Genomic DNA, 115,343 nt, shown 5'->3' with positions numbered 1-115,343 from the left:
GGAAGAGCGAAAGAGAGAGGGATACTTCATAAGAGTATCCCTTTTTTTTATACCCGCAATATATCTCTATGCCCATGATCCATTTGTTGACTACTATCAGTCTAAAAAGTAAAAAGAATTGTATTACCTTTGCATTATGGGAAAGAATAAATTAGCAAAGTTTGACGACATGGCGGGTTATCCCCATGTGTTCCAATATCCGTTTGCGGCCCTTCAAGAGAAAGGATTCGAGCTGAAGGGACACTGGCACGAACGGTTCTTTAAGAATGACAATCCGATCGTACTTGAACTGGGTTGCGGAAAAGGAGAATATACGGTAGGTTTGGGAAAGCTGTTTCCCGACAAGAATTTTATAGGAGTCGATATCAAGGGAGCCCGCATGTGGACTGGAGCGAAAGAATCGTTTGAGGCAGGCATGACGAATGTTGCCTTCCTCCGGACCAGTATCGAACTGATCGCCCATTTCTTCGCAGCCGGAGAGGTAGCCGAAATCTGGCTCACCTTCCCCGATCCGCAGATGAAGAAGGTGAACAAACGCCTCACCTCCACCCGCTTCATGAAAATGTATCGCGAGATACTGGCAGGAGACGGCATCGTACATCTGAAAACAGACAGCAACTTCATGTACACCTACACCTGCGAGATGGTAAAAGCGAACCATTATCCCGTACTGTTCAGCAACGACGACCTGTATCATTCGGGGTTGACGGACGAGATTCTGTCCATCAAAACCTATTATGAACAGCAATGGCTGGATCGTGGGTTGAACATCAAATACATCAAATTTGTTTGTGAAGAACGGGAGGAGCTGGTCGAACCGGACGTAGAAATCGAATACGACCCGTATCGCAGTTTCAACCGCAGCAAACGAAGCGCGTTGGCTTCAGGGAAATAAATTATCAATGGGCAATTGACAATTTCAGAGATACGAATAAGCTATAAATAAATAATAATCATCATAAAAAAGATTATGACACTCTATCCAAAACTAATCATGGACGCGCTGGCCAAGGTGCGTTACCCGGGAACAGGGAAAGACCTTGTGACGATGGGCATGGTTGAAGATAACATTCGGATCGAAGGTAACAAGGTGAGCTTCTCGCTCCTTTTCGAAAAGCCGAACGACCCGTTTATCAAGTCGGTGGTGAAAGCTGCCGAGACGGCCATCCTGACTTATGTAGGCGAGGATGTGGAAATCAAAGGCAACATTACGGTAGATGCCAAACAGGCGGCTCGTCCCGAACCGGACAAACTGCTGCCGGAAGTAAAAAATATCATTGCCGTATCTTCCGGTAAGGGAGGTGTGGGCAAAAGCACGGTAGCCGCCAACCTGGCGGTAGCTTTGGCCCTGCAAGGTTACAAGGTCGGTCTGCTGGACGCCGATATCTTCGGGCCTTCGCAGCCGAAGATGTTCAATGTGGAAGAGGCCCGTCCCTACATGGTAGAAGTGGGAGGTCGTGAACTGATCGAACCGGCAGCCAACTACGGCGTGAAACTGCTCTCCATCGGCTTCTTTGTCAACAAGGAAGATGCCGTCCTCTGGCGCGGCGCTATGGCAAGCAACGCCCTGAAACAGTTGATCGGTGACGCAAACTGGGGAGACCTAGACTATTTCCTGATCGACTTGCCACCGGGAACAAGCGATATCCACCTGACCATGGTGCAGACATTGGCCATCACCGGTGCCATCGTCGTCAGCACACCGCAGGAAGTGGCACTGGCGGATGCCCGCAAAGGAATCAGCATGTTTATGGGCGAAAAGATCAATGTGCCGGTATTGGGACTGGTCGAGAACATGTCCTGGTTCACACCTGCCGAGTTGCCGGAAAACAAATACTACCTGTTCGGCAAAGAAGGAGGCAAACGTCTGGCAGAAGAACTGGACATCCCGCTGCTGGGACAAATTCCCATCGTACAAAGCATCTGCGAAGGTGGAGACAACGGGAAGCCGGTCGCCCTCAATCCGGACAGCATCACCGGTCAAGCTTTCCAGAAGCTGGCCGAAAACGTCGTGAAACAGATCGATTACCGTAACGAGCATTTGGATCCGACAAAGCGGGTGGTTGTTACCAAGAAATAAGGATATTTATGAATTATGAATTATGATTGACGCATAATTCATAATTCATTTTAATTGTCAATTGCTCTCTCTCCCAATCCAACAACTTCTTCTCTATCCGGATAGCTTCCGATTCGAGAAAATCGGCTTTGTTCGACATCCGCCGGACAAACGTTTCATCCTTTATGGATGTCAGATTGATACGGACATTCAGCAAAGCCCCCAACACACAAGTACGAGCCGCCATCATAGCCACACAAGCACCGGTCACGGCATTCCGAACACTTTGTCTTTATTCTGTCAAACGATATAAAGCACGCCATCTTTGATAACCGTGTCCACGATATTCATTCCTACATGGTAAGGGAGGAACTTATAGGAAGGGAACTTCAACAGGATCAAGTCCGCTTTCTTTCCGACATCGATGCTGCCGACCTTCTTCTCCCGCCCCAAGGCTGCCGCTCCATTGATCGTAAGGGCTGTCAAAGCCTCTTCGGGAGTCAACTTCATTTGGATGCAGGCGAGGGCAAACAATAGCGGGATCGAGCAGGAGAAACAACTTTCGGGATTCAAGCCGGAAGCCAACGCCACAGCACAACCGGCGTCTATCATACGCCGCCCCGGAGCATACGGTTTGCCCAGCGAGAAAGTGGTAAGCGGCAATAATGTCGCGATCGTCCCGGAACGAGCCAACCGCTTGATACCGTAATTGGACACGTGCGACAGATGATCGGCACTCACGGCTTTCAGGCGGGCAGCCAACTCAGCACCTCCAAAAGGCCCGATCCCATCGGCATGGAGTTTCAGTTTAAAACGCTGGCTGCGGGCTGCTTTCAGCAGACGCTCGCTTTGTTCGATCGAGAAAACGCCTTGTTCGCAAAAAACATCGCAGAAAGTCACGGAACGTTCTGCACGGACATGCGGTAGCATCTCATCTATTATATAGTCGACATACGCATCCGTACGCCCGGTAAATTCCGGAGGAACGACATGAGCCCCCAGGAAGGTAGACACCACATCCAGCGGATGGTCGTCATTAAGCTCTTTCATTACACGAAGCTGGATCAGTTCTGTAGCAAGATCGAGACCGTAGCCGCTCTTTCCCTCGACAGTTGTCACTCCCATGTCCATCATAGTGTCGAGACGATCATATGCATCTTCGAACAGATCATCATAGCTGGTGCTCCGTGTCGCATTCATCGTATTGACGATACCGCCTCCCCGCTCCATGATCGACATATAGCTGTCTCCCCGCATCCGCCAGGAGAACTCCTCTTCCCGGCAACCGCCGAAAACCAAATGCGTATGACTATCCACAAACCCCGGCAGAAGCGCACGCCCGTAAGCATCTATTTCCAGATAATCATCGACATCCACTTGCCGGAGCACCACTTCAGTCGGCCCCACATGCGTAATAATACCGTTCGAAACGGCAACCGCCCCATCCTCGATCACACCGACGTCAGACATGGCCTTCCCCCTCTTCGCTTCAAAGCCGGAACAGGTCACCACCTGCGATGCGTTCCGTATCAATATCTTTTCGTCTTCCATATTCTATTCCTTCATTTTGGCTTCCAACATTGGTTACTCAGACGTACCTTCCATAACATGACTTTTTAAAGTATTCGCTTACAATCTGTAAGTAAATAGCAGGAGTAAGAGGCCTACAAGATAAGCATTCTCTTTCATCTTGCCAACCGGCATAGTATGTTTAGAAGCACAAAAAGGGCCATTCCCCAACAGGAACAGCCCTTTTTTATCTAATTAAAACGTATTCTTATTTACCTGCTTCGGCAGCCGCTTTCTTATTGATCTTTTTCTTCTGCAATTCGTAAGCGATAGGAGTTGCCACGAACAGAGTAGAATATGTACCGATAATGATACCTAACAAGATAGCGAACGTAAAGCTACGGATCGTTGCACCACCTAAGATGAAGATACACAACACAACAACCAATGTCGTTAATGATGTATTGAACGTACGGGACAGAGTCGAGTTCAAAGCATCGTTGATCACCTGATAACGGTCGCGCTTCGGATACAGGCCGATCGTTTCACGGATACGGTCGAATACGACCACGGTATCGTTGATGGAGTAACCGATGATGGTCAGGATAGCCGCGATGAAGGTCTGGTCGACTTCCATAGAGAACGGCAACACCTTCCAGAGCAACGTATAGAACGAAATGATACATAAAGTCGTCACGGCAACGGAAGCGAATGCACCGATAGAGAACGAGATGTCGCGGAAACGGAGCAAGATATAAGCCGCCATACAGATCATAGCGAATATAACGGCAAGGAATGCTGCGTTCTTGATATCGTCAGCCATACTCGGTCCTACTTTCTGCGAGCTCTGGACAAACTCTCCTGTAAACTGATCCAATGTCGTACCGGCCGGAAGCAATGATTTAACACCTTCGAAAATCTTACTTTCGATTTCCTGGTCGATAGCCGGATCGTTATTATCGATCTTATAGTTGGTAGACACGCGGACCTGGTCGGGAGTACCGATCTGGATAACGCTGACAGAACCTTCCAACTGTGTATCCAACAGATTGCGCACTTCGTCCGTCTTTACGTCCTGAGCGAAACGGATCACATAGTTACGTCCACCGGTGAAGTCGATACCGTTGTTCAGACCGATTGTAGACATGGAGATAGCACCTAAAACGATGATAGCCGCCGGAATCAGATAACCGACTTTGCGAGCTCCGAGGAAGTTGATCTTCGGATTCGTCAACAAATCTTTCGTGATAGAAGTCGTAAAGGTTACGTTCTTCAGTTTATCTTTAGCCAACAGCGCTTCGTAGACAATACGAGTCAGGAAGACAGCCGTCAGGAAGGATGCGAACAAACCGATAATCATCGTCGTGGCAAAACCACGGATAGGACCTGTTCCGAAATAGAACAATACGACACCGGTGATGATAGAAGTCAGGTTTGAGTCGAAGATGGCAGAAAACGCGTTGCTGTAACCATCGGCGATAGCCTTGCTCAATGATTTGCCGGCGCGAAGTTCTTCTTTCGTACGTTCGTAGATCAACACGTTGGCATCGACAGCCATACCCAATGTCAGCACCATACCGGCAATACCCGGCAATGTAAGGACTGCCTGGAAAGAGGCAAGGATACCCATTGTGAAGAAGATGTTCAACACCAGAGCGCCGTCGGCGATCAGACCTGGGATAACTCCGTAGAAGGCACACATGTAGATCATCAACAGGATCAAAGCCAACGCAAACGAGATGACACCCGAGTTAATAGCTTCCTGACCCAAAGACGGACCGACAACGTCTTCCTGCACGATATGTACGGAAGCAGCCATCTTACCGGATTTCAATACGTTTGCCAAGTCTTTCGCTTCTTCAGGAGTGAAATGGCCTGTGATCTGAGAACGTCCGCCCGTGATTTCCACCTGTACGTTCGGAGCAGAATAAACCATATCGTCGAGCACGATAGCAACCGCTTTACCGATATTTTCTTTTGTCAGACGAGCCCATGCTTTAGCACCTTCCGCGTTCATGGCCATGCTGACCTGCTGTTCTGAGCGGCCTGCCTGCTGAACGAAGTCTGCGTTAGCATCCGTTACGACGTCACCACCCAAAGCAGGCGTTCCGTCGCGGTTCGTCATCTTGATTGCATACAGATAGAAATATTGTTCTTTTTCATCGATGGCCTTTACGCCCCATTTCAAAGAAAGGTTACGCGGCAGGATATCTTTCACCTGCTTCATGTTCAGGTATTCGTTGATCTTGGCGATATCTTTCTTATCGGCAATACCGACAACCGGACCGGAAGCCAACTGTCCTCCATACTGGTTGATCTGCAGGATGGCGAACAACGGGTGTTGTTTTGCAAATTCATCCATGCTCTTGGCAGCCTGCGCTTCAGGTTGGTCTTCACCGAGTTTAGCCAACAAAGAATCTGCCTCGTTAGTTGCTTCGGCAGCAGCATTGTCGGTAACTGTTTCTTCTGCGACTTCGGTAACCGTTGTTTCCGAACCTTCGGCAGCAGTATCGTCCGATTTCAGGATTGTAGCCAGCATATTGTCGGCAGCGACCAACTGCTGGTAGATTTCCGGCAAGTTGTATGTTTCCCAGAATTCGAGGTTGGCACTCCCCTGTAACAATTTACGCACACGTTCCGGTTCTTTCACACCCGGAAGTTCGACCAGGATACGGCCGGCTGTTTCCAGACGCTGGATGTTCGGAGATACCACACCGAAACGGTCGATACGGGTACGCAATACGTTAAATGAATTATCGATAGCACTCTTCAGCTCATTCTTCAACACAGAAACGACCTGTGCATCCGTGCTCTGCGGAGTGATTTTGTCTTTCAATTCGAATGTACTGAAAATAGCGGATAAACGGGCGCCATTATCTAACTTCTTATACTCTTCTGCAAACAGATCAATAAAGTCCTTCTGGCTTGTAGCTTGGTGCGCATAGGCCAAATCCAATGCTTTGTTGAAGTTCTCATCCTGGTTGTTGTTTGAAAGCGAGCGAATTACATCAGCCACATTCAATTCCAGAACGACGTTCATACCGCCCTTCAAGTCAAGTCCTAAACTAATTTCCATTTCACGGCATTGCTTGAGCGTATAACCTAGCCATACCTTTTGAGTAGATAACGAGTCCAAATAAGAACTCTCTTTTACCGGATCTCCACCAGCATACTCAGCGGCTTTACTGTTGTAATGTCTTGTCACGAACGAGAATGACAGATAAAACATACAGACAAGCGTAAGTAACACGGCAAAGACCTTTACAAATCCTTTGTTTTGCATTTGAATCTTATGTTTATGTTATTATTCGTTTTTTCACAGGGTGCAAATATAGGCTTTTTTTCTTTGTCCAACAGTAATTAGATTAATTTATTTATCACACTCTTAGTTTATTTCAGCCACAAATATATATCTTTGCCCATATAAAAACATAAGTAAAGAATAACCATGAAGCAACTTTTATTATTAGCACTATTTATCCCGACCCTGCTTTGGGCTCAGGACGATTCCAAGTATTTAGCCGGAGCTGTTCCTCTCGAGAATGGTAAAGTAGTATTTGCAAAAGAGATAAATGCACCTTCTTTTTCGAAAGATGAAGTATATGACAGGATGTTGGACTGGGCGAACGGGTTCTTCAGCGAAGACAATAACCGCGTTGCCTATTCCGACAAAGCCCAAGGCGACATCGCCGCCATAGGACAAACCAACTTAGTGTTCCAAAGCACAGCCCTTTCTTTGGACCGTGCAGAAATGAACTACCGCGTCACAATGGAATGCGAAGACGGGAAGTGCATCATGAAAGTGGCAGGTATCCGCTACGAATATAATGTTTCTTACCAGCGCGAGCCGGAAAAATACACCGCCGAAGAGTGGATTACCGATAAATATTGTTTGAACAAAAACAAGACAAAACTGAACCGCGGCAACGGCAAGTTCCGCAAAAAAACAATCGATTTCATTGACGAAATGTTCGCCTCCGCCTCTGCCGCTTTAGGCGTACAGGCCGCAGCCAACGTCGCTCCGGCAGCATCGGTTGTACCGGCCCGGACTGTGACACCGGCGCCCCAGGTTCCGGCAAAAGAAGGGTATGTGGCTTTTGCCGCCGACAAGATTCCGTCTACCTTATTACAGATATTACCGGAAAGCGACATGCAGGTCGCATCTGCCGGCAAACCGGACACGAAAGAGACTTCTGCCGAATGGAAAGGCACGGGCAATATGTTCGGCAAATCGATCGCCTCGATCGTCATCAGCAAAGACAGTCCTGTCTATAAAGAAATCGGGGACAATGACACATACAGCTTGTCTTTCTTCAAGAAAGGCGAAAACGGAGATCCTTGGCTGGTCATCGACTGCCGCAAACAGGGCGAAACGGCAGAAGGGCAACAGATAACCGTTATCGGTGAAATAATAAATGTATGGATGAAATAATCGGGATAATGATGAAAAAGCTGTTTTTCCTTCTATTAATAATGTTCCCTGTGCTGGCAATGGCACAGGGACACAAAGGGGAAGTCGACGAATGCGCCCCGATGAGAAACGGGAAAGTATGTTATCGCGACACTGTCCATGTGAACGACATGAACCAGGATCAGATATTCGAAGTTATCAGCCGGTGGGCAAAGAAAAACTATGCGAAAGATGTATTCCTGTCGAATGCCAACTCCAAAAAGGCTCAAGGGACTATCAAAGTTTCTTCCAAAGTCGAGATGCTGTTGAATGACACAGATAAGACGATCATCAAATACAAAATGAAGATCAACTGCCATGACAACAGCTACTCGGCGGAAGTCAGCGACATCGTTTATCAATACGACCCTCAGAACAACAAGAAGTTCAAAACGTATCCGGCAGAAAGCGTAATTGCCAATAATGGCAAAAGCAACACGATCGCGTTGATCAAAGACCCGAAGCTGTTCTGCAATGCCACGTTTTTCTTCGTCGAGAACCTGTTTGCCGATATCCTGGACGCAGTGAACGACGCTACAATGTAGACGCTATAATGCAGGAGCCGGATCATCCTTGCCTTTCTCGTCCGGCTTGATAATATTCTTGACGGTTTCTCCGATCGGCAGCTTATCCAATACGCCGAGACTCGGGGCAACCGTCTTCACCAGTTGGTTCAGGAAGTTGCCGGTAGCGCCGTTTCCGCCATCGAATACGGTAATATTGCCGAGGTTGATATGCTCGAATGCCTTAACCTGTTCGCCTGCGATTTCTTTCCACTGGTCGACCATCTTGTACTGGATCGCAATCGCCGGATTCGACTCGGCCGCTTCGACCATCGCGCGGAAACCATCGGCTTCGGCCAGCAATGACTTCTTCTTACCGTCGGCTTCGGCTTCCAGCTTCATGCGGATGGCAGTAGCCTCGGCTTCGGCTTGCGCCAACAAAGCTTTTGCACGTGCTTCCGCCTCACGGATCGTCTTTTCGGCAACGGCATCGGCCTGCAGGATAGCTTCCTGTTTGGCTACTTCGGCCGGAACGATCTTTTGAGCTTTCAGCGCCGATTCGACCTTTTTCGCCTTTGCCTCTTCCACCTCCTTTTGGGCGATCTCACGGGCTGCCTGGACAGCGGCTTCCGAACGGGCGGCGGCTTCACCGGCCTTCTTATCGGCATCCGCCTGCGTCACGGCAAGTTCGGAATTAGAAAGCGCGATATCCTTCCCGGCTTCATTTCGCCCGATAGCCGCTTTCTTCTCTGCATCGGCTTTCTTGATTTCCATATCGGAGTTCAGTTCGGCAATGCGGCTTTCCTTTTCCGTATTGGCTTTCTCGACATTGATGTTCTTCTCGGCTTCCGCTTTTGCCACCTGCGATTCCTTTTCGGCATTGGCTATGGCGACCTGCGAGATACGATCCTTATCAGCATTGGCAACCGAAATTTCCTGCTGCTTCTTGGTTTCGGCAATAGCGATATCCTGGTCCTTGCGGGTTTCGGCGACCTTTGTCTCACGTTCCTTGATCTGGTTGGCTATTTTGATGGCGCCCAGTTTCTCCTGTTCTTCGATGTTGGCTTGCGCCTCGTTCAGGGCCTTACTTTCTGCTTCTTTACCGAGGTTGACGATGTAGTTGGCTGCGTCGCGAATATCACTGATATTGATATTCATCAGATAGAGACCGAATTTACGGAGTTCCGTATCGATATTGTCGCGCACCTTGGACAAGAATTTATCACGGTCGGAGTTCAGTTCCTCGATCGTCATATCGGCAATCACCAGACGCATCTGCCCGTAAACGACATCCGTAATCAGATTTTGCTTGTCTTCATACTGCAGTCCGAGCAGACGTTCGGCTGCATTCTGCATCACTTCGGGATCGGTGCTGATGGCAACCGTAATGGTCGTCGGCACATCCACACGGATATTCTGGGCCGACAAGGCTCCGGTCAGCTTACAATCGATCTGCAAAGGTTTCATGGAGAGAAATTCATATCCTTGAATGATCGGCCATACGAAAGCTGCGCCGCCATGATAAAGTTTGGCCGACTTCTCACCTGAAGTCTTGCCATAAACAACCAACACCTCATCACTCTTACATTTCCGGTAGCGCGAAAGGATGCCGATAAACGAAATGATGACCACCACAACCAGTATAGCGACCATGATTAACATTTCCTGTGTCATAATTTTAATAGATTTGTTATTATTGAATATACATAATTCCCGATTCAAACCTAACGATCACAGCCCTGTCGCCGGTCCGGTATTTCCGACCCTCAAGCGAACGGACATCCATCTCGCGCAAGGCTCCGTTGACAGCAATCTGCACGACATAGCGATCCCCGTTTTGCGTATAGATCGTGCACTCACGCCCCAACAATGCCTCCGGTTTCTCCGGCCTGTTCTCATTCTGCAATTGCCAGGCTTTCTTATACAAGAACCAAAGGACAAGCACGAAGACAAGTCCGACCAGAATGCCGACCACATAAGACGAGATATCCGTTCCCTGCGAGATATACATATACCACCCCATACCGATGCAAAAGTGTGTCAACCCCTTAAAAGAGATTACACTGCCGAGATCAGTATCCATATCGACATCCGTATCAATATCTCCAAAAAAGATGGAAACAATAAACTGAACCAGAAAAATCGCTGTGGCAACAATGGCCACTGTAAGGAAAATTGTGCTTGTCATGATCGCCCGAATTTAAATCAAATATACACTATTTTTTGTTCACATTGTAATTATTCTTCAAATTGTTATGAAAAAAGTTTTTTCACTTCATTTTTCCATTTCATTCTTGAAATCAACATAATTCTAAAAAAGTACTTCTCACTTAAACATACACAGGATATATCCCCCCTTATTGTAAAAATCAATGAAAAAGCGATTGGTTCAAATCGAAACTACTACCGCATCTAATTCGGTTTTATACCCCATATTATTCAAATTACACGCAAGGGTAATATTTTTTAAGAAACTTCATTTTTGATATATCACTAATAATCACACGTTTGCTCAATATCTCCATTTCGGGAGGGGATATTGTCAAACTGTAGTTTCGTACCCTTGCATCTGTTCCTCTTTTCAGGTTATAATAATCATGCAGGTTAAAGAAAGTCTGTGGCTATAATAACTTTATTAGTAATAACATTGTTAGTAATAATAATATTCCATATATGAAAAGAGCATTAGTCAAAAAGGGACTTATAGAGATCGAGAAACGACAAGTTGTCATTCCCGATCCGGTAATGGAAGTGTGGCTAAAAAAGGAATTAGGAATATAATAAATCAAATAATGGTTTGATGTAATAAATCTGAACAATAACCCCTGTTTCCTGCTTTTTCTCTTTCAATCAAAATATCAGAGTATTTTAGTTTGATATTTTGATACTGTTTTTTCTGTTTTGCTGATAAACGGATATATGAGACCGGCAGGAAATGAAAATATATTGTTTAGAGAGAGATAGAAAAGGGATAAACGCTTGCATTTTGGAAAAGCTTAACCTCCTGAGATTTGTCTGTAGTAAAAAAGATTGGTGGCGGCTTTGGATATTTGAAAAGGGATTCCGGCCTTTACGGCCATGAAGACGGTCGTCGTTGAGATGAAGACGGTCGTCGTTGCCGTGAGATGCCGAGATCATCATGTATGAAGACGGTCGTCAAGGCAATGAAGACCGTCTTCATGAAAAAAAACAGTGCACCTCACGGCAAGAAGGCCTTTTTTTAAGGAGAAAAGCCTGGATTTAATACAATTGACAAAAGATACGCTTCTTTGTTAAATAAACAATATTATACAATAAGTGATCTTTGGTAGTGTAATCAGAAAAGGGGGATACGAAACTACAGCCCCTTTGTTTACCAAGATAATTTTATAAACTTATTTTCCCACGGAGCGAAACTTAATGGATTTCCCGGAACCGGGTCTCCTACGACATCACAAACCGTAGTTTTTACAAAGTTGATTTTATCCGATTCTACAGAGAAAACAGCAGGTTTCCCGCCTATCTCGCGCAACTGAAGCATAACGGCATTCTCTCCTTCCACCGGCCGCATGTTTATCAATAACAGATTTTCCGGTACGATCTTGAAAATGGAAGCAGGTCGAAGAGGTTCCGTTTTTTTATCACCGCCAGGCAAAACACGAGTCAAAAACGGAATCCGGTTTTCCCAAGCAAACTTAGTTGCATACTCAATAGAGTTGTCTTTTGAAGAATTGATAAAGTAGCTCCATTGCATCTCTCCCATCTGGTCTGCATTAAAATTGGTTACCCAGTAGTTGTTCATCGGCCATGAATACATATTTGTAGACTGAGGAACAGCACCTGCCTTATAGCGTCCCGTATTGATTGCACCAAATTGCATTAATGGTATTTCTTGACTCCCCATCACGACTTGCGACTCTGCATTACGAGCTGTAACAAAATTCTGCACCGTGTACCAATCGTTAGAGGAACCCGGAATTTGGTCTACGCCCGCTTCAATCGACCCGCCGGGCACATCCAAATGTATTTTTCCATCTTCAATTTCGAACGGGAATGCGATATAGACCGCTTCCGGATCTGTCACCGCCTTTTTACGCAAGCGGTAAACCACTTCTATTTTTTTTGTCACGTTAAACACCCGGAATTCCACCATCAAATTATCCGGTTCACGTCCCGCTTCCGTTTCTCCCCGGAACCGATAGGTGTCCCAAATATCCCCTTTCTCATATTTTTCGAAACGCATCTTTCCCGGACGACGACGGAGAAATTGGGGAGCACGATATTGCTCCATCGGATGACGGCTATCGATAATCTCATAAATAAACTCTCCCATCTCCCATTCCGCATCCGGTGTAACCAATTGCTTGTTCAAATCCTTATCATACAATTTACGAATCGTACCTTTACGGGGATTGAAGTCGATGGCATACCAAGGATTCTCCACATGTGTATCCTTCAAATCCGCAGCCTCCTGCTTTTGCGGGCGTGGCATATCCTTTTTCTTTATATAATACTGCGCATATCCCAAAGCCGGGACATCCTTCACGTAGAAATACCAATAAGTCCCATCCGAACGGTTTTCGCCTGCTTGAGCGGGAATTACATTACCTGCCACATCCACAATCTCAAAAGCTCGATCATCGGGCAAAATCTGATGATCCACATAGGCTTTAGCTATACCACTATAGTTCCAGTTTAGCGTATTAAACACAGCAATAGACGGAATATGGCTTTTGGGTATGAACGATTGTAATATGCCCATAGCGACCTCTCCCAGCAAACCGGAATGGCGATAGGCCTCCCACGCATACGATTGTTTCAAGGAACGTTGTTCCCAAGTTTCCAGCCCATAAGCGTTACGCACGCTCTCACTATGCCCGAAAGTATGCTCATCATAGAATAAAAGTGCTTTGTTGATGTCATAAATACGATCATTGATGTCCGCCGGTAATTGGGCGCCTAAGATTTTAGCGAATGACAACCCGACCTGGTTCGCTATGACATCCGAATGAGTTATACGAGATATGGCGGCTTCACGAGCGCCAGAAGCGAAACCGTCTGTCCACCAATCCGGCCAAGCGCCACGAATCGTCTCGATCCGGTCCGCATATCGGTTCTCGACCGTTTTAAAGAATTCGCTGGCTACCGCTGTGCGCAATTTTGGCCATTCATATTTCTCATTCCATCTTTGCAACATCTCACAACTTTTCGTGGATGGAGGCGCATTATCCGTAAAATAGCCCGAATGTTGAGCTACCAATATATCATACGGATAGTTTTTTGCTTCCATTTGATCCAGATACGTTAATACTCGTTGTTCGAACCGTTCAAAATCATCCGTATGGATACCAAAGAAATTTCCTTGGTTATAATGTTCGGCGCGATAGGTCAGGACCTTCTTTCCTGAAGGAGATTCCCACCAGAATACGGTAGGTTTGTCAAAGCAGATCAAAGCCCGGTGGCCATGGGTCCCCATGTTCACATATTTCACGCCGGCATCCGCGAAATACTCACTGAAACACCAGCCGATACCATTCACGTCGTCTTGCATTGCGACCTCGGCACGCATCCCGTTTTCGCGGAATTGCCTGATCGGATAAAGAGAAGCGGCAAGCGTTTGTTCATCCGGCAATTCGTCAAAATTCAAATACATCGCAGCTAATTCGATACGACCTTCTTTTACTCGCTGTTTCAGGCGGGCGACCTGTTCCGCCGGACGGCATTTCAAATATTCGCTAACCGCCCAAGCGATTTCGCAAGTCCAACGGAATTTAGCGAAATCTGGATATTGATCCGTCGCGTCACAATAATCCAATGCATAATCGATATATCGCAAATGTTCTGCCAAGATTTCCATTTGTGAACGGGTATAACCGATATCGGTATGCGTGTGTTGTACCATATTCATCTGCCAATGGCGAACAGGTTTTACAATAACCGTAGTTTCCTCTTTCTCTTTTCCACAGACCAACGTCAATGGTAATTGGCCTGTAACGGAAACTTCCGGTATCTCCATCAAAAACACATTATCTCCCGACGCCAGTTTCTTCTATGGAACACATGCATTGCCAATTTCTATATGTGTGCCTGTAATTCGTTCTAATTCACGTTTGTATCTTGTAATCCGTTTTTCGAGTAATACTTTCTCGTCTATACCTACTCTTTCCGGATTATAAGTTGTTTGGTTTGCAACCATGGCAAAGAATATCTCGGCTACCTTGTGGGCAGTGGCAATGACTGCGGCTTTACCTCCGGCCCGTGAACGTATTCTGCGGTAGAAGTTCCCCAATTGGTTCTTCGCATTGGCGAGCGAAGAAGCGATACTTCTAAAAATCAACCCGACATTGTTCCGACGGTGTGGCACGTGGCTTGATATTCTTTTTCCTCCTGATATCTTGGTGTTCGGTGAGATGTTGCACCAACAGCAGAACTGTTTGGAAGACGGGAACTTCCGGGTAAAGTCGTGCCCCAGTTCACTCATCAGTTCAAGTGCGGTCAGGTGGCTTATGCCCGGTATCTCAAAAACGTTCACTCCCCACATTTCGTATGCTTTCCTTTCCACGTCGAAGCTCACGGTATGCCTGGTCTTTTTATAATCGCGGCGTTTTTTTGCCGGGCTATATGAAGTATCTTCCACTTTGGCAACCTCCGCACGGTAGTTTTCCATGAGTTTCTCCAGTTCTGCATCGCACTCGCCAAGTTGGGTACAATAATGTTTGAAAGTATCATAGTTTTGTCTGAGGACAAACATGAGGTCTTCTTCCCAGTTGCCCTCAAGTGCCTTGGCTATTTCCTCTTTCGGGGTTTTGCACTGGATGTCAGCCAATTCCGCAAGTTTCTTGGGGTCACGTTCACCTGCAAGAATGGCCTCGATGATACGTATGCCGGATTTTCCCGTGATGTCAGACAGGACAAGCGTAAGTTTTATATTCATCTGCTGCATGGCTTTCTGCATACGCAGGACCATGCTTGAGGCTTCACGGGAGAGGGTGTCACGATGACGGGTAAGTGTCCTCATCCGTTTGGCGTCGTTGTGCGGTTGGAAACTTGCCTTGAGCAACCCGTACTGGTGCAGCAACATCAGCCATTCGGCATCCGACTCGTCGGTTTTCCTCTCCGTTATGTTCTTCACATCCCTTGCGTTGGTCAATACGACATCCAGCCCGTCCTCCTGAAGACGACAGAACAGCGGTATCCAGTACACCCCGGTGGATTCCATTGCGACTGTCTTTATGCCACATTCCCTAAGCCATGCCGAGATGGCATGCAGGTCGGATGTATATGCTCCGAACGCACGGTTGTTGTCCTTGGAGCGGTCAGCAGGGATGCAGACCTGCATGATACCGTCCGCGATGTCTATCCCAGCCGCATCGGGATTGACTATCCGAAGTTCCGCACCTTTGGCGCTCTTGACTTTTTTTGCTTTCTTTGCCATGGTAATATCGTTACTCTTGTTGATGGATAAATGGCATAAGCCATGTCCTGTCGATGAGCATTCTTCTATACGGCCTCTGACGACCAATCTTCGATTCGCAGGACAAGGAGCCATACTCTTTTGTGGGATTGAAAACCCAAGAAAAAAACGGCTTGCTTCTTATGCCTACAGCAAAGGTAACTAAAAACGTTTCTGCCGCCATAGGCGGCGGAAACGTTCTGTGTTCCACTCTGATTTCAATCAAGACAAAGGCTTGGCTTTACTCTTTTCGGCTTTGCTCGCCTAAACGGATCGTCACCGTAGAAGGTTCCCCTTCATGTTTCACTGAGATCTCGACCTTTTGGGTCAGTCCGTTTTTCGATTTATAAACCGCCGGCAATACACGGCTTTTGATATCCGACAACCCCGAAGACGCATGGATCGGCAATACACCTATCAACAAAGCCAATCCGATCGACAAACAAGTTCTTTTTTTCATTTTATCGTATTTTTATTGATATAAGTCCTATGTATAACATACAGATTAACAACAACATCCACGAATCCCATCACGAAAAAGCCGAAAAGAATCGGGAATACAGCCGAATTCGTATTTTTAGTTTTCATATCGATCTTTGGGTTGGTTTCCCATTTCCAAGACTAAATGTCCACCCTTGACAATCTCCGAAAAAGGAAGGCGGGTCTCTGTCAAGTTTTTTCCATTTAGGTCTATCGATTGCACATAATCATTTTGCTTACTATTATTACGAGTCTCGATCACAAATTCCTTTCCCTCATAATAACAGCTATTTAGCTGAATCGTAATCTTATCGAACAAAGGACTACCCAAAGCAAAAGAAGGCGCTTGATCCGTCAAACCCTTCATATCAAATAATCCCAAGGAAGACATCACGTACCAAGCCCCAAGTTGACCTTGATCTTCATCCTGCCCGTAGCCATAACCATGTATACCGTCCGTACCATAGAACTCATTCAAGATCGCCCGCACCCACTTTTGCGTAAGGGAAGGACGACCTGCCTCGTTGAACATCCAAGAGATATGCAAGCAAGGTTGGTTCCCATGATTATACAAGGTCTGCAAACCGGCGAAAGCTCCAACTTCCGTGCCACCACTAAAAATCAACTTACGAGACACCGTAAAGATACTGTCCAACCGATGGTTAAATACGTTCGCACCGACTTTGGCAACCAATCCTTTCGCATCATGCGGCACATAAAAAGTATATTGCCAAGCATTACCTTCCTGAAACCCGCGCCATACCTGCATCGGGTTGAAATCTTCGATAAACGTGCCATTCTTCTTTTTAGGACGGACAAAATTACAGGATGGATCATAGATCCGTTCCCATCCTTTCGACAGATACATCAAACGATTGTAATCATCCATCTTGCCGAGTTGTTTCGCCCATTGGGCCACAGCCCATGCACTATAAGAATATTCCAATGTATGGGAAGCTGAGAACATAAAAGCCTCATCCGGCCCGTCTCCTTTATCCAAATGAGGCACATAACCATATTCCACGAAATAACGGGTGTCAACCTTTCCTGCACCTAACGGGCGGTTCTCTCCATCCAGCTCATTCTTCAAACAAGCCTCATAAGCCACATTCACATCAAAATCCCGGATGCCACACTGATAAGCGCCGGCAATAACCGTACTTAACAAATTCGTACCGACACCGGAGACGTAACGGCTATTGGCAATCCCATCCGCCAGCCAACCGGCATCTTTATACACCAACAAATGGCTACTTATATAATCCGAATAATACTCCGGATAAGCCAAAGCCCAAACCTGTGTCAGATTCCATTGCGCACCCCAGGCGGCATCGGTATTATACAAGTTATGTATCGGTTTCCCGTCTTTCAAAGGTATTTGGCCTACAGAACCATCATTTCTCGGATAAGAGCCATTTACATCGCTTGCCAACCCGCGGCCTAATAATGCGTGATACAAACCGGTATAGAATTTCACTTTATCCTCCCGTTCCGGAGTCTCTATCCGGATACGTCCCAAATAACTTTCCCATGTTTGACGGGAAATCTCCCTTGCCTCATCAAATGTAAGGGAAGCGGCCTCTGTTTCCCTATTCACCCGGGCATTCTCAACAGATGTATAGGAAAGGCCGACTTTTGCTGTAACCTGCTCTTGGTCTTGGGTATGAAATGTCAAATAAAGCCCGGCTCCCACCCCTGTCGCTTTCCGTCCATCCGGACGGATATCCTCTCCGTTGAAAGCGCCATATCCAACAGGCTCCTTATCCAACACGGCAGAGAAAAACAAAGGGACTGATGCTCCGGACTGGTATTTCCTTACATATTCAGGTTCGGTAATCACCCAACCTTCGATACGCCCGTCTTCCGTAAGGACTATTTCCGCATCTCGTACGGCTCCACTCTCTCCTTGACGATTTCCTATGTCAAACAAGATACGGCTATCCTCTCCCGCAGGAAACGTATAACGCTGAATAGCGACACGAGGAGTGGCTGTCAGTTCCGCACGAATCGAATGATCTTTTAAGAAAACGGAATAATAGCCGGCAGTAGCGACCTCATCCGCACGGTCAAAACGGGAACGATACCCTCTGCCTGTCGAGTCGTCTACCGCTCCGGGCACTGTTTTCAACAAACCTTTTGCAGGCATCAGTACAATTCCCCCGATCTGGAACTCATGCAAACAAGGAAAACCCTCGATGGATTGATCCCGATAATCATACCCCGTAGCCTCCCAACCGGATTTATTCCCGATATGCCCGTTGGTTGAAGGAGCCGGCTTGGCCATTCCGAAAGGCATCGCTCCCGGTGTAAAATGAAACCAACGGCAATGTGCCGTACCGATCCGAGGCTCCACATATTGGCAAAGCTCCTCTTGCCGAACCGTCTCGCCTTCTCTCACACAGGAGATGAAGAAAACACACGCAAACATCAGGAACCACATAGATTCTATAACATACTTTTGTCTCATATTCATTCTGATAGATGGTTTAACGCAAAAACATAAGCACCCATTGCAATCGAACGATTGGCTCCCTGCCTGCTGAGTATCACTCCGGTCCGTTTACAAGGATCATATCCAACCTTACGATTCGTCCCCGGGACAGAAACCTCTACTGCTTCTCCCCTGGCAAAAGCAAAGAAACTAATCTCATCATCCAAATCATATACTTTCTTTTGTAAACGCCCGAAACGAGTACCGTCCATCATTCCCGTCTGTGCATTCTCTAAACAATCCGCACAAGCCGGAAGGACTACCGGATCGACTATTTCCAGACCGCCTTGGATTGCAGAGAAAACAAAGTTGGTTCCTCCGGCATCCAGTGTCATTACGATTCGAGCATCATTTGTGTACATATCCTATTTCCTTATTGTCTAAATCTTACATATGCTTTTATCGTACCGCAATATTTGCCTACGGACACCCCATAAGGGCGGATTGTGTACTCACCGACACAAGCCGGAATGATGAAAGTCTCCGCATAATGAACCACAAATGGCTCAAACGCCGTTGTCGGGCTCTCCACGATCAATTCATCTCCTTTGATTACATTCAACACTTGCACCCCTCCATTCGTATTGTGAGACACAATATCCGTGAACCAATGACGGCGAGTTTCAATGAACTCATTCTCATGCAAGCCAGTCCGCTCCTCTCGCCATCCGTCTCCCTCAGCGATCGTCTCCACTTGGTTAATTAAATGATGGCGTACAAATTCTGTCTGCCGTTCCCATTGTATCGCTTTCGCGCCGTGGCCGATATTAATCGGTCGAGGCAACCCGTCCAATCCCAAGCGCCCCCAATCCCAAAGCTTAAACGTAAAGATACTTGGGGTAGCGCTAATTTCAAGTACCATCGCACCGGCACCCGAACAATGAATCGTTCCTGCTGGTATTAAATAATGATCATGCCGTTTAGCCGGCCATTTATTGACATATTTTTCCGTATCGAAAGTTTTTCCGGTCTGCTGGGACTCGTTTAAGGCTGCGATCATCTCGTCTGGATTCACCCCTGTTTTCAATCCCAGATAAACGGTTGCATTTTCCTCGGCATCCAACAGATAGTAGCTCTCATCCTGTGTATAATAAATCCCGAACGTATCCCGGATATATTGAGTGACCGGATGCACTTGCAAGCTCAAGTTTCCTCCTCCCATCGTATCCAAGAAATCGAAACGGATCGGGAAATCTTGTCCGAAACGAGCTTCGACCGGCCCTCCAAGCAATTCTCTTGTCTTATAGAATACCAAATCATTGGAAGGTATCTCAAACAACTCTTCGGCCACTTTCAAGTATAAACTGTTTTCTTCGGGCACGCAATCAAAACACCACCCGAAATTCTTTTGCTTTTTATCCAGATCACAGACCTCTTTCATCCATTGGCCCCCCCATGGAGCCGGATCAAAAAACGGTACGACCCGAAACGGTGCATGCGCCGTTTTCTCCAATCCCTCTTTCAGAGTCCCTCCTGATATCATCTTAGGTGTTCCGGCAATATGGGTGTCCAACCAATAATCGACCTTGGAGAGCAATTTCTTCTTCAAATTATCACAAACGATCCAATCGATAAAATACCCTCGCTTATAGTGGTACGACGGAGCTTCCTCACGGTTTTCCACACCTAAACCGTTCACCTCTTTTCTACGGGAACGCATCTGTATCTCCCAACGGGCCATATCCACATAGATCAGTTTATCCGGAGCGGGAACGAGCTCGCCGGCAGCGTGGCCATAAACGATTGTCCAGCCTTTTCCTTCACGCAAAGAATCCCGGCAAACATGCACCTTCTCCATATCCAAGAAATCCGTATAAGAAAAATGAGCCCGATAACCAAACAACCGATCATCCGTCAAATAAGGATCTGTCATCATTTCTATCTCTTCCACCGGTTTAAACAAATCTTGCGTATTAATGAAACGATCCGGTCGAAGCGCTTGCAACTCATGTATCAACTCCTCGTGATGGACACCTTGGTAACATTCCACCACCCAAACTTGTGGTCCATCCGTTTGCGCATGTACCTCCTTCAAGCGATCTCGTACCGCCTCCCAACCTTTCCACAATGTACCGTTTACAACGGTGGCCGGCTTTTTATCATAATTGCTTTTTCTCATCTCATGGTACTATATTATGATTTATATCGGCAAAATTATTTTAATAATCTGGATAAGAATAGTACATTTGTTCTGATTTACTTGTACAATTTTACGATTCATCCATCATGATTAAGATAAAAGAAGGATTTAAGGGAGAACGACTCGTTTCTTTACCCAAAGAGCTATTGGCCGGTTATCAAAAGGAACCGCTCATCTGCAATTTATATGTACGCAAGATAGGTTTCTTTCCCCGTGTTAAATATCATTTTCTTCAAAAAGAACAGGGTTGTGACTACGCCATGCTTATTTACTGTACAGAAGGGAAAGGATGGTATCGTATTCTTGGTAAACAATATACCGTAGAGAGACACCAATATATCATCATTCCTCCCGGTATCCCTTATTCATTCGGGGCAGACGAAACAGACCCATGGACTATTTACTGGCTACACTTTCAAGGCAAACTTCGCGATCAGTTCCTGCCGCCCCACCCGGTTCCGGTCACTATTTTACCGAACGAATATTCCCGCCTGCAAGATCGCTTACGCCTGTTTGAGGAAATCTATAGTAGTTTCTCCATGGGATATATAAAAGAATACATGATCTATTCCTCCATGTGCCTTTATGTGTTTCTGGCCTCTTTCATTTATCTAAAGCAATTCCGCCATATCATGATTCCTTCGCAAAAAGAATATCCGTTCACGGCACGGGTGATACATTATATGCGTGAAAATCTCCAACAGAATCTTACTTTAAAGGATTTAGCATCTTATTTCAAATATTCTTCTTCTCATTTCTCGGCTCTCTTCTTTAGTGAAACCGGGGTCTCACCCATGAATTACTTCATACGTCTGAAGATACAAAAGGCTTGTGAATATATAGAGCTGACAAACATGAAGTTGAACGAGATCGCCACACACCTGGGATTCGAGGATGCGGCTTATTTCTCTCGCACGTTTACAAAAGTAATGAGTTGCTCTCCTTCTGCCTATCGCAAAAAAGAAACAGAAAAATAGAATCTGTTTTTCCGAAGCAAAATGTCAACGATCCATTTTCAGTTGCAAGTAGCACCACAAGGGGTAATGATCGGAATAGCGGACCTTGTCGACCGTGCAGTTGATCGGTTTCATGTTGGCGGAATGCAGGATGTTGTCGATGCGGAACCAGAAGAAGTTTTCATTATAGGTGACCCCGACGCCACGGCCTGAAGCGGCATAAGCATCTTTCAGCGGTCCCTGGATCGTACGATGGGCGTAAGAAACAGGCGTATCGTTGAAATCGCCGCAGACCAGGATATAATCGGTATCGATCTTTTTTATTTCCTCGGCGACCGCCCTCGCTTGGCGGGCACGTATCCGGAAGGCGGGGCCCAACTTCTGTTCGATGGAACTTCTCAAACCGTCGAGCGTTTCGGAATTCAAATTCTTGATAAATGCGGAATAATGAGTCCGGTCCTCCATTGTCAGCTTGAAAGATTCCAGGTGGTTATTGATCAAAGTCAGTTTCTTTCCGTTTATATCCAGCTCATGGATGGACGAACCGTTAAAAGAGCTCTCGTATTTGATCTTGCGGGATTTGGAAATCGGATATTTGGAAAACACGGCGATATTGAATCTGAGCGTGCCTGAAGTGCCGACCGGGATAACCGAACGATACTTGTACATCTTCAAGGCATTGGCTATCTTCTGGTTCGTCAAAAAGTTCTTGGATGTTCCCACCGCATATTCCTGCAGGCACACGATGTCTGCTCCGGAATTCGCGATATACCGCAGGATCGGGTTCGGAGAATCTTCCGTATGGCCTTTATAGCCAAATCCCATAACGTTGTAGGTCAAGACTTTCAGCACATTCTCTTTCGGTATCTCGCTCACTCTGTTATGGAAAGGGAAATAGCGGGTCACAGGTCCCCGGCAGATCAGTAACGAACACAACCCGATCAAAACGAACCGCCATTCCCAAAGGAACAGCCAATAAAGGATAAAACAAAAGTTCAAAACGCAAAACACAGGGAATCCCAATCCAAGATAAGAGAAAAGCACACTCCTATCCGGAGAAATCCGGTCCGAGAAGGCGGATGCGACGAATAGCAGGATCACTATCACATTGGCAGCACCGACTACAGACTTGAACAGAATCCTAATCGCTTTAAACCGCTCGCTCATTTTTTGCTGGCATCAAATAGTTTTTTCTTTTCTTCCGCCGAAAGGCTTTCGTAGCCGGAACGTTTCAATTTGTCCAATATCGTATCCAGTTCGACCGTCTCCCGGTGTTTACGGGCGTTATATTCATAATCGCTCTCCGGACGTTTATAGGTCACACGCATCCTGGGTTTCGGTTTCACCAAATTCACCACCCGGTCGAGCAGGCGGTTCATCGGAGCCGTCAAATCTTTACCTTCCTTGATCCGGGCGGCAAACCAGATACCGAACAACGCGCCGCCGATATGGGCGATATGGCCGCCGGCATTCGTAGACGTAATGGCCAGCAAGTCGATCACAAATGTAAACAGTGCCAGATAAACCAGCTTGATCCTACCGATCAGGAACAGGCCGATTTCCAAATCTTTCCGGTAGAAAGAGACTGCAAACACAATCGCCATGACCGATGCTGACGCCCCCATCAAATAGCTATAGGCGGCAACCGTACGGAAATAAGGGAACACGTTGTAGGCCACCAGGAACAAGACCGCTCCCGCTATGCCTCCTAACAGATACAGGCCGCCCAATTGCCGCTCGCTAAAAAAAGTCAGGAACAGGCCGCCGAACCAGTACAGCCACAGCATATTAAACAGAATATGCAGGAAGTCGAAATGCGTGAACATATAAGTGAAAATCGTCCACGGCCGGTACAAAAGCAATTCGGGAGACGAAGGCATCTGCAGATACTGCAAAAACGGGAAGCCGCCCAGGTTGAACAGCATCAGGACCACACTCGTCAAGCGTATGACAACGAACAGCCCGACATTGATATAAATCAGTTTCGCCAGGATGTTGCCGGAATTGAAAGTCCGTCTGAGATTAGTAAAAATATCGTCCATTGCCTATATCTTTCTTTTTCCAATACCGTACAAGGAAAAACCCGAAAAGCATGCCGCCCAGATGCGCAAAATGCGCTACGGAATCACCTCCGTTATTGGCGACTCCCATGAACAATTCGGCCAATCCGTAAAAGATCACGAAATATTTGGCCTTGATAGGAATCGGGATGAACATCAGATACAGCGGAACATTCGGGAACAACATGGCAAACGCCAGCAAAATACCGAATACGGAACCGGAAGCACCGATCGTGATCAGGTAGTTCAACGAAGGATCGCCCGCAACCAACTGTGCCAGCGTCACCCCGTTCGCGCTGGCGAAGGAATGGACGGAATACAGCCAGACCAGCTCTTGCGCGATGCCAGCTCCGATCCCCGTCACCATATAAAAGATCAGGAAACGCTTCGGCCCCCAGACATTCTCCAGCACACGTCCAAACATATAGACACCGAACATATTGAAGAATACGTGTGCGAACGAGTGAGTATCATGCATGAACATGTAAGAAACAAACTGAAAAGGATAGAAATCCTTCACACCCGGAAAGTGCAGCCCAAGCAGCTGAACTAAATCAATCCCGACTTTAGGCAAAACAAGACTCGCCACCCAAAACAGCAGGTTGATTATGATAAGGTTTTTCGTAACCATCGGGATGCTGTTCAGAAATCCCGAACCATTTTGATTCATCATACTTATTTATCAATTTATGGACAAAGGTATATATATTTTGGTACTTTTCTGACAGGGCAGCACTAAAACATAGTAAATCAATAAAAAAAACTCTTTTTTTCTTTGCGATATCTTAAAATAGAATTACATTTGACACCGACTTTTTCAGGCTATCACAAAAATGTTTAATATATTAATTATCAAACCATCATGAACAAAACAGAATTTATCAATGCTGTAGCGGAAAAATCCGGTTTAAGCAAAGTTGATGCAAAGAAAGCAGTAGAGGCTTTTGTTGAAACAGTATCCAGCGAATTAAAAGAAGGTGGCAAAGTAGCTCTTTTAGGTTTTGGTTCTTTCTCTGTTGCTGAAAAAACCGCACGTAAGGGCGTTAACCCGAGAACGAAACAAGCAATTGAAATTCCGGCACGCAAATCGGTTAAATTCAAAGCCGGAGCCGAATTGACAGAAAATATCAAGTAATTCAACTTTACATCCTCATAGTAAAAAGGCATCCCGTCGCAGGGGTGCCTTTTTTATTTATGGTTTTTACAAAATAATCCTGTACCTTTGCAGGTAAAATAAATCCGAACATATACTAAACGAATATGGTTATCGAACAACAGATTACCGGTGCGATCATTGCCGGCATAAAAGAACTGTATGGAGCCGATGTGACGGCTAACCAGGTACAACTGCAAAAGACAAAAAAAGAGTTCAAAGGACATCTGACTCTGGTAGTTTTTCCCTTCCTCCGCATGTCGAAGAAATCACCGGAACAGACAGCCCAGGAAATTGGCGAATACCTGCTCCGGCATGAACCGGCTGTTGCCGAATTCAATGTAATCAAAGGATTCCTCAACCTGACCGTCGCCTGTGCCTGCTGGATCGATCTATTGAACGAAATCAACGGCCAGCCGTCATACGGGTTCATCCCCGTGACGGAACAGTCCCCTTTGGTCATGATCGAATATTCTTCTCCCAACACCAACAAACCGCTCCACCTCGGACACGTGCGCAACAACCTGCTGGGCTACAGCCTGTCCGAGATCATGAAAGCAAACGGCAACAAGGTGGTAAAGACAAACATCGTAAACGACCGCGGCATCCATATCTGCAAATCCATGCTCGCATGGCAGAAATGGGGCAACGGCGTGACTCCCGAATCGGCGGGCAAGAAAGGCGACCATCTGATCGGTGACTTCTATGTCCTTTTCAGCAACAAACTGAAAGAAGAGACCGCCGCCCTCGAAGCGAAAGGCATGACGAAAGAGGAAGCCGAAGCCGCTTCTCCCCTGATGGGCGAAGCACGCGAAATGCTCCGTAAATGGGAAGCCGGAGACAAGGAGGTACGCGCCCTTTGGGAAATGATGAACAACTGGGTGTATGCCGGATTCGACGAGACATACAAAATGATGGGGGTAAACTTCGACAAGATTTATTACGAATCACAAACTTATCTGGAAGGCAAGTCCAAAGTCCTGGAAGGACTCGACAAAGGCATTTTCTACCGCCGCGAAGACGGTTCCGTATGGGCTGACCTGACAAAAGACGGCCTGGACGAAAAGCTGTTGCTCCGTGCCGACGGGACTTCCGTCTACATGACACAGGACATCGGGACCGCCAAATTGCGTTTCGACGACTATCCTATCAACAAAATGATCTACGTGGTAGGAAACGAGCAGAACTATCATTTCCAGGTATTGTCCATCCTGTTGGATAAATTGGGCTTCGAGTTCGGCAAAGGCCTTGTCCATTTCTCTTACGGCATGGTCGAACTGCCGGAAGGAAAGATGAAGAGCCGCGAAGGAACGGTTGTCGATGCCGACGACCTGATGGAAGAGATGATCGGCACAGCCCGCGAGATCTCGCAGGAGTTGGGCAAGGTGGACGAAATGACCCCGGAAGAAGCCGAAGACATCGCCCGCATGGTCGGCCTCGGTTCCCTGAAATACTTCATCCTGAAAGTAGACCCGCGCAAGAACATGACTTTCAACCCGAAAGAATCGATCGACTTCAACGGTAACACAGGCCCGTTCATCCAGTATACATACGCCCGTATCCGTTCCGTCTTGCGTAAAGCGGCCGAGCAGGGCATCGTTTTACCGGAGCAACTGCCGACAACGACCACTATCTCCGAAAAGGAAGAAAACCTGATCCAGATGATAGCCGACTACGCTTCCGTCGTTCGCGAAGCAGGAAAGGAATACAGCCCCGCCCTCATCGCCAACTACACGTACGACCTGGTCAAGGAATACAACCAGTTCTATCATGATTTCTCCATCCTTCGCGAAGAAAACGAAGAAGTGAAGAAGTTCCGCCTTGTCCTCTCCGCCAACGTAGCCAAGATTGTCAAATCGGCCATGTCATTGTTGGGAATCGAGGTTCCGGAAAGAATGTAAGAAATAGTCATCCTCTACGGAGCAACTAATACGGAACATACCGGAAACTAATTCGAAAGTCACAGTAAACTAATTCAAGACATGTAGCATATTGCCGATATGTGGTACTACCTACCGTGAATACGTAGTACTACATATCGGCAATTAGTAGTACTACATATCGGCTGTTAGTAGTAACTACCAACAGATACTTTGCTATATGCTTCTACTTAGTTCTTCGGGTGTTCTGACTTAGTTTGTGGCATAAAACGGGTTAGTTTGCCGGTTGCTTGCAGACCGGTGCCAGAGAAGTGCCGGGTGTCCGGGAACTATCGGACCTGACACTTAACCGACACTGTTTAATAGACTATATATTAAAGAGATAACAATCAGAGGTGCCAGGTGTCGGTTCCTTTTGTATTTTTCTTACAAAATTCACTTCCTGCAAATAATGAACTTATCTTCTCAATAAAAAGAAAGCCTTTTATCAGGCTTTCTTTTTACGTGTTGTTTTCTTTGCTGCCGGTTTTTCACCTGCTTCAGCTATGATCTTTTTGCAATCTTCGAGTGTTAAGTTTGTCGGATCGGTTATCGTTTTCGGAATGCGATAGTTTGCTTTCTGATAAGAGATATAAGGGCCAAAGCGACCTTTGAGGATTTCCATCTCCGGGTCTTCGTCAAACTTCTTGATAAAACGCTGCTCGTCTTTCACTCTTTTCCCTTCGATCAAGGCGATTGCTTCCTCTGCCGTAATCGTCAGCGGATTCAAGTCTTTCGGAATGGAAACGAATTTACCGTCATGGCGGATAAACGGCCCGAAACGACCGACAGCTGCCACCATCACCTTGCCTTCATATTCTCCGACCGTACGAGGAAGGTCGAAGAGTTTCAAAGCCTCTTCCAAGGTGATCGTGTCGATGGACTGGCCTTTCATCAGAGAGGCGAACTGAGGTTTCGGCGCCTCCTTGTCATCGGCATGGGCAACCCCGATCTGAACGACAGGACCGTAACGGCCGATCTTGACAAACACCGGATTGCCACTCTTCGGATCGATACCGAGTTGGCGTTCCCCGACCTTATGTTCGGTCTTAACGGCTGCCGTAGCTTCCACGATCGGATGGAAAATCTTATAGAATTTATCGATAGCCTTCGTCCAGACCAACTCGCCTTCCGCAACCAAGTCGAATTCCTTTTCAACACTGGCCGTAAAGTTGTAATCCAACACATCCGGAAAATACTCCATCAGGAAGTCGTTTACCACCGTACCGATATCTGTCGGCATCAGTTTGTTGCGGTCAGCCCCGACGATCTCGGTCTTCTCCGCCTCCTTGATCTTTCCTTTGGACAGAGAAACAACCGTGTAAGTTCGTTCCGTACCCTCCTTGTCTCCTTTCACCACATACTCGCGGTTCTGGATCGTCTGGATAGTCGGTGCATAGGTAGACGGACGTCCGATCCCTAATTCCTCCAGACGGCGAACCAGGCTGGCTTCCGTATAGCGTGGCGGACGCTGCGTGAAACGTTCCGTCGCTACGATATCTTTCAACGACAATGCCTCATGCAACTTCACCGGAGGAAGCAGGCCGTTTTCCTGTTCTTTCTCCACATCGTCGTCGTTGCTTTCCATGTAGACCTGAAGGAAACCTTCGAAGCTGATCACTTCGCCGACAGCGACAAAACGTTCCGTCTGTCCGCTGATGCCGACCGAAATAGTCGTTCGTTCCAGTTCGGCATCCGCCATCTGGCAAGCGATCGTGCGTTTGCGGATCAGTTCATACAGTCTCTTCTCCTGCGGAGTGCTTCCCGCCTCCACATTGCTGATATAAGTCGGGCGAATTGCTTCGTGAGCTTCCTGCGCCCCCTTGCTCTTGGTATGATATTGGCGGAACTTATAATATTTTTCTCCGTATGTCTCGAAAATAGCTTCTTTTGCCGTGCCTAACGCCAGGTCGCTCAAGTTCACGGAGTCGGTACGCATATAGGTGATCAACCCGGATTCATACAAACGCTGTGCGATCATCATCGTCTGCGACACGGAGTAGCCCAACTTACGGGCCGCTTCCTGCTGCAAAGTGGAAGTCGTAAAGGGGGGAGCCGGCGATTTCTTTACCGGTTTCGTCGTGATGTCGTCTATCGTGAAAGATGCATTCTTACAGGATTCCAGAAAAGCTTCCACCTCTTTCTTGTCCTTCAAACGGCGGTTCAGCTCGGCTTTCAGCACCGTCGTGCCATCGGGCAGGATGAAATTGGCGATCACACGGAAAGCTGCCTCGCTCACGAATTCATTGATCTCGCGTTCCCGTTCCACGATCAGACGTACAGCTACCGACTGCACACGTCCGGCAGATAAAGCCGGTTTGACCTTGCGCCACAAAATCGGCGAAAGCTCGAACCCCACGATCCGGTCCAGCACGCGGCGTGCCTGCTGGGCGTTCACTAAGTTGATATTGATATCGCGCGGTGTTTCAATGGCATGCAGAATGGCATTCTTGGTAATTTCATGAAAGACGATACGTTTGGTATTTTCGGGTTTCAGGCCCAGCACTTCATACAGGTGCCAGGATATGGCTTCTCCTTCGCGGTCCTCATCGGAAGCGAGCCATACCTGTTCGGCCGACTTGGCTTCGGATTTCAGTTCGCTGACCAGTTTCTTCTTGTCGGCCGGAATCACGTACTGCGGAGCATAGTCGTGTTCGATGTCAATACTAAACTCTTTCGTCTTCAGATCGCGGATGTGACCATAGCTCGACATAACCTTATAATCTTTTCCGAGGAACTTTTCAATGGTTTTTGCCTTAGCGGGTGACTCTACTATTACCAGATTTTTTTGCATAATAACGTCTTCTCTATTTGAAATCGGGTGCAAACTTACACAAAATCTATGATTTATGATTTATCATTTATGATTTATGATTTAAATTTGCATTTTATCTGCCAAAATCGGCATCTATAATTCATAAATTACAAATCATAAATCTCGAAATGGAAACGATTAAACGACTCATCACTGACGGTAAAACAGACGAAGCCATCCGTTTGTTGGACGAATACATAGAAAAAAATGCCTCTTCCGACGAAGCGTACTACTTACGTGGCAATGCTTACCGCAAAAAAGGTGATATCCGCCAGGCCCTGAACAACTACCTTACGGCAATGGACCTGAACCCCGACAGCCCTGCACTAATCGCCCACAATCAACTTATTTCAATCATGAACTTCTACAACAAAGACATGTTCAACCAATAAAAAAGGCCGTATCTATCACAGACACGGCCTTTCATCTTTTAAATCAAAACTATTATGAATAAAAAATTACTTCAATAAAGAACAAGGGCAAAGATTGTCTTTCTCTATATCTTTAAAATAGTTGTATGTCCCGACCTTCAGTTCTGCGCAGGCAGCTTCGTCGGCAACAATAATGCCTTTCGGGTGCATCTGCAAAGCCGTGATGGTCCACATCTGGTTTACCGCACCTTCAACAGCCTGCTGCAAAGCGCGGGCTTTGTTGTGGCCGTTCACCATGATCAGCACCTCTTTTGCATCCAGTACCGTAGCAACGCCGACCGTAACGGATGTCTTCGGAACTTTGTTGACATCGTTGTCGAAGAAACGGGAATTGGCGATGATCGTATCGGTCGTCAAAGATTTGACACGGGTACGGGAAGACAAAGAAGAACCCGGTTCGTTGAAAGCGATATGCCCGTCAGGACCGATACCGCCCAGGAACAGGTCCACGCCTCCGGCAGCTTTCATCTTTGCTTCGTAAGCGGCACATTCGGCTTCCAGATCTTCTGCGTTTCCATTCAGGATGTTCACATTCTCCGGCTTGATGTCGATATGGCTAAAAAAGTTGTTCCACATGAAAGAATGATAGCTTTCAGGATGGTCTTTCGGCAAGCCTACATATTCGTCCATGTTGAAAGTTATGATATTCTGGAAAGAGATCACTCCCTGTTTGTTCAGTTCGATCAGGTTCTTGTACATGCCCAGAGGCGAAGAGCCGGTAGGCAAGCCCAAAACAAAGGGTTTCTCGGCTGTCGGATTTGCTTTTTTAATCTTGGCAGCAACATAATTGGCAGCCCATTTTGAGAGTTGCTCGTAATCAGGTTCAATAATTAGTCTCATACGCTTTTTTTATTTAGTTCTTTCGTTCCTAAAAGTAATACCTTTATTCTTTCTGACCAAGAATTTTCCATTCTCAATCTTCTGTTTTCAATTTCTTGGCCATTTCTTCTCCCAAAGCCCAGCATTCTTCATACTTATCTGCCTTCAGAGCCTGTTTCTGCTCGACCGGAGCGCCTACGGTTTCCCATTTCATCTTCTCGCCGAATGCCGCCAAGTTTTTCACCGCAGCTCCCGCCCAAGTGAAAGAACCGAAATAGCCGTAGAGACGATGTTTCACCTCACGCGTTTCTATCTTATCCAGAATCGACTCGATCTCAGGGAACAGACGGTTGCTGTAAGTCGGGCTACCGATAATCAGGCCCTTATACTTGAATATGTCTTTCAAGACATAAGATGCAGGGCTCTTGCTGACATTGTGCATGACGATATTCTTCACTCCGTTTGCGGCCAAAGATGCTGCGATCGCTTCTGCCATCTGCTCGGTATTGCCATACATGCTGCCGTACACGATCGTCACGCCTTCTTCACCTTCATAGCGGCTCATACGGTCATAGAGGTCGATCGCCTTCGCCGCATATTCACGCCAAACAGGTCCGTGGGTCGAACAGATCGTCCGGATATCCAGAGCCGACAGTTTCTGCAGGGCACGCTGCACAGGATTTCCATATTTGCCGACGATATTGGAGTAGTAACGGAGCATCTCTTCCCAATAATGTTCCACATTCATTTCTGAGTCGATCACGCCGCCATCCAGCGTTCCGTATGTCCCGAACGCATCGGCAGAGAACAGTATCTTATCAGTCGAATCGTAAGTGACCATCACTTCCGGCCAGTGCACCATCGGAGCCATATAGAAAGACAATTGGTGGCGGCCCACGCTCAGGGTGTCTCCTTCTTTCACTTCATACAACCCGGTCGAAATGCCATGATAGCCTTCCAACATGCCGAAAGTCTGCTTGTTCCCGACGATCCGGACATCCGGATACTGCTGGCGCAACAAACGGATGCTGCCCGCATGGTCCGGTTCCATATGGTTTACAATCAGAAAATCCAATGGACGCCCATCGAGAGCATCTGCTATTTTTTTCAGGAAAACATCGGAATAACACACATCCACCGTATCGACCAGGACCGTTTTCTCATCCACGATCAGATAGGAATTATAGGATACGCCGTAAGGCAAAGGCCACATATTCTCAAAAAGAGCTTTTTGACGGTCGTTTACACCTACATAGTAAACTTTATCTGCTATTTCTTTTAACTTATACACTTTGAAAATTAAAAATTAAAAGTTGGACATTAAATAATCAATTCTTCTTCATCGCTTTTCCAAGCCGCATGGCACGCCATACGAAGTAGATGCCGGCCAGAATGAACGGAATGCTGAGCCATTGTCCCATATTCAGTATCATATCGGCTTCGAACTCTTCCTGGTTGTTTTTCAGGAATTCAATGAAGAAACGCGAACCGAATACGCAAATCATGAACACACCGAAGATAAGCCCCTCCTTTTTCCAGGCATCTTTTTTGAAGTAGAGCCACATGCAGATCGCAAAAGTCACCAAATAGCAGGCGGCTTCATAGAGCTGTGTCGGATGGCTGGGGACGGTAAAGACGGGGGCAGCCCCTCTTTTCCAGGCATGCAGGTTTTCTATAAAACGAAATCCCCACGGCAGATCCGTCTGATGCCCGTATATTTCATGGTTCATCAGGTTTCCCAAGCGGATCATGGCAGCCACAAGGCCGGTCGGAACCACCAGCTTGTCGAATGTCCAGAGCATGCTCCGGTGGCTGACCCGTTTAGAATAGAAATAGATGGCAATGATTATACCCAACGTTCCCCCATGGCTGGCCAACCCGCCTTCCCAGACTTTCAGTATCTCGACCGGGTGGGCCAGGTAATAGTCCGGCGCATAGAACAGGCAATGCCCCAAACGGGCACCGATCACAGTTCCCAACATCGTATAAATCAGCAGGGAATCGATCCATGCAGGATTGAGTTTTTCTCTTTTCCACATCTTCTCTACGATCTTGTAGCCGATCAGGAAACCGATGGCAAACGCCAGTCCGTACCAGCGTATCTCACGCGAACCGATGGAAAAGATGGCGGGATCAGCCGTCCAGGTAATAAAATCAAGCATAATTATATCAATTGATAATTGACAGTGGACAATTGAAATTATCCACTGTCAATTCATTTAAACCAATTTTCTTATTAAGTCTTCTCTTTCGCCGTAAAGCATATCGATCACCGGCAACTCGATCATCGTGTAGGCGCCGGGCTGCTGTTTGAAGCTTGCGCGGGCGACACAAACCAGAATCTGCGCCGTAAGAGCCGGGTTGTTGATCTTCATGTCGAATTCGATCAACTGGTTCTGCGTCTTACCGGAAACACCTTTACGAACAAGGTTCACGCCGTGTCCCATATCCTTCAGGTCGTCCACGCTGTCAACCCGGATCACATGCGTCTCGTCGTGAGCAAAATAGTCGTCCGCCTTGATGGCTGCTGCCACTTTATCGAAATCATATCCATCTTTCACTTCGATATAGACCATGCGGCGATGGACGCCTGTCCCCATCGGGATTGTCATGGACAGAGCCGCCTTCACACCTTCGATGGCTTTGACGGCAACAGTATGCCCCATGCTCATGCCCGGCCCGAAGTTCGTATATGTAATTCCTTTCGGAACGATCGCCTGCAACAAAGCACGAACGATAGAGTCGCTTCCCGGATCCCATCCGGCAGAAATGACTGCTACGGTGTTATGAGCTTTCGCTACGGCATTGAGCGAACGGCGCAAATCGACAATATTTCCGTGGATATCGAAACTATCCACCGTATTGATACCTAAAGAAAGTATTTCTTTGGCATAAGTCTCTACGCTACGGGTCGGAGTCGCCAGAATAGCCACATCGACTTTGTCCAACTTCGTGATGCTATCAGTGACGGTATATCTTTTCAATTCATCCGGAACATCATTCGGATTTCGACGCACAACACCTGCAACCTCAAAATCTGGAGCCACTTCCAATGCCTCCAACACGTACTTTCCAATATTGCCATATCCAACAATGGCTGCTCTAATCTTTTTCATACTTTAGTTTTTACTTTTTCTTCAGCCACAAAAGTAGTTATAATTAAGGGATTGACAAAAGAGGGGGACGTTGTTTTTGCTTAAAATGAAAAGCAGCCCTCAATCCAAGGTTATATACCCTGATTTTAAGGAATCTGCCCGTGCAAGCCTTGGGCGACTATGGGGTTGAAGTCGATTTCAGGACAACGTTAAAACGGGGTTCAAGAAAGTCCGGCTTCCATGCCGCCTGATTACATCAAAAGTCAATTGATGCCCATACATGCCTAATTGAAAAGGAACGACTTCATTCGACATTTCATCTTCATACAAATGTTCTCTTTAACCCCTTCTACGCTTCCCTTCATCAATGTCAAAAGATAAATATTCCTCATCAACAAGATTTACCGATTGATATACGAACTTTTTCCCCATTAAAAAATAAAAACCTGTACAACAGCTAAACGTATTTGAATCTTTCTTTTTCAAGATGATCTGTAACCCTGACACAACATCATTTAAATACACGATATCACCTTCCTTTCTAACATTACCATAGGAAATAGGCAAATCGACTGGCGCGTTAAGTTCAGGTAGATGTATACTTAAACAGTACTGTCCCCTTTGTTCCATCATTAAAAGGACAATCTCTATTCTAAACTTTTTTTCAATCTTTCTATCATATTCAGTTATCAGATTTGACAAATCAGACAATTGATATTCTTTATATTGAACACTCTCCATAATTGTACATATTTAATCATCCACCAAACACCATCCGGGACATAGGCTCAACAAGCTGATACATATAAATCCAATAAAACAGCAGTACTCCTAAAAAGAAAATTGCAAGTGCACCTCCCAAAGAGATTGAATACAAAAAGAAAAAAAGCAAAAATAAATCAATAGCACAAAATACCCAATAAGAGAAGAAAATACCTAAGAACCAAATCGTGCTCCAATGAGGATCTGCTTCTTTCAGTTTCTTTGAATAGAACAGGTAGTACATATAATATAATACATCAATCATGGCCGATAGTTTTTAGAGAAATCCATACATATTAAAATTTAATTTTATAATCTTCCATAATTACATCAATAAAAATTATTTCTGTTTTCACAAAAGCCGCAGCATATCCAATCTTCCTATATTATTTTCTACAATATATCCATTTTCAAATATATTATCAAATCCTTTATTTTCCTGTAATAACAAATCGCTGTTTCCAGTAAAAATATTATTTCTAATAACAATTTCTTTCTCAAAACAACAATCAAAAAAAGAGAAGAAACCCTTGAAGATGTTTTGTTCTATAATAATCTCTTTCTTATTATGTCCTCCCATTTCATAGTCAATATCAGACAATACTAAATTTTCAACAAATATCAATCCTTTACTAAACCAAGATGAGTATATATCCATATTGGTTATAATACATCTTCGTATTATAACTTCTTTCTCAAACTCTATACCCACAAAATCTAATGTATCAATAATACAATTAGATAAATAAATAGGGCAAGATACATCTATTGACCCAGAATCTATTTTTTGAATAATTTGATTTTCAAATTTCATCAATCTTCTATTTTATGCAACAACAATCGGTATTCAAGTATCGAAAATTTCAATATCATTTTCTGCTATTATCTTAATAACACCCGCATTTGTATAAATAGAATAACATTTCAATTTACATAATATTTCCTCCGAAAGATATTTTTTCATTTTTTCTTTATATTCCAATAAAATCGGATCTATATCATTTACTTCTGAATATGATATATAATAATCTCCCACTATATTATGACATAAATCCACGTAAGAATAATATAAGTTTCTAAAAGCACATTTCACTTTTTTCCCAGATCCTGTATACTATCCTCCTCTACATTTGCATTTCCAATATTTAATACAAACTGAATATAATAACAATTTTCAATATCATCAAAATCATATGATAAACTTCTAATTACCACATCATGATAAAAATAATCATAAAAGATACATTTCATACTCTGTACTATCTAAATATTTTAAAACTTAATTTTCATTCCAAATCCAGGATCTGTTTTCCCGACAAAACTAATATTACATCCGTACCATTATTAGAATAGACATACACTAATTTTCCCGTAGCTACCAAAGAAAAATTGCAAAAAAACAAAAGAGCCAATATAAATAGATTCATACGAATATATTTTAGATAAAAAGAAATTGGTAATTTATTAATGACATTGTCCACCTTTTGAAATTTCTTATTTAAATTGTACTGAAATCCTATTCGATCGAATGATTCCATCATATAAAGAATAACACTCTATTCGTTTGGGCAATTTTTTCTTTTCACGCTCAAACTTAGATGTATTACTATTCCAAAAAGGTTTTATCTCTACATATCCCTGCATTCGATCCAGCGACAACAAAAAAGTATAATTCCCCTTCAACTTCAAAAAACCGATTAAAGAATAATATTCAGAATAAGTTTCTTCCGATTTCAAAAAGACCATATCATCTCTCCTCATACAATTCAATATATCTTCATCTTGCAATTTATCAAATCTATTTATATTATCAACTTCTGATAGGGTTAAAGGATCTGATAAAGGAGAATAAATCTCATATAACACATCGTTTATGAGATCTGCTTCATGTTCACTACTGAAATTCAAACTATCCGGCAAAACATACCAATGAAGATTATCCGGAACAATTCCTCCGACAAAAACATTCCAATTACACACAAAAGGGTTATAATGGATGAGCTTATCTTCAATATTAATAGTTTGAACCGATGACAAAAAGTTAGGTAAATGATTCGAATTTCTATAAATTTTCATGCAATACAAATTTTCATCTGACAAATTCACATATTCAATTTTCAAAAATGGAATACTATCAAACTTCATTCCTTGCATAGAAAACTCTTTCTTTTCCCATTCAATGGACAAGTCTATTGATATTTTCTGAGCATAAGCGCCACAACTAATCAACAAAAACAATATTAATTTTTTAATCATATCAATACTTCGGCAAACTTTTATGGAGAGATCACCTCATAACACAAAGAAACTCTATTTATTCCTGAATTCAAATGTTCTGAGGGTTTTATTTCCGAATATCTGCAAGTTATACCAATATACCAAGTTTTTAGTATCTTGCCCTCTGAAACAAAAAGGGAAAAAATGACAAGAGACAAAATCATATACATCGAAGACGATCGGATTTTAGGGAATCTGATCGTGCAAGCCTTGGGCGACTATGGATTTGAAGTCGATTTCAGGACAACGTTAAACGGAGTTCAAGAAAGTCTGGCTTCCATTCCGCCTGATTTGCTGATATTGGATATTGAAGTAAACAATCAAAACAGCCTCGACTTTCTTCCGGCGTTCCGCTCACAATACCCGCAACTACCGGTCATCATAGCTTCCTCACATACGAACGGAACCGAGATCATCCGTAGCTACGACACAGGAGCCAATCACTACATCAAAAAACCGTATGACATTACGGAATTGGTTTTTCAGATTAGAAGACTATTGCAACAACCTCCCAAGCAGACGCCTGCGATATGGGCAATCAGTACTTATCAAGTAGACACTGACAAACATCTTCTGATCTATCCGGATAAAAAGATTGAGAAACTACTTCCGAAAGAATTTCAGGTTTTGCGAATGCTATACTCCAATAAAGGACAGGTCGCCACACGCAAACAACTACTTGAAGAAATATGGGGTAAAAATTTGAGTGAAGAAAGCCTGAACAATATCATCTCGCAACTCCGCAAGAAATTTCGGCTGGACGAACGCATTCATATCAGTACACACCCCTGTATCGGATATCAACTGGATTTCTGACGGACAATCCAACCGGGAGAAGCCGAACCCGATTCAGCCTCTCCCGGTTGTCAAATCCGCCGATCAGAAATGAAACCGCACTCCGGCGTCAAAGTGCAAACGAAAGATTCCGGAATGTTCCTCGTCTCCATAATCCACAGCGTCCTGCTTCGGCAAAGAACCGCCGATGTATCCAAGGTTCGCTCCGATCCCGACATGGTCAGACAGGTAATATTCCGCTCCAAACAGGAAATCATACCCCACACCCGAAAGAGAAGCACTCGTGCCTTTCGCCGACTCCCGATACTTGAAATAGCCGATACCGAATTTTTCCTCAATCCCCCAACGGCCTACTTTTTGTTTCATCACAAACTGAGGCGCCACGTATGCAAGCCCCACTTTCACATCCACATTCGAATAGGCATAAGACGACTTATAGCCCGAATACATCAACCCGGCTCCAAAGCCGCTCCTTGACACCCAGTCATAGCCTAATTGCCAGTCCATACCGTTCTTGGGATTGCCCGATGCTCCCGACGGTAAATAATACTTACTGGTTATAAAAGCATAACCGACATTAGCATAGAACGTGCTGTGCCGGAAAGCACTTTTAACCACACCGGTGGTATTTTTATCACCTACCGGAACAGACAAATCGGCAACCGTCTCCGTTTCCCAATTTGCCGTGTCGCCGATCCAAAGCATATCGCCGGCAATCTGATGGCAACTGCTACCCAGTAGCGACGGCTTCCGGTGATCCGTTAACGCCAAAGCATTTCCGCCACTCTTCGCCGTCTCCTGTTTGGCCAATGCCACAACCAGCTCGTAGTTGCACTTGGTGGATGGTGGGGCATCCACCACTCTTACACTTCCGATCCGCTCTGCTGTTTCCGGCACGGTTTGCCCGACTCCATACAAATGGACTTCATCCGCAGCAATACGGGAAGGATACTTCTTTTCTATGTGCGTCAACACTTTGGGGGCGCAACTGCATAAAAAAAGAGGCAGAAGCAAAGAAAAAACCAACTTTTTCATTCTTGATTATATTTTTTAATTAATCAAAATTGCAACATATATTTTTCAACAAAACTCAAAGCCCATACCGTTTTCCCATGTGGTTGTGTATCTTTCTGCTTCTTTAAATAGAACAGATAGTACATATCAATTAATATAATACATCAATCATGGCCGATAGTTTTTATAAAATTCATCATTTGCCAAACAGCACTCGGTACATCGGTTCGACATATTCTTTCATATCTTTTGTCACTTCAATCATTATAATAGGTATTACAAAACTCATGATAAAGAGAAGTATTGCAAAGATGGCTGAAAGACGAAAGCTTCCACGAATAAGGGGCTTTTTCTTTTTAACGACATATTTCCCTCTTTTTTTTATACCATAAATCCAAATTATCAACACATTGCCTAACAATAATATCATATTATGAATCCCAACAGGTACATGATATAAAAAGAAAAAGGTAGAGACAAACTCCACAATGCTTACCTCCCAAAACATGAATATATAACATAAAGTTCCAAGTGTATTTAAATGTGGAAAATTAACTGTTATTTTTTTTGAGTAGAACAAATAATACATATAATATAACACATCAATCATGGCCGATAGTTTTTATAAAATTCATCCCAATATATTTTATTTGTTGATACCATGCCTGGTACGTTGTTTGTCTTCCCATTTCCCAACCAATAGATTTTTCTAATCATTTCAAAACAGCTTCTTACTTCATCTGAAAATAAATGGCAACATTTTACTTTTGACCTTTTTAAAACGACAGTCTGAACCCAATTCATTAGGAAAATCAACAACTTTTATATCACACGAATCTATCAATGCCGTAAAACAATGATCTGCAAATTGATCATACAACTCCAATTTATTTCCTTTTTTACACCAAGAACCTTCCGAAATAGTCTGCTCAAAATCATAAACACTAAATTTTATACTATATTGAAAATCATATTCCAAATACAGTGAAATATAATTATTTTCATACACACCAAGTTCCAACGGTGTACATTGATAAAAATCATTATCTAACTTACAAAAATCATTACTTTTCTTACTTTTAATATAAGGGCGAACAAATGAATTTAACATATCCTCATAATCCTTATTATCTCCACTATAAACAAACTCATGCCCTTGCATAATGGAGAATCCTTTTTGTATTTTAAATACAGATTTATCTTTGTTGCTTTCCAACACAATATCCATATCGGATTGCATATCCATTAGATAGTATTTATTTCCACAAATACTGACTCGACCATAAGAAAATACAAAACTGGTACCACCTTCCGAGTAGATATCAGAATATTCAATACAATAGATATCATCCATCAAATTCAATTCAAACAGCACTTCTTGACCAGTCAAAATATCAACAACCTGTATTTTATTAAGCTCATAATACTGAGCTGACACCCTACCCGAACAAACAAGTAGAATTAGAAATAACACAAATTTCATTACCATAAGGCCTTCAATATTTTAGGTATTACACATTTTTCAGAATAAGTATTCCAACAATTAAGTTTAGAAGCCGTCATATACATAGACAATGCAGATTCCTGTTTTGCCCATTTACCTAAAGACAAAAAAATCTTAGTTTTACCAACCAAATAATAAATCCGATAAGAAAAAGCTATATCCAAATCAATATGAACACATCCATTCTTATAATCTCCCAACTGCAATGGTATTTGATCTAAATTCAGAGCATTCAAATAAGAATTATTTCCCCTTATTTTTCTCTGACATTCTTTTTTCATATCCAACATTGAATGATTTTCAGAATAGTTAGACTTTCCCCGGTCAATAAAATATTTATTTTTCATAAAGTAATATCCTTTATTAACAAAAAGTCCCTTGCCCTCTTTAGTCATCACCAAATCACATCCAGCCCGAATATCTTTAAATATGATCTTGTTTCCCTCAAATTCAATGACTCCAAAAGACAAAAACAAGATATACCTATCACAATCCCTTTTTTCAACAATTGTAATATAATATTCATTTTCCTTATCAAATATCTCCAAATAACAAGATATACCGATTTCCGGAAAAGGATTTTCTAATTCAAATTGACTAACAATATAACGATTCATTTTTCAAAATTTAATTCAATAAAACTATCGCATAATGAATGGATACATAATACCTAATGAATACCGATCCGTTTCATTCAAATCGTTTGGAGCATAAATAGAATACAAGTAATCCGACTCGATCAGATATACGAAATCGCATTCTAAAAATGTGTCATGCAATAAAAGCTTATTCCCAGTCTTTTCCCATTTTCCTTCTGCAATCTTAGCAGCATACCGTTCTATCAAAAAATAGATTTGATAATTAAAACCTTTATCTAAACAAACATGAAGATGTTGATTATAATAATCACCTAATTGCAGAGGAATTTCATCCATACTCAATTTACTTAAATATCGTTTTCTATTTTTCTCTTTACTCTTATATTCTTTCTTTATATCCAAAAAATGTTCATACTCAAAATAATTATATTCATCCTCATATACAAAACATTTTTCTTTCATAAATAAAAATCCTTTATCTACAATAAGATCTGAATCATTCTTCTTTAACACGATAGTTGAATTAGTCATTACATCATTTAGAATGAAATGATTATCATCCGTATCTATCAAACCAAACGATAGAAACAAACATAAAACAATATCACTGCCAAACGCATGTTCTTCCAGAGTAATACAAAACTCCTTTCTTGTTTCCAGTATAAACAGATAACACGTAATGTTCCTATTACAAAAAGGATTATCCATTACATACATACGAACCAATGGCTTTTCTGAATTATTTTGCATATAAAATATTTTACATTCTACCTAAATATATATTTAACTAATTGCTAAATTATTGTGACAATCATGCTAATCTTCTCTTTTTAGATCAAACCTCCAATTTTCTGCCAATGGCATAGTTATATTATCTATAGCAAACGATTTTATATCAGCACTAAATACACATTCCATATCTAAATCCTGAAAATATAGAATATTATGTTCACGAAACCATTTGCCTCGTGAATACCCTATTATAAACTCTTTTTCATAAGGCTTCATACCGTTACCCGGAAATACAAATCGAGTTTCACTAATAGACAATTCATACCTATTATCGGGATGTATAACGATCTTTAATCCTGAAGCCGTATAATATGCCCCGAATCGTAAAGGTATCAGTTCCTGACTCATGTCACGAGTACATGTTTCCAAAACATCTTTTGGTTCAGGTTCAGAAATAGAACCATACTTTTGGAAGACAAATTTCATTTGTTTTAATCCCACATACGTTCTAATTGGAATGATACAATCATCCTTTTTCTGAAAAGTCATTACACATCCATTTCTTTCTTTTAAAAATAGACTATCATGTTTCATTCTGAACCTGCCATATGACAATGGCCTGGATTCTATCATATCTAAACTTTTCTGTTTTATCATTTCTATATAATACTGATCTTTTCCCGACAAAACTAATATTACATCTGTACCATTATTAGAATAGACATACACTAATTTTTCCGTAGCTACCAAAGAAAAATTGCAAAAAAACAAAAGAGCCAATATAAATAGATTCATACTAATATATTTTAGATAAAAATGAAAATGGTAATTTATAAGAGGCTGGATGAGGAACAGAATAAGATGGCATAGCCATCATCGTTCTCATTGCATCAGAAATCATTCCTGCCGATTGATATACATTCATTGTATATTGATATGCAACACTTTCTGTAAAAGCTGGTATTACATTCGTAAAAACCGAATGATGATAAGCATGAACCAGCTCATGCCCGGCAACTGCTCTAAATAACAAGTCATTATTATTATTTGCATAAACAGGAGAGATATGTAATTCTGATCCCAATTTACCTGAAATAGATTTCACATAGCCGCCAACTTTTGCACTCGTTCCCTTATCTATGTAGAATCCCTTACTATCCATTCCATACTTTCCCGCTTTAGTCGTTATTGATTTTATTCCGTAATCACCTTCTGATATACCAAATTCACTATACATCCTATCTTTCAAAGATATATCATTAAATTCAGAATGGCTGGTATCATACATTTCTGCAATCTTACTAATATCTTCTGATGTTAATGTAAAATTATAATATTTAGATCCATCCCAAAAACTATACCCTTTCGCCATATCCGTAAAACCACGGATCAATCCTTGAGTTACAGCCTGAATCGCTCCTTTTATAGCACCACCTATTAGTCCAGCTTTCAAACCTGAACCAAAACCTGAACCAGATAACCATGCATTTCCTGAACAACCAACAAAACCACTACTGAAACCACCAGCTAAACCAGTCAAACTTCCTTGGATAAATCCCCCTGCCGTTATCGATCCTGCCACAGCACCACCTGCCCAAGCACCTGCAGCCCCCGAAGCTGCACCGACAAACAAGCCCTTCATCATATCTCCAGCCAATCCCCAGCCACTCTTATCACTGGAAACCATTGCCGTACCCATACCGATCCAACCACTAATAATAGCTGCTACAAGTATAAAACTTTCCCCATTAGGATCTTTATACGACAACGGATTATTCAACGCATACGAATATCCATTATAAGACTGCGTAAACTCCGGAACCTGGATAACTGGATCCGGACTTAGAAAACGTCCTAACACAGGATCATACAAACGCGCATTCATGTTGATCAAGCCGAACATTTCCAAATGTTCATGTCCTGTGAAACCACGATCGAACTTCATCTCCAGCAAATCGGAATAATTATCCCAATTCGTAGCATCGCGCCTACGCCCCCAAGCATTAAAGTTCAGTCGCTGCACTTCGTTTCCGGAAGCATTGGTTATCAACCAGGGAGATCCCAAATGGTCGTTATGGAAATAATACATTCTGGCATCGGACGTTCCTTCCGTATAAACAGCCACAATCTGTCCATCGCCGTAAATATAGTAATTTTTACGAGTCGTCCCGCCTTTTTGGATTTCTTCATACGGCCCACAGTAATATTTGGTAAATACGGTCGAACCATTCTGCACATATTGGCTTTTCACACGACTATTCTCGCCATTATAGGTCAGCGTATAAACCTTATTTCCTTCGGAAAGTCGTACCGGCAAACGGACACTGTTATAAGTCACGGATAAATCCAATTTGGGTAACACTTCATTGGAAGTGGGAGAAAGACTGCTGATCGCATGCGGATGGGAGGCCTCATACTGATAGGTTCCGGCATCTGCCTTGAACAGGATATTACCATTCTCGCCATACTCTACCCCCGTCGTTAAACGGTTCATACTGTCGTAAGTAAAATTCTCGCTTTGGGAAGTGCTTTGCTCGTTGCGATTCTTTATATTGCCACGGGCATCTATATTTTGATAGCCGATATTCAATAAAGATGTCGTTCCCTTTGCAGCCTTTATCGACGTAGGAACCCCTATCGTATTATAAGCATAAATCCCTTGCATACCATTTCCCAAAGCAGTTGTCAGAACCTGACCTTTGGCATTTTCGTCATTTTTTTGCCAAACCGTTGTTTGATTCGGCTGCCAGATTATTTTATACAAATCGCCATTGACATATTTCAATATCATCAAAATCATACGATAAACTCCTAATTACCACATCATGGTAAAAATAATCATAAAACAAAGAATCATCCTTAAACATAGAAGAACTTGAAATCCGAGATATTAACAAATCGTTCTGAATTCCCCCTTTAAAGGCAATGAATATTATAAACAAGGGGGTCTCCATTCCTTTATTTCCATTATTCCACATACAACATAAACAAATTACTTTTTAATCTTCCATAAAGAGACCTCTTATTTACATATTTATATTTAAATTTATCACTATATTTTCGTCTAAAAATATAGCTCAAAAACAAAGTATTTTCTCCTTTAGATAAATACAAAGAATCTACAGATATAAAATAAGTCATTTTATATCTATGTTTAGGTGGTATTTTTTGAATAAAAGTTAAATCAATTACATTATTTATTTCATAAAATCTATTATCATCTATACCTAAAATTTCAATTATATCATTATTTTCCAATATCAAATTAGCCTTCGGATAAAACAAGCACTCTTTATCTGATATATTCTCAAAGATAATATCCAATTGCAGAGAATCACCATAACTTACCGTATCCGACATTGCAGATACAGTAAGTTTTAGATAATTATCAATCTTTCGCGAAAAGCAACTAAACAAATTGATAATTGAAATTAAAATTACAAGTTCTATTTTCACCATCTTCTCGGTATTTTATAAATTTTATGCCAAGGTTTTGTAACAAAATCAGTCATAAAATATCCATTAGGAGTAACTTGTGGACCATATAACCCCGCATTAGTTCCATAACGTCTAATCCTCTCCACTAAATCACGTACACCATGTTTAGGATATAAACCTTGATTTCGATAGTTATTCATATACACATCCCATTCTTCCATACCCTTTACTTCAACTGTAATTTCAACATCAATATATTTTCCAGAGAGAACATTACGAGCATGCATTCCTTCATGTTCAGCTACAAATTTTAAATAGTCATAGTTCTTTCCAAATGGGGCATCATGATAAAAGATTTCTCCTGTTCGTGGATTTGTCACTGCAGGATTAACTCCATGTTTTTTAAATAGATCATTATTTGGATCATACTCCCCTTTAAACCCAAAATAATCCAAAGCATCCTGCTGCCAAGCACTTCCTTCCACTGTATATTTTCCAGCTGCGAAATCTGTGAATACACCTTGATTCGATTTAAAACCTTTTCCTTTCACCATATTTTTCATATTATCAGATGTTAATGCGGCAAAAGAGGCACCGGAAATACATCCCCACAACATTCCTTTACCCATATTGGTTCCCCACAAAGCAGCATCTATAGCTCCAACTAATGTTCCCTGAGCCGCACCAAGTCCCACATTGGCTGCAAAACTCAAACCAGCTCCACCAATTGGTCCCATCAGCCCTCCTACTCCACCAGTTATAGCTCCTTTCCATGCTCCACCCCAGAAATTCTGCCCTTGTAACACACTTTTTACTCCACCACTGACTGCTCCGACAGCAGCTCCGACAAGCATAGCATCTAAAAAAACTCCAACTCCTGGGATTAAAGCCGTAAATAGAAACTCTCCATTCGGATCCGTATATGACAACGGATTATTCAACGCATACGAATATCCATTATAAGACTGCGTAAACTCCGGAACCTGGATAACTGGATCCGGACTTAGAAAACGTCCTAACACAGGATCATACAAACGCGCATTCATGTTGATCAAGCCAAACATTTCCAGATGTTCATGTCCTGTGAAACCACGGTCGAACTTCATCTCCGGCAAATCGGAATAATTATCCCAATTCGTAGCATCGCGCCTAAGCCCCCAAGCATTAAAGTTCAGTCGCTGCACTTCGTTTCCGGAAGCATTGGTTATCAACCAGGGAGATCCCAAATGGTCGTTATGGAAATAATACATTCCGGCATCGGACGTTCCTTCCGTATAAACAGCCACAATCTGTCCATCGCCGTAAATATAGTAATTTTTACGAGTCGTCCCGCCTTTTTGGATTTCTTCATACGGCCCACAGTAGTATTTAGTAAATACGGTCGAACCATTCTGTACAAATTGGCTTTTCACACGACTATTCTCACCATTATAGGTCAGCGTATAAGTCTTATTCCCTTCGGAAAGTCGTACCGGCAAGCGGACACTGTTATAAGTCACGGATAAATCCAATTTCGGTAACACTTCATTAGATGTGGGAGAAAGGCTGCTGATCGCATGCGGATGGGAGGCCTCATACTGATAGGTTCCGACATCTGCCTTAAACAGGATATTACCATTCTCGCCATACTCTACCCCCGTCGTTAAACGGTTCATACTGTCGTAAGTAAAATTCTCGCTTTGAGAAGTGTTTTGCTCGTTGCGATTCTTTATATTGCCACGGGCATCTATATTTTGATAGCCGATATTCAATAAAGATGTCGTTCCCTTTGCAACCTTTATTGACGTAGGAACCCCTATCGTATTATAAGCATAAATCCCTTGCATACCATTTCCCAAGGCAGTTGTCAGAACCTGACCTTTGGCATTTTCGTCATTTTTTTGCCAAACCGTTGTTTGGCTCGGTTGCCAGATTATTTTATACAAATCGCCATTGACATATTCGTATTTTATCGACTTCGAATTCGGGTAGGTCGTTGTTTCCAATTGTCCTTTACTATTATAAACGTATGAAAACTGGAAAGAACGATTATCGACAGTTTCTGTTTTAGAAGCTAACCGTCCGTAAGTACCATAGCGGAACTCTGTTTTGACACCACCATAAGCGATCGAACCGATCTGTCCCTTATAAGTAGGATCATACGCATAAGAAAAAATTTCCGCTCCTCTTTTATATGACTGGAGCCGACCACTGTTTTCATAAGTATACTCTTCAACCTCTCCGCGGGCATCCGTTTGCTTCTTCAGATTTCCCCAACCGTCATATTCATACAAGATAGTCCCGGCATTGGGGTCTACCAACTTCGTACGCCTGCCTAACAAATCATATTCCATTGAATAAACGGCCGAGCCGCAAACGACCTTGGCGACATCACCCGTAGGTCCATAAGTATAGGTTATTTTACCACCCGGATCGGTTACTGTCTTCAATTTACCACCGGCATCCGTTTCCCGAACAGTCGTATATCCTTTTGTCCCATCAACAATAGTCGTTTGGTTTCCTGAATAATTATATGTGATCGTACCTAATGGTGTTATCTGTTTGCTGATCCGACCATAGTCGTCATATTGACTTGTGTGGTATTGGATAGAAGATGATGCTCCACCGGAAAAATACGGTTCAGACGCTTTGACAGCACGCCCTTGCGCATCATACGATGTTGTCGTGTACACCTCTTTACCGGAAAAGTTTTTACGGCTCGTTTGGATTTCCCGTCCCAAAGCGTCATACCAAGTCTTCACGACCTGACCGTCTCCCGTTGTTTCAGTACGCAAAACCATCGAGTTTGCAGGGCTGCCATTGCTCCAAGTCCAACCGGTAGATATGGAATTATCGGAAGCCGAACTTTGAGACATCGTTTTTATTTTTCCAAACCCGTCATAGGTATAAGAGGTTACATCCCCGTTTATATCCGTCTTGGAAGACAGTAACCCCGAGACAGGGTCATAAACTGAAGTCGTAACCTGCCCTAACACATCCTTGTGCGTTTTTACAAACCGTCCGTTTTCATACGTATAAGATTCAGATCGAGATGTATTTCCTACTGTCACAGTTTTAGTTAATACATTTCCAAATGTATCATAAGCATAAGTTGTTACCGATTTATAAGCAACCTGATTCGGTTCGACTGTTTGTGTTTGCAACAACCCGTTTGTATTATTATACACATAATCGACTGTATTTGTCAACGAATTTCCTCCCACCGTGCTGGCATTCACGCTTCTGGTCAGCAAACCAATCATCCAATCCGTCGTATTATTACTATAAGTATTCGTAACTTTCTGTACATCTCCATTTCCATAAGCAGCCGTCTGCATCAATACATTACCATATTTATCATAGGTATAATCCGTTGAAACCGACTGAATCAGTTTGTTTGCGGTCGGTTCATAAGTTTGTTCTTTGGATGATGTAGCCTGATAAGCAAATGTTCCATATACATCCTCTAACTTTGTCAACGTATTCGTATAGTCAGACTGCATCAATTTTCGATTTGTCGGAACATGCACCTTTTCCACATTTTTTATAGCAGCCTGACAATAGGTATCAGAAAATTCTTGTGTAATAGTTGTTTTTACCGAAGTACTTTGATCGTTCATGATCGTCTTCGTAAAGCCTAAAAAGCCACGTCCTCGTTTAAAGACTTTTGCATTTTCATAATTGTATGAAATCGTGTTCATTCCTCCGATACCGTTACTGACACTTACACTTGAAACCAGCTTAAATGGTGCAGTAAAAGACATACAGTCATAATCCGAAACATCAGCCGAGCCTCCAACTGGCAATGTTTTCGCATAGACGGAAGAATCGGCCATTTTTTTATAAGAGACAGTAGTCACATTACCATGTGAATCCGTTACAGTCTTCAACAAATTGGATAAATCGGCCTTCGGCATATACAATTGGTATCCTTTCCAGGTAAAAGGTGCTGAAACGACTAAAAATCCCAATTTGCCATCTCCTCTCGTGTCTATAGGATAAAAATTCCATTTGTCGGAACCATAAGTATAAACACTTGCATATTCTTTAAAGTTTCGGCCATTATCATATCCGATAAAACATTTAAGGGCACTCAACTGATTTGAAGTTTTATCGACCGCAAAAAAATCATCGCAACCATCACCATTCAGATCACAAACATATATATCCTTTGAATATGCAGCAAATTTCTTAGGGAAATAATATCTCTCAAATTCGGCTCCTGTTGATAACAATGTCAACCACTCGTTCCATTCCGTGTTATTCCAACCCGTCAACAACAAATCGATTTTCCGGTCACCATTAAAATCACCAAAACTAATCTTGTGTTTTTTCGTAGGTAGGCTTCCGGTACGAGTCCGATGCATGGAACCTCCTCCATTATTATCCAAGTAATCATAACCATCATCCCGCAAATTCATAATCTCAGCCAGTCCGTCACCATCAAAATCCCAAACCTCGACTTGATCCCAGTTCATCTCTGACTGGATACGTCCTGTCGAAGTTGTTTTAAACGCAGTCATAGTTCCAGAAGAGTAGCCTGACATATATATCTTATAATCTTCAGATCCCCTTTTATCCTTATAATAGATGAACAAGTCCATTGCTCCGTCTCCATTAAAATCTGCAACTCGGACACCATGAGCACGGGATTCAGACGTAATGACAGGGCCTGCTTTAAAACCACTTCCTGTCCCATAATAAATAAAATAATTATAGTAAGTGACAGAAGCAGCACTTGCCTCAACATCTTCTATACCAGCTGGTATTTCCTCTCCATTTGCAAGGCTTTTAGGAGCAGTTTCTCTGCAAGCCAAAAAATCAGTAATTCCATCTCCATTAAAATCACCTGCTACCGGTTCCTTATATCTTTCAGGAAGAGTTCCGCTTCCTGAATAAGATAATTTATTTCCATCTGTATCTGCACAAAACAATTTCCAACCGGTCCAATCGGCATCCTCCATCGGTGTAGCCAAAATGTCCGTTCTCCCGTCACCATTGTAATCTCCTAAAGAGATATAAGCTTTGTCTATATAATTCTGAGCATTAGTTGATTGATCATAAATAACCTCTTCATGTGTATAATCTGTATTCTTATACCAATCGAACACAATTGGTTTGAGAGCTTCATTATTAAGGCCAGTCACTGTTATTTTAGACAAAAGATAAGTGAAATCATTCCCATCATAATTATAAGTCATTGAGTATTTACGATATAATGATGTACCATAGTAAATGCCAATTTCACTCAAAAGTTTACTTTCTTTAAATTTACTTCCCTGAATGTAGTTCAAATTAACATCATAGTTCCGGTTTGTATAAACAAATTTGACTGAACAATAAGGCATACTACTTGTACTTCCGGTATAATCAATCTGTTTCAAACGAATTTCTCCATTTGCTTCATCTTTATCGTAAGTATATGTGTAGTAATTACCGACACGATCCCTTACCTTGTTTAACATCCAAAATGCTACCTGATCCGTGTGAGGAGATTGTGCACACAATCGGGAATCCGTAGTATTCCCATATTCCATAATCAATCCGTCTTTTGTCCGCACTTCAAAATGAGCAGAAGATGTATTCGGTGAAAATATCTTTATTTGTGAATAAGGGTTCATCTCCGTCCTGTATTGCCGTGTAGTTCCGTCATACATCAAACGATTACCATCAAGCATATATTTATCCGTATCATCAAACTCTATATCGCTGATATAACCACTATGAAATACTGTTGTATTTACTCGTGTGATAGAAGATATGGCAGAAAGAGAAAATCCTTTGCCCATAAACCCATCTCCAGAAAAACTATTATAGACAATTGATACATCTGGTTTCAATCCTGCCGTACCAGGAGGCAAATCAACAGGAATATTGTAGGTCGCATTACCAACAGGACCAATATCGAAAGAACCGGATATATTCGATGTATTCTGAGACATTCCACATATAGAAACACCCAAGAACAACAGTATAGATATTATATGTTTTTTCATAAGTTTATCAATCTTTTCATTGAACGATCTGTGCCTGCCTTAAAGTTCTATTTCCAGCCGCATCATAAGAAAACTTAAAAATCAAAGGTTCTTCTTTCTCATTAATACTCAAAATTCCCCCTTGAACCACTTCGAACGCACCATAAAGAACCACATAGTCTGAAGCTGTAAGTGTTAAATTTCCCGTATTTGTAACTGTCACACCACGTACGATAAGTGAATCACATCCAGTTATAGAACGAGAAGATGAAACTGTCTGATTTTCAAAAATATTCACACATGAACGGGCAGAATGAACTCGTATGGTATCTGTCGGTTCTATAGCTTTTACTGAATTTGAAAACCCAAACAGCATAAACAATGAAAAACAGATACAGATAAATATGTTTTCTTTCATATCAATCAACTATTATATTTCAAACCAATCTCTTAATTAACAAACTTCTTCAACGTATCCGCTTTCTTACCATCGACGAAAAGCGTGTAAACAAATGTTCCAAGTCCAATCTCCGATGGATTGATTTCAACGATACTGTTGTTCCCAGTCAAGGTAACCTTTTTCAATAGTCTGCCTGATACATCGAATACTTGCAAATTCGCATTCGTATAAGTTGTCGGCAACGTATAGGAAACGGAAGCGCCTGTTCTATTATACAATTTTGCTCCCTCAACCACACTCACATTTTCATTGGACGTAGACCGAAACATGGATTTTGTTTCAGCAGGCAAAAGACTTTGCAATGTTTCGATCTCTTTCTGTTGATCTTGGATAGTTTGTTGCATTTGCTTCAAACTTTCCACTATCAGAGGAATAAAACCGGTATAGTCGATTGACATGATTCCTTTTTCATTTGTCTGAACAAGTTCAGGTAGGACTTTTTGAATATCCTGAGCAAGAAAACCAATCCGTCTACGATTGGCTTCCGTGGCTTCCCGTTGATCTATTTCTTGCTGAATGCGCCGATATTCTGCTTCCTTCGCTGTCATAGCAGAATTATCGACAGAAGAAGAAATTCCGGATGTCGAAGTCGCAGAGTTTGGCTTTTCTGAAAAAACAGCGTCGTCGGATTCACGAGCTTCTTGGATTTCAGACAAACGATAGGAATAAGAGACTCCATCTATTTGAGTAAGTATCTCCAGTGGATTTTCTATCGATTGAATATTATCCTTTAAACGAGCATCAGAGGTAATGTTGACACCGTTTACCACAAGGTTCGTGTTAAAAACGAAATTACTATTTGCTGAAGGGTTATAATAGGCTATCACCTTATTTGCATAACCGGTAGTTGTCAGAAAAAAGCCCAATTTTCCATGTAACCAAAGCTGATCACTATCTGTCGTGCCATATTCACCAAGAAAAACATTCAACGATTGTCTTTCAAATCGGCCAATATCACCAAATGATATTTTTGAACCTGCACGCGCATCACCATATTTACCAAGTATATGCATCGTGGCAACCTGTTCATAATCAAACCCATCCACATCAGTTAATGTTCCAGCTTGCACACGACCGTCCGACAAAACCCTTAATTGGGCATTGACACTGGTAAATAAACAGGTTAAAACCAAACACGAAAAAACTTTTACTGCTTTCATCACTTTTCTTATTACGATTAACACTCTCTTTTTATTACATCATTTCGATTCAATCGAATCACAAACCTCAACCCAATACCATTTACCGGTATTCGAATCATACACCCATTTGCCACCGCTTCTACTGTGATTATTTTCACCACCAATTATGGCACCCATTTCTGATTTAGATAGACTTTTCAACTTATTCATCTCTTTTCGGTTTTAAAATTTATACAAATGACAGCTTTATTTGAATATAGAGACATAATAAAAACATCATATTTTTCACAATACACTTATTTTTTATTAGTTTTGTCAAACTTAGAACAAGAAATACTATGAACAGGACAATACTCATATCTGCAATCGGAATGCTTACGCTATTATTATCCCAAGGATACTGGCTGGCAAACTTGTATCTGGATAAAAAAGCTCAATATCTTGATCTTATTGAAGAATCTTTAACTTACAGTATCGATAATGAACTGGTTCTGAAATCCGGGCTTTTCGGAAAACCAAACAATACGAACAAACCTAAACTGATCATCAAAAGCGCAGAAGAAATGACTTCCGAAGAAATCAAAAGCCATAAAGGGGATACTATTGTTCTCCAATTGGATTCTTTATCTCATGCAAGAAAAGGAATTTCCACCTTTTTTGCTCAAAGCTCCATAGAGATGCTTCTGAAAAATCATTCATTTCCTATGGCGGTATTAGACAGTATATTCAAAAATGAAATACAAAAAAATATCCCATATGCAACATGCCAATTAAAATTATGTAGCAAAAACGGGCAAATAATAGTCCCCAAATGTAATATATATAAATGGAACCGACATATTATCACCGCTATCCATCCGATCGGGACAAAAGGTGAGTTTTACATCCAAGCCTTTGTATCCATACCTCCCCGGCAAATATTTTACCATCTCTACTATGCATTGACTGTCTCTTTTCTGATGACAATCATTATCATCTATTGCCTGTATTACCAACTGATTGTCATTCGGAATACTCGCAAGAAACTGCAACAGCAGCAACAAACCATGTACACTGCCGTCCATGACTTGAAAGCGCCTCTTAACGCGACCTACAGCATACTGGATTTCATTGCGCTGAAGGAGACTGACAACAGCCGGAAATCATTGCTGCAGACTGGAAAAGTGCAAATCCGTAAACTGACTGACATCATCGAATCTATTCTGAATATACGCAAGGCCAAACAAAACGTCGATATAAAAAAGACACAGGTCTCCTTGCCTGAACTGATCGAAGACGCCATGCGGGAAATTGCTCTTTTGTTTCCCGGGAAAAAATATCAGTTCGAACTGGACAATCCCGTTCCCATACATTATATCTATACGGACCCGGTCCGCCTGGAACGCTGTTTACGGAATCTGTTGGACAATGCGCTGAAATATTCGGACGACGATGTCAAAGTCAAGGTCAGTTTGGACGAACATGACAACCGCTTTTCTATCGCCATCCAAGACAATGGTTGGGGCATTCCGCTAAAAACACAGAGAAAGTTGGGCAAACAGTTCTATCGTGTCCGCATCAAAGGGAAAGATGTGCCTCCCGGATATGGGCTGGGGCTTTGCAGCGTGAAACAGTTGGTAAAAGAAATGGGCGGGTCGTTTACGTTCCAAAGCACGGAAGGGGCAGGTTCTGTTTTCGTCATAACCTTGCCTTAAAGACTCCGGTTTCGCCTTCTTTTCGAACAGGCATAAGTTCGGACCTACAAGGGGAGAATCTTTGCTTGATCCGAACAGAATCAACTGAAAAAAATGACAATATCCCCTTTAAAACACGATTATAGCCCAATCAGCTTGTTCACAACAACATACGCAAAAAGCATGTTTATTAAAAAATATTACCCTTGCAGGAAAATTCTGTTTCAAGGGTATGAAAATCGATTTTCATGAACATGAGTTTCGATTTAGACCAATAGGTATAAAAGAAAAACAACAATAACCCTTGTTCCGACGTGCTGTTATGGGAACAGGAAATAGGCCAAGCCGCAGGCTCATTATGGGTGACAAGGATACGAAGATTTATCGGACGCAGAGTAACGCGGTATTTTTTGCGACATCTGCGTCCTGTTTATTTTTCTGACACTTTCTGAAAAGGGATTTAACTACGCAAAAACACTTTTCTATCTTTCAAAACAAGCATCGAAGGCGTGTGCCGATGGCTGGAAATCTACTTGTTTGACAAAAGCGCAAGATTCGCGTGCTCCATGTTCGCGATCCATGCAGCTATCTTCCCATTCTACAGAAAGGGGACCTTGATAGCCGATATCGTTCAAGGCACGAATTATTTCTTCAAACCGGATCTTTCCACGTCCAAGGCTTCGGAAATTCCAAAAACGACGGGCATCGCCAAAAGCCGAATGACCGCCGAAGACGCCGATCTGTTTCGGAGTGTCGCTCCAATATACATCTTTCATGTGGACATGGAAAATACGATCCGGGAACTGGTTGATGAAGTCTACATAATCCACTCCCTGATATCCTAAATGGCTCGGATCGTAGTTAAAACCGAAAGCCGGATGATAGTCGATGGCTTCAAGGGCTTTACGGGCGGAATAAGTGTCGAACGCGATTTCGGTCGGATGCACCTCAAGGGCAAAACGGACACCACACTTTTGGTATTCATCTAAAATCGGAATAAAACGACGGGCAAAATCGGCATATCCTTCATTCACCATCTCGTCGGTTACGGGCGGAAAAGAATAGAGCCATTGCCAGATCGGACTTCCAGTAAAACCGACTACGGTATCGATTCCTAACATCTTGGCTGCATGGGCTGCCTGGATCATATTTTCGGCCGCCCGACGACGTACTCCTTCCGGCTCACCGTCTCCCCAGATATAATCGGGCAATACGGATTTATGACGCAGATCGATATGATCACATATCGCCTGCCCGACCAGATGGTTTGAGATGCAAAACAGTTTCAGCCCATACTTGTCAAGCGTTGATTTGATATTTTGATAATACGCAGGATCGGTCTGCCGGACATCCAGATGAGAAGGTAAACCCAGTTCAACTCCGTCAAAGCCAAATGATTTTGCTTTTTCACAAATAACTTCCAGTGGTAAGTCCCCCCACTGTAATGTGCATAATGTTACAGGACGTGCCATATTTTCGTTCTTTTAAGGTTAATACTTTGTGTCTATTCGACAAATATAAAATATCTTTTCAAATATATCCATAAATATTTCTTATTTCCGGTTATTTGCCTTTCCTTTGCGGTATTACAAAATAATTAGAAAAGCTTAGCTATGAGAAAGAAATTGTTTTTTATGCTTACCTGCATACCTTTCTTGACGAGTTGCGACAGTTCCTCGCCAGAAGAGGTTATTCCGCAAACAACTCTTTACCCCGTCCAATTCAGTATTCAGATGGAAAAAGAAGTCATCACTTTTCCTACAACACGCAGTGCACCGAACAGCCCGGTTTCGGAACCGGCGACCTCGAAAGCCGGCGAGAACGACGCCGAGTTGAACGAATTATGTTCCACCATCGAATATGTGGTGTTTAAAGACGAAGAGACTCCTGCTTTTATCAAGCACAGGCAACTCACTTACAACCCGACCGACCTGGATGCGGATTTCAGTTGTATCTACGACAGCTTGCCACAAGGCGATTACAAATTCTGCTTTTTGGCCCACAATTCGAAAACCGCAACGTTGTCGGGTTTGACTTTCTCTTTCGATAGCATTTCGGATACATTCTATGAAATGCTTTCCCTGGAGATCGACGTCGCGGAAGTCATCAACAGGGATATCTCTCTTCAGCGTATCGTCAGCCGTATCGAATTCATGGCGACCGATTCAGTATCCGGCATATTGAAACAATTCGACATGGAGATCGACGGTATATCCAACCGGCTGGACATCATCAGCGGACAGGGAATAAAAGCCCAAGAAAAGCAAGTCATCTCCTATGCATTCAAAAATGACGAGATCGGCGAAGTGAACAAAATACATCCTTTCTATACCTTCATTCCTGCCAACGACAATAGGATGGCCGTCCATCTCTCAGCCATCGCCAAAAACGACGAGTTGATCCGCGAACGGCAAATCGACAATATCATTCCGGAAAAGAATAAAATCATCCGTTATAAAGGCCGTATCTACAGCCGTTCAGAATCTGACGACACTTTCCAGGTCAGCATCTTCAACAATGGAGCATGGGAAAAGACTGACGATGTGGAATTGCCTGATTATGACTAAAAATATTGGATTTTTCCTCGTTTTATTAATATCTTTGACTCTGGATAGGCCATTAACGGACTGCCTATGCCTGTATATGCAGGATTGCAGAGAGTGTTTTGAAAACATGTCTGAAAAAAGAGAACTTACGTGACAATATGACCAATAAGGAATTAGTGCTTAATATGCTAGCTGAACTTTCTACCAAAGAAATTTCGGAAAGTAAATTTCTGTTCCAACTTCCATTTTAAATACTTATCTTTGCCATTGAATAGTTAATGTTTGGATTTATGATTAGGAAGAATATACTCGGTTTATTATTTCTACTGTCCGCACTTTGTTTGTTCAACAGCTGCGAGGACGACCCATATTACGATGATTACGACAGAGCCACCGATGCTTTATGTAATAACACCTGGGTTGATTTTTATACCGACAGCGAAGGGTACGAATGTGAGCAACGACTTGATTTCTATAGTGATCATACAGGAGAAGATTTTACAATCACCTATTATCCCAACGGTATGACCGACCAACAAAGAAGCAGTTTTTATTGGGACTGGGAAGATGACTATTTCGATTCTTTCTATGTCGAATATGCAAACGGAACCGATTATTACGAGGACGTTCGAATAGGCAACGGATATTTAAAATGTTACCTCAATGGCGACCGAGTCACATTCGAACCATTTTACTAATAACAAAAAAGGCAATCGTAATGATTGCCTTTTTTGTTGTAGCTCCGCCGAGAATCGAACTCGGATCTAAAGTTTAGGAAACTTCTATTCTATCCGTTGAACTACAGAGCCGTTTTTACAATAAGCGAGGCAAAAGTATAACCTTTTCCGTAAACTGGCAAATATTTAAAGAAGCAATATGCTAATCGAACAGACTTTGCATGACTGAAAAGGATTTTATTTCGGGAAAATCAGGCAAGTGGAGGCGATAGTATTCAAGAATGCGGCTTATGACGTTCACACGATCCTGGCGGGAAAAGGAATACAACGACATGTTCTCGAAACTGATCTTCAACAGCCGGGCAAAGACTACGCTCTCCTGCCGGTTCAGATAATGGCGATGCATCGGTATATGGTCGACAAACACGCCGTTCAACATATCGAAGCAGGAACCTGCCACGTATGAATCCACATTCGGGTATATCCCCAGGTAGTGCAAGAGCCGCAACAGAAAGACCAGATGAAAATTTGCGACTCCTTTATCCGAAAGTTCCAACAACTGTATCGACTCAAACAAATACTCGAAAAGGCGGGGGTCGGGCTCCGTCTCCTTCACCACACGGAAAAGGACCTCGGAAAGGAAAAGCGCAAGTACGTTTTTTACAGGATTACAGAACACTTCTGTCAGCGGATAGCAGAGTTTCGTCTCGCGGATACGGTGCAAATCCCGCTTATTCAGGTGCTCCACCTCCATCTCCACGACCGAAAGAGGCATAAACAGCGCCTTCGAGACAGCAGACTTCTTCCCGCGGGTACGGGCGACCAGATAAGAAGCACGCCCGAAAGCCTCCGTATACATATATATAATAGAGTACTTATCATTATATGGAATGGAATGCAGGACGATCCCGCGCGTTTTACACAACATATCACTGAAATTTGAATACAACAAAGTTACAACATTTTCCTTTTCCGCCTTGTTCTATTATATAACAAACTACATTATAAAAAACAGATAAACATGCAAGAACTCACGCTCACAACCCCATCACTGCTGTTTTCGGCAGTATCGCTTATCCTGCTGGCCTATACAAACCGCTTCATTTCGTATGCAAGCCTTGTACGGACATTGAAAGAAAAGCATCAACAGACACACGATCCGAAAAACGTAGCCCAGATTGCCAATCTACGGAAACGATTATACCTGACACGCTCGATGCAAATATTAGGGTTGCTCAGCCTGCTCTTTTGCGTGGTCTCGATGTTCTTCATCTATATTTCGTGGCAAATCATAGCCGCCTATATATTCGGAGTAGGACTACTCCTGCTGGCAGCATCGTTATGCGTATGTATCTGGGAAATAAACATTTCTGTCAACGCATTGGAGATACATCTACAAGATATGAGTTCCAAATAGATGTTAAATGAGACAGAGATGAAAGATTTTTCTTTCAAATATTTTGTCAGTTAAAAGAGAACATCTATCTTTGCACTCGCAATCAGGGAATCAGCGATTCCGGAATGTAAAAAGCAAGAGCTTTGAAATGATGGCCCGTTCGTCTATCGGTTAGGACGCAAGATTTTCATTCTTGAAAGGGGGGTTCGATTCCCCCACGGGCTACAATAAACAGGATTAAAGAATAAATAAAGAGAATAGCTAAGAAATGGCAAATCACAAGTCATCAATCAAGAGAATCAGACAGACCAACGCAAAACGTCTGCATAACAGATATTATGCTAAGACTGCAAGAAATGCAATGAAGGTTTTGCGTGCTACTGAAGACAAGAACGAAGCTCAGGTTCTGTTCCCGAAGGTGTGCTCTATGTTGGACAAGCTTGCAAAAAAACACATTATTCACAAGAATAAGGCAGGCAACTTGAAGTCCAAATTGGCAAAGCACGTCAACACACTTGCACAATAAGGTATTATACTTTATATAGTATAAAGCCGGACTGGTCAGCCCGGCTTTTTTAAACCTGATGGCCCGTTCGTCTATCGGTTAGGACGCAAGATTTTCATTCTTGAAAGGGGGGTTCGATTCCCCCACGGGCTACTTAACAAAAAAAGAGACAAAGTTGAACTTTGTCTCTTTTTTTGTTGCATCCCACCATTTGACTATTTTCACACTCTCTTTACCTGCTAAATTAATTATTTTCACTATATTTGTTAGCTTTTTTAGAAAGACAGATAATTACAGATTTTAAACGATAAAGACTCATGAGTGAAGAAATTAAGAATACTTCTACAGAGTACTCTGCGGATAGTATTCAGGTACTTGAAGGGTTAGAGGCAGTGCGTAAGAGACCGTCCATGTATATTGGCGATACCAGCGAGAAAGGTCTCCACCATTTAGTATACGAGGTTGTTGACAACTCTATTGACGAAGCACTGGCCGGATTTTGTACCCGAGTTGACGTAGTGATAAACGAAGATAACTCCATCTCTGTTACAGACGATGGCCGTGGCATTCCGGTAGATATTCATGAGAAAGAAGGCGTGTCAGCGCTTGAAGTCGTATTGACCGTGCTCCATGCGGGAGGTAAATTCGACAAAGGTTCTTACAAGGTATCAGGAGGTTTGCACGGTGTGGGCGTATCCTGCGTAAACGCGCTTTCCACTTACTTGAGAGCTGAAGTACGCCGCGACGGAAAGGTCCACATGCAGGAGTTCTCCTGTGGTAAACCGCTTCATTCCATCGAAGTGATCGGCGAAACAGATACGACCGGTACGACCATTCTGTTCAAGCCGGACGGAAGCATCTTCTCCGTAACCGAGTATAAATACGAAATATTGGCAACCCGTTTGCGTGAATTGGCCTTCTTGAATGCCGGTATCACTCTTAGCCTGACGGACAAGCGTGTCGTAAAGGAAGACGGCACCTATAAATCCGAGATATTCCGCTCCGAAGAAGGATTGAAAGAGTTTGTCCGTTACATCGACCGTTCCAAAGAACAGTTGATCCCCGATGTGATCCACATTGTAACGGAGAAACAGGGTATCCCGGTCGAAGTAGCCATGACCTACAATACGTCATTCAACGAAAGCGTATTTTCGTATGTAAACGATATCCACACCATAGAAGGAGGTACGCACCTGGCAGGTTTCCGCCGCGGTTTGACCCGTACGCTGAAAAAATATGCGGACGACTCCAAACTGCTTGAAAAAGCAAAGGTCGAAATCTCAGGCGATGACTTCCGTGAAGGCCTGACTGCTGTTATCTCCATCAAGGTGGCTGAACCGCAGTTCGAAGGACAGACCAAGACAAAGTTAGGAAACAACGAAGTGACCGGTGCCGTAGACCAGGCCGTCGGTGAAGCATTGGGCTACTATCTGGAAGAACATCCGAAAGAAGCCAAGATAATCGTCGACAAGGTGATCCTCGCTGCCCAGGCACGCCAGGCTGCCCGTAAGGCACGCGAACTGGTACAGCGCAAATCGCCGATGACAGGGGGCGGGCTTCCCGGCAAACTGGCCGACTGTTCTTCCAAAGATGCCGCACTTTGCGAGTTGTTTCTTGTCGAGGGAGATTCTGCAGGCGGTACAGCCAAGCAGGGACGCGACCGTAACTTCCAGGCGATCCTACCGCTCCGTGGTAAGATCCTGAACGTCGAAAAGGCAATGGACCACAAGATTTTCGAAAGCGAAGAAATCCAGAATATCTTCCGGGCAATGGGTGTCACCATCGGCACCGAAGAGGACCCGAAAGAGTTGAACCTGAGCAAACTGCGCTATCACAAGGTTATTATCATGACCGATGCCGATGTGGACGGAAGCCACATTGCCACTCTGATCCTGACCTTCTTCTTCCGTCGTATGCGTGCACTGATCGAAAACGGATATGTCTATCTGGCCACTCCTCCTCTCTACCTGTGCAGGAAAGGCAAAGTGGAAGAATATTGCTGGACCGACCAACAGCGCCAGGCATTCATCGACAAATATGGCGGCGGTAACGAGAACCAGATCCACACACAGCGATACAAAGGTTTGGGTGAAATGAACGACCACCAGTTGTGGGATACAACCATGAACCCGGAAAACCGTACGCTGAAACAGATCACGATCGACAGTGCCGCCGAAGCAGACCAGATATTCGCCATGCTGATGGGCGAAGATGTCGGTCCGCGCCGCGAGTTCATCGAAGAGAATGCAACATACGCAAACATTGATGCGTAAAGATTTATGATTTATAATTTATGATTTATGCACCGATAATAATTCATAAATTATAAATCATAATTCAGAAATCATAAATTATAAATCATAGAGACATGAAGCTCCGTCGTCCGAATTTAGAGGCCCTTTACAGGGAAGTGGATCTTTATATTCCGAAAAAAGAAAGTCTTCAACCTCCCCGTATAGGAATATCCGCCAATCGGAAAGACGGACTTTCCTGTATCGCCGAGACTTATGTGCAGGCGGTACTGAAAGCCGGCGGTGCCCCGGTACTGATCCCGGCCATTACGGATATCGAAGCATTGACGGCAATCGTGAACGGGTTGGACGGATTGGTCATGAGCGGTGGTGGCGACATCAACCCTCTTTACATACAGGAAGAACCGATTCCCGCCTTGCAGGATGTGGATACCTACCGGGACGAATACGACCTGATATTGCTCCGCTTGGCAACCAACCGACAATTGCCGGTCATGGGGATATGTCGCGGACATCAGATACTGAACGTCGCATTCGGCGGGAGCGTATACCAGGATATCCATACCCAACACAATCAAAAACCGCTGAAACACAGCCAGACGCTTCCCCGCGAACAGGCTTCCCATTCCGTCATGCTGAACGAAGGCCCTTCGAAGCTCCGCACCATGCTGGACGGCGAAAAAGAACTTTTGGTCAACTCCTTCCATCATCAGGCAATCAGCGAACTGGCCCCTGAATTTACCGCTACGGCGACAGCTCCCGACGGGATCAACGAAGCGATGGAACATCCGGAAAAAGAAATATTCAGCGTCCAGTGGCATCCCGAAGCAATGGCAGCCAACGACGACGAACAGATGTTGAAACTTTTCAGGTATCATGTCGAATCGTCCCGCCTGTTCAAAGAGGCCAAACGTATCCACCATCGGAACGTGACGCTCGACTCCCATACCGACACCCCGATGATCTTTCCGGGCGAATTCAACATCGGGCTGAAAGAGGGCGGCAAAGTGAACCTTCCCTTCATGGAAGAGGGACTGATAGACGCGGTGATCATGGTCGCCTATATTCCGCAGGGACCGAGAGACGACGCCTCACTGCTGCAAGCGACAAACTTCGCCATGAACCGCCTGCAGGAAATACACCGGCAGATGGAGCTGAACCGTTCCCGCATGTGCATCGCCTGCACGCCACAGGAAGTCCACACGCTGAAAGCGGCCGGAAAGAAAGCAATCATGTTGGGTGTGGAAAACGGGTACGCGATAGGCAAGGACATCGAGAATGTCGTCCGTTTCCGTAAAATGGGTGTATCCTATATTACTCTCTGCCACAATGGGAGCAACGACCTGTGCGACTCGGCAAGAGGAGACGCGGAATGGAACGGTCTCAGTCCTTTCGGGAAAGAGGTCGTCCGCAAAATGAATGAATCGGGCGTACTGGTCGACATCTCGCATGCTGCGGAAAGTACGTTCTACGATGCGCTCGAAACAAGCGCCTATCCGATTATCGCTTCCCACTCTTCCGCCCGTGCACTTTGCAACCATCCGCGCAACCTGACGGACGAACAACTGAAAGCGCTCGCCGAACAGGGAGGTGTCGCACAGATATGCCTCTACAAAGGGTTCATCAACGAAGATGCCGAAAAAGCGTCTCTGAGCGATGCGATCCGCCATATCGACCATATCGTGGACCTGATCGGGATCGACCATGTCGGGATCGGCTCCGACTTCGACGGTGATGGCGAACTGATCGGCTGCCGGGCAAGCAACGAACTGATAAACATCACCATGCGCCTTTTAAAAGAAGGATATACAGAAAATGATATTGCTAAAATATGGGGAGGCAACCTGTTGCGCGTGATGAACAAGGCGCAATCCGCTCCCCGATAACTCCTTATAAACGACAGGATATGACTAAACTGATTTTATTATTATTCTCCATGACCCTGTTCTCATGCGGTCAGAAAGGAGCCGGCGAGACATCGGCTCCCGTCACGGAAGTGAAGAAAGCTCCGGCAACAACTGCCCCGTCATTTGATGCGGACAGTGCCTATGCTTATGTCGGGAAACAGGTATCATTCGGTCACCGTGTCCCGAACACGCCGGCCCACAAGGCTTGTGGCGATTACCTGGCATCCGAGCTGAAGCGTTTCGGAGCGCAGGTCTACGAACAGGAAGCTACGCTCAGGGCATACGACGGGACTCCGCTGGAATCGCGTAACATCATCGGTTCCTTCAACCCCGACAATGACAAACGCATCCTGCTTTTCGCCCATTGGGACACACGTCCGTATTCGGACCACGATCCCGACCCGGCCAACCATAAGAAACCGTTGGATGGCGCTGATGACGGGGCAAGCGGAGTTGGCGCCCTGTTGGAGATCGCCCGCCAAATAGGGATGAAAGCTCCCAACGTAGGAGTGGACATCATTTTCTTCGATGCCGAAGATTACGGAGTCCCTGAATTTGCCAAAAACAAATACGGCGACAGCAGCGACACCTGGTGTCTCGGCAGCCGTTTCTGGGGGAAGAATCCGCACAAACCGGGCTATAAGGCCAAGTTCGGTATCCTGCTCGACATGGTAGGAGCCAAAGATGCGGTCTTCTATAAAGAATATATTTCCATGAAATATGCAGCCCGCTATGTGGACGAAGTGTGGGAAGCAGCCCGAAACTTAGGATACGGCAAATATTTCATCAATGCGAACGGTGGCGGCGTGACGGACGATCATGAAGCGGTCATAGAAGAAACAGGGATTCCTTGCTTGGACATTATCAACTACGACCCGAACTCGAACAAAGGTTTCCGTGACCACTGGCATACGCAGAACGACAATATGGGGAATATAGACAAAAACGTACTGAAAGCCGTAGGACAGACAGTACTGGAAGTAGTATATACGAATTGAGAACTGACAATTAAAAAAATCATAAGAAGATGAGTATTAATGAACTTCAAGACAATGTCATCGAAGAGTTTGCTGACTTCGACGACTGGATGGACAAGTATGCGTTACTGATAGACTTGGGTAACTCGCTTCCCCCTTTGGAGGAAAAGTATAAAACGGAGAGCAACCTGATCGAGGGTTGCCAGAGCCGTGTCTGGTTGCAGGCGGATTATGTGGATGGCAAGATCCTGTTCAAAGGCGAGAGTGATGCGGTTATCGTCAAAGGGATCGTTTCTTTGTTGATCAGCATCCTGTCCGGTCATACTCCGCAGGAAATACTGGATGCCGACCTCTACTTCATTGAAAAGATCGGCCTGAAAGAACATCTCAGCCCTACCCGCTCGAACGGCCTGGTGGCAATGGTCAAACAGATGCGTATGTACGCACTGGCATTCCGCACCAAGGAACAGCAAGGGTGATCTCCAAAACACCTATGTTTTGAATGCAAAGCATAGGTGTTTTGAAATCAAATCATATATGTTTTAAACAGATACTTACCACACTCCCTCCCCAATAGGCACTTCTTGCCATTAATAACGTTTAACTTGAAAAAGACTTTCATGCTTACTATTTTTCAGTATATTTGCGAACATATAGTAATAAGCTGAAAATCAAATAATGATAATACCATGAAAAAAGCAAATACAATTTTAATCATGTTCCTGTCCGTCATGACCGGATGTGGGAAGAACAACCAACCGGCAAATGAAGTAAGCACGGTAGATGTCACAACAAAATATCCTTATAAAGAATTGATTCTCCAAGATTTTATGGATGTGGAGTATATCCCATTGGAAACAACAGATGAATTTCTTTGTATGGGGAGTTTATGGGGAGTCGGCAAGGATGTCATCGTCGCGACAAATTTCAATGGCGACGGTAATATTTTTATCTTCGACCGAAAAGGGAAAGCCTTAAAAAAGATAAACCGGAAAGGCCAAGGCAATGAAGAATACAGTTCTTATTCAAGAATCATTTTAGATGAAGAAAAAGGGGAAATATTTGTCAACAACAGTTTTGCAAAGAAAATACAAGTCTATGACCTGGAAGGAAATTTCAAACGGGACCTACCGATTCAAAAAGAGTTCTCACTTTTTGAAATGTACAATTTTGACAAGGATAATTTAATTTGCCATGATGATTTTCCAAGGAATACCGGACAGTCGTTCATGCTCATATCAAAACAGGACGGCAGCATCACCCAAGAAATCACAATTCCTTTTAAAGAGAAGAAAAGCATCTATGTCTGGGTCGAAGATAAAACTGTAGAGGGGCAGTATTTTGTTTATTCTCCTCAATGCAAACATCCGATCATGCCTTATTATAACGGTTATATTTTGACGGAATATTCGGCCGACACCTTGTATCAGTATTTGCCGGATCATACCTTGACACCACTTATCGCAAGAGTTCCTTCTATCCAATCCATGACCCCGGAAGTAATTCTTTTGCCGAGCCTCTTTACCGACCATTACTATTTTATGGATGCAATCGAAAAGACAATAGAGTTTTCAACAACTAATTTATTGTACGACAAACGAGAAAAGGCTTTCTTCAGGAGCAAAGTCCATAATGGAGATTATACCGGCGAAGAAACAGTCTACTTAAATTCAAGAAGACCGATAAATGGCGAAATTCCTTCCTGGCAACATTTAGAAGCGGCAGATCTCATTCAAGATTATGAAAGGGGCCGGCTAAAAGGCAGATTGAAAGAAATCGCTTCCGAATTGAATGAAGAATCCAACCCGGTCATCATGTTGATCAAACAGAAACAAAAATAAAATTTCCGTCAAAACTGCAACTCCAACTGTTCCGGCAGCAAAGTAAATGTTTTGCGATGATAAGGGGTTATCCCGCATTCCCGGATGGCTTCACGATGGGCTTTTGTGGGATAGCCTTTGTTTTCCTTCCAATGATAGGCGGGATATTCCCGATCGAGGCTGTTCATATAGTCGTCACGATAGGTTTTCGCCAGAATGGAAGCGGCGGCAATGCTTAGATATTTGCCGTCTCCTTTTACGACAGTCGTATGTTTGAGACCGGGATAAGGCGTAAAGCGGTTCCCGTCGATCAACAGATGTTCCGGCTTGACCTTCAACTGGTCAATGGCCCGGTGCATGGCAAGGAAAGAGGCTTTCAGGATATTGATCTTGTCAATTTCTTCGGGCGTAACGATACCGACAGCCCAAGCAATCGCCTCACGCTCGATAATCGGACGGAGCGCATAACGTTTCTTTTCACTCAATTGCTTACTGTCGTTCAAGTCTTCATTATGAAAATCCGGCGGCAAGATAACTGCAGCAGCATACACCGAACCCGCCAAACATCCACGGCCGGCCTCATCACAACCGGCTTCTATGCGATTTGCTTCTAAGTAGGGTAGTAACATGGTTAATCAACTTCTTTTATCAAATCCATCAAATGAATGGGATCTCGTCTGCAATCCCACAACAAATGGATAAATACATAATTTTCTTCGACCGTATAAAGTATTTTATTATGCTTAATAACAAGATAACGGTAGACCAAAGGTTCTTCTTCCAAAAGTGATTCGACAGTCCCCATATTAGGAAATAATTTCAAAAGGAAAACCTTTTCCTCAATCTCATTTTTAACACGAAAAGCAATCCGTTTACCAAAAGTCACTTTTAAATAACAAACTAAGTCTGCCACTTGTCGCTTGAAAAGCTTACTTGACCGAATTTCCATCAATGAAAAGATTGAAAGAAATCACGCATTTCCTGTTCAGAAACGTAAATTCCGTTTTCCTTATCCCGATTTGTTTCCTTCAACATCTCCTTCACCTCCTCCAACGTGAAGCAATTCGGACGTTTCAGTTCCGCTTTTTCAATCTTAATCAACTTACGGGCAAGACTTTCCATATAGGATATTGCCTCCTCGCTATTGCAAGCTTGCAAAATATCCAACGCCCGGTTTTTACGTTCTTGTAATTCCAATGCAGTCATAAGACATCTGAATTTTGATACAATACAAAAGTAACACTCTTCCGACACATAAACTAATGAATACCAGTCTTTCTTTTCATCATCCAGGGACGAAGGATGAAATAGGAGAAGAGCGTTGCAAGAGCGACACCGCAGATATTCGCGAGGAAATCGAACCAGTCGCCACCACGATAGGTCGTACAGTATTCCTGCAAAAGTTCGATTGCTCCGCTCATCAAGACCGGGCACAGGACAGCTCCGATCCAGGCATGCCACAAGACATCGTCGTATTTGCGATGGTTGCGCAGGAACTCGATCCACAGTATACCGGACAAACCGGCATACATACAGATATGGGCCACTTTGTCTATCCCCACAATCTTGCCCACCTCCAAAGAAGGCGGTTTAAAGAAAGAGAGATAGATCACCACTGCGATAATCGTCAGCGAGATCGGATATTTCTTCAGGTAATACAACATCATTATTACTCCATCCCATCTATTCAGAACATCTTCCGCACCCGTTCGATACCGGCAACAAAAGCGTCTATTTCTTCTTTTGTATTGTAGAACGAGAAAGAGGCGCGAACCGTCCCCTCGATTCCTAAATCCTGCATCAACGGCTGGGCACAATGATGTCCGGTACGGACTGCAATGCCCAGACGGTCCAACAACATTCCCATATCGTAATGATGGATATTACCTACCAGAAAAGAGAGTACCGCCCCTTTATGCGCCGCCTGTCCGAAAATACGCATACCGTCGATCGCATTCAGCTTATCGGTCGCGTAACGAAGCAATCCGTCTTCATAGGCCGCTATATTATCCATTCCCAAACGTTCAACATAGCGCAAGGCTTCCGCCAAAGCCGTACTGCCTATATAATCAGGCGTCCCGGCCTCGAACTTGAAAGGCAGCTCGTTGAAAGTCGTCTTTTCGAAGGAAACGGAAGCGATCATCTCTCCTCCTCCCTGATACGGCGGCAGCTTGTCCAACCACTCTTCCTTGCCATACAGGACTCCGATACCGGTAGGGCCGTAAACCTTATGACCGGAGAACACATAGAATTCGGCATCCAGATCCTGCACATCCACTTTCAGATGGGGAACAGCCTGCGCTCCGTCGATCAGTACCGGGACCTCGTGATTATGGGCTTCTTCGACGATCTTCTTTACCGGATTGATCGTACCGAGTACATTCGACACATGTGTAACCGAGACAAGCTTTGTCCGTTCTGAAAAAAGACTGCGGAACGTATCCATACACAATTCGCCCTTTTCGTTCATCGGGATCACTTTCAACGCAATCCCTTTACGGGCAGCCTGTATCTGCCAGGGGACGATATTGGAATGGTGCTCCATCACCGAAACGATCACCTCGTCGCCGGCCGACATACATTCGTCGGTAAAGCTGGAAGCAACCAGATTGATCGCTTCAGTCGTTCCACGTGTGAAAACAATCTCGTTGGAAGAGCGGGCGTTCAGGAATTGCTGCACGGTCTTGCGTGCTTCTTCGTGTGCTTCCGTCGCCGCCTGGCTCAGAAAATGAACGCCACGGTGAATATTGGCATTCACATTATAATAACCACTCTCGATCTTCTCCACCACACAGCGCGGTTTCTGGGTTGTCGCTCCGTTGTCGAAGTAAATAAGCGGCTTATCGTATATCTTATGATCCAGAATCGGAAAATCCTTCCGGATAGACTGTACATCTAACATAACTGTAACTATTTAACTTAATAACAAACGTCAAAGATAGTATGTTTAACAGGGAAATGACCAATTGCTACAACTAAAAAAGCCTTCCGTAAGAAACGAAAAGCTTTTTTAATATCTGATAGAAACCTATACCTACTGATTTTTCCGATAGAAACGTACCCAGTCGATCTCCATCTCGACAGGTAGATCGGATGAGTCGACTGCTCCCACCCAGCTTCCACCTAACTGCATATCGAGCAACAGATAAAACTCTTTGTCCGCGAACGGGAACTGCCCGTCCTTGTCCGTTTCGATACGAGGATAAGCGAAGGTGCGGGTATCGTTGATAAAGAAGACGAGACTGTCCCGATACATTTCCACACTGTAGACATTATAGTCGTCGCGGTTGATCGCACCGATTCCTCCCTGCTTCGGATTGTCTTTGATCCCCAATACATGGGTATAGGCAGAATGAACTGTCTGATAGGCAATCGAATCATTATTCAAGCGTTCCATAATATCGATCTCACCTCCATCCGGCCAACCTTCTTTTTCCGGCAACAGCCAGAAAGCAGGCCATGCTCCGGTTGCACCGTGCAGCTTGGCACGGATATCCAAGCGTCCGTCGGAAAATCCGACCTTGCCCTTCGAATAGACTCCTCCTGTGATAAAGGGAGCTGTATCGGCCGGCAAGCTATAATTGACCAATCCACGCAAAACCAAATTACCATCGCGCATGGCATAACAAGAATCGAAGTCCGACATATAATTATTCCAGTCCGACTTTCCTCGCGGTATCTTGCTCCACGAAGCCTCATCGAAATGATTCTCTTGATCGAAGTTATCCTCCCAAACCAATTTCCATTCCTCCTGTTGCGGCCGGCAGCCCGCCATGATCGATAGGACGACCGACATTCCTAATGCGAATAATCCCTGTTTCATTATTAATCTATTTTCGTGTTTTTTCAAGAAAGTAATTCTTCCGAGTGCGAAGATACAAAGATTTCTGCTCTTTTTAAAGGCCTGACTCCGTATCTTCGCTTCTCGCAACTATTCCTTTTCCCCGAACTCAGACTGTTGCCGTTCCACTTCTTTCAACTTCAAGGCATTCAGCTCCTTGCGCAGAAGTTCCACTTCTCGTTCGGCATCCGTTTTAAAGGTGGTGGTTTGTCCGGCCGAAACACTGCCCAACGGGATGCGAGCAGCATCGGCAGCATCATAGACCAACGGGAAAGCAGGCTGTTTCGATTCGAGTTCCAGTTCACCGCTTACCGGCATTTGCGAACCTTCGAACAAGACACTCGCCGTAATCCGTATCTTACCAGGTTTCAAGGTAGACTGAACCAAGACAGGCGCAGTCCCCCACTTTACGGGAGCCGGATTAGCCAGTATCTCAGCCCCACCCAGCAAACGTCCTTCCCCTTCAATGGAGAAACGGATATTGTAGTTATTCAGTCGTTTGATATTTCCATTCTTATCCGCAACAGCAGCCACCACCGTCACGAAATCGGAGCCATCGGCCTTCAGGTCCGTGCCCTCGTTGTCCACCCATAACAGGATCTTTTCAGGGCGGCGGGCGGGTACGACCTTATGTGTAGCCACGACCCGGCCGTCAATCAGCCCTTCGGCAAGCAGATAGACATCGTCCTGCTTACGAGCCCTTGAAAGCGCCTTGTCGACCATAAAATCATAGACATCCGGGAAGGTGATGACCGGCGAAGGCATTCCGGAACGGTTCTTGTCTTTCTTATAAGTATAAGTCTTTCCGCCCTTGTTAAACGTAAGGCGAACCTCGTCGCAATTGGAATAGACCGTCACATCCTTCCCGGAGAAGGGCGTCATCTCATGCGCGATATACACCATCGGCCCGCTTCCGGCAAGCTGTGCGCCTTTCATTGCCGGACGTTGTGCCATAAACATATAATACGAATATTTAGGCTGGCGAAAGACGTCCATCAGACCACCGTAGAACGGATCGGGATGGTAGCCGCGCTGGTGGTCGAACGAATGCCAAAGGCAACCGCCGACATGCTGCGGAGATTGTTTATAAAGAACATCGTAGCTGGTCACCGGATAAGAAGGGCTGGCATAATGCCAAGCCTGCACACGCATCGGCTGTTCACCCCAGTTACGGGCTACACGGCTGGGCGAATTGTGCGAACTCCAGTCATCCACATTGTCGCCCCATTCGCGAGTGAAATAGGTCTTCGTCGGATCAATCTCTTTCGACGCATTCTGCATATTGGCAGGATGTCCAAAATAGACCGGGAAATTTTCATGTCCGCGTGCCTCACTGTCACTTCCGCAGTAGCAATAGGGATACGGATATTCAGCGTCCACGATATCACGAGTGTTCTTGGCAAAGTCTGCCGGATACCAGGTCTCGTTCAGGATCGGCTCCCACAGCCAGACCGAAGGGTGGTTGCGATCGCGACGTACGACATTGCGGATATCACTATACACGCGCTGCGCAAATTCGGGCGCATCATTCCAGAACTGCCAGCCGGGCGTATTGACGATCACGAACAAACCCAATTCGTCACAGGCATCCATGAAAGCCGGGTCTTGCGGGCAGTGGGCATTACGGATAATCTCCATCCCTGCCTCTTTCAGTTTTTTGGCATCCCGCCAATGTATGCTGTTTGCGACAGCGTTTCCGACAACCGCAAAGTCCTGGTGACGGTTGGCTCCGATCAACGGTTTGCCGTACGGTTTACCATTCAGGAAGAAACCGTCTTTTCCCTTAAACTCGATACTCCGGATTCCGATACGGCGACGATATCCGTCGATCACATTCCCCTCATTGTCGAGTATCCGCACCAACAGGTTATACAAAGTCGGTGTCGAAGGAGTCCAGAGCATCGGCCGTTCCACCGATATTCTATCGGAAGAGGTTGTCGCTTTACCGGCTTTCACTCGGATTTTATCATTCAGATAAGCCACTTGTGTACCATCCGGTTGCAACAAGGTATACTCCACCACGCCGGAGAAAGATTTCTCTGTTGCGTTGCGTACCTGTATCTTCAATTGCACCTCGGCCAACTCATCCGACACTTTCCCGAAAGCGACAAACAAGCCCCCTCCCGCTATCTCATCCTCATAATTGGGATCGGTGATAAACACCTTATTATGCGCAATCAGCCAACAATCCCGGTAAATACCGCCGAAATAGGTAAAGTCCAGCACATCTTGCGCCTTTCCGGGAGGATAGGAAGGATCATCGCTGTTATCGGCCCAGACGGCAATCACGTTGTCGCCGTTCCAGTCCAAAGCATCCGTCACATCGACAATGACAGGCAGATAACCGCCGAAATGCTCCGTCAACAACCGGCCGTTCACAAAAACCTTGCTTTTCCCCATTATGGCTTCGAAATGCAGGAAAAGTTTTTTCCCTTTCAGAGCAGTATCAGGCACAAAATGCTTCCGATACCAGACTTTCCCCTGATAATTGATGCAACCGCTCGCTTCGGTCGGCAGATATTCAATGCCGTTCGGCAAAGAAACGACCGTCCAGTCTTTATCATCAAACTCTTTTCTCTCCGCACCGTCGGCGGCCCCTTTATAAAAACGCCAAGCCGGATTCATCGAAAACACTTCACGCCCGCTGTTGTCCAGCCGGAAAAAACCAGCTGTTGAAAATTCAGGCTGACGGGCCGCCCACAAAGAAAGGCTAAGCCATATAAACACAAAACTGAATATAATTTTCTTCTTCATTATGAAATTTACAATTTATCATTCAAAGGAGGCATACCCCAAAACCTCCGAAAAAAGTTACTTCATCCAAGCCCGTACTTTCCGGACCATCGGGATCTCGTAATAATACCACCAATCGCTATTGTACGTCTTGGAAGACAAATGATTATGATGGTTCAGATCAGAAACGAACCCTTCAGGCTGCTGCATGAAACGAGTTTCAGAATAAACCGACTCCAGATTAGCCCGCATGGCATCGAAGTAATCGCAGACCTCGGCTACTTCTGACAAAGCAATTTTCTGAGCCGCCTCGTCTTTCGCCGTGTCGTAGGCATTCAGAGCCAGAATCAGGCGTACCGGATAGTTTTGCAGATTGTTCGTCTGCTCATAGACCTGCAACGTATAGCGATTGCGCAAAGCTTTAGCCTTTGCAGTCTTGATTCCTTCAGTAATCTTCTCGTAACGTCCGGCCTCAATCCTTGCCTGTGCTATTTTATCTTTATACGATTCGCTCCATGCTCCCGGCTTCGCCTTATCCGGCAACTCCATCAATGTGAAAGCTGTCGTGCCCCACGCCGGATTACGGCGTCCGGAAGTCACCAGCGCACCGTCAAAGAAAAAGACAGCCTTTTCCAATTCATCCAAAAACGCCATCCGGTTATCTTCCGGACGAAAACCATATTCACGCTGCGCATGTGCCTGTTTGAACGCCTCTATATCCCGTGCCGACGGGTTCCAACCGAACTCGCCTTGGGCGATAAAGCCCCGCCAAACCGTTTCCAGATGCGGTGAACCGTCATCCCAGGATGTCGCCAATATCCCTTCCAGATGGTTTTCGGCAACCAGCCTGTTGAATCCTTTCACATATTCCGAACGGGAATTCCGGCGCGGCATGAAAGGCGAATCTCCGGCCGCAGCAGCAGTCGCTCCCATCACCTTCAGCCCTTTATCATGATACCATTTCAAAAGACGCTGATGGGCAGGCGCTGTCGCATCTTCATATTTCCAACGCATATACACGCATTCTTTCGGAAACAGATCGACCGCCTTATCCAGCTTGTCGGTGTTCCAGGCTTTCGCAACCTCCTCTTCGGATTTATCGCTTAGCACAAGTTCCCATATCCCGGCATATTTCAACGGCATATCATCCCAAAAGATGGGAACGCGACCATGATCTACAGCAAACTGACAGACTTTCTTCAACCAGATCATCTGCAATTCGAAAGCCGTTTTGCCGGTCGCCTTGCAACGTTCATCAACACCGATCGCCGTGATCTCGTCTCCTCCGACATGCAGATATTTCCCGTAAGGCATCGCTTCGAGCGCATCCAGATAAAGATCGAACTGAACTTCGTATGTACGCGGATCAGACGGGCAGAACTCCCAATCGCTTGCCGGATTCTCCCGCAGTTCCCAATGATGCTTCAGGATAAAACCGGCATGGCCGAGTCCCTGTACAAGCGGACTGATCTCTACATTCCGTTCTTTCGCATACCGGCAGAGCGCCTGCATCTCCTGCTTGCTGATCGCATTCGGGGCAGCGACTTCCGGACGGCGCGTAAAACGCAGCTTGTCTTCCAGTTCCCAGATAATAACATTCATCTTATAGCGTGCCAGCCGGTCGACCATCCGGTAATAATATTCCATCCGGTCCAGATGATGCTTCGTATCGAGATGGACGGCGCGATAGGCGATAGCCGGATAATCGGTTATCTTCATCTGCGGGATCTCCCGTCCGAAATCGCGGCTGTCTTCCAACAGTTGCTCCAGTGTCTGGCAACCATAGAAAAGGCCGGCTTCCGTGCGTGCCGTCACCGTCACCCCCTTGCCGTTCACCTCCAAAACATATCCTTCGGGCGAATCGGGAACGTTCTGCCCGGACAGCTGCAGGAACAATCCTTTACCTGCACGTCCGCTACGAGGAAGAACATCCGTCAACGCTCCCAACACCGGAACCGGAGTACCGGGTGCAACCGAAACAAACGTCAACTCATCATACATAAATCCCTTCCCCGCAAGCACCTCAACAGATTGAGGCTGAGGCAAGAGTTGAAACACCTTATCCAAACTGCGTGCATAAAGGTTTAGTGTAAAAAACATACACAAAGATAGCAATGAGAGAATTTTCATAAAGCCTGTATTATCAAATTATTTACTTTCCAAAGATACATCATTAAAAACAATTCCACCGAATCACAGTTCGTATAAATAACAACCGGAATTCTTTCCCCCTCTTTTCCCAAATGCGTCCAATGAGGAAGCATATGAACCATTGGCTCCACATAATCACAGACGGGTGGCTCCTATCCCGCTTGATAAAATCAGTCATATCCTTCAACCACCACTCCTTAAAATATATATGGATAAATAAACATGCAGGTAAATACCGGGACCTGTATACCACCTTCCCGTAAGAGGTTTGCTTTGATCTACCTTAACGGCAATATGTCAGTTAAAAACTGAGTAACTGATAGCAATCGGCAAGTCCTGTTTGCCACGCAGATAAGATTCTGCAAGCAACAATATCACATCAGCATAACGGACAGCACGTTCATTGATACAGGACATAGGAGGTGAAGGTTCTGATTCCTGCGTATTCCAATTCTGGTATTTCAATATCCAATACGTGTTCCATCTGTCCGCAGCAAACCTTTATCTAAACGGTTTCAGATAATATGTACATCCTTCCCAGTCCCAAGCGACCGAAGTACGGGCACGATAATCAAAATTGCCGTCTTTGTCTTTTTCCTGTAAAAAAATAATCCATGATTTGCGGAGTCGGATTCGCCTCATACCAACCACCGGCTTCCGGTGCCGCATATTCTTTAGGACGTGTATTTGTTTGTGTAGAATTGATATTTTCTCCATCGCCCCAAATATCCGTTCCGCCAACCGGTTATTATTCATATTTTTTATAATTCTCCACCTGTTCCAAAACTTTCTGGAAGACTTCTTCGTCCCACTGAGGAGGATAGCCTTCTTTGTAGAGGAGATATGTGAGCTGGCTAGCAAGTTTACTTTTGAGATTATCGTTGTTCAGCCAGTCGGCATAGATGGCAGTGTCGTCTATCAGAGCTTTTATTTTCTTAGCCAATTCAATGCAGCGATCATCCGCATATTCAAAGCTGTGTTTGTCACGAACTTCGACAAGAACATCAAAAAATGCTTTCTCCTCGAAAGTGATACCCAAAACTTTGAATTTTTCACTATCAGCTTTTAGGTCTTTCAGTATACTCATCAACTTGTTCGAGAGTCCATTGATTTTATATGAAACGATGTCGCATACATCATTCACTACGTTCTGTGTCACTTCGTTGGTAAATGTCAGCTTGTTCCGCGTGTTATAGGCATCTATGGTATCTTCAAGCATCTTTTGGAAATGCTCGGCCTGTATCTTATTTGTCCGGCTGTATGTTTTGATGGCTTTAGCGACAAGTTTGCAGAGAATCTGGAACTTGGTGAATGGCATCTTTATTTCATCCACCTCTTTAGAAAATGAATCGCTGAAAATATTTTCTTCAATACCTTCATTCATTACCCGTTCTACTCCGCAGACTAGGATTGCTTCTTGAACCAACTGTTCTACATGCCGATTCATGCTTTCTGTGTCATGTTCTGTAGCGGTCATTTTATTCACATATGAGCAGACGCCCATGAAACATTGGCTCCATACGACTTCATCTTCTGTCAGAATGCCGGCAGGATTACAGATATTATAGGCAGAGCGCAGGCGTTTGACATGTTCCCTGAAAAGTTTAAGGAAGGACACCTCTCCTTTCCGTTCCACACTGTTGGCAAGGATATATTCAGCCGCTTCTTGAATGAACTGAAGCCGGGCAAGGTCATTATTCCCAAAGAAACGGTCAAAGACCAGTCCGGACAATTTCTCTTGCAATAGTTGCAATTCGTTTTGTAATACTTCATGTGCAACTTCTAAATCCTCCTGAGGTCCGACTTCGCTACCGTATTTTTTCATGGCTTTCTTCATCTCCTCCCGAATGCCTATATAGTCGATGATAAAACCACACTCTTTTGTACCGAATTTACGGTTTACACGCGAAATAGTCTGAATAAGCGTATGTTTCGATAGCGGTTTGTCATTATAAAGCATCGTAAGACAAGGCACATCAAATCCCGTAATCCACATATCTACATTGATGGAGATATGAAAATTCGATTTTTCTGATTTAAACTCTGCATCGAGAAACTTACGATATTCCTTATCGCCAAGCAGATTGTAAAGTTCCTTTTCATCATCTTTGTCACGTGTCATGACCATATTGACAAAAGCGATGTCACTGAGTTTTTCCTTTTCGTCTGCAGTCAATATAAATTCGTTCAATGCTTTCCTCTTCTCAAACCAGTCAGGCTGCAACTTCCGCATAATTTTATACAGTCGGAATGCTATTTTGCGGTCTGCACAGGTAATCATGGCCTTTTGCAGACGGTCGGTCGTTTCTGTACGGCGTTTGTAATCTTCGATAATGTCTTTGGCGACACGACTCAGGACATCTTCATCACCAATAATCACCTCCATACTGGACATGGCCACCTTGCTCTTTGCTATATCCTCTGGTGTTGCCCCTTCGTCTGCACACAGACGATAATACTCTTCTACTTTATCTGCCTGTTCTTTATTGAGAAACACACGAGCCAACCGAGGATCATATTTGATTGGAACGGTTATTTCGTCCTCTTCTGATTCCTTCATCGTATATTGATCTACCACCTTACCAAACACATGTATGGTTTCGTCAATAGGGGTTCCGGTAAAACCGACATAAGTAGCATTCGGTAATGCATCTCGTAGATACTTGGCAAAACCGTATGTGATTTTCGCACCTATCTTATCAGTATCCCCTTCGGTTTGTATGGAGAGTTTCGATCCGATATTATTTTGGGAACGATGAGCTTCATCACTCAAACAGATGACATTGGAACGATCTGTCAGTAATCCTGTCGTTTCTGCAAATTTCTGGATAGTGGTGATATAGACTCCTCCTGTTTTACGCATACGCATCTCTTCAGCAAGTTCTTTCCTTGTCTCAAATACCTTTACAGCTTCGTCCTCAAGATACTGTTTCGAGCGACGGAATAGTTTTCCGGTTTGTGTCTCCAAATCCTCCCTGTCTACTATGACAAGGATAGTCGGACTGCCCAGTTGTTTCTTACAGCGTAGAACTAATTGACGGGCAAGGAAAAGCATTGTATAGGTTTTTCCGCATCCTGTAGCTCCGAAATATGTACCGCCTTTTCCATCACCTCCGACAGAACGCAAATGGTCAAGGATATTGTCCCGCAGTTTGCGGGTGGCAAAAAACTGCGGGTATCGGCATACAATTTCGGTCGTGTCGTCTTCCTTTGTCGGATCAGGGAAATAGACATAATCTCGCAATATCTCCAATATACGTTCCGGTGACAAGGCCCCACGAATGAGTGTACGAAGTGTGTCAAGACCTTTTCCGGCTTTGCCTTCATTATTTATCTTCTTCCATTCATAGAAAAATTCGAATGGCGTATAGGTAGAACCCAAAGCATTCTTTGCCCCGTCACTGATTACCGCCAAAGCGCAATATTTCAACAGAGACGGTATATCCCTCATGTAGCGCGTACAAATCTGCGTATGTGCATCACGTATAGTTGCATTCTGATTAGTCGGATTTTTCAGTTCGATGATACAAACGGGTATGCCGTTTATGAAAAGCAGGATATCCGGACGACGATTCTCACGGCCTTGCTCCATGACAAACTGATTGACACAACGGAAAATATTATGGTCGGGATGCTCGAAGTCAATGTATTCCAAACGAAACGGATTATCCCGACCATCGCTATATGCAAAATCATAACCGTCACGATAGAGCAAAAAAGCATTCCGAAGAGCATAATAGTCATTCTGTCCGCCAGTATTGCGCAGGTTAGCGACGATACTGTCCATCTCGGAGGTGGTCAAATTCTTGTCTTTGTATTGAACGGCGAGAAAATTCCTTAAGTCCTCTTCAATGAGTGGGTCGGTATATTTCCTGTGAATGTCATCACCAAATGCATATTGCCAATGCGATTCATGAAGAAGCTCAATAGTAGCCTCCTCGAACTGGCTTTCGTAATATTTCCCTTTATTTGCCATAATCGCTGTTATTTAAGAATGTATGACATGTTGAATCAGTGCCGGACACACTTCACGAGAAAGCCTGTCAGCTTCTTCTGCTATTTGCTTTGCTTCGTTTGCACATTTGTATATATTGACGATTGCACGTTGAACGTCAATTGGAGGAAGAGGTATTTTGCAACGTTTCATATCTTCAAAGGAGAATGCTTCACGCGCACTTCCCCATGAGTTAAAACGGGCGTAACGGTCAAATTCAGGACGACAGAACCATAGATATAAGAATTTCGGTAGAATCTTTTCCTTTTTATTAATGTCAAACGTTATATATGATGATGATACAATGTGATTGTTATTATTGTTGTTTAATGCCAATGTAATTTTTTCTCCATTACGAGATGTTATTGTTACATAGCAAAAAGTATTTGTCTTAAAAATCTTATATGGAGTTAATTTGACCCCATCCATATTTGCTTTTGTGTCTATAATCTTCTTTTCTATGCTAATACCTCTTACATCATCAAGACAATATATTTCATCAGAATTCCTTTCATCATATTCTTCAATGTACGGTCCGATTTCCTGCAATGGATATTTTTGCTTCAATTCCTGAATATAGCTTTGGCAGACCTGCATAAGCGGAGCAGCCTTAGTCTCGTTTTGTTCTTTGATTTCCCGGAATGCTTTCCAAGCATTTACAACTTTCTGCTGTTCGGTAGGAGATGGTAACGGAATCTCAATGTCGAGGAAGCGTGGCCAGTCCAAGTTAGCTCGAACACTGGAATCACTAATGAACCAGCCATAACGATCGCTTTCGGCACGATTAAAATACATGAAAAAATATTCAGGCAGGACTTCCTTTTCATCATTGATGATAAAAGTTGTATATGCCGGAGAAATTAAAGCCGGTTGTTCATCGCCGTATAATCCTATACGAATACAGATGTCACGTCCTGTCTGCATACCACTAAACACAAACATTCCTTTTGTGATAACTTTATACTTAGCAATATCAACTCCATCCAAATTTGCGACTGTTGGCATAAATATTTTGTCTCGATTTATACCTATTACCGGATAATTATTACCTGCTGTATTCCTTTCATCACACTGTTCGATATAATCTCCCAACCTAACCCATTTTACATTACCAGCCATCCTATCACTCCTCCATTCCGTGTTGTTCCAAGAAGAAACGTTTTTGCTGCTCTATCTCCCGGCGCAGTTCTTCCTCCGTCGGCATATAAGCCATATATTTGGCGGCAAAAAGTTGCTCGCTACCGTTAAGTACGGAGTATTTTGCCAAGACCTTATCGGTCTCGGTGCAAAGCAGTATGCCTATTGTGGGATTATCACTATCGTCTTTTACAAGGTCATCGTACATCCTAACATACATATCCAACTGCCCCACGTCTGCATGTGTAAGAGGGTGTGTTTTAAGTTCCAACAACACGTAGCGTTTGAGCTTGATGTTATAGAATACAAGGTCGATGTAAAAATCACCTGTGTCCGTTGAAATGTGTTTCTGCCTATCGACAAAAGCAAATCCACGTCCCAATTCCATGATAAATTGTTGCAGATGATCTATTAAGGCTTGCTCCAACTGGCTCTCGTCATATTTGCAATCCTTGCGAAAACCTAAAAACTCGGCAACCACCGGGCTTTTTATATATTCCAGTGGATCATTTGCTTCGACATCTGGAGCAGGCAATGCTAACCCCTCCCTTACGCAAGCCATACGGCGACCATAGTATTGTGTGCCGATGTTTCGGTTGAGTGTTCTCACACTCCACATCTGTTCCGAAGCCTCTTTTACATACCATTCTCTGGCCTTAGGATCAGCAACCTGTATAATCGAGCGGAAATGTGACCATGACAGATTGTGAACACGCGTGTTCACAATCTCCAAGTCGCTGAAGCACAAATAAAATTGACGAAAATAGTCTAAGTTGCGCTTGCTGAATGTACTGCCGTATTTAGGAACTAATTGCTCTGACAAAGTTTTAATCAGCCGGGTGCCATATTGCGCACGGACTTCTCCATGCTGTTCCTCCTCCACTATTCGCCGTCCAATGTGCCAATAAGTAAGTACCGCAATCTGATTGGCTGCCGCGTATGCCTGTTGACGGCCTTGCTCGATAATACTCCGAATATCAGAAATCAGTTTATCAGTTGTCACATGTTGCAGCTTATTCTTCTCCATAACCTAAAACTTTGAAAGCGTTTATAAGTTCCGTTTCGTTTGCATCCCATCTTTTCTTCAATTCATCAAATTTACAACTCATTTTTGAAAGGGCAGACTTATAGTCTATTTCCGTATCACGGTCTATAAATTCAATGTATCTGGATGGAACAAGAGAATATCCCTTTTCTTGAATTTCGTCACGATGTGCTGCATAGTATAATTCCGGCTCTGCATACTCGACAAAATTCTCAGTTTGCCAGTTGAAGTATATTTGACGCACTCTGTCTATTGCCGTTTCTGACAAACGGACATATTTCTTTTCGTATATGTTGCTATTCCAAGTCCGCAAGTCAATGAACAAAATCTCACCTGTACGATTGCGAAGTTGCCTTCCATGCCACGGCCCGCCTTTTTTGTTGTTGTTCAATATCCAAAGAGTGACGGATATATCGGTAGAATAGAACATGTTTCGTGGCAAAACGATAATAGCCTCCACTTTGTCGCTTTCGATTAACTGTTTACGTATTTCCTGCGTATCGCTGTCATCCAAAGCACCATTAGCAAGTAGGAAGCCCGCTATTCCACGACTGACATTCAATTTGTTAAGAATATGAAGAATCCACGCATAGTTGGCATTGCTGGTAGGAGGCACTCCATAACCTTGCCAGCGAGGATCGGTTTCAAAACCTCCGTATTCGGCATATTTCTTCAAATTGAACGGCGGATTCGCCATGATATAATCAAACTTAAGTTCCTTGTGCTGGTCATCGGAGAATGTGGACACGGCTTTATCACCTAAATGGTAAGAGATGCCTCGGATAGCCAGGTTCATCTTTGCAAGTCGATAGGTTGCCGGCTCAGACTCCTGCCCATAGACATTGACAGCTTTAGTGTTTCCGCCGTGAGCCTCTATGAACTTTGCAGCTTGGACAAACATACCTCCGGAACCGCAACAAGGGTCATATACCGTTCCGTCAAAAGGTTCAATAAGAGAGGCGATAAGCTCTACAATAGAATGCGGAGTGTAAAATTCCCCTTCCTCTTTGTCTGCGTTGATGGAAAAAGCCTGCAAAAAATACTCATATACACGTCCTATAAGATCGTGGTCATTGAATTTTTGTGGGTCTATCTTGTTTATTTCATCTACTACGCTTTTCAGAACTCCCGGTTCAAGGGCCGTTTTCGTGAAAATCTGCTGCGGAAGAGCATTCTTCAATTTAGGTTCGTTGTCATCCAAAGTTTTTATAGCCGTATCGAAAGCGATAGCCATGCCGGTAGGCGATGTGAGAATCAGTTTGTCCCAGAATGTTTCATCTGTCAGGAAAAACACTCCGTCCTGCATATACTGGTTGGGACGTGAAAGTTGCAGCTCAATGAAAGTTTTATCATCAATGCCCTGCACTTCTACTATTTCATGCCAGATTTTCTCCTTTTGCTGTTTGAACCGTTCTCCTATGAATTTCAGGAATACAAGGGTCAACAACAAGTCGCGCTTGTCTGTCATGGCTGCACGCCCACGCAGACTGTTACGACAATTGAAAAGTATCGTTTCAAGGGTCTCTTCCTTTACCGTTTTATTCTGTTTCTTAGCCATTTTACTATGTTTGTATTCAATTTAAAAGCATTTGCATCAATTCCCATTTGGTAAATCTTAATGTCAGGATTCAGTTTTCGTGCAATGCCTATTATTTTTGATTTCTCATCTGTTGCCATATTTATTTCTAAATAGACTGACTCGAAACACTCTCCTCCAATTTTTGGGAATGCACGAACTTCTTTCCAATCAATCGGCCCTTTATCATCATTTTGCCCCGGCAATAATGCCATATATGTGGGATAAGTGTCTAAAATAAATAACCTGACTTCTTGTTCATGCCCCCAAGCCTTTGACTTTGTAGATAATTGATAGTGGAAAAAATCTTTTGCATCCCTGAAATAATCAGGCTTCTCTACAATATCCTTATATTGCACTTCTACTTCGGAACAACCAATCATGGTTACTATAATATAACATCATCAATCCACCGTTAAAATCAAGAGACTTATATAATTTGACCACTCCCATAACTCTATTATTCAGTTCTCAACAAATCATCCACAGTTACACCCAATACTTTGGATATCTGGATTAAAGTCTCCACATTAGGTTGCGTTGTGTTTGTAACCCATTTGGAGATTATAGCAGGATCTTTATCCAGTTGTTCAGAAAGCCACTTGTTGTTCTTGTCTTTTTCTGCAAGAACGACTTTAATTCGGTTTAATAATTTACGCTCCATGTTATATTCATTCTATCCATGCGTTTACAAAGATAGATATTATTCGTAGAACAATGTGACTAAATTGGATATATTTTGCTACAAATGGCAAAAAAATGAGTATTACGTCAATTATGATAATGCGATTTTATAAAGCCTGTTTTTAAAAGAAGGATGCTTATCGCCATTTTTTACATAGCAAATTGTAGGCAATTATTTTTGAATATCGTAAGTTTACGGGAACTTAATGGCCTCAAACCTGCTAAAAAGCGATATATAGTAGCTATATATCAGACTAATACAGATTTTATTTCGATTCAAGCATGACAACAGAATTTTGGACAAATGTCATTTTATTATCTTTATTCGGATAAATCTGTACTTTATGAAAGGTTAAAAAATATTACCCGGTAGTGTAATTCCCAAAACATGGGGTACTAATCCGATTTGGAAGGGGTAGTAGTGACATTTTGATAATCTTAAATCATATTCCTTCATCACCCCAGATATGATATATTTCTGAAAAACAAGAGAAACTAAAAGAAAGGGCCGGACTGTTCAAATAAAATAAACACAGAACGAAGTTGCAGTAAACTTCCGTTATTTTGATAAAAATCTTATATTTGTGCACACACCGCAAGATTATGCAGGAAGATGAGAGTAAAATAAAATGGAGCCAGTTTTTAGCTGGTGATAACGATGCTTATTGTTGGCTATACAAAGTCTACATACAAATGCTGTTCCGTTACGGGCATCGTTTTACCTCCGATACAGAGCTTATAAAAGACTGCATCCAGGATGTTTTTACCGGATTATATAAAAACAGGGAACGTCTGGCCACGCCAGATAATATAAAAGTGTATCTCTTCGTTGCCACAAAAAACAGCCTCCTGCGTACTCTTTATAAAGAATCTATTTACGAAAGGAATACGATGGAACAAGTTCCATTCTCACTCGAACCGACAGTGGAAGAAGAGTTTGTCAATAATGAACAATACAATAATCAACAAAAGAAAATCAAAGAGATACTTTCCATACTAACTCCCCGTCAAAAAGAGATCATATATTATCGGTTCATTCAAGAAATGAGCATGGAAGAGATCTGTATACTAATGGATATAAATTATCAGTCGGCACAAAATCTAATACAACGATCGTTGAAAAAAATCAAACAAAATTATAGTTCTACCGGATTATTCCTTTTGCAACTTTACCTTTCAGCAATGGTTCGTTACAAATTTATATAGTGTTCAATATATTCATCCGACCATCCAAACCTATATCAACAAAACTCCTTCACGGAATTTTATAGGAAACATTGTTCGCTGTTCCTTTCTGTAACGATTAACGATTCGATCATTTTTTCGGAACAACATGATTTTCCTCTTTTTTTAAAATAAATTCTTTTTAGTGAGTATAAAACTGGCAACAACGTCTCTTTATCTATAAAAGCCCTTTAAGCAAATGGGAAAAGATTATACAAAATATAAAGCAGACGAGTTACTGAACGACGATTATTTCCTGTTATCGGAACTATATCCGACAGAGAAAGATCGAAAGTTCTGGAATCAACTTCAGCAAGCAGACAGCGTTCTTGCCGGAGAAATCGAATCTGCCCGTCTTTTCCTAAAAGACATAAAAAGAATATCTAATAATCCTATTCTTCTGGTGGACGAAGAAAAAGAATTATGGAAACGCATACAGATTACCAATGCACTATACGATAAACACAAAAAGAAGAACCGTTTCTTAAAAATAGCGGTTTCTATCGCTGCATCCTTACTGATAATCCTTACTTATGGCTGGCATACTTTATATAATCAGAAACAAGTGATTAATTATGAAGCAATGATTAGTACTATTCCACAGACCGACAATCCTTCGGAAAACGTCCAGTTGGTTCTTTCAAAAGAAAAAAAGATTTCTATTGAAGGGAAAGACATCCAATTGGAATATACAAAGGAAGGCAACATCAACATAAATTCAGAAAAAACAATCACAAAAAAAGAAGAAAGAAAAGATGATAAAATTCAAACTTTCAACCAATTAATTGTTCCGATAGGAAAACGTTCCTCCATTACATTTACAGATGGGAGTCAAATTTGGGTGAATGCAGGATCAAGAGTGATCTATCCCGCCCAATTTACCGTCGACAGCCGGGAGATATTTATAGAAGGAGAAATTTATCTGGACATTGTGCACGATACAAAAAGACCTTTTATCGTAAAAACCAGAAAAATGGAAATCAGAGACCTTGGAACTCAGTTTGGTGTCTCGGCCTACGATAACGAAGCAAACAGTCATGTTGTTCTGGTAGAAGGAAAAGTTGAAATAGAAACAAAAGGGGAAAGAAAAAGCACATTAAACCCCAATCAATTGTTCCTATACAACAACAAAAACAACGAAAAATCTGTACATCAAGTAAATACACAAGATTATGTTGCATGGAAAGACGGATATTATCAGTTCAATCACCAGAAGTTAGATATTGTACTGGAGAAACTTTGCAAATACTATGGAATCAAAATCCATTGGGACGAAAAAATCCATGAACTCACTTGTAGCGGGAAACTGGATCTGAAGGAGAACCCGGAGAAAGTACTCAATGCTCTTCAAAATGCAGCCCCGATCAAAGTAGAGAAAATAGACGATCAAATTTTTATTATTAAACATTAAAACTCAAAACATTATGGGACCTTAGATTTCAGAGGAACAAAATTTCAAAAATTTTCCCTCACAAATAAGTTACATGTATCAAACCGTATTACAAACTTAAATCGTTACACAATATGAATGAGAACACCAGGTTTCCTCAAAGGAAAAACCAATCCAAAAGATTAATACGCACCATGAAATTTTTTATGCTTTTTGCATTCTTTACTGTAGGATCATGTTTCGCTTCAGGGATATATTCTCAAGAGGCATCTTTCTCCATGAACTACGAAAATAAGACTCTTAAAGAAGTTATTAACGAAATAGAAAACAGCAGTGAATTCATCTTCTTTTACTTAGATAAATCAGTTGACCTGAACCGCAAAGTCTCTATTAATGTAAAAAATCAGAAAATAGAGACTATCCTCAGTCAATTATTTTCCGGCACGGAAAATAATTACTCCATATCTGATCGTCAGATAATCATTTCCCAAAAAGGAACACCTATAAACACTGAAACAAACCAGAAAGACACCCGTACAATTTCTGGTACTGTAAGAGATAACTTAGGACCGGTTACCGGCGCCAACATCGTTATCAAAGGGACTACTAACGGAACAATCAGTGACCTGGATGGAAAGTTTACACTGGAAAATGTTCCGGCAAATGCTATTCTGCAAATTTCCTACATAGGTTATCTTCCACAGGAAATTACAATCAATAACCAGTCTTTCTATAACATCATGCTGAAAGAAGACAGTCAATCACTCGATGAAGTTGTAGTTGTCGGTTACGGTACAGTTCGAAAAGCCGACTTAGCAGGTTCTGTGGCCGTTTTGGATAATAAAGCCTTCAAAGATCAACCGATCACACAAGTATCAGATGCTTTGCAAGGCCGAGTGTCGGGCGTTCAGGTACAAAGTAGTGGTGTACCTGGTGGAACTGCAAAAATCCGTGTCCGCGGTTCCGGTTCTATCAACCGTAGCAACGATCCTTTGTATGTAATCGACGGCATTGTTCGTGAAAGCGGCCTGACCGGTTTAAATCCTGAAGACATTCAGTCCATGCAAATCTTAAAGGATGCCTCTTCTACAGCCATCTACGGTTCTCGCGGAGCAAACGGTGTCGTTCTGATCACGACAAAAACAGGAAAAGCAAATGTCCGTCAAATCATGTTCGATGCACAGATTGGCGTCGGTACCGTAGCCAAACGTTACGAGACACTCAATCCGCATGAGTTTGCCACATTATATAATACATATCGGAAAGAGACATTCTCTCAGGAACAGTTATCCGCTTTCCAGAACGGAACAGCCGGAACGAACTGGTTGGATGAAATCTTTCAAAACGGCATAACCCAGGATTACAAACTGACTCTTTCCGGTGGTAGCGACAAAATACAGTATATTGTTTCAGGCAACTATGTCGGACAGGAAGGTGTTGTCAAAGAAAACACGAACAAACGTTACCAGGCACGCGCAAATATCACCTCACAGCTGACAGACTGGCTACACATGACTGCCGACGTAAATGTCTCTCACAATGTGAAGAAAAGTGCAGATTTCAGTGCAGCAAAAAGCAATATTGTCAACATAGCTATGAATTATGCACCCGTACTCGGGATCATGAATGACAACGGGACATACATGCGTGACCCATATAGTGCTATCACACAATTGAATCCGGTCGGCTTGCTCAATGAACAAATTGGAGAATCTATGAGAGATATTGTTAATGCTCATATCGATCTGAAATTCAACATTCTACCCGGTTTGACGTTTACTACCAGTAATGGTATCGATTATAACGATGTAAAAAATTACTCTTTCGCTACCACAAAGGTATCCAGTTCAAGCAGCATGGGAAACAATGATGCGTATCGCATGACATTGCAAACAACAAATAACCTGACATATAGCGGGAAATGGGGTGACCATGCTTTGACAGCAACAGCCGTTTACGAAGCTACACAATCAGAATACCGCTATATGAACATCACCGGGAATAATCTGATGACCGAGAGCGTAGGATGGTGGAACGTTGAAATGGCCTCCACACGTAATGCGCAAAACAATTATTCCAAATGGGCTCTGATGTCCGGCGTAGGGCGTGTAATGTATAACTACAAAGATCGTTATATGTTGACCGGAACGATCCGTGCTGACGGTTCTTCTAAGTTTTTCGATAATAAATGGGGTTGGTTCCCTTCAATTGCTGCTGCCTGGTCAATGGGTAATGAAGACTTTATGCAACACCAGAATTTCATACAAGACCTCAAAATCCGCGCCAGCTACGGTTTAATCGGAAGCCAGGCTATCGACCCATACGAAACATTAGGCTTAATGACTCAAGCCATGTATGCCTTCGGAGGCAATGCCTATTATACAGGATATTGGGTCGGACAAACCGTTGCAACCCCGAATCTGTCATGGGAAACTACCCACCAATTCGACTTGGGTTTGGATTTTTCCATTTTAAATCGCCGATTAAACATCTCGTTAGACTATTTTGACAAACGCACAAAGGATGGTCTGTTAAAACGAACAATTCCAAATTATGACGGTGGCGGTTCTTACTGGGTGAATGCTGCAGAGATCAGTAACCGAGGTATTGATTTTTCTATCAATGCAATCATTTTCGATGGTTCGGATTTTAGTTGGAGTACAAACTTTAACGGAACTTACCTAAAGAATGAAATAAAAGATCTGGCCGGTTTGGACTTTATCCAAGGAGCGAATATTGCTAGCGGCATGTTTTCAACAGACGGTGTTACCCGTATAGCTGTAGGGCAACCGATCGGAGCATTCTATGGCTATGAATGGACAGGATTGGATGCGGCAGGTAATGATTCGTTTGTCGATCGGGATAAAAATGGCATAATCGATAGTAAAGACCGTACCTTTATAGGTAAAGCCTCTCCTGATTTCACTTTGGGATGGAACAACAGTTTGCATTGGAAAAACTGGGATTTGAACGTATTCTTTACCGGTTCGTTCGGAGCAGAACGTTTCAATATGGTACGTTATACCGGTACATCCATGACAGGTGATTTTGCCTTCATCACACTAAAAGAGTATTTGAATGATAATTTCGATACAAAAGGGCAGTCAGCGCGTTATCCTTCCGTAAATGTAAAAGGCAATAATTATCAGGCAGCGGCAACCTCTACCAAATATTTGGAATCAGCGAATTATTTCCGTCTGGACAATATCAGCTTATCATACAATCTGCCAAAAGCTGTCTCCAAATTTGCAGATCTCCGTTTTACATTCAGCTGTCAGAACTTATTCACCATAACCAATTATAAAGGGATGGATCCGGCCGGTATTTCTTTTGTAGATACAGGTACAGGCAGTGTGGATGTAAATGACGGTATTGACCTTGGAGCTTATCCGTTGACTCGTTCGTATACTTTCGGAGTTCGTATGAATTTCTAATATTAAATAAAGAATAATAATCATGAAAGCGAAATATATATTATATATCTTAAGCATAGCATTGTTATCAAGCTCATGCAATGATTTTCTCGATGAAGATCCTAAAGGCAAACTGACGCCGGGAACTTTTTTCTCTACACAGGATGAATTGACAATGGCAACCTATGCCTTGTATAAGAATGTCTGTCTAACACAGACCAATACCAATCCAACGATCCCATCTTGGTTAGGCGACGACATAACGGCTAATCCTGGCAGTAATAAACAGGCTTACGCAGAAGTTGATGCATTCCGAGGTTCGGATGCCAATAAAGGAGTAGAAGCAGCATGGTCTACCTCTTACGTTGTGATCAAGGCCGCTAATTATATTATAGAGAATGGGGCTAAAACACCTACAACACAAGAAGAAATAAATATCGCATTAGGCCAGGCCAAGTATTGGCGTGCAGTACATTATTTCTGGTTAGTCCGTCGTTGGGGAGCCGTTCCTCTGATTCTGGACACCGAAGTTAACTACGAACGTCCTTTAGCCAGCATACAAGATGTTTACAACCAGGTTGTCAAAGACTTACAAGAATGTGTCGCTACACTTCCAACCGACTACTCCAAACCTCCCCAGAAATATCAGGGAGCCAATATCTTCATTACCAAACAGGCTGCCCAAGCGACATTGGCTGCCGTTTATATGGCTATGGCAGGTTGGCCTTTAAAACAGACACAATATTATGCATCGGCAGCAGAACAAGCGAAAGCGGTTATTGATGGCGTAAATAGCGGAACGTATGAATATATTTTGGAACCGGAATACAAATACGTATATGCTCCGAGTCATAATTATACAAACGAAACGGTAGTCGGTATCAATTTTTCCAGTGCAGTCGGAACATGGTCCGAAGATTCACAGATGACGAATAGTCATCTATTCGAATCACTTACCGGATGGGGCGATGCATTGGGTGAAATCAAATTTTGGAAAGAATTCCCGGCCGGTCCAAGAAAAGATGCGACTTATAACCCAAAGATTCTGGAAGGAAACAAAGAAGGAGGCAAATTATTGGATTGGTGGGACGAAAGTATTCCTGAACAACAACCAATGTTCTGTACATTTACCATCAGTGAAGACGGAGGAGATTACGATTATACAAAACCGGCCAACACATCCCTGATGACTAATGATCATCGTCATCGCCTGATTCGCTATTCGGAAGTATTACTTTGGTACGCCGAAGCACAAGCACGTGCCGATGGCACACCGAACGCGATGGCTTATGAATGTATCAACCAAGTACGTGAACGTGCAGGTTTAGAACCGCTACAAACAGGTATGAGTGGAGAAGCTTTTGCTAACGTAGTCTTGAAAGAACATGGTTGGGAAGTTGCCGGTTACTTTGTTGCTTTGGTAACCCGTCGTGATGATCAGATGCGAATGGAACTACTTGAAAAAACATTCAACGAACGTAAAGCCAATGCAGCTATCGAAGTCGCTCCAGGTATCATACGGAAAGAGAAGGTTGAATTGCCGGCATCACTTACCTGGCAGGGTGAAAAATCTATTTATCTGCCATATCCGGCATCCGACACCCAACTGAATTCAAACCTGACTCGATGAAGCTATCTTTCAAATCAAGGTATTAGTCAAATGTCTGTTTTCAATACCTAAACCTTGTCGGGGACTGTCCTGAAATGATCTCGGACAGTCCCCGGCTCTCTCAAAATCAGTCTATTCTCAATGTGCTTAATAATAAATCAAAGTTGTGATATCATGGATTTAAAACTTCTACCAGTGTTATTGTTATGTGCAACTCCTCTTTTGGGGCAAGAGGTCCGCATGAAGTCCGTAACAGAAAAAATTCCGACTTACCAGATCGGAGCTCCTGAAATCAATCCTATCTTCTTTACCGGCCGTGTCTATCAAGGAGCAGAAGGATATATCTATCCTTACCCGCTCTACGATGTCTTAACGGAAAAGAAAGTCGAGCAGGACTACAATGTACTCCGACTGGACAATCAGTATGTCAACATTGCTATTCTTCCAGAAATAGGAGGTCGTATCTTTGCCGCTTCTGACAAAACCAATGACTATCCTTTCTTCTACACCCAGACAGGGGTAAAACCTGCTTTGATCGGCATGTTGGGAGCATGGCTTTCTGGTGGTGTTGAATGGAATATCCCCGACCATCATCGTGCCAGTAGTTATATGCCTATCAACTGGACTATGAAAGAGAATGAAGATGGAAGCAAAACAATTTGGATAGGAGAGACTGAATTACGCCACCGTCTAAAATGGTCAATAGGCGTATCTGTATATCCCAACCGTTCCTGGGTGGAAGCAAAGATCAAAGTGATCAATCCAACTCCAATGATTCAATCAATGTTGTACTGGGCAAATGTGTCTGTCCATTGCAACGATCAATATCAAGTGATATTTCCTCCTGATGTCCAATTCGGAGCCGATCATCATAAAGTCTATTTCACAAATTGGCCCATCGGAGAAGCAAATCTTGGCAGTGGAGAAAACACCGATTTATCTTGGTGGAAAAACTTTACGGAAAACTCCCGTTCCATTTTTACATGGGGAAGCAAAATGTCATTCCTCGCCGGCTACGACTATGGGAAAGATGCAGGAACAGTACACGTTGCTAACCGCCATGTCGTACCTGGAAAGAAATTTTTCTTGTGGGGGAACAACACGAACGGCGAAATGTGGAACAAAATACTATCCGACAATGACGGACATTACTTAGAGCTCATGGTAGGCGGTTACTCGGACAATCAACCGGATTACAGTTGGATAAACCCAGGCGAAATCCGCGAATTCAGACAGATATGGTATCCGATAAAAGGTATCAAAGGAGTAAAGAATGCGACAGATGACGCTGCGGTAAACTTTGAATCAATCGAAGGCAATAACTACCGTGTAGGTTATTGTACAACAACATTGTACGAAAACGCCCGTGTTGTCGTACTATATAAAAACCAGATCGTAATGGATAAGCGAATCAACATCGATCCTGACAAATACTTCCTCGATCAGGTATCCATTCCCGATTTGTCAGATCCTTCGGCACTTTATACAGCACTCTACGATGCCCAAGGTAACCTGTTAGTCGATTACCGTCCAATTGTGCAGGAAGAAAAAACGTTACCTAAAATCATTGATGGAACCAAACCTGTCAATGAATATAAGACAAACGAAGAACTTTACTTAGCCGGTCTCCGCATTGATCAGTTCAACAATGCCCGTCTGGATTATATGGATTTCTATAACGAAGCTCTTTCACGTGACTCGATGGATGCCCGCATAAATATCGAAGTGGGGAAACATTATATCCGTCAAGGGAAGTGGGAACTCGCAGAACAACATCTGCTACGTGCTCAGGCTCGTTTGTCACATGATTATACAACGGTAAAGAACACGGAAGCACTCTATTATCTGGGATATTTATATCAGATGACAGGAAATATCGATAAGGCAATAGATGCATATTGGTCCGCGACTTGGACCCCCGACTTCAAACATCGTTCTTTCTATGAGTTAGCAGTCTTAGCTGTGAAAGAGAAGGATTACAAACAGGCGATGGACATGATTATCCAATCACTTTACGTTGGAGGACGCGATTTACAGGCGCTTACACTCAAAGCATATATCCTCCGCATGCTGGGCAGGAAAGAAGAAGCACAAGAAACGATTCTTTATATCCGGCAGATTGATCCACTTGATTATTGGAGTGCTGCCGAAGCCTGCTTATCCACTTCACAAGATGCTTCTTTCCTGAAAACCGGAACGAATCATAACAGCAAAGGGATCATAGCCATACAGGAGTTACTGGAAGTAGTGAATAACTACATGACTATCGGAGCTACAGAAGACGCATTAACATTACTGAGCAGTGCCATTTCTTTAGGTGAGCCTTATGCTTCTTATCCTTTACTTTATTATTACAAGGCATATAACTTATTGAAAAACAACAATCAGATAGAGTTTCAGAATTGTTTAGATAAAGCAGGATCGCTATCACCGTTAAATAACTATCCTTTCCGGGTCGAAGAAATTGCTCTTTTCAAAACTCTCTTACAGGAAAGACCGGACAATGCATTCCTACACTATCATTTAGGCAACTTACTCTATTATTTAGGACAGAAAGAGAATGGTCTCGAACATTGGTTACACGCAACAGAGGCTGATCCCTCCTTTGCTATTGCAGCACGTAACGTTGGCTTTGGATATGGATATCTGAATGATTGGGAAAAGTCCATGAAATATTATGATAGAGCAATCAAGGCCAACCCTAATGATCCGTTATTACTGACAGAATCGGATAAAATATACGAGCAGGCGAATATCCCGGCAACCCAACGGCTAAAAAGGCTGGAATTTCATCTGGAAACCGTCATGAAACATGATGATTCCGTGATGCGATTACTCACACTCTACAATGCCGAAGCAAAATATGATAAAGCTATAAAAATAATGACGGACAGGCATTTCCATTTATGGGAAGGAGGCGGACAGGTACACGATATCTACGTCGATTCACATATGTTAAAAGGAATACAGTTACTGAAAAGAAAACAGTATAAAGACGCAATCCGGGAATTTAATCTGGCAAATCAATATCCAACCAATTTAGAAGTAGCCCCGTCATCCCGGAGTAGTTATGAAGCTAAGGTTTATTACTTATCTGGCATTGCATATGAAGCATTGAAACAAACAGACAAGGCCTTGGAATGTTTTGAAAAATCTGCTGAAACATATTGCAGAAATGACCTGGCAGATCTGAATTACTACAAAATAAAATCACTTAGGAAACTAAACAAAACAGAAGAAGCTGATGCAGTTCTAAGTAATATGCAAAAAACTCTGGAACGCATGCAGCAAAACTTAATGGATTCATATGCTAAATTCGGTGAAGCCAACCAAAACATACAACAAAGCAATGTTTTCTATTATTCCGGCCTGATACATTTACTGCAAAATAATTCGTCTGCAGCAAAGAATAATTTTAATCAAGCTATTCAGCTCTATCCCGGAAATATTTGGGCTCAATTAATGAATAAAGATGTTCATTGAAAAATATTAATCCTATAATAAAGTACCCCCAAAAGTTTTTCACCCACACTTTTGGGGGTATTTCACACCGTAACAGTAAAGATAATACCTCCCAAATCCAGTTTCAGAAAAGATACTATGCCGAAGGGCATTCTTTGTTCGATATGAAACGGCAACATTGCATGGCTGAACGCTTGGGCAGGGCTGTGGATGATAAATATTATTCATTACCTTTGCCTCAGGATGAAACGGATAAAAATCCGAATCTGAAACAGCATCCACTGTGGTAATTTCTATAAATGATGATTTATCGGTATAAAAATATGGATGACATTGCCATACAAAATAATTGTCGTTTGTAGGGGCAGGGCTCTGCTCTGCCCATTGAATCCGAACAAGGCGAACGTTATTTTTATTGGGCGGAGTAGAACCCCGTTCCTACAGGACACATTTATTTTATTGCGCACCCATAAATCATCATTTATCATCCTTATTTATCAGAAAACCTTTTAATTCTTACTATATGATGAAATGTTTTTATGCTTTTTTATTTTTATTAGGCAGCCTGTTAGCAAGCGGGCAGACCACTGATGTAAAATATCTGTCGGGGCAAGGCTCGGACGATGCGGTCGAATGGGACTTTTTCTGTACCGGTGGCAGGAAAAGCGGGAAATGGAATAAGATAAAGGTTCCTTCCTGCTGGGAAATGGAGGGATACGGGACCTTCAATTACGGACATGACAAGCCGAAAGCCGACGAAGCCGGATTGTATAAAACGACATTCGAAGTACCGGTGGCATGGAAAGGGAAACGTATCTTCATCGTTTTCGAAGGTTCCATGACCGATACGGAGATTAAGGTAAACGGGAAACAGGCAGGTGATCCCCATCAGGGAGCCTTCTACCGGTTCAAGCGGGAGATAACCAAACTGGTCCACATGAACAAGGAAAACCTTTTGGAGGTCAAGGTCAATAAGATGTCGTCCAATGCCAGCATCAACGAAGCGGAACGGCAATGTGACTTCTGGGTGTTCGGAGGCATCTTCCGCCCGGTCTACCTCGAAGCTGTTCCTGATAACTTCATCGAATATACGGCGATCGACGCCCGGCAGCATGGCGAACTGAATGCTGACATATTCATAGACAAGAAACTTTCCGGCATAAATGCGGAAATAGAGATCAAAGATGCACAGGATCAGACGATGGGAAAAATCATTTCGGCTCCCATAAACGAAAAAACGGGCAAAATATCTCTTTCAGGCAAGATTAACAATATCAAACCCTGGTCTGCCGAAGATCCACAACTGTACACCGCCATAATCACCCTCCGGCAGAAAGACAAAGTCCTGCATACCGTAACCGACCGGATCGGATTTCGTACGATCGAAGTGAAGCCGAAAGACGGTGTCTATATCAACGGCGTGAGAATTCGTTTTAAAGGGGTGAACCGCCATTCCCACTGGCCCACTACAGGACGGACGACAAACAAGCAGCTTAGCATCAATGACGTCAAGCTGATGAAAGAAATGAACATGAATGCGGTTCGCATGTCACACTACCCGCCCGACAAACATTTTCTGGAAGTTTGCGACTCATTGGGAATGTATGTGATCGACGAACTGTGCGCTTGGCAATATCCGCCTTATGATACGGAAGTCGGAACCATCCTGGTCGGGGAAATGCTGAAACGGGATCTCAACCGTCCGTCTATCATTTTCTGGGCAAACGGGAATGAGGGTGGTTTCAATTTCGACCTCGACCCACTGTTTCCACAATACGACCCGCAAAAGCGGGCTGTCCTACATCCTTGGGCGTTATCGGGAAATATCAATACGGTACATTATATCAAATATAATTCCGGCATCGGCAATATGTTTCACGGAAGGGATATCTTCATGCCGACAGAAATCCTGCACGGATTATACGACGGAGGACACGGAGCCGGACTCGACGACTATTGGAACCTAATGCTCTCCAATCCGCTTTCAGCCGGAATGTTCCTTTGGGACTTTGCGGACCAGGCTGTTGTCCGCGAAGATAAAAACGGATTCCACGACACCGACAAGGATCACGGAGCTGACGGTATCGTAGGGCCATATCGCGAAAAAGAAGGCAGCTTCTTTACAATCAAAGAAATATGGTCGCCGATCCATCTGCCGGAACGCTTTCTCACACCGGGATGGGACGGCCGTTTCGAAATAGAAAACAGATATGCGTTCACAAATGCAAACGCTTGTAGCTACACATACCGGCTGGCTAAAATCAACTCGCTTCAAGAAAAGGTCATACAATCGGTTTCCGGCAAGATCGCTTCCCCTGATATAAACCCGGGAGAAAGAGGGTATTTGCAACTTGAACTTCCTTCAGGATGGCAGGACTACGACTTTCTATATGTCACAGTAAAAGATCGTTACAACCAGGAGTTGTTTACCTGGAGCTACGAGATCGGCACACCCGACCGTCTCGCCAACCGCCTGCTGCCACAAGATGGCAGCGCACCGGCAGTAAAAGAAAATACCGATAGCTGGAATTTTTCGGCCGCCGGCACGGAGGTGTCGTTCGACAAACAGAACGGCCTGCTTCGGTCAGTCACTTCCAATGGCAAAGCAATCCCGCTGAACAACGGGCCGGTGTTGATATCCGACCAAGATCTTATTTGTAAATCAGTAGAATATAAGCAAGCGGGAGAAAAGCCTCAACTGATTGCCACCTATACGTCCCGGAACGGGAAAAACACAGTCTATACATTCACCTGGGCCATGCTCCCTTCCGGCATCGTAGAACTGGATTACAATTACCGTCCCCAAGATATGGTCAAAATGGCGGGTATCACATTCGATTTCCCGGAAAAGGAGATCGCCGGAGCCACTTTGCTCGCCAACGGGCCATACCGTGTATACAACAACCGTATGAAAGGCGGCTCGTTGGATATCTGGGAAAAGAAGTATAACAACACTATCACCGGTGAAAGCTGGGACTATCCGGAATTCAAGGGATACTATTTTTATTCTACGGAATGAAGCTCGATTGCCCCACTCCGTTCGAGGTCTACAGCGGAAAAGAAGACATCACCTTGCATCTCTTTACTCCGGCCGTACAAAAACAATACGACCCGAAACGAAACCACACGATTGTCGACTATCCAAAAGGAAACATCTCTTTCATGAATGCAATTCCGGCTGTCGGAACCAAATTCGGAAAAGCGGAAGATTTCGGCCCTCAATCTCAACCGCATCGTGCCAAAGGAAACGGACCGGAAAACAATGTCTGGGGGAAATTATATTTCCGCTTCTGACAGAAGCATATACGACTAAATGAGATCAACGGTTATATCAGGAATATTCTTGATTAGCCGTTGATTTTTTTGTTTTATAGCAACTTTATATATATTTGCAGATCCTGATTTCAATCAGGAAATGTGAATCAATTGTGTTTTTATTTATAAATTATGCGAATCAGCAGTTGAAAACATCTTCAGATTCTTGATTTAAAAGTTTGTAATTCAGTTAATTATCTCATTATTTTATTTTGTAATCTCCTTGAAAATCAGTAAATTAGAAGAATAAAACCACTCATTTTTCTAATTATGATTCCCAAGGAGAAAAAGTTAATACTAATAGGTTTGTATATGTATATCTGTGATGTCCATAAGTCTTCTCTGCGTTTCCACTGCCAGAGATTCAGTAACAATTCCAATCCTGAGTTTACGGATGAGGAGGTTCTTACCATCTATCTGTTCTGCGGGTACTGCCAGAGATACTTCAACATCAAGGAGATACATACCTTCGCTAAGGAGTATCTGTCATCATGGTTTCCAAAATTGCCGTCTTATCAAACGTTTTGCGTACGCCTAAATATGCTTTCAGAAACATTTAAGGTGCTGGTGGAAACCATGATACAATCATTCAAGCCCAAGGATTGCGACTCCATTATATCCATTGTCGATTCTATGCCGATAGTGACCTGTAAAGGGAAAAACCGAGAGGGGAAAGTAGCTACGGAGATAACATCAAAAGGGTATTGCTCCACTAAGAACATGTACTACTATGGCATGAAACTGCATATGGTAGGACAGCGTAGGGAGGGAACCTTACCTTTTCCGGAAATGATAACTCTGACACCGGCTTCGGACAACGACCTGACCGTATTCAAAAGCGAATGCGTGCCATACCTATCCGGAAAGACGGTGCTTGCAGACAAGATTTACAGCGATTTCTCTTTCTTTAATGAGAACAATCCGGTTAAAGTGCTTACTCCGCATAAAGAGATTAAAGGGGAACCGGAAGTTCTCAAACAGAGGGAGAAAGCTGCAAGAGACCTTTTCTCGCAAGCCGTTTCTAAAGTCAGACAACCTATCGAATCCTTTTTCAACTGGCTGAATGAAAAAACAGAAATTCAAAGAGCATCTAAAGTAAGAGCTACCAAAGGGCTGTTGGTACATACCTTTGGAAAGTTGGCTATTGCTCTACTTACATTTGTTAATTTTTAATTTTTGAATCAGAAAGCCAACTGCTGATTCGCATAAATTTAAATTTGTTATCCTATGGGACCATGAAATCAAAAAACCTTGGTATGTTGTGAATAACCTATATTCATATTGTTAACTCTTTGAGTAGTAATTTAAATCACCACGTGAACATGAAAAATAACAAAATGGCAAAAATTTGCTTGCTTTCTCTTTTGCCCAGCATAAGTGTTCTAGCAAGTGAAAACTACATTACGGATCCGGCGACGAGCCTACGAGGAAAATCAGACTCAGCCGCCCCCACACGTTTGCAACAAAACGGAAAAACCGTTACAGGAGTCGTACAAGATGCATTCGGTCCTATAGCCGGTGCTAATATTATCGTAAAAGGAACGACAAATGGAAACATTACAGACATGGACGGTAAATTCATTCTTGAGAATGTGCCCGCAAACGCTACCCTCGTTATCTCTTACATCGGATTTACTCCACAAGAAATACACGTAGGAAATCAGACCACTTTTAACATTACTCTTCAAGAAGATACTGAAGCTTTGGATGAAGTAGTAGTTGTAGGCTACGGTGTGATGAAGAAAAAAGATTTGACAGGAGCCGTTGCGCAATTAAACAGCGGCTCGATGAAAGACCTCAAAGTGTCACACCCAACTGAGGCGATGGCCGGAAAACTGGCCGGTGTGCAGGTACAGCAGGTCGGAGGACAACCAGGACAAGCGGCCACAATCCGCGTACGTGGGTCCGGTTCTATCACGGCATCCAGCGCCCCGTTGTATGTTGTCGACGGATATCCGCTGGGTGAACAGAACCTGAATGCAATCAACCCGAACGATATCGAATCTATCGAAGTATTAAAAGATGCCTCCGCTGCTGCTATCTACGGTTCGCGTGCAGCCAACGGTGTCGTATTGGTCACTACCAAGTCGGGAAAGACCGGCAAGGTCAGCGTAAGTTTGGATATCTATGCCGGTTTCCAGAACGTAACCAAGAAGATGGATCTGATGAACGCACAGGAATTTGTCGAATTCAGCCGGGAAGCCTTCAATAACAACTACATCAGTAAGGTTCCGGGAGCATCCGCCAGTGATCCGTTGAGTATGCGTCCATCCGGAAACCGTTATCGCTATCCGGCAGTCTACGATGATGCCGCCTATATTGCCTCTTTAGGGGCCGGTACGGATTGGCAAGACGAAATTTTCCGCACTTCACCTGTACAGAACTACCAGCTGACAGTAACAGGTGGCGACGAAAAGACTAAATATATGTTCTCTGCCGGCTACTTCAACCAGCAGGGTGTCGTTATCAACAGCGATTATGAACGATTCTCGGCAAGAGCCAAAATCGACAGCGATCTGAACAGTTGGCTGAAGATGGGTATCAACCTGGCTCCGACCTACATGAATTCGAACAAGACAACCCAAGGCCACTGGGCAAGCGATGGTGTCATCAATGCAGCCTTGGCGACATCTCCTATTGTACCGGTATACAATGAAGACGGCACATGGGCTTCACAATCCATGTATGCCGTTGCCAGTGACGGATTGACCGGCGTGCCGAATGCTGTGGCGTGTACGAATATCCATAATTATGACACAGACCTCCGTTTGTTCAGCAACGGTTACATTGAACTTTCCTTGTTGAAAAACCTGAAACTGAAATCCACGATCGGTGCAGACATCCGCGAGTACAGAGGCGAATATTTCCGTCCGGCAAACATTCCGAACAATGGTAACGTTGCTCCTCTCCCTTCAACGGAAAGAAAAGCGACAGAAAAGTCCACCGAGATCATAAACTGGCTGAATGAAAATACCGTCACTTACTTCGGATCATGGGATAAACACGAACTCGACGCTGTTGCCGGTGTCACTGCGCAGAAAAATATCTACCGCTACACTGAAGCCACGGGGTCCGATTTCCCGAACGACAAAATCCAGACTCTCAACAATGCGACAGTAAAAAGCAGCAAGTCGGAACGCAAGACTTGGACATTGCTCTCTTATCTGGCACGTGTGAACTATCGTTATAACAACAAGTACTACCTGACCGCCTCCATTCGTGCGGATGGTTCTTCCCGCTTCGGCAAAAACAATCGCTACGGTTACTTTCCTTCCGGATCGGTAGCATGGCGTCTGTCTCAGGAAGACTTCCTGAAAGATGTAAAATGGCTGTCGGATATGAAGATCCGTGCAAGCTACGGTATCACGGGTAACAACAATATCGGTGACTATGCAGCGATCGGTATCATGGAGAATGCCAACTACGTATTGGGAACAGGTACGGGTAATATTGTAAACGGTGCAGCCCAAAAAAGCTTCTCCAACGCAGACCTGACTTGGGAAAAGACACGCCAAACCGACCTCGGTTTCGAAATCTCCGTTTTGGACAGTCGTCTCTCCCTATCTTTGGATCTGTACTATCGTAAAACTACTGACCTGTTGATGAACGTCGACATTCCGACAATCACCGGATTCGACAAAGCCATGCAGAATATCGGAAAAATGCGTAATAAAGGTCTTGAAATCACCCTCAGCGGAACTCCGTTCAGAAACAAAGACTTTACTTGGGATGCAACCGGAAATATATCCGTCAACCGTAACAAAGTACTGGCGTTAGGACCGACAGGCGATCCGATCTTCAGCGATGGCGGTGCCGGAACAACCCACGTCACGATGGTGGGCCAACCGATCGGCGCTTTCTACGGATATAAGATGTTGGGAATATTCAAAACGAAAGAAGAACTGGATTCATATCCACACTTGGCTGACACGCAAGTGGGTGACGTGATGTTCGAAGATGTCAACGGAGATAATAAAATCAACGCAGACGACCGTACGATCATCGGAAACAACATGCCGGACTTCACTTGGGGTATGACACACACTTTCACTTTCAAAAACTTCGATGCCAGCATCTCCCTGCAGGGGGTTGTCGGAAATGAAGTCCTGCATTTAGGAAGACGATTCTACACACAAGGCGAAGGTAACCAGAACCAGTTGAAAGAGATGATGGGTCGCTGGCAATCAGAATCAAATCCGGGTAACGGATGGATCCCGAGAGCCAACTCACAACCGACCGGACAAAATAATGCCATTTCTTCACGCTGGGTGGAAGACGGTTCTTTCCTCCGTGTAAATAACCTGACTGTCGGTTATACGTTGCCCGAAGCATTCATAAAAAAATGCGGTATCCAACGTGCACGTGTATATGTTTCCACTCAGAACTTGTTGACTATCACAAGTTATAGTGGTTACAACCCGGAAACAAGTTTCAGGGAAGACAACGTGACTGCTCCCGGTACCGACTACGGTATGTACCCGCTGTATCGCACCTGTACTTTCGGTATTAACGTAACCTTTTAAATAGCAGACGAATTATGAAACTAAAATATAATCTGATCGCAATAGCTTTTTTAGGATTCAGTTTCTCATCTTGCAGCGACTTCCTGGAACAGAATCCGCAAACGGATTTAAGTGAAAACGATTTCTACAAAACAGCTGACGACATCGCCTCGGCAGTGAACGGGGCCTACTCCTCTTTACAGGAGAGTGACATATACGGAAACTGGTATGTTTTCGGAGAAATTCCTTCCGACAATACCCGCAATCAGCTCTCCGGTTCGGTAACCACCCAGAACGAGTTCGACCAGTTCTACATCGACACACAGAACAGTATGATAGCCAATTTCTGGAAAGCGGCATACAAAGTTATCAATCGTACCAATACGGTCTTAGGACGTATCGACGGTATCGAGATCAATGCAGAACTGGCAAATCGATACAAACTGGAATGCAAATTTATCCGTGCCTTGATGTACTTCAACCTGGTCCGTGTCTACGGTGATGTACCGTTGGTGCTGAAAGAGATCAGCATCTCGGAATCTTACGAAATCCTGCGTGAACCGAAAGAGAACGTTTACAACCAAATTATCGCAGACCTGAAAGAAGCGCAAGGGCTTCCCGTCTCCTATTCTACAGCCGAAGACGGACGTGCCACTCAGGGAGCAGCCAAGGCTTTGCTGGCTGACGTCTACATGACCTTGCACAAGTATACAGAGGCGGAAACTATCTTGGCCGAAATCATCAACAGCGGACGGTACAGCCTGTTGGAAAATACTCCGGGCAGCCTGAATATCGATGGTTACAAAAATGTATTCAGCCCGGTTAACCACAACAGTAAGGAAGGTATCTTCGAAATCCAATTCCTAAAAGGTGGTTATGGCGAAGGTTCCAACTATGCCAATAACTTCGCACCTGAAAACTCAGGAACGAATGTTGTGGCTGTCGGTGGTACTGGCGGTAACAATATTCCGGAAATGGATATCTACAATGCTTACGAAGAAGGCGACCTGCGTCGTGATTTCTCCATGTCGCTCGGATATTACGATAACCGCAAAAACAATGAATGGGTGGAGTCACGCTATGTTTGCAAGTTCATGGATGTTCCTTACCAGAACAATGATGCCAGCAACAACTATCCGGTGATCCGCTATGCCGACGTAATCCTAATGTATGCAGAAGCCTTGAACCAGAATGGGAAAACGGCTGAAGCCTGCAAGTATCTGAATATGACACGCCGTCGTGGTTTTGGCTATCAGACGACAGAGACCAGTCCGGTCGACCTGCAAACAACCGACAAGGCTCAGTTTGCCCTGATGGTAGAACAAGAACGTCGTGTAGAACTGGCTTTCGAAAACCATCGCTGGTTTGACCTGATCCGCACCGGACGTGCAGTCGAAGTGATGAAAAGTAAAGGATTCTCTCTGAATGAGACAAACCTGATCTGTCCGATCCCGCAAAAACAGATTGATGTCAATCCGAAACTGACACAGAACGACTACAGGATCGAACCTCGAAATTAACAGAAAAGGGAGGAAGTGTGTCAAAATCCTCTTGTCCTCGCGCTTGACGTAATGAGCTCTCGCGTCAAGCACGGGAACAAGATAGTTTTGATGCACTTTCCTCCTTTTTTTCTATCTTTACAGCATACCTAAATAATATCAAATGAAAAGCTGGACTATTTTATTAAGTACGTTGTGTTTATTTTCTTGTAATCAGCAGGAGAATAGATTCGAAAAGTACGTCAACCCGTTGATCGGCACGGATATCCGTATCGTACAGGGAAAAGATAAGAACTCGACGGAAGAGCGTGGGCAGATCATGCCGGCAGTCGGAGTTCCGCACGGTATGACCAACTGGGTGGCACAGACACAGGCGACCGAACAGAAATGCCATCCTCCCTACTACTATTTTCAGGATGCAATCCAGGGATTCCGGGCCAGCCATTGGATGAACGGCTCCTGTACACAAGACTACGGCAGTGTCACGATCATGCCGCTCAGCAATAAGCTCGAAACAGACCCGGTCAAACGTGCCTCCTCTTTCGATCATGCCCAGGAGATAGCGACTCCCTCTTATTATTCTGTCGATTTGAACGACTATGGCATCCATGCCGAACTGACCGGGCTCTCCCGTGCCGGCATCATGCAATTCAGTTTCGAGCAGGAAGGCGACCATTATATCGTGATCGAGCCCAATAGCGATGAAGGGGTCGCTTTTGTCGAAATCGATCCGGAGAAGAAAGAAATTACCGGTTACAATCCCGTACATCGCATTTATCAGGGATATGGCAAGGAAGCCGGATTCAGCGGACATTTCGTGATCCAGCTGAATGAAGAGATTGCCGACTATGGCGTTTGGGACAGTACCGCCATCACATCCGGCCGGAAATCGGCAAAAGGGCAAAAACATGCTGTCGGAGCTTGGGTAAAACTGGCTTCCGACAAGCCGGGGAAGACGCGGATCAAGATTGCCACTTCCTTTACGAGCATCGACAATGCCCGCAAGAACCTGGTCAGCGAAATCCCGGGATGGGATTTCAACGAAGTGCGGCAGGTTTCATCCGACACCTGGAACAGGGCATTGGGACAGATCGCTGTGAAAGGAAACAACGAAGAAGAAAAGGTCAAATTCTATTCGGCTCTCTACAACGCACACTTCCTGCCTCGCACGTTCAGTGACGTGGATGGTTCTTATCCGAAATTCGACGGTGGCGGACAGATTATGAAGATGGATCACGGAACCTACTATTGCGACTTCTCGCAATGGGATACCTATCGCGCCGTCCACCCTCTGTTCTCCATCCTCACCCCTTCCCGCAACGGGGATATGGCACATTCGCTCGTATTAAAAGGACAACAGGGCGGCTGGTTACCTATCTTCCCGTCCTGGAACAGCTACACGGCGGCCATGATCGGCGACCATTGCATCGCCATGATTGGAGACGCTATCGTCAAAGACGCTCCGGGCTTCGACTATGAAGAGGCTTACACGCTGATGCGCAAAAACGCCTTCGAAGCCAATCCTGACTCCAATAGCTACCGCGACGGGAAAGGCCGACGGGCAATGGAATCCTACCTCAAATACAACTACGTGCCGTTAGAAGACCAGGTAATGGATGCGTTCCACCGCCGTGAACAGGTCTCCCGTACACTGGAATATGCCTATGACGATTTTGTCCTTGCCGAGGTTGCCAAGAAGTTAGGTAAGACTGATGATTATAATGTGCTCATCAAACGGGCGGAAAACTACCGGAACGTCATCGATCCTGAAACCGGCTACGCCCGTGGACGCCATGCCGACGGGACTTGGATCGAACCGTTCGATCCGTTTGCTTCCACTTCGTTTATCTGCGAAGGGACGCCTTATCACTACACCTGGTATGCGCCTCAGGATGTAGCCGGATTGATCCGGCACATGGGTGGAAAAGAACGTTTCATCAATCGCTTGGATACCTTCTTCGAAGGAGATTATTACTGGCATGGCAACGAACCGGGACACCACATCGCTTATCTTTTCGCTTATGCCGGTGAACCGTGGAAGACACAAAAGTGGGTACATGACATCATCAACCGCGAGTATTTCACTACCCCCGACGGGCTTTCCGGCAACGACGATGCCGGCCAGATGTCATCCTGGCTGGTCTTCAGCATGGTCGGCTTCTATCCGGTCTGTCCGGGCATGCCCTACTACGTGATCGGCAGCCCGTCATTCGAAGAAAGCGTGATCACACTTGAAAACGGCAAGAAGTTCACGATCGAAGCCAAAGGAGCATCGGATAAGAATATCTACATCCAGTCGGCTACCCTCAACGGCCAGCCGTACGACAAGAGTTACATTCTCCATAAAGACATCATGAACGGGGGGACCCTCTCGTTCGTCATGGGAGACACCCCCAACAAGGAATGGGCCTCTTCCACCGGCTCTCTTCCTCCTTCACTCGGTTTATAAAAGGAAAGCACATGAAATATACCTGCTCAGCCTTGCCTCTTCGGTAAAAGGCTGAGCAGGTAATTTTGATACCGCGAAAGATTCGGAAAGATAACCTATCAGAAATAAGTATAGCTTTTCCTTCAAAAATTTTACTATATTTACACGCTAATCGACAGTGGGGTATATGGAATATTCAGCAGATTTAAAGGCTTTCAACCAATTATTCGCAGATTATCAAGGGCGATTCATTCGCTTTGCTAATATGTATGTGAGGAATATGGCCGTGGCTGAAGATTTCACCATAGAGGCCCTGATGCAATACTGGGAAAACCGGCACACACTGAAGGCAGACTCCAATATCCCGGCCTATATACTCACGATCATCAAAAACATATCGCCCAAGCGCTGAAAAAATTACATGTCAATCTGAAAGACTACATGTCATCGAAAGTCTGTTTTGACACTTCATAATCCGACTCCCTTTTTATATTTATCTGAACGTTCCAACTCATTCGTCCAGATAGCAATATGAGTCAATTACATCTATTATTCTTATTTGCAAATCCGGCAACCTGAGCATCTTGCCAGTTCACCACGGAAACGTTTTTCCACTAATTTGTGCAGACGGTCTTTCAAGGCATCCATACGTACATAGTCGATCACGTCTGAAGTGAAAGCTACACTCAGCAACATACGTGCTTCGTCGCGGGGGATACCACGGCTTTGCATATAGAACAAGGCATTTTCGTCCAACTGCCCGGTGGTCATACCATGCGAACATTTCACATCGTCAGCATAGATTTCCAGCTGGGGCTTGCTGTACATGCGTGCTTCACGGGTTGCACAAAGATTGCGGTTCGTCTGATAAGCCGCAGTCTTCTGCGCATTCTCTTTCACCAGGATACGTCCGCTGAACGCACCGATTGCACGGTCATCCAAGACATTCTTGAACAGCTCGTTACTGGTACAATTAGGTACGGCATGCGTAATATGGCTGTACGTGTCCAGTTGCTGTTCCTTATCCAGAATGGACATGCCGCATAAAGTCGTTTCAGCTTGCTCGCCGTTCAGCTCGATATAATAGTTGTTACGGGTAAGGCCGTTATTCAGCGTAATGCCATTCACCAATACATTGCTCCCTGCTTCCTGCTTCACATGCACGGATGCAAAACGCGTAGTCGACACGCTACTCTCTTCGAGATCGTAATAATCAAAGAAAGCTCCTTCACCCGCAAAAATCTCGACTACCTGTGTAGCTAAGAACTTGACATCGTCGATGCTATGGTCGCACACCAGCAGCTTGGCTTCCGAACGAGGTTCCATAATCACCAGAATACGGCGGTTCGCCATCATGTCCACATCGCTGCGGAATATATTCACCAACTGGATCGGGCGTTCCACAACGACACCTTCCGGCACGTAGACCACAAAACCATCCTGAGCCAGCATCGTGTTCAAGGCGATGATACCATCCTTGCCGGTCGGGGCAGCCTTACCATAATAACGAGAAGCTACTTCGGGATATTTTTCCATGAAAGTACGCATTCCCCCGGCATAAACGCCTTCGGGAAGATGGGCTTTCGGCAACATCTTGTCGTAGAAAGTGTCGTTCACCACAAAATAGAGCGAAGTGCTCAGGTTGGGAACATCACAACGGAACACGTCGTACGGATTGACCGGAATGTCGAGTCGATTGATATTCACCCCATAGTCCGGAACAAAAGCTTGCGCCACATCGGTATACTTATAATCCTCACTCTTCACCGACGGGAACCCCAACCGCTCCAAATCGGCCAAAGCCTCCGCACGCGGTAAATTCATCACACCTGCCGCATGCTTACATATCAGTGATTCACACTGCGCAAAGAGGTCTATATATTGTTGTTCTGCTTTCATCTGCTATTTAATTATTAACTGTAATAGAAGAACCAGGTTCGCGGATGACGCGGATCGGGTTCTTCATACAATCTAAATTCTTATTCTCCCATCTCTTTCTTGATCCAGTCGTAGCCCTTTTCTTCGAGTTCGAGGGCCAGTTCGGGACCGGCAGTCTTGACGATACGTCCTTTGTAGAGGACATGGACAATATCAGGCTTAATATAATCCAGCAGACGTTGGTAGTGTGTGATCACGATAGCCGCATTCTCTGGCGTACGGAGCTGGTTCACGCCGTTTGCCACGATACGGAGGGCATCGATATCCAGACCGCTGTCCGTTTCATCGAGAATCGCCAATTTCGGTTCCAACATCGCCATCTGGAAGATTTCGTTCCGTTTCTTCTCACCACCCGAAAAACCTTCGTTCACGCTACGGCTCGCCAGCTTATTGTCCAGCTCGACAATCGCACGCTTCTCGCGCATCAGCTTCAGGAAATCGGTAGCAGAAACAGGCTCCAGCCCTTTGTATTTACGATGTTCGTTCAGAGCGGCACGCATGAAATTCACCATGCTGACACCCGGAATCTCCACCGGATACTGGAAGCTCAGGAAAATACCTTCGCGGCTACGATCTTCCGGTTCGAGCTCCAACAGGTTCTTTCCGTTGAAGATCACCTCCCCTTCCGTTACTTCATATGCCGGATTACCGACCAACACACTGCTCAAGGTACTTTTCCCGGAACCGTTCGGCCCCATGATGGCGTGTACCTCACCCGCCTTGACAGAAAGGTTGATCCCTTTCAATATCTCTTTGCCATTGATATTGGCATGTAAGTTCTTTATCTCTAACATAACTTTATAATTTATGATTTATGCGCTTCATGATTTATGATTTATGATTTATGATTTATGCGTCGGTGATAAATCATAAATCATAAATCACAAATCATCCTACGCTTCCCTCTAAAGAAATAGTCAGCAGCTTCTGTGCTTCCACGGCAAACTCCATAGGGAGCTTGTTCATTACCTCGCGGGCATATCCGTTTACGATCAGACCGACAGCCTCTTCCACCGAGATTCCGCGCTGCCGGCAATAGAACAACTGTTCTTCGCTGATCTTGCTTGTCGTCGCTTCATGTTCCACTACTGCCGTTTCGTTCTGGATATCGGCATAGGGGAAGGTATGGGCGCCACAAGTCGAACTGAGCAACAGGCTGTCGCACTGGCTATGGTTACGGGCTCCTTCAGCACGGGGAGAAACTTTCACCAGACCACGATAGCTGTTCTGGCTATGTCCGGCAGAGATACCTTTCGAAACGATCGTGCTTCGGGTGTTCCGTCCGAGGTGGATCATCTTCGTTCCCGTATCTGCCTGCTGGTAATTGTTGGTGACGGCCACCGAGTAGAACTCACCAACCGAATTGTCACCGGCCAGGATACAGCTCGGATATTTCCAGGTGATAGCGGAACCGGTCTCCACCTGTGTCCAGGATATCTTGCTTCCTTCTCCCTTGCACAGTCCGCGCTTGGTCACGAAGTTATAGATTCCTCCCTTTCCGTCCTTGTCGCCCGGATACCAGTTCTGGACGGTTGAATATTTTACTTCGGAATGTTCGTTCGCCACGATTTCGACAATAGCGGCGTGGAGCTGGTTCTCGTCGCGCATCGGGGCGGTACAACCTTCGAGATAGCTGACGTAGGCTTCATCATCCGCCACGATCAGCGTACGTTCAAACTGTCCGGTATTGGCCGCATTGATACGAAAATAAGTAGAAAGTTCCATCGGGCAACGCACTCCTTTCGGGATATAGACAAAGGAACCGTCCGAGAACACTGCCGAATTCAATGCAGCAAAAAAGTTATCACGATAACTGACCACGCTTCCCAGATACTTCTGAACCAAGTCCGGATGATGCCGGACAGCTTCACTGAAAGAACAGAAGATAATGCCTTTCTCGGCAAGCGTTTCCTTGAATGTCGTCTTTACGGAGACGCTGTCCATCACGGCATCGACCGCCATCCCGCTGAGTTGCGCACGTTCGTGCAGAGGGATACCCAACTTATCGAAAGTCTTCATCAGTTCCGGATCGACCTCATCCAGACTCTTCGGGCCTTCTTTTTTCTTCGGTGCGGCATAGTAGATGATATCCTGATAGTCGATCGGCGGGATATTCAGGTGAGGCCATGTCGGCATCTCCAGTGTCTGCCAGTGGCGGAAAGCTTTCAGTCGGAACTCAAGCAGCCATTCCGGTTCATTCTTCTTGGCAGAAATAATACGGACAGTCTCCTCATCCAATCCGCGATGAATCACCTCCGTATCTATATCGGTAACGAATCCGTATTTATAGTCACCGGTCGTCACCTCATTTAGTATGTCGTTCGAATCTTCCATTATACATTATAATATATTGTTCAAATTATGAAACCTATTCCTCCTTAAAAAACACATTTCGGAAGAAAATAGTTGGGATTATTTCTTTGACTGGATTATAAAAACGGGATTCCACTTTTGCCTGGCGCGGGATCAAGACCGATCCCCGGTCTATCATCTCCATTCCGTTCAGCAGAAGGCTGACAAACGCCATCATAAAACAAAGCCCCAGGACACCGCCCGTCAAATGGTTCAGGAGACTCAGCGGCGTCGCCCCCACGACGCGGGTCAGAATCTCACCCGCCAGCAATATGACACCCACGATCAGCAGGAAGCCCGCCACGTAGCTGAGCACCGTCACCCCTTGTTCGGGGAACCAACCCAATGCCAATATATACCCGCGCAGCCAAAGTGCCGCCTTCGTACAAAAAAAGATCCCGACCAAGAGGGCTATAAGCGAAACAACCTGTTTGATGACTCCATCAAACAGGCCTTTCACAAATCCTATTCCTGCCAGACATAGCAATGTAATGTCCAACCAGTTCATGTTTACAATGTCTTCTTGATTTCCGTTTCTTCGTAAGCCTCGATGATATCGCCTACCTGGATATCATTGTAGTTCACCAAGTTCAAACCACAATCCAATCCGGCAACCACTTCCTTCACATCATCCTTGAAACGTTTCAAAGACCCCAGCTCACCGGAATGGACCACGATACCGTCACGGATCACGCGAACCTTGTTTGAACGTTTGATCTTACCTTCACGTACCATACATCCGGCAATCGTACCCACTTTCGTGATCTTGAATACCTGCTGTACTTCTACGTTGGCTGTGATCTCTTCCTTGATTTCCGGCGAAAGCATACCTTCCATAGCGCTCTTCACTTCTTCGATCGCATCGTAGATGATCGAGTACAGACGGATTTCGACGCCTTCTTTCTCTGCCAGACGACGTGCGGGCAATGCCGGACGTACCTGGAATCCGATGATGATCGCATTGGAAGCGGCAGCCAGTACGACATCCGATTCGGATATCTGGCCGACAGCCTTGTGGATCACGTTCACCTGGATTTCTTCTGTAGACAGACGGATCAAGGAGTCTGACAACGCCTCTACAGAGCCGTCCACGTCACCCTTCACGATCACGTTCAGTTCCTGGAAGTTGCCGACTGCTATACGGCGGCCGATATCATCCAGCGTAAGCATCTTCTGCGTACGCAGACCCAATTCACGCTGCAATTGTTCGCGACGGTTAGCGATCTCGCGGGCTTCCTGGTCTGTTTCCAATACATTGAACGTATCGCCGGCCTGCGGCGCACCGTTCAGGCCGAGAATCAGAGCCGGTTCGGAAGGACCGGCCTTTTCGATACGCTGGTTACGTTCGTTGAACATCGCTTTTACACGACCGAAATGGGTTCCGGCCAATACGATGTCACCGACCTTCAGCGTCCCGTTTTCAACCAGCACGGTAGAGACATATCCACGTCCTTTGTCGAGCGACGATTCGATGATGGAACCGACAGCACGTCTCTTCGGATTAGCCTTCAGGTCAAGCAAGTCGGCTTCCAACAATACTTTTTCCAGCAGCTCCTCTACACCGATACCTTTCTTGGCTGAAATTTCCTGACTTTGGTATTTACCTCCCCAATCTTCAACCAAATAATTCATGTTAGCCAGTTCCTCCTTGATCTTGTCAGGGTTGGCATGTGGCTTATCTATCTTATTGATGGCAAACACGATAGGAACACCAGCAGCTGAAGCATGGTTGATCGCTTCGACGGTCTGCGGCATGACATTATCGTCGGCAGCCACAATGATAATCGCGATATCCGTAACCTTGGCACCACGGGCACGCATGGCAGTAAAGGCCTCATGACCCGGCGTATCCAAGAACGTGATACGGCGTCCGCTCTGCAACTTCACGTTATAAGCACCGATGTGCTGTGTGATACCTCCGGCCTCACCGGCAATTACGTTTGCATTACGGATGTTATCCAGCAAAGAAGTCTTACCGTGGTCGACATGTCCCATCACAGTCACGATAGGCGGCCGTGCAACCCAGTCTTCTTCGTTGTCATCTTCTTCATCGGCCTTGATAGCTTCCACCACCTCGGCACTTACATATTCAGTCTTGAAGCCGAACTCTTCGGCTACGATATTAATTGTTTCCGCATCCAGACGCTGGTTGATGGAAACCATGATACCGATGCTCATGCAAGTCGCGATAACCTGTGTAACCGGAACATCCATCATGTTGGCAAGGTCGTTGGCTGTCACGAACTCCGTCAGCTTCAACACCTTGCTTTCCAGTTCTTCCTGTTCCATCAGTTCGTGTTCACGCTTCTGGAAGGCATCGCGTTTGTCACGACGATACTTGGCACCTTTGTTGTTCTTATTCCCCTTGTTGGTCAGACGGGCCAAGGTTTCCTTTACCTGTTTCTGTACATCTTCTTCGCTGATCTCCGCCTTCACCGGCTTGCGCAGGCGCGGTTTGCGATCGTCGTTCGGACGTGACGGACGAGCATTGGTTCCCGGCGTATTGTTTACGTCTACGCGGTCTTTCTTGATACGGTTGCGTTTTTTCTTTGCATCCGTACCGCCTTCTCCCGGTTTGGCTGGAGCGCCGGGTCTTGCCGTCGCATCTTTCGGCCCCTTGTTGAAAGCCCCGTTACCCGACTGTTGCCCCGGCTTGTTACCGGCAAACTTCTCACGCTTGTCTTCACGCTCTTTCTTACGTTCCTCCTTCGTTTTTTTCTTCGGACGTGTAGACTGATTCAATGCGTTCAGGTCTATCTTTCCTGTCACCTTAATTTTCGACTCGAACTTCGGAGTATTCAACCGGAATAATTCCTCGTCAGAACCGTTGCCGGCTGGTGCTGCCGGTCCCGCGGATTTCGCGGTCGTTGACTCTGTTTTTGCAGCTTTCGGTTCCTGTACAGGTTCCGGTTTTTTCACTTCTGCTGGTTCTTTTTCCACTACTATAACTTTTTCTTCTTTTATCTCCTCAGGCTGCTGTTTCACTTCCGGGACTTTCACTTCAGGCGTTTTCGCCTCGGGCGCCTTTACTTCAGGCGCTTTCACTTCGGGAGTTTTTACTTCAGGGGCTTTCGCCTCCTGAGCCGGAGCTTCAGCAGTTTTTTCAGCAGAGGCAACCTCCATAGGCTTCTCCACTTTCTTTTCCACAGGAGCTGAAACAGGCTGACGCTGCACCTCCTGCACTTTCTTATGCGGTCTGTCCAGATCAATCCGGCCCTTCGTTACAATTTTGGGCTTGAATTCATCCGGTATTACAGTCTTTATTTCCGAATTCTTTTCTTCTTTCACAGAAGAAGCTTCCCTGTGAGGACGTTCAGGTACAACCCGTTCACGCTCACGTCCGCCGTTCGGTAAATCTTTTCCAAACTCTTTTACGAGCAAAGCATACTGTTCATCACCGATTCGCGTGTTGGGATTGTTATCCTCAACCTCGAACCCTTTTTTGCGTAGAAATTCAACAACCGTGTTGATCCCTACATTCAATTTTCTTTGTACTTGTATTAATTTTATGGGCATATCAAACTTTGTCGTAATACTTATTCCTGGGTTTCATCCTGTTCATCTTCAAATTCGGCAGATAAGATAGCAAGTACCTCGTCAACAGTCTGTTCTTCGAGGTCGGCACGTTCAATAATCTCTTCGCGGCTCATAGCCAATACGCTCTTCGCCGTGTAGCACCCGATATTCTTCAGTGCTTCGATTACCCAGCTGTCAATTTCATCCGAGAATTCATCCAAATAGATATCCTCTTCATCTGCACCTTCCACATCGCGGAAGACATCGATGGCATATTCGGTCAGCATACAGGCAAGCTTGATATTCAAACCACCTTTACCGATAGCCAATGATACTTCTTCAGGACGAAGATAAACCTCTGCCTTACGTTCTTCTTCGTTCACTCGTATAGAGGAAATTTTTGCCGGGCTTAATGCACGCTGGATAAACAACGATACATTGGATGTATAATTTATAACATCGATGTTCTCGTTTCGCAGCTCGCGGACGATACCGTGAATACGGGAACCTTTCATTCCGACGCAAGCGCCAACCGGGTCGATACGGTCATCGTACGACTCTACGGCCACTTTTGCTCTCTCTCCCGGAATACGGGCAATCGCCTTGATGGTGATCAGGCCATCGTTGATTTCCGGCACTTCAAGTTCGAACAAACGCTGCAGGAATAATTTGTCTGTACGGGAAAGGATGATCTTCGGATTGTTGTTGTAGTTATCCACCCGCTGTACGATAGCACGTACGGTTTCTCCTTTGCGGTAAAAATCTGTCGGGATCTGTTCTGTTTTCGGGAGC

The 115,343-nt window shown here is 44.1% G+C and carries 88 protein-coding genes, 4 tRNA genes and 3 pseudogenes (2 of these 95 only partly in view); 35 read left to right on the top strand and 60 right to left on the bottom strand.

Annotated features, from left to right (window positions below):
* From BQ9893_RS10805 to BQ9893_RS10795, 3 genes are all read left to right on the top strand, one after another.
* Nucleotides 1-7: transfer RNA gene (locus BQ9893_RS10805), tRNA-Asn, on the top strand (it extends 67 nt beyond the left edge of the window).
* 129 nt (nt 8-136) lie between these two features.
* A complete protein-coding gene (gene trmB / locus BQ9893_RS10800; RefSeq protein ID WP_075966028.1) occupies nt 137-895 on the top strand; it encodes a tRNA (guanosine(46)-N7)-methyltransferase TrmB in 759 nt (252 codons plus the stop codon).
* A gap of 75 nt (nt 896-970) precedes the next feature.
* The gene (locus BQ9893_RS10795; RefSeq protein ID WP_075966027.1) at nt 971-2,080 is read left to right on the top strand and encodes an Mrp/NBP35 family ATP-binding protein; all 1,110 of its coding nucleotides are present in this window, start codon (nt 971-973) and stop codon (nt 2,078-2,080) included.
* A gap of 13 nt (nt 2,081-2,093) precedes the next feature.
* Here BQ9893_RS10795 and BQ9893_RS10790 read toward each other — a convergent pair.
* From BQ9893_RS10790 to secDF, 3 genes and pseudogenes are all read right to left on the bottom strand, one after another.
* Nucleotides 2,094-2,339 (bottom strand): annotated as a pseudogene (locus tag BQ9893_RS10790) (cyclodeaminase/cyclohydrolase family protein); the annotation flags it as partial.
* A gap of 20 nt (nt 2,340-2,359) precedes the next feature.
* Entirely contained in the window at nt 2,360-3,610 is a 1,251-nt protein-coding gene (gene hutI, locus BQ9893_RS10785; protein ID WP_075966026.1) for an imidazolonepropionase, read from the bottom strand.
* Between the two features lie 226 nt (nt 3,611-3,836).
* Nucleotides 3,837-6,851, bottom strand: coding sequence for a protein translocase subunit SecDF (secDF, locus tag BQ9893_RS10780; RefSeq protein WP_075966025.1), 3,015 nt, complete (start codon nt 6,849-6,851; stop codon nt 3,837-3,839).
* A gap of 165 nt (nt 6,852-7,016) precedes the next feature.
* On the opposite strand from secDF, the gene BQ9893_RS10775 reads away from it, so the two are divergent.
* Entirely contained in the window at nt 7,017-8,000 is a 984-nt protein-coding gene (locus BQ9893_RS10775; protein WP_075966024.1) for a DUF4468 domain-containing protein, read from the top strand.
* Nucleotides 8,001-8,011: 11 nt separating this feature from the next.
* The gene (locus tag BQ9893_RS10770; protein WP_075966112.1) at nt 8,012-8,563 is read left to right on the top strand and encodes a DUF4468 domain-containing protein; all 552 of its coding nucleotides are present in this window, start codon (nt 8,012-8,014) and stop codon (nt 8,561-8,563) included.
* A 3-nt stretch (nt 8,564-8,566) separates the two neighbouring features.
* Here the strand turns inward: BQ9893_RS10770 and BQ9893_RS10765 are convergent, their stop codons facing one another.
* The 8 genes and pseudogenes from BQ9893_RS10765 to BQ9893_RS10730 form a co-directional block, all read right to left on the bottom strand.
* Nucleotides 8,567-10,195, bottom strand: coding sequence for a flotillin family protein (locus tag BQ9893_RS10765; RefSeq protein WP_075966023.1), 1,629 nt, complete (start codon nt 10,193-10,195; stop codon nt 8,567-8,569).
* A 19-nt stretch (nt 10,196-10,214) separates the two neighbouring features.
* Entirely contained in the window at nt 10,215-10,709 is a 495-nt protein-coding gene (locus BQ9893_RS10760) for a hypothetical protein (protein WP_075966022.1), read from the bottom strand.
* Between the two features lie 1,164 nt (nt 10,710-11,873).
* Nucleotides 11,874-14,549: pseudogene (locus tag BQ9893_RS10755) on the bottom strand (glycoside hydrolase family 38 N-terminal domain-containing protein); the annotation flags it as partial.
* Nucleotides 14,550-15,935, bottom strand: a complete 1,386-nt coding sequence (locus tag BQ9893_RS10750) for an IS110 family RNA-guided transposase (RefSeq protein WP_075964355.1) — start codon at nt 15,933-15,935, stop codon at nt 14,550-14,552.
* Nucleotides 15,936-16,194: 259 nt separating this feature from the next.
* Nucleotides 16,195-16,413, bottom strand: coding sequence for a hypothetical protein (locus BQ9893_RS10745; protein WP_075966021.1), 219 nt, complete (start codon nt 16,411-16,413; stop codon nt 16,195-16,197).
* A 117-nt stretch (nt 16,414-16,530) separates the two neighbouring features.
* Complete coding sequence (locus BQ9893_RS10740) at nt 16,531-18,900, bottom strand: GH92 family glycosyl hydrolase (RefSeq protein ID WP_075966111.1); 2,370 nt, start codon at nt 18,898-18,900, stop codon at nt 16,531-16,533.
* 2 nt (nt 18,901-18,902) lie between these two features.
* On the bottom strand, nt 18,903-19,286 hold the full coding sequence (locus tag BQ9893_RS10735) for a hypothetical protein (protein ID WP_244155108.1): 384 nt from the start codon (nt 19,284-19,286) through the stop codon (nt 18,903-18,905).
* 11 nt (nt 19,287-19,297) lie between these two features.
* On the bottom strand, nt 19,298-21,043 hold the full coding sequence (locus tag BQ9893_RS10730; RefSeq protein WP_075966020.1) for a class I mannose-6-phosphate isomerase: 1,746 nt from the start codon (nt 21,041-21,043) through the stop codon (nt 19,298-19,300).
* Nucleotides 21,044-21,150: 107 nt separating this feature from the next.
* On the opposite strand from BQ9893_RS10730, the gene BQ9893_RS10725 reads away from it, so the two are divergent.
* Nucleotides 21,151-22,041, top strand: coding sequence for an AraC family transcriptional regulator (locus BQ9893_RS10725; RefSeq protein WP_075966019.1), 891 nt, complete (start codon nt 21,151-21,153; stop codon nt 22,039-22,041).
* Nucleotides 22,042-22,065: 24 nt separating this feature from the next.
* Here BQ9893_RS10725 and BQ9893_RS10720 read toward each other — a convergent pair whose 3' ends face one another.
* From BQ9893_RS10720 to BQ9893_RS10710, 3 genes are read right to left on the bottom strand one after another with little or no spacing between them, the layout of a single operon-like run.
* A complete protein-coding gene (locus tag BQ9893_RS10720; protein WP_075966018.1) occupies nt 22,066-23,187 on the bottom strand; it encodes an endonuclease/exonuclease/phosphatase family protein in 1,122 nt (373 codons plus the stop codon).
* Nucleotides 23,184-24,062 carry a rhomboid family intramembrane serine protease gene (locus tag BQ9893_RS10715; protein ID WP_075966017.1) on the bottom strand — a complete coding sequence of 293 codons (879 nt, stop codon included), beginning with the start codon at nt 24,060-24,062 and terminating at the stop codon, nt 23,184-23,186. The genes BQ9893_RS10720 and BQ9893_RS10715 overlap by 4 nt, the downstream gene beginning before the upstream one ends.
* Entirely contained in the window at nt 24,043-24,753 is a 711-nt protein-coding gene (locus BQ9893_RS10710) for a rhomboid family intramembrane serine protease (protein ID WP_075966016.1), read from the bottom strand. Before BQ9893_RS10710 ends, BQ9893_RS10715 begins: the two co-directional genes overlap by 20 nt.
* A gap of 189 nt (nt 24,754-24,942) precedes the next feature.
* Here BQ9893_RS10710 and BQ9893_RS10705 point away from each other — a divergent pair, with 189 nt between their 5' ends.
* Complete coding sequence (locus BQ9893_RS10705) at nt 24,943-25,215, top strand: HU family DNA-binding protein (protein WP_075966015.1); 273 nt, start codon at nt 24,943-24,945, stop codon at nt 25,213-25,215.
* Between the two features lie 125 nt (nt 25,216-25,340).
* Nucleotides 25,341-27,134 (top strand): arginine--tRNA ligase, encoded by a 1,794-nt coding sequence (gene argS, locus BQ9893_RS10700; RefSeq protein ID WP_075966014.1) that lies wholly within the window; start codon nt 25,341-25,343, stop codon nt 27,132-27,134.
* Between the two features lie 466 nt (nt 27,135-27,600).
* Here argS and topA read toward each other — a convergent pair whose 3' ends face one another.
* Nucleotides 27,601-29,946, bottom strand: coding sequence for a type I DNA topoisomerase (gene topA, locus BQ9893_RS10695; RefSeq protein WP_075966013.1), 2,346 nt, complete (start codon nt 29,944-29,946; stop codon nt 27,601-27,603).
* Nucleotides 29,947-30,095: 149 nt separating this feature from the next.
* On the opposite strand from topA, the gene BQ9893_RS10690 reads away from it, so the two are divergent.
* On the top strand, nt 30,096-30,359 hold the full coding sequence (locus BQ9893_RS10690) for a tetratricopeptide repeat protein (RefSeq protein WP_075966012.1): 264 nt from the start codon (nt 30,096-30,098) through the stop codon (nt 30,357-30,359).
* A gap of 66 nt (nt 30,360-30,425) precedes the next feature.
* On the opposite strand, the gene nagB is transcribed toward BQ9893_RS10690, so the two are convergent.
* From nagB to BQ9893_RS10640, 8 genes are all read right to left on the bottom strand, one after another.
* Nucleotides 30,426-31,238 carry a glucosamine-6-phosphate deaminase gene (gene nagB / locus BQ9893_RS10685; RefSeq protein WP_075966011.1) on the bottom strand — a complete coding sequence of 271 codons (813 nt, stop codon included), beginning with the start codon at nt 31,236-31,238 and terminating at the stop codon, nt 30,426-30,428.
* Between the two features lie 73 nt (nt 31,239-31,311).
* Nucleotides 31,312-32,508: an FprA family A-type flavoprotein gene (locus BQ9893_RS10680; RefSeq protein ID WP_075966010.1), complete on the bottom strand. Its 1,197-nt coding sequence runs from the start codon at nt 32,506-32,508 to the stop codon at nt 31,312-31,314.
* A gap of 37 nt (nt 32,509-32,545) precedes the next feature.
* A complete protein-coding gene (gene lgt, locus BQ9893_RS10675) occupies nt 32,546-33,379 on the bottom strand; it encodes a prolipoprotein diacylglyceryl transferase (RefSeq protein WP_075966009.1) in 834 nt (277 codons plus the stop codon).
* Nucleotides 33,380-33,436: 57 nt separating this feature from the next.
* Nucleotides 33,437-34,333, bottom strand: a complete 897-nt coding sequence (locus BQ9893_RS10670; protein WP_075966008.1) for a diaminopimelate dehydrogenase — start codon at nt 34,331-34,333, stop codon at nt 33,437-33,439.
* 318 nt (nt 34,334-34,651) lie between these two features.
* Nucleotides 34,652-35,053 carry a hypothetical protein gene (locus tag BQ9893_RS10665; protein WP_075966007.1) on the bottom strand — a complete coding sequence of 134 codons (402 nt, stop codon included), beginning with the start codon at nt 35,051-35,053 and terminating at the stop codon, nt 34,652-34,654.
* 16 nt (nt 35,054-35,069) lie between these two features.
* Nucleotides 35,070-35,339, bottom strand: coding sequence for a hypothetical protein (locus BQ9893_RS10660; RefSeq protein ID WP_075966006.1), 270 nt, complete (start codon nt 35,337-35,339; stop codon nt 35,070-35,072).
* Between the two features lie 87 nt (nt 35,340-35,426).
* A complete protein-coding gene (locus BQ9893_RS10655) occupies nt 35,427-35,888 on the bottom strand; it encodes a hypothetical protein (protein ID WP_075966005.1) in 462 nt (153 codons plus the stop codon).
* Between the two features lie 680 nt (nt 35,889-36,568).
* A complete protein-coding gene (locus BQ9893_RS10640) occupies nt 36,569-37,330 on the bottom strand; it encodes a hypothetical protein (protein WP_075966002.1) in 762 nt (253 codons plus the stop codon).
* A gap of 165 nt (nt 37,331-37,495) precedes the next feature.
* Here BQ9893_RS10640 and BQ9893_RS10635 point away from each other — a divergent pair, with 165 nt between their 5' ends.
* A complete protein-coding gene (locus BQ9893_RS10635; protein ID WP_075966001.1) occupies nt 37,496-38,167 on the top strand; it encodes a response regulator transcription factor in 672 nt (223 codons plus the stop codon).
* 63 nt (nt 38,168-38,230) lie between these two features.
* Here the strand turns inward: BQ9893_RS10635 and BQ9893_RS10630 are convergent, their stop codons facing one another.
* The 12 genes from BQ9893_RS10630 to BQ9893_RS21720 form a co-directional block, all read right to left on the bottom strand.
* Complete coding sequence (locus BQ9893_RS10630; protein ID WP_075966000.1) at nt 38,231-39,181, bottom strand: outer membrane beta-barrel protein; 951 nt, start codon at nt 39,179-39,181, stop codon at nt 38,231-38,233.
* A 175-nt stretch (nt 39,182-39,356) separates the two neighbouring features.
* Entirely contained in the window at nt 39,357-39,770 is a 414-nt protein-coding gene (locus BQ9893_RS10625; protein ID WP_075965999.1) for a hypothetical protein, read from the bottom strand.
* 126 nt (nt 39,771-39,896) lie between these two features.
* Nucleotides 39,897-40,649 (bottom strand): hypothetical protein, encoded by a 753-nt coding sequence (locus BQ9893_RS10620; protein ID WP_075965998.1) that lies wholly within the window; start codon nt 40,647-40,649, stop codon nt 39,897-39,899.
* The gene (locus BQ9893_RS10615) at nt 40,643-41,281 is read right to left on the bottom strand and encodes a hypothetical protein (protein ID WP_075965997.1); all 639 of its coding nucleotides are present in this window, start codon (nt 41,279-41,281) and stop codon (nt 40,643-40,645) included. Before BQ9893_RS10615 ends, BQ9893_RS10620 begins: the two co-directional genes overlap by 7 nt.
* Before the next feature lie 24 nt (nt 41,282-41,305).
* Nucleotides 41,306-42,013: a hypothetical protein gene (locus BQ9893_RS10610; RefSeq protein WP_139322597.1), complete on the bottom strand. Its 708-nt coding sequence runs from the start codon at nt 42,011-42,013 to the stop codon at nt 41,306-41,308.
* Between the two features lie 66 nt (nt 42,014-42,079).
* The gene (locus tag BQ9893_RS10605; RefSeq protein WP_075965995.1) at nt 42,080-42,790 is read right to left on the bottom strand and encodes a hypothetical protein; all 711 of its coding nucleotides are present in this window, start codon (nt 42,788-42,790) and stop codon (nt 42,080-42,082) included.
* A gap of 1 nt (nt 42,791) precedes the next feature.
* Nucleotides 42,792-44,795 carry an RHS repeat-associated core domain-containing protein gene (locus BQ9893_RS10600; protein ID WP_075965994.1) on the bottom strand — a complete coding sequence of 668 codons (2,004 nt, stop codon included), beginning with the start codon at nt 44,793-44,795 and terminating at the stop codon, nt 42,792-42,794.
* 167 nt (nt 44,796-44,962) lie between these two features.
* Nucleotides 44,963-45,454: a hypothetical protein gene (locus BQ9893_RS10595; RefSeq protein ID WP_075965993.1), complete on the bottom strand. Its 492-nt coding sequence runs from the start codon at nt 45,452-45,454 to the stop codon at nt 44,963-44,965.
* Nucleotides 45,448-51,408, bottom strand: a complete 5,961-nt coding sequence (locus BQ9893_RS10590) for an FG-GAP-like repeat-containing protein (protein ID WP_244155107.1) — start codon at nt 51,406-51,408, stop codon at nt 45,448-45,450. The genes BQ9893_RS10595 and BQ9893_RS10590 overlap by 7 nt, the downstream gene beginning before the upstream one ends.
* A gap of 16 nt (nt 51,409-51,424) precedes the next feature.
* Nucleotides 51,425-51,805: a hypothetical protein gene (locus BQ9893_RS10585; protein WP_139322596.1), complete on the bottom strand. Its 381-nt coding sequence runs from the start codon at nt 51,803-51,805 to the stop codon at nt 51,425-51,427.
* A 32-nt stretch (nt 51,806-51,837) separates the two neighbouring features.
* A complete protein-coding gene (locus BQ9893_RS10580; RefSeq protein ID WP_075965991.1) occupies nt 51,838-53,007 on the bottom strand; it encodes a tail fiber domain-containing protein in 1,170 nt (389 codons plus the stop codon).
* Nucleotides 53,008-53,046: 39 nt separating this feature from the next.
* Nucleotides 53,047-53,199: a hypothetical protein gene (locus BQ9893_RS21720; protein ID WP_167369865.1), complete on the bottom strand. Its 153-nt coding sequence runs from the start codon at nt 53,197-53,199 to the stop codon at nt 53,047-53,049.
* 128 nt (nt 53,200-53,327) lie between these two features.
* Here BQ9893_RS21720 and BQ9893_RS10575 point away from each other — a divergent pair, with 128 nt between their 5' ends.
* Nucleotides 53,328-54,683, top strand: a complete 1,356-nt coding sequence (locus tag BQ9893_RS10575; RefSeq protein ID WP_075965990.1) for a sensor histidine kinase — start codon at nt 53,328-53,330, stop codon at nt 54,681-54,683.
* Between the two features lie 461 nt (nt 54,684-55,144).
* Here BQ9893_RS10575 and BQ9893_RS10570 read toward each other — a convergent pair whose 3' ends face one another.
* Complete coding sequence (locus tag BQ9893_RS10570) at nt 55,145-56,134, bottom strand: sugar phosphate isomerase/epimerase family protein (protein ID WP_075965989.1); 990 nt, start codon at nt 56,132-56,134, stop codon at nt 55,145-55,147.
* A 141-nt stretch (nt 56,135-56,275) separates the two neighbouring features.
* Between BQ9893_RS10570 and BQ9893_RS10565 the strand changes: the two genes are divergently transcribed.
* Together BQ9893_RS10565 and BQ9893_RS10560 are read left to right on the top strand one after the other, a co-directional pair.
* Nucleotides 56,276-57,229, top strand: a complete 954-nt coding sequence (locus BQ9893_RS10565) for a FimB/Mfa2 family fimbrial subunit (RefSeq protein WP_075965988.1) — start codon at nt 56,276-56,278, stop codon at nt 57,227-57,229.
* 269 nt (nt 57,230-57,498) lie between these two features.
* Entirely contained in the window at nt 57,499-57,906 is a 408-nt protein-coding gene (locus BQ9893_RS10560) for a hypothetical protein (protein ID WP_075966110.1), read from the top strand.
* Between the two features lie 39 nt (nt 57,907-57,945).
* Here BQ9893_RS10560 and BQ9893_RS10555 read toward each other — a convergent pair.
* Nucleotides 57,946-58,017, bottom strand: a tRNA-Arg gene (locus tag BQ9893_RS10555).
* A gap of 70 nt (nt 58,018-58,087) precedes the next feature.
* Nucleotides 58,088-58,813: a DNA repair protein RecO gene (recO, locus tag BQ9893_RS10550; RefSeq protein WP_075965987.1), complete on the bottom strand. Its 726-nt coding sequence runs from the start codon at nt 58,811-58,813 to the stop codon at nt 58,088-58,090.
* 93 nt (nt 58,814-58,906) lie between these two features.
* On the opposite strand from recO, the gene BQ9893_RS10545 reads away from it, so the two are divergent.
* The 9 genes from BQ9893_RS10545 to BQ9893_RS10505 all read left to right on the top strand — a co-directional run bounded on the left by BQ9893_RS10545 (nt 58,907) and on the right by BQ9893_RS10505 (nt 66,763).
* Complete coding sequence (locus tag BQ9893_RS10545) at nt 58,907-59,302, top strand: DUF2721 domain-containing protein (protein ID WP_075965986.1); 396 nt, start codon at nt 58,907-58,909, stop codon at nt 59,300-59,302.
* A 132-nt stretch (nt 59,303-59,434) separates the two neighbouring features.
* A tRNA-Glu gene (locus BQ9893_RS10540) sits at nt 59,435-59,506 on the top strand.
* A gap of 43 nt (nt 59,507-59,549) precedes the next feature.
* Entirely contained in the window at nt 59,550-59,807 is a 258-nt protein-coding gene (rpsT, locus tag BQ9893_RS10535) for a 30S ribosomal protein S20 (protein WP_075965985.1), read from the top strand.
* Between the two features lie 60 nt (nt 59,808-59,867).
* Nucleotides 59,868-59,939, top strand: a tRNA-Glu gene (locus tag BQ9893_RS10530).
* Between the two features lie 164 nt (nt 59,940-60,103).
* Nucleotides 60,104-62,059, top strand: a complete 1,956-nt coding sequence (gyrB, locus tag BQ9893_RS10525) for a DNA topoisomerase (ATP-hydrolyzing) subunit B (RefSeq protein WP_075965984.1) — start codon at nt 60,104-60,106, stop codon at nt 62,057-62,059.
* A gap of 95 nt (nt 62,060-62,154) precedes the next feature.
* Entirely contained in the window at nt 62,155-63,924 is a 1,770-nt protein-coding gene (locus tag BQ9893_RS10520; protein ID WP_075965983.1) for a membrane dipeptidase, read from the top strand.
* A 20-nt stretch (nt 63,925-63,944) separates the two neighbouring features.
* Entirely contained in the window at nt 63,945-64,943 is a 999-nt protein-coding gene (locus BQ9893_RS10515) for a M28 family peptidase (RefSeq protein ID WP_075965982.1), read from the top strand.
* A gap of 29 nt (nt 64,944-64,972) precedes the next feature.
* Complete coding sequence (locus BQ9893_RS10510) at nt 64,973-65,401, top strand: SufE family protein (protein ID WP_075965981.1); 429 nt, start codon at nt 64,973-64,975, stop codon at nt 65,399-65,401.
* Between the two features lie 210 nt (nt 65,402-65,611).
* A complete protein-coding gene (locus BQ9893_RS10505; protein ID WP_075965980.1) occupies nt 65,612-66,763 on the top strand; it encodes a 6-bladed beta-propeller in 1,152 nt (383 codons plus the stop codon).
* Nucleotides 66,764-66,771: 8 nt separating this feature from the next.
* Here BQ9893_RS10505 and BQ9893_RS10500 read toward each other — a convergent pair whose 3' ends face one another.
* The 16 genes from BQ9893_RS10500 to BQ9893_RS10430 form a co-directional block, all read right to left on the bottom strand.
* Entirely contained in the window at nt 66,772-67,371 is a 600-nt protein-coding gene (locus tag BQ9893_RS10500; protein ID WP_075965979.1) for a ribonuclease HII, read from the bottom strand.
* Nucleotides 67,372-67,373: 2 nt separating this feature from the next.
* A complete protein-coding gene (locus BQ9893_RS10495; RefSeq protein WP_075965978.1) occupies nt 67,374-67,691 on the bottom strand; it encodes a type II toxin-antitoxin system RelE/ParE family toxin in 318 nt (105 codons plus the stop codon).
* Entirely contained in the window at nt 67,691-67,948 is a 258-nt protein-coding gene (locus tag BQ9893_RS10490) for a hypothetical protein (protein WP_075965977.1), read from the bottom strand. The genes BQ9893_RS10495 and BQ9893_RS10490 overlap by 1 nt, the downstream gene beginning before the upstream one ends.
* Before the next feature lie 53 nt (nt 67,949-68,001).
* Nucleotides 68,002-68,406, bottom strand: coding sequence for a VanZ family protein (locus BQ9893_RS10485; RefSeq protein ID WP_075966109.1), 405 nt, complete (start codon nt 68,404-68,406; stop codon nt 68,002-68,004).
* Between the two features lie 23 nt (nt 68,407-68,429).
* On the bottom strand, nt 68,430-69,644 hold the full coding sequence (locus BQ9893_RS10480; RefSeq protein ID WP_075965976.1) for an aminotransferase class V-fold PLP-dependent enzyme: 1,215 nt from the start codon (nt 69,642-69,644) through the stop codon (nt 68,430-68,432).
* A 132-nt stretch (nt 69,645-69,776) separates the two neighbouring features.
* Complete coding sequence (locus tag BQ9893_RS10475; RefSeq protein WP_075965975.1) at nt 69,777-70,565, bottom strand: glycoside hydrolase family 16 protein; 789 nt, start codon at nt 70,563-70,565, stop codon at nt 69,777-69,779.
* A 108-nt stretch (nt 70,566-70,673) separates the two neighbouring features.
* Nucleotides 70,674-73,337 carry a glycoside hydrolase family 2 protein gene (locus BQ9893_RS10470; protein WP_075965974.1) on the bottom strand — a complete coding sequence of 888 codons (2,664 nt, stop codon included), beginning with the start codon at nt 73,335-73,337 and terminating at the stop codon, nt 70,674-70,676.
* A 57-nt stretch (nt 73,338-73,394) separates the two neighbouring features.
* Nucleotides 73,395-75,416, bottom strand: coding sequence for a beta-N-acetylhexosaminidase (locus tag BQ9893_RS10465; protein WP_394333236.1), 2,022 nt, complete (start codon nt 75,414-75,416; stop codon nt 73,395-73,397).
* 26 nt (nt 75,417-75,442) lie between these two features.
* Entirely contained in the window at nt 75,443-75,580 is a 138-nt protein-coding gene (locus tag BQ9893_RS22535) for a DUF4982 domain-containing protein (RefSeq protein ID WP_374046531.1), read from the bottom strand.
* Between the two features lie 184 nt (nt 75,581-75,764).
* Complete coding sequence (locus BQ9893_RS22530) at nt 75,765-75,932, bottom strand: hypothetical protein (RefSeq protein ID WP_374046529.1); 168 nt, start codon at nt 75,930-75,932, stop codon at nt 75,765-75,767.
* 283 nt (nt 75,933-76,215) lie between these two features.
* On the bottom strand, nt 76,216-79,443 hold the full coding sequence (locus tag BQ9893_RS10455) for a type I restriction endonuclease subunit R (protein WP_075965972.1): 3,228 nt from the start codon (nt 79,441-79,443) through the stop codon (nt 76,216-76,218).
* A 12-nt stretch (nt 79,444-79,455) separates the two neighbouring features.
* Nucleotides 79,456-80,580, bottom strand: a complete 1,125-nt coding sequence (locus BQ9893_RS10450; RefSeq protein ID WP_075965971.1) for a restriction endonuclease subunit S — start codon at nt 80,578-80,580, stop codon at nt 79,456-79,458.
* A 4-nt stretch (nt 80,581-80,584) separates the two neighbouring features.
* Nucleotides 80,585-81,625 carry a PDDEXK nuclease domain-containing protein gene (locus tag BQ9893_RS10445; RefSeq protein ID WP_075965970.1) on the bottom strand — a complete coding sequence of 347 codons (1,041 nt, stop codon included), beginning with the start codon at nt 81,623-81,625 and terminating at the stop codon, nt 80,585-80,587.
* Complete coding sequence (locus tag BQ9893_RS10440) at nt 81,612-83,201, bottom strand: class I SAM-dependent DNA methyltransferase (RefSeq protein ID WP_075965969.1); 1,590 nt, start codon at nt 83,199-83,201, stop codon at nt 81,612-81,614. Before BQ9893_RS10440 ends, BQ9893_RS10445 begins: the two co-directional genes overlap by 14 nt.
* On the bottom strand, nt 83,174-83,602 hold the full coding sequence (locus tag BQ9893_RS10435) for a hypothetical protein (protein ID WP_075965968.1): 429 nt from the start codon (nt 83,600-83,602) through the stop codon (nt 83,174-83,176). Before BQ9893_RS10435 ends, BQ9893_RS10440 begins: the two co-directional genes overlap by 28 nt.
* A gap of 77 nt (nt 83,603-83,679) precedes the next feature.
* Nucleotides 83,680-83,883, bottom strand: coding sequence for a helix-turn-helix transcriptional regulator (locus BQ9893_RS10430; protein ID WP_075965967.1), 204 nt, complete (start codon nt 83,881-83,883; stop codon nt 83,680-83,682).
* A 623-nt stretch (nt 83,884-84,506) separates the two neighbouring features.
* On the opposite strand from BQ9893_RS10430, the gene BQ9893_RS10425 reads away from it, so the two are divergent.
* From BQ9893_RS10425 to BQ9893_RS10370, 13 genes and pseudogenes are all read left to right on the top strand, one after another.
* Nucleotides 84,507-85,109 carry an RNA polymerase sigma factor gene (locus tag BQ9893_RS10425; RefSeq protein WP_075965966.1) on the top strand — a complete coding sequence of 201 codons (603 nt, stop codon included), beginning with the start codon at nt 84,507-84,509 and terminating at the stop codon, nt 85,107-85,109.
* Nucleotides 85,110-85,326: 217 nt separating this feature from the next.
* Entirely contained in the window at nt 85,327-86,538 is a 1,212-nt protein-coding gene (locus tag BQ9893_RS10420) for a FecR family protein (protein ID WP_075965965.1), read from the top strand.
* Nucleotides 86,539-86,651: 113 nt separating this feature from the next.
* On the top strand, nt 86,652-89,951 hold the full coding sequence (locus BQ9893_RS10415) for a TonB-dependent receptor (protein ID WP_075965964.1): 3,300 nt from the start codon (nt 86,652-86,654) through the stop codon (nt 89,949-89,951).
* A 22-nt stretch (nt 89,952-89,973) separates the two neighbouring features.
* The gene (locus tag BQ9893_RS10410; RefSeq protein WP_075965963.1) at nt 89,974-91,560 is read left to right on the top strand and encodes a RagB/SusD family nutrient uptake outer membrane protein; all 1,587 of its coding nucleotides are present in this window, start codon (nt 89,974-89,976) and stop codon (nt 91,558-91,560) included.
* A 153-nt stretch (nt 91,561-91,713) separates the two neighbouring features.
* On the top strand, nt 91,714-95,022 hold the full coding sequence (locus BQ9893_RS10405) for a DUF5107 domain-containing protein (RefSeq protein ID WP_075965962.1): 3,309 nt from the start codon (nt 91,714-91,716) through the stop codon (nt 95,020-95,022).
* Nucleotides 95,019-95,291 carry a RagB/SusD family nutrient uptake outer membrane protein gene (locus tag BQ9893_RS10400; RefSeq protein WP_075965961.1) on the top strand — a complete coding sequence of 91 codons (273 nt, stop codon included), beginning with the start codon at nt 95,019-95,021 and terminating at the stop codon, nt 95,289-95,291. Before BQ9893_RS10405 ends, BQ9893_RS10400 begins: the two co-directional genes overlap by 4 nt.
* A 233-nt stretch (nt 95,292-95,524) precedes the next feature.
* Entirely contained in the window at nt 95,525-98,020 is a 2,496-nt protein-coding gene (locus BQ9893_RS10395; protein WP_244155105.1) for a glycoside hydrolase family 2 TIM barrel-domain containing protein, read from the top strand.
* Nucleotides 98,017-98,295 (top strand): hypothetical protein, encoded by a 279-nt coding sequence (locus BQ9893_RS22120; protein WP_244155104.1) that lies wholly within the window; start codon nt 98,017-98,019, stop codon nt 98,293-98,295. Before BQ9893_RS10395 ends, BQ9893_RS22120 begins: the two co-directional genes overlap by 4 nt.
* A 561-nt stretch (nt 98,296-98,856) precedes the next feature.
* A complete protein-coding gene (locus BQ9893_RS10390) occupies nt 98,857-99,489 on the top strand; it encodes a transposase (RefSeq protein ID WP_244155011.1) in 633 nt (210 codons plus the stop codon).
* Nucleotides 99,490-99,638: 149 nt separating this feature from the next.
* The gene (locus BQ9893_RS10385; protein ID WP_075965960.1) at nt 99,639-102,839 is read left to right on the top strand and encodes a SusC/RagA family TonB-linked outer membrane protein; all 3,201 of its coding nucleotides are present in this window, start codon (nt 99,639-99,641) and stop codon (nt 102,837-102,839) included.
* 14 nt (nt 102,840-102,853) lie between these two features.
* Nucleotides 102,854-104,338, top strand: coding sequence for a RagB/SusD family nutrient uptake outer membrane protein (locus tag BQ9893_RS10380; RefSeq protein WP_075965959.1), 1,485 nt, complete (start codon nt 102,854-102,856; stop codon nt 104,336-104,338).
* 142 nt (nt 104,339-104,480) lie between these two features.
* On the top strand, nt 104,481-106,766 hold the full coding sequence (locus BQ9893_RS10375; protein WP_075965958.1) for a GH92 family glycosyl hydrolase: 2,286 nt from the start codon (nt 104,481-104,483) through the stop codon (nt 106,764-106,766).
* A gap of 166 nt (nt 106,767-106,932) precedes the next feature.
* Nucleotides 106,933-107,139: pseudogene (locus BQ9893_RS10370) on the top strand (sigma factor); the annotation flags it as partial.
* A gap of 161 nt (nt 107,140-107,300) precedes the next feature.
* On the opposite strand, the gene sufD reads toward BQ9893_RS10370, so the two are convergent.
* The 6 genes from sufD to nusA all read right to left on the bottom strand — a co-directional run.
* The gene (sufD, locus tag BQ9893_RS10365) at nt 107,301-108,644 is read right to left on the bottom strand and encodes a Fe-S cluster assembly protein SufD (protein WP_075965957.1); all 1,344 of its coding nucleotides are present in this window, start codon (nt 108,642-108,644) and stop codon (nt 107,301-107,303) included.
* A gap of 80 nt (nt 108,645-108,724) precedes the next feature.
* The gene (gene sufC / locus BQ9893_RS10360; protein ID WP_075965956.1) at nt 108,725-109,477 is read right to left on the bottom strand and encodes a Fe-S cluster assembly ATPase SufC; all 753 of its coding nucleotides are present in this window, start codon (nt 109,475-109,477) and stop codon (nt 108,725-108,727) included.
* A 94-nt stretch (nt 109,478-109,571) separates the two neighbouring features.
* Nucleotides 109,572-111,017: a Fe-S cluster assembly protein SufB gene (gene sufB, locus BQ9893_RS10355; RefSeq protein WP_075965955.1), complete on the bottom strand. Its 1,446-nt coding sequence runs from the start codon at nt 111,015-111,017 to the stop codon at nt 109,572-109,574.
* A gap of 34 nt (nt 111,018-111,051) precedes the next feature.
* Nucleotides 111,052-111,543 (bottom strand): CvpA family protein, encoded by a 492-nt coding sequence (locus BQ9893_RS10350; RefSeq protein ID WP_075965954.1) that lies wholly within the window; start codon nt 111,541-111,543, stop codon nt 111,052-111,054.
* 2 nt (nt 111,544-111,545) lie between these two features.
* Nucleotides 111,546-114,551: a translation initiation factor IF-2 gene (gene infB, locus BQ9893_RS10345; protein WP_075965953.1), complete on the bottom strand. Its 3,006-nt coding sequence runs from the start codon at nt 114,549-114,551 to the stop codon at nt 111,546-111,548.
* A 20-nt stretch (nt 114,552-114,571) separates the two neighbouring features.
* Nucleotides 114,572-115,343, bottom strand: partial view of a transcription termination factor NusA gene (gene nusA, locus BQ9893_RS10340; RefSeq protein WP_075965952.1) — the 3' portion only. Its footprint extends 503 nt past the window's final position; the window shows 772 of its 1,275 coding nt (coding positions 504-1,275); the start codon falls outside the window, past its right edge — the gene reads right to left on this strand; it ends in the stop codon at nt 114,572-114,574.

Origin of the sequence: Parabacteroides massiliensis (genome assembly GCF_900155425.1) — a bacterium.
GTDB classification, from domain to species: Bacteria; Bacteroidota; Bacteroidia; order Bacteroidales; family Tannerellaceae; genus Parabacteroides; species Parabacteroides massiliensis.
This window is presented reverse-complemented; position numbering and strand designations above follow the sequence as displayed.

Bases quoted from the DNA above. Each gene is read 5' to 3' on its own strand.
- trmB (WP_075966028.1), top strand. From the start codon at position 137: ATGGGAAAGAATAAATTAGCAAAGTTTGACGACATGGCGGGTTATCCC.
- BQ9893_RS10795 (WP_075966027.1), top strand. From the start codon at position 971: ATGACACTCTATCCAAAACTAATCATGGACGCGCTGGCCAAGGTGCGT.
- hutI (WP_075966026.1), bottom strand. From the start codon at position 3,610: ATGGAAGACGAAAAGATATTGATACGGAACGCATCGCAGGTGGTGACC.
- secDF (WP_075966025.1), bottom strand. From the start codon at position 6,851: ATGCAAAACAAAGGATTTGTAAAGGTCTTTGCCGTGTTACTTACGCTT.
- BQ9893_RS10775 (WP_075966024.1), top strand. From the start codon at position 7,017: ATGAAGCAACTTTTATTATTAGCACTATTTATCCCGACCCTGCTTTGG.
- BQ9893_RS10770 (WP_075966112.1), top strand. From the start codon at position 8,012: ATGAAAAAGCTGTTTTTCCTTCTATTAATAATGTTCCCTGTGCTGGCA.
- BQ9893_RS10765 (WP_075966023.1), bottom strand. From the start codon at position 10,195: ATGACACAGGAAATGTTAATCATGGTCGCTATACTGGTTGTGGTGGTC.
- BQ9893_RS10760 (WP_075966022.1), bottom strand. From the start codon at position 10,709: ATGACAAGCACAATTTTCCTTACAGTGGCCATTGTTGCCACAGCGATT.
- BQ9893_RS10750 (WP_075964355.1), bottom strand. From the start codon at position 15,935: ATGGCAAAGAAAGCAAAAAAAGTCAAGAGCGCCAAAGGTGCGGAACTT.
- BQ9893_RS10745 (WP_075966021.1), bottom strand. From the start codon at position 16,413: ATGAAAAAAAGAACTTGTTTGTCGATCGGATTGGCTTTGTTGATAGGT.
- BQ9893_RS10740 (WP_075966111.1), bottom strand. From the start codon at position 18,900: ATGAGACAAAAGTATGTTATAGAATCTATGTGGTTCCTGATGTTTGCG.
- BQ9893_RS10735 (WP_244155108.1), bottom strand. From the start codon at position 19,286: ATGTACACAAATGATGCTCGAATCGTAATGACACTGGATGCCGGAGGA.
- BQ9893_RS10730 (WP_075966020.1), bottom strand. From the start codon at position 21,043: ATGAGAAAAAGCAATTATGATAAAAAGCCGGCCACCGTTGTAAACGGT.
- BQ9893_RS10725 (WP_075966019.1), top strand. From the start codon at position 21,151: ATGATTAAGATAAAAGAAGGATTTAAGGGAGAACGACTCGTTTCTTTA.
- BQ9893_RS10720 (WP_075966018.1), bottom strand. From the start codon at position 23,187: ATGAGCGAGCGGTTTAAAGCGATTAGGATTCTGTTCAAGTCTGTAGTC.
- BQ9893_RS10715 (WP_075966017.1), bottom strand. From the start codon at position 24,062: ATGGACGATATTTTTACTAATCTCAGACGGACTTTCAATTCCGGCAAC.
- BQ9893_RS10710 (WP_075966016.1), bottom strand. From the start codon at position 24,753: ATGATGAATCAAAATGGTTCGGGATTTCTGAACAGCATCCCGATGGTT.
- BQ9893_RS10705 (WP_075966015.1), top strand. From the start codon at position 24,943: ATGAACAAAACAGAATTTATCAATGCTGTAGCGGAAAAATCCGGTTTA.
- argS (WP_075966014.1), top strand. From the start codon at position 25,341: ATGGTTATCGAACAACAGATTACCGGTGCGATCATTGCCGGCATAAAA.
- topA (WP_075966013.1), bottom strand. From the start codon at position 29,946: ATGCAAAAAAATCTGGTAATAGTAGAGTCACCCGCTAAGGCAAAAACC.
- BQ9893_RS10690 (WP_075966012.1), top strand. From the start codon at position 30,096: ATGGAAACGATTAAACGACTCATCACTGACGGTAAAACAGACGAAGCC.
- nagB (WP_075966011.1), bottom strand. From the start codon at position 31,238: ATGAGACTAATTATTGAACCTGATTACGAGCAACTCTCAAAATGGGCT.
- lgt (WP_075966009.1), bottom strand. From the start codon at position 33,379: ATGCTTGATTTTATTACCTGGACGGCTGATCCCGCCATCTTTTCCATC.
- BQ9893_RS10670 (WP_075966008.1), bottom strand. From the start codon at position 34,333: ATGAAAAAGATTAGAGCAGCCATTGTTGGATATGGCAATATTGGAAAG.
- BQ9893_RS10665 (WP_075966007.1), bottom strand. From the start codon at position 35,053: ATGGAGAGTGTTCAATATAAAGAATATCAATTGTCTGATTTGTCAAAT.
- BQ9893_RS10660 (WP_075966006.1), bottom strand. From the start codon at position 35,339: ATGATTGATGTATTATATTATATGTACTACCTGTTCTATTCAAAGAAA.
- BQ9893_RS10655 (WP_075966005.1), bottom strand. From the start codon at position 35,888: ATGAAATTTGAAAATCAAATTATTCAAAAAATAGATTCTGGGTCAATA.
- BQ9893_RS10640 (WP_075966002.1), bottom strand. From the start codon at position 37,330: ATGATTAAAAAATTAATATTGTTTTTGTTGATTAGTTGTGGCGCTTAT.
- BQ9893_RS10635 (WP_075966001.1), top strand. From the start codon at position 37,496: ATGACAAGAGACAAAATCATATACATCGAAGACGATCGGATTTTAGGG.
- BQ9893_RS10630 (WP_075966000.1), bottom strand. From the start codon at position 39,181: ATGAAAAAGTTGGTTTTTTCTTTGCTTCTGCCTCTTTTTTTATGCAGT.
- BQ9893_RS10625 (WP_075965999.1), bottom strand. From the start codon at position 39,770: ATGATTGATGTGTTATATTATATGTATTATTTGTTCTACTCAAAAAAA.
- BQ9893_RS10620 (WP_075965998.1), bottom strand. From the start codon at position 40,649: ATGGTAATGAAATTTGTGTTATTTCTAATTCTACTTGTTTGTTCGGGT.
- BQ9893_RS10615 (WP_075965997.1), bottom strand. From the start codon at position 41,281: ATGAATCGTTATATTGTTAGTCAATTTGAATTAGAAAATCCTTTTCCG.
- BQ9893_RS10610 (WP_139322597.1), bottom strand. From the start codon at position 42,013: ATGCAAAATAATTCAGAAAAGCCATTGGTTCGTATGTATGTAATGGAT.
- BQ9893_RS10605 (WP_075965995.1), bottom strand. From the start codon at position 42,790: ATGAATCTATTTATATTGGCTCTTTTGTTTTTTTGCAATTTTTCTTTG.
- BQ9893_RS10600 (WP_075965994.1), bottom strand. From the start codon at position 44,795: ATGATTTTGATGATATTGAAATATGTCAATGGCGATTTGTATAAAATA.
- BQ9893_RS10595 (WP_075965993.1), bottom strand. From the start codon at position 45,454: ATGGTGAAAATAGAACTTGTAATTTTAATTTCAATTATCAATTTGTTT.
- BQ9893_RS10590 (WP_244155107.1), bottom strand. From the start codon at position 51,408: ATGAAAAAACATATAATATCTATACTGTTGTTCTTGGGTGTTTCTATA.
- BQ9893_RS10585 (WP_139322596.1), bottom strand. From the start codon at position 51,805: ATGAAAGAAAACATATTTATCTGTATCTGTTTTTCATTGTTTATGCTG.
- BQ9893_RS10580 (WP_075965991.1), bottom strand. From the start codon at position 53,007: ATGAAAGCAGTAAAAGTTTTTTCGTGTTTGGTTTTAACCTGTTTATTT.
- BQ9893_RS21720 (WP_167369865.1), bottom strand. From the start codon at position 53,199: ATGAATAAGTTGAAAAGTCTATCTAAATCAGAAATGGGTGCCATAATT.
- BQ9893_RS10575 (WP_075965990.1), top strand. From the start codon at position 53,328: ATGAACAGGACAATACTCATATCTGCAATCGGAATGCTTACGCTATTA.
- BQ9893_RS10570 (WP_075965989.1), bottom strand. From the start codon at position 56,134: ATGGCACGTCCTGTAACATTATGCACATTACAGTGGGGGGACTTACCA.
- BQ9893_RS10565 (WP_075965988.1), top strand. From the start codon at position 56,276: ATGAGAAAGAAATTGTTTTTTATGCTTACCTGCATACCTTTCTTGACG.
- BQ9893_RS10560 (WP_075966110.1), top strand. From the start codon at position 57,499: ATGATTAGGAAGAATATACTCGGTTTATTATTTCTACTGTCCGCACTT.
- recO (WP_075965987.1), bottom strand. From the start codon at position 58,813: ATGTTGTGTAAAACGCGCGGGATCGTCCTGCATTCCATTCCATATAAT.
- BQ9893_RS10545 (WP_075965986.1), top strand. From the start codon at position 58,907: ATGCAAGAACTCACGCTCACAACCCCATCACTGCTGTTTTCGGCAGTA.
- rpsT (WP_075965985.1), top strand. From the start codon at position 59,550: ATGGCAAATCACAAGTCATCAATCAAGAGAATCAGACAGACCAACGCA.
- gyrB (WP_075965984.1), top strand. From the start codon at position 60,104: ATGAGTGAAGAAATTAAGAATACTTCTACAGAGTACTCTGCGGATAGT.
- BQ9893_RS10520 (WP_075965983.1), top strand. From the start codon at position 62,155: ATGAAGCTCCGTCGTCCGAATTTAGAGGCCCTTTACAGGGAAGTGGAT.
- BQ9893_RS10515 (WP_075965982.1), top strand. From the start codon at position 63,945: ATGACTAAACTGATTTTATTATTATTCTCCATGACCCTGTTCTCATGC.
- BQ9893_RS10510 (WP_075965981.1), top strand. From the start codon at position 64,973: ATGAGTATTAATGAACTTCAAGACAATGTCATCGAAGAGTTTGCTGAC.
- BQ9893_RS10505 (WP_075965980.1), top strand. From the start codon at position 65,612: ATGAAAAAAGCAAATACAATTTTAATCATGTTCCTGTCCGTCATGACC.
- BQ9893_RS10500 (WP_075965979.1), bottom strand. From the start codon at position 67,371: ATGTTACTACCCTACTTAGAAGCAAATCGCATAGAAGCCGGTTGTGAT.
- BQ9893_RS10495 (WP_075965978.1), bottom strand. From the start codon at position 67,691: ATGGAAATTCGGTCAAGTAAGCTTTTCAAGCGACAAGTGGCAGACTTA.
- BQ9893_RS10490 (WP_075965977.1), bottom strand. From the start codon at position 67,948: ATGACTGCATTGGAATTACAAGAACGTAAAAACCGGGCGTTGGATATT.
- BQ9893_RS10485 (WP_075966109.1), bottom strand. From the start codon at position 68,406: ATGTTGTATTACCTGAAGAAATATCCGATCTCGCTGACGATTATCGCA.
- BQ9893_RS10480 (WP_075965976.1), bottom strand. From the start codon at position 69,644: ATGTTAGATGTACAGTCTATCCGGAAGGATTTTCCGATTCTGGATCAT.
- BQ9893_RS10475 (WP_075965975.1), bottom strand. From the start codon at position 70,565: ATGAAACAGGGATTATTCGCATTAGGAATGTCGGTCGTCCTATCGATC.
- BQ9893_RS10470 (WP_075965974.1), bottom strand. From the start codon at position 73,337: ATGAAGAAGAAAATTATATTCAGTTTTGTGTTTATATGGCTTAGCCTT.
- BQ9893_RS10465 (WP_394333236.1), bottom strand. From the start codon at position 75,416: ATGTTTTTTACACTAAACCTTTATGCACGCAGTTTGGATAAGGTGTTT.
- BQ9893_RS22535 (WP_374046531.1), bottom strand. From the start codon at position 75,580: ATGCTTCCTCATTGGACGCATTTGGGAAAAGAGGGGGAAAGAATTCCG.
- BQ9893_RS10455 (WP_075965972.1), bottom strand. From the start codon at position 79,443: ATGGCAAATAAAGGGAAATATTACGAAAGCCAGTTCGAGGAGGCTACT.
- BQ9893_RS10450 (WP_075965971.1), bottom strand. From the start codon at position 80,580: ATGGCTGGTAATGTAAAATGGGTTAGGTTGGGAGATTATATCGAACAG.
- BQ9893_RS10445 (WP_075965970.1), bottom strand. From the start codon at position 81,625: ATGGAGAAGAATAAGCTGCAACATGTGACAACTGATAAACTGATTTCT.
- BQ9893_RS10440 (WP_075965969.1), bottom strand. From the start codon at position 83,201: ATGGCTAAGAAACAGAATAAAACGGTAAAGGAAGAGACCCTTGAAACG.
- BQ9893_RS10435 (WP_075965968.1), bottom strand. From the start codon at position 83,602: ATGATTGGTTGTTCCGAAGTAGAAGTGCAATATAAGGATATTGTAGAG.
- BQ9893_RS10430 (WP_075965967.1), bottom strand. From the start codon at position 83,883: ATGGAGCGTAAATTATTAAACCGAATTAAAGTCGTTCTTGCAGAAAAA.
- BQ9893_RS10425 (WP_075965966.1), top strand. From the start codon at position 84,507: ATGCAGGAAGATGAGAGTAAAATAAAATGGAGCCAGTTTTTAGCTGGT.
- BQ9893_RS10420 (WP_075965965.1), top strand. From the start codon at position 85,327: ATGGGAAAAGATTATACAAAATATAAAGCAGACGAGTTACTGAACGAC.
- BQ9893_RS10415 (WP_075965964.1), top strand. From the start codon at position 86,652: ATGAATGAGAACACCAGGTTTCCTCAAAGGAAAAACCAATCCAAAAGA.
- BQ9893_RS10410 (WP_075965963.1), top strand. From the start codon at position 89,974: ATGAAAGCGAAATATATATTATATATCTTAAGCATAGCATTGTTATCA.
- BQ9893_RS10405 (WP_075965962.1), top strand. From the start codon at position 91,714: ATGGATTTAAAACTTCTACCAGTGTTATTGTTATGTGCAACTCCTCTT.
- BQ9893_RS10395 (WP_244155105.1), top strand. From the start codon at position 95,525: ATGATGAAATGTTTTTATGCTTTTTTATTTTTATTAGGCAGCCTGTTA.
- BQ9893_RS22120 (WP_244155104.1), top strand. From the start codon at position 98,017: ATGAAGCTCGATTGCCCCACTCCGTTCGAGGTCTACAGCGGAAAAGAA.
- BQ9893_RS10390 (WP_244155011.1), top strand. From the start codon at position 98,857: ATGCTTTCAGAAACATTTAAGGTGCTGGTGGAAACCATGATACAATCA.
- BQ9893_RS10385 (WP_075965960.1), top strand. From the start codon at position 99,639: ATGAAAAATAACAAAATGGCAAAAATTTGCTTGCTTTCTCTTTTGCCC.
- BQ9893_RS10380 (WP_075965959.1), top strand. From the start codon at position 102,854: ATGAAACTAAAATATAATCTGATCGCAATAGCTTTTTTAGGATTCAGT.
- BQ9893_RS10375 (WP_075965958.1), top strand. From the start codon at position 104,481: ATGAAAAGCTGGACTATTTTATTAAGTACGTTGTGTTTATTTTCTTGT.
- sufD (WP_075965957.1), bottom strand. From the start codon at position 108,644: ATGAAAGCAGAACAACAATATATAGACCTCTTTGCGCAGTGTGAATCA.
- sufC (WP_075965956.1), bottom strand. From the start codon at position 109,477: ATGTTAGAGATAAAGAACTTACATGCCAATATCAATGGCAAAGAGATA.
- sufB (WP_075965955.1), bottom strand. From the start codon at position 111,017: ATGGAAGATTCGAACGACATACTAAATGAGGTGACGACCGGTGACTAT.
- BQ9893_RS10350 (WP_075965954.1), bottom strand. From the start codon at position 111,543: ATGAACTGGTTGGACATTACATTGCTATGTCTGGCAGGAATAGGATTT.
- infB (WP_075965953.1), bottom strand. From the start codon at position 114,551: ATGCCCATAAAATTAATACAAGTACAAAGAAAATTGAATGTAGGGATC.